Origin of the sequence: Emticicia sp. 17c (assembly GCF_037153985.1) — a bacterium.
Taxonomy (GTDB): domain Bacteria; phylum Bacteroidota; class Bacteroidia; order Cytophagales; family Spirosomataceae; genus Emticicia.
The window spans coordinates 57,672-173,014 of record NZ_JBBAYI010000012.1 but is presented as its reverse complement, the minus strand read 5'-3'; the positions used below and the strand labels follow the sequence as shown (position 1 = coordinate 173,014).

Sequence of the window (115,343 nt, the reverse complement as noted above, 5' to 3'; positions counted from 1 at the left end):
GGTTTTTATATCGATTGGTGGCTGGGGTATTGGTGATGGTGGCGGAGATGATACCCGTTTTCATAAAATGGCCGAACGCCCTGAAGGACGCCATACTTTCGTGAAAAATGTTATGCAATTTGTGAAAACGTATCAGGTAGATGGTGTAGACCTTGATTGGGAATACCCTGACGAAGACAGCCCGTCGGCCGACCATTATGTGAGTCTGGTTTCTGAATTGGCTGATTCGCTGCATAAAAAAGGTAAAAAATTAACAGCCGCTGTTATTTCTTACGGAGTAAAAGGCGGGGGTATCAAGAAAGCTGCATTCGATAAAATGGATTGGCTAAACCTAATGGCTTATGACGCTGACTATGGCCCAAGTTATGTAGTGGCGCATTCGCCCTATTCATTGGCATTAAAAAGTCTCGACTACTGGATAAAAGAGCGTGGCTTGCCTGCACACAAAGCGGTATTAGGATTACCCTTCTATGCTAAAAAAGGGATGGGTAACTATGGCCCCGGATATAGCGATTTAATAAAAGATGGCGCAAGCCCTTATGACGATTACTGGAAGGGTTCGTTTTATAATGGTACTATTACCATTGAAAACAAAACAAAGTTAGCTAAACAACGTGGCTGTGGAGGGGTAATGATTTGGGAGATAGCTCTTGACACAACCGACGATACCTCTCTGCTGAAAGCTATTCAGAGAAGCAAATAAAAATATTCGTTTTTACACCCTCTTCGCTATGATAGAGGGTGTAAAAATTGATATACTATATTTTTAACTTTATTCCGATTTTGCCAAGTAAAGCCGTAATGCCAATAACCAGCAAGCTAAATAATAGAGATTTAAATAACCCTACTATACCGAAAGTTAAACTTACCGGAAGGCTCAGCGGAACAAAATAAATAATATAAGGTATCAGATAACAGGTGAGCGTGCTTGTTCCGGCCGGCTTTATTATATAAAACCAATGTGCTTTATGTTGTAAGTCTACTAACCAATAAATTATGGCATAAGTAATAAAGGCAATGCCGGAGCAAAGAAATACCCATGTTGGAGTTGCATAAATCTTCGAGATAATAAAGAAATTCCTCATGAATAAGCCTAAGCCAAGCATCAGAATACCAATGGCTAGGTAAATGTACACAAGTTTGGTTTTATGGCTAGTAGTATAGAAACGCTCAAGCAGAAGGGTAGCTAATATACCAGCAAAAGTAAAGGAAGAAAAAGCCCCATTTCCCAGAATCCAGTCGTTAGGGCCTGATGGCCAGAGGCGATGTAACCACCCTGCATGACCAGCAATACATATAAATGTAAAAAATACCCAGCAGGCAATTAAAATACTATTGGCTTTATGAAAGAATAGATACAAAATAGCACAAGTGAGATAAGTCCATCCAATAAGTCCCAGAATGCCCCACCAATGGGTTTTCATTACTTCTGCCTTTTCGCCTCCATCTCCGCCCCTGAAACGATACGCAAGAAAAAGCAAAATGCTAACTCCTGCCAATTGTAGTATTAGAGAAATATACTTTTTAGAGCCTTCGCTTTTCGGATAAACATTCCAGATAAGGAAAAAAGCAACCACTGCGCTTATCTGAAAAACGGCTTTATGTATACCTGTGGCAGCCTCGTACATTTCAGGGATATTTACTGTAAAAAGTCCCATTACCAATAAGGCAACAGACCGTAATACAATATGTTTAATTATCTGAAAATTATTTTCTCCTTTGGCTATTCTGGCCTTTATAGCAAACGGAACCGACATACCTACAATAAACAGAAAACACGGAAAAATGGTATCCGAAAAGCCCAGAAAATCGATATGCGCCTCGGAGTGTTGCAACCAGTCGGGTATACCAGTCAGTGTCCAGAAATCATTTACAAAAATCATCAGAAGCATAGTTAATGCCCGAAAGACATCAATAGATGCGATACGTTTCAGCGATATTTCCATAGTTTTCTTATTTACCGTCTTCCATTTTCTTAATTTCATCAAACATTGCTTTAAAACACGCCGACTGCGTATTTTCTCCGGCATCAGGGTTTACTTTTACGCCATAGAATTCATCCAGAAACTGGCCTGCACCAGACCACACGGTCTGCATCATTCCTTGAAAACGCTCTTTCATCACAGGCGTAACCGACTTCCTGAACCTTACCATGTCTTGCGTTTGTAGTACCGCATTTTTAGGGTTACGCCATGGGCAGGTAATTACGTTTAGCCCTTTTGTAGCAAAATATACGGCTGTCTGGTCGGGTCTTTCATAGTGCCAGTCGCAAATCATAACATCTTTCTCAATCAGGTCAATGGCTCTGTGGGTGTTGTTAAAACTTCCTTCCCACATACCAATACCCGTGGTTTTGCCGTCAATGAGGCGGTCACCCCAAATCCATAATTTTCTGTTTTTTAGTGCCAGATGATTTCTGATTTTATTTACCTCTCCGGCAAATAACTCGGCTTTGTCTCTGCCTCCACATCTGGGGCATTTGTCATCGCCTATATAAAACACTTCATCCATTCCGGCATGAAAAGCGTCGGCCTCAAATACATCACATATTTCATCAACCAGTGCAAAAACTATTTTGTGTACATCGGGGTGTAGGGGGCAATAGCTTTTGCAGTAGAGTCCGTCGGCATTAGGCCACACGTATTTTTCAGGCATTTTTATATGCGGTGTTTCATCAAATTCGGGGTATACCCTTAGCAGATTATGGGTAGTTTTAGCCCATGACTGATGCCCTAGCAGGTTAATCTGAGGAATAACACGGATATTGTTTTTCTGGCAGGCCCTTACCAGTTTTTTTACCTCCTGTTTCGACAGCGCAATGCTATCGCGCAGTTCGGGGTGGGTTTCAAAGCGGTAATTCCAGTCTACACGTAGTATGAGAGTATTGACCTTTCTTGGGGCTAGTTCTTCATTAATAAATTTTATAAAAGTATCTAATTGCTTAGGTTGTGGCGCTGCAATACAGAACCCACGTATGGGTAAAAGGCTATCAATCTTCGATTGGGCTATGGCTGCCCTGCCAGACATGAGCAAGATAATAGCTATAAACAAAGAAATTTGCTTAGGCATAAAGTAGTTTGATTGAGGGTTGAAACAGTTTACAAGTTAGGCAATATTTGAATGAAATCAAATCCGGCTGAGATGTGCTTTGTGAGCAATTGAAGAAGCATAACCAAATATTTTCGGTAGTTAGGCATTTTTTTTTGTTTGTCCATACAACTTTTTAGCAGGTTTCTGCATTAAGTCTAAAAGCCCCATTTAAACTTGGTTCTAACCTCTACAATCGAACGTCTGCGACAGAAAGACGCTAGTGCTCAAAAGGAAATTTTTGAGCATTACGGCAGCTTTTTGTATCGGATTGCGTATCGATATGTACGTGAGCGTATGCTGGCCGAAGATTTAATGGTGGAGTCTTTTCTGAAAATATTTGATGGTATTGTCAATTTCAGATTCGACAGCATGAGGTCTTTTGAAGCATGGATGAAGAAAATTGTAGTAAACGAATCTCTGATGTTACTACGAAAACAAACCAGTTTTCATCTGATGCCCGAAAGTGAGGCAATCGAAGTGCCGATTGATGATAATGTGCTGGATACGATTTCGACGGAAGAAATTTATCGGCTCATCGCCGAATTACCCGATGGGTATCGTACAGTATTTAACCTGTATGCCATTGAAGGTTACACGCATAAGGAAATTGCTGAACAACTGCATATCAGCGAAGGAACCTCAAAGTCGCAGTTGAATCATGCCCGTAAACTTTTACAAAAGAAAATATTAATGACCGATAAAAGTCATGCAAACAGAGGAATTTTATAATAAAATCCGAGAAAATCTCGACAACTCTGACTTTACTCCTGAATGGAATAAAAGTGAGGTTTGGCAACGCGTTGAACAGAGAAGGCAAAAGAAAAGCCCATCTATCTGGTGGAAAATGATGGCTGCGAGTATTGTTGTGGTAGGCTTGCTGAATGGATATTTATTATTAAGACAAAAACCTGTTATTGTCAATGCTTCAGTACCTCAACAACCTGTTACTAAATCTACGCAAGTGCCTTCTTCTGAAAAGCCTGTTGCGGCATCGCAACAAGCGCAAACACCTGTTTCTAGAAATACTCCACACAAACGCTTAATGCGGCCTGTAAATGAAGAAACCGATAATAATGCTCTAGTAGAAAGCGAACTACCTAACGAAGAGTTCGATAACATGATAACAACAGAGGGAGGCGAACAGGAATTTAGTTATACCGATATAACAACCCGTAACGAACCCGCTTTTGTGCGTCCGGTTATATTTGAGGCACCTATTATTTTCAGACCTAAGGTTACTGATAAAAATGTTGCACCAGCCCCTGCCAAACGTGAGCGTGTGGCTATTCTGGAAATTCCTGAAGACCAACAAGATTACGTAATAGCTCCGAAAGAAAAAAAGAAAAGCCGTCAGGCACGTTTAGCAAAGCAGGTACAGAAAACGCCTGAGACTTCAGACCCCAAACCAAGTAAAATATGGGCATTTGTGAAGCAAAGTTTTAAAAATGAAACTGCGCCCGCCGATTCTACAATTAAATAAACGCATTTACATGCCATGAGCCTGTGTTTACGATAACTTACAACTGTTGTTTACGTAGGAGTGTTGCCCTCAGGTAACTTTATATGACTGACCTTTAATGGATGTTTCCACGATGAAAAAGATTTTTTTTCTCTTGCTTCTAACCTTAAGTACTGAGGCTTATGCTTTGGCATCAATAGAGATAGATTCAATCATTGTTAATATAGGAAAGAGAAAGAAAATAGTGCTGTGGGGAGCTACCAGAGAAGATTTGAAGGCATTGGAGAAGTACGACCTCAACAGAATTGTGAAGCAGATGAATCAGGATTTAGAAGAAATGCCTTCTAATGTAAGAAGAAGTATCAGGCAGGATTATGAGGGTAATACCTATACCAAAGAAACCACACAACAGAATGAGTTAGAAAACATGACTCCCTGGCAACGCTTAACCCGAAACACTTCGCTTAATTTTGGCTTTGGCTTTACAACTGTCAGATACCTGCAAAGAGGCAGTGCCACTTATAGCCTGTACAAGAATACAGCCGAACTTTTTAAACAGAAAACATGGTCTTCACCAAATTTGAGTATTGGGCTTATCAGACAGGAGAGTTTTATCAGAACCGGTAACAAAGAGTTTTTACTCCGCTATGGATTTGATATAAGCTGGTATTATTTAAATAATATAAGCACAAAAAATACATCATACCTTTTAAGGGGTAATAATAAAAATAATGGTATTGCTTTCGATACGGTTGCTATTTATCGACCTGCCTTTAATGGAAACTATTATACGGTTGAAAATTATCTTAGTTCTGATAACACCAAGCGTAATCCGGTTAGTACCTATAATCAGTCGTTGTTTTATGCCGATTTCAAGATTATCCCTACTGTGAATTTTTATGGGGCCAAAAACCAGAAAACACTTCATGTAGGTTTTGGGGCGTATCTGGGTACTTTGATAGGTGGAAGCCAGATTTTCTCGGAAATTAAAAACATTAATCAACGGGAGGCAAAAATACCTATCAGAAGTAAAGATAACCCTTACCGATACGGCCTGATACTGAACGTGGGGTATAAAGCGTTTACGTTTTTTCTGGAGAGCGACATCAATAATTTCTTTCAGAGCCATACCGCTCAAAGTAATTTCCCTCCCTATGAAATGCAGGATTTGAGATGGTCGCAGAACCTGACAACCTTTGGTATCAGGGTGGGCCGATAACAAAAAATCCCCGAAGGTATCGGGGATTCTCTGGTATATAAAATACGCGCAAATTCTTACTTTTTATACATCACACTTTTTACGGCGTCAATAGTACGTTTTATGTTTGGTAACGTAGCTTCAATTAAGGTTGGCGCATAGTGTAAAGGAATATCCATGTTGTTTACACGAATCACCGGAGCATCCAGATGGTCGAACGCGTAACGTTGTAAATGGTAAGCAATTTCAGAAGAGATGGCAGCTAGTGGCCATGCTTCTTCAACTACAATACAACGGTTTGTTTTCTTCACCGAATTAACCACAGTAGCGTAGTCGATAGGTCTTACGGTACGTAAGTCAATCAGTTCAGCCTTGATACCTTCTTTTTCTAATTCTGCAATAGCTGGTAACACCACGCGCGGAATCATTTTTCCAAACGAAACAATGGTTACGTCAGAGCCTTCGCGAACTACGTTGGCTTTGCCAAGCGGAATGAGGTATTCTTCCTGAGGAACCTCACCTTTATCACCATACATTACCTCTGACTCCATAAAAATAACAGGGTCATTGTCTCTGATTGATGATTTTAACAAACCTTTGGCATCGTAAGGGCTATGAGGCACTACTACTTTAAGGCCGGGTGTATTGGCAAACCAGTTTTCAAAGTTTTGTGAGTGTTGAGCACCAAGCTGGCCGGCGTTACCGGTTGGGCCACGGAATACAATCGGACATGTGTACTGACCAGCCGACATAGCCATCATTTTTGCAGCAGAGTTAATAATCTGGTCAATAGCTACTAACGAAAAGTTAAAGGTCATGAACTCAATTACCGGACGTAAACCATTGGCTGCTGCCCCTACACCAATACCTGCAAAACCTAATTCGGCAATAGGCGTATCAATAACACGTTTCGGACCGAACTCGTCCAGCATTCCTTGGCTTACTTTATATGCACCGTTGTACTCGGCTACTTCTTCCCCCATCAAAAATACATTTTCGTCGCGTCTCATTTCTTCTGAAAGGGCTTCGCGTAGGGCTTCTCTGAATTGTATCTCTCTCATTTTGGCTTAGAATAAAAAAACTTTTTGGTGTAAAACCAGATACCTATGTTTACAAGCCTGATTTTAACCAGTAAATGTTATTTATGGATATACTTTTCGATAAAAAGTTTGTTGATATAACAAATTTGCATTTGTTAAGGTTGAAACATAGTTTCATCTCTTGCAAAATTACCTGTATTTGAAGTTTTTTTATAATTTTAATGGAAAATATTTTTCAGAAAAAGCATTTTCCTTGAAGATTGGGTGTCTGTTACTCGTCTGGCAGCCTATGAAGAGCCACCCAAAAAGGCTCTATCAAAAACTGTTTTTATGCTTGTGGTTATGTTCTATTTTCCAGAAAGTTATGCGTAGATATATATTAAGTAGTTAAAGCACTAGTTAGGCAATAGCAAAGTCTTTTTATAAAATAGCACGAGGTTTTGTTAGGTAATTACACCAGAATTTTCATATTTGCAATAATATGCACCTATGTGTTTCCTGCATTAACTTTAATTGAAGTATAAACTTAATCAGGATTCCCCCAACCCTACACTTCATTAATTTATGACTAAGTTAAAAGCCTACCTAGCCAATAATTCTTTTGCATTTACAATTTTTGCCTCTTTGGCTGCTTTTTTTACCTATTTGTGTTTTTATCCGTTCAGGCGGGCATATACGGCTGCCACCTACGATACCCTGATATTTTTTGGAGTACATTACAAAATCCTGATTATTACAGCGCAGGTATTGGGTTTTGCAGTTTCTAAAGGGTTGGGTATCAAGTATGTATCTGAAATGCAACCATCTAGTCGGGCGCAAAACCTAATCATAATTATTCTGTCTTCGTGGGTGTGTTACCTGTTTTTTGCATGGGTGCCAGCCCCATATAATCTTGTATTTATTTTTCTGGCGAGTTTACCTTTAGGCATGGTGTATGGAATTATGCTAGGTTTTCTGGAAGGCCGCAGGGTAACCGACCTGCTGGTAGCAGTACTGACGGCTTCTTTTATTATGGGGTCGGGCTTTGCCAAAAGTATAGGCAAATGGGTAATGGTAACGCTTAATATAAGTGAGTTCTGGATGCCTTTCGTGGCTTGTGCTATTATGCTGCTTCCGTTTGGTTGTTGTGTTTGGCTAATGAGCCAGATACCACCACCTAACCAGACCGACCAAGAGAGCCGTAGCGAACGCAAACCTATGCAAAAAGCCGACAGGCGCGCCTTTATCGGGCAGTTTACCGTGAGCCTTTCTATTTTTGTAGCTTCTTATATTTTACTCACTACTTTTCGCGAATTTCGGGATAACTTCGCCCCCGAACTCTGGAAAACACTTGGCTATGGTAATAACTCAGCCATTTTTACACAAACCGAAATCCCTATTGCCATAGCCGTATTACTGATTATGGCTGCCATGCGGTGGGTTCAGAATAATTACCGTGCTTTTGTTATCATTGAGGGATTAATGTTATTAGGTGGGGTGCTTATCGGGCTGAGTACTTTTTTATATCAGCAGGGGGTATTGTCGCCTGTTTCATGGCTGACATTGTTAGGTTTAGGTTTGTATATGGCTTATGCCATGTGTAATAGCTTATATTTTGAACGTATGATTGCCGCATTCAGGCAGTCAGGTACAGTAGGGTTTCTGATAACCTTTGCCGATTATTACGCCTATCTGGGTAGTATTCTGGTGTTATTCTACAAGAATTTTTTTCAGAAGGAAATCAACTATCTTGATTTTTTTATTTACCTCTCCTATGCTGTTTCAGTAATTTATGTGGCTTTAATAGGTATATCGGTCTGGAATCTGGACTTATACCATAAAAACCTTAATAATCATAAAAAGGCGTAAACTACATTAATCAGTTAAAGCTGAATTTAACCATTTAGGGCTGGGTATACAAACGAGTTTTCCAGTTCTTTGCGGCGGTCAATAGACTGTTTCAGCATTTTCAGAATATCAAGTCTGGCCTGTGGTCGTCTGTTTGATAGGTTCGTCTCATGTAATCGATGATAAAACATTAAATCATCATGACGAATAATAGGAATATTCTTTTCAAAAGCCTTTAAAAACCAGTCAAAATCCTGACAATACCAGTTATCAGCTTCAAACAGGCCCACTTTGGTAAATACAGCTTTTCTGAAAATACAAGCTCCTAGCAATACCGAAAAATGGCTTTCATGGGCTGGGTCGTTGAGGTCGTCATCCTTAAAATATTTCGATTTCCCCATTACAATATCGACGTCAGGGTTTTGCGCTAAAAAACGTAGCTGAATCTCAAACTTGTTTGCCGCCAGTACATCGTCATGGTCAAGAAAACAAATTAAATCACTCTGGGCTAATTGTAAACCATAGTTTCGGGCCACAGAAGGCCCCTGATTCTGTTGTTGATAGTAACGAATCTGTGGGAAAGACTTTAGAATTGCTGGTGTATTATCTGTTGAGGCATCGTCAATAACAATAATTTCATAAATAGCAGTTTGCTGCACAAAAATGCTTTCGAGCGTAGCGCGAATGTATTTTTCTGAATTATAGCACGGAATAATAACGCTCAGGGCTGGTTTGTTCATGGTAAGGTTAATAGTAGTTGCTGAAGGCTTTCAGAAATAGCTGATAATTTGGTGCCTGTGTTAATCTGATAGGCCGGAAGTTGGCGGCTTACATTACCTAATACCGACAAATAGCTCATAGGTGTTTTTAAAGCAAACATGGTTGAAGGAGCAATGCCAAGCAGAATTTTTCCGGCATCAGCAGGTTGAATCATGGTGTTTGTTTCACCTGTAAAGTTCGGAATAACAATAGCTTTTACCTGAAACGATTTTATGAGAAAATCAGGCAGGTGTTCGGCCATGTATACCTGATATTTTTCGTCTGTATGGCTATTATAAGGAGCAATGCAGTGTTTCAGGCGATTTTCAATAATGGCATGATTGCGTTCAAACTGTGCTACCGAATATAAATTAAAAGCCTCGAAGGTATGGTAGTTAAGCAGAATGAAGTCGTCGCCAATGGTTTTCAGGCCAGAGCCAATACAACTTAGCGTAGTAGTAGTTTTACCTGAGCCACCTTTTGAGGGTAGCAAAATACCTCCGGTCTGGTGGCCTATGCCTGCACTATGTATAAAGACATATTTTTCGCGGCTGAGCCATCGGGAAAAAACATGGATATACGGAATACTAAACAAACCTTTATGAATAGTATTAACATTTTCGACCCAATGTAAGCAAATGTGTTGTTTTTTATCAAAAAAAGTGAAGCGGTTAAAACTCGACTCAAACCATGCACAATAATGTTCATCTTCTTGCCAGAAACTATTCTGTTGCTCAACAAGTGCTTTAAACATTTTTTGTAAAACAGAGCTTGTAATGGTTTTTAAGCCATTTAATTGCAGAATAGTTAAGGCCGGTTTTGGGCAGTAACTTTCTTCAATAAATTGGAGCGACCGACAAAAATTATCAACAGAGCCATCGCCTTTAATGCAAAACGTATTGGTGTCTACACTAAAATAACGGCAATGAGTAATGTTGGCGTAATTTTTTATTTCATCAGTTATGAGGCTAAAGTTTTCAGCCTGAACAACATTCACACACATTAGGTCGGAAAGGCAAAAATTAATACAGTTTCAATAACGACTGTAAATCGTTAAAAATTCTGATAGATGGTTTTTGAAAAGAAGACATCTGCAAAACTGCGGCTTGGGTGTCGGTTGTTTGTGCAGGCGAAACGCTTACCGCTGTAATTACTTCTTCTTCAATGAGTGTATCAAGCAGCTCTTGTACATTGTTATAAACTTCTTCCACTGCTATATTGAATTTTGTTGCAATTACTTCAACAATTTGTAGGTTGCTTAAACCTTTTTGAATAAAGTCGAAGATATAATTAGCAGTTTCACTTAGTTCATAATAGCTACCTTTAGCAGCATTCAGGATAATAGTTTGGTTGTCGAATTGTTCAAAAGCAATTTCACCGGTAGCAACGGTGTAAAACGAAGTTTGCATAAATATTATGTAGTGTTAAAGTTAAGAATAATTCACAAGAAAGTAAAAAAAATAGACCTATTGCACAAACTGTGCCGAAATGATAGATAAAAACTCATTTTATTATTAAACGGATACATTCTCAGAATAATAGTACATGACATGGCAAAGGTTAAAAGACTGTATTTTAAGGAAGTAAGCCATGAACAATAATTATTAAAATATTTTAAAAATGTTCTTATTTTTTCTGTAAAAAATACTACTTTTACCAAATCTCTATTCGATAACCCTAAATGAAAACTTTAACCGTAAAACTCAAGTTTTATGTTATTCTGTGCCTGATTACGGTAGGTATTGCCTCTATTGTATGGAATTGTACGCGTGCTTCGGCCGAAACAACTTCGATGCCCGATGAGGTAGATTACAACTTCCATATCAGACCTATTCTGTCGGACCGTTGTTTTAAATGCCATGGGCCTGATGCCAATAAAAGAGAAGCTAATCTGCGGCTCGATACCCCCGAGGGCGCCTTTGCTGCACTGAAAGACAACCCCAAAGGCCATGCGTTGGTGGCAGGTAACCCCGAACAATCCGAAATGTTTTTAAGAATCATTTCAAAAGATTCTACACTACGTATGCCCCCGCCTTCTTCTAACCTCAAATTAAGTCAGTATGAAATTGATTTAATTGAAAAATGGATTAAGCAAGGGGCAAAATACAAACCTCACTGGGCATTTATTGCCCCCCGAAAAACCCGTGTACCTGATGCTGACGAAGACTGGACGGTTAACGAAATAGATAATTTTGTTTATGACAAAATGCAGCAAAAAGGCCTTGACCCTAATGAGGAAGCGTCTAAAGAGCAATTGTTGAAAAGACTGTCGTTCGACCTGACGGGCCTGCCCCCAACCGTAGAAATGCAAGAGAAATTCCTGAAAGATACTTCGCCTAATACTTATGAAAAAGTGGTAGATGAGCTACTAAAAAACAAACATTATGGTGAAAAAATGGCTACTTACTGGCTTGATGTTGCTCGCTACGCCGATTCGCACGGGTATCAGGATGATGGCCTCCGTACCATGTGGCCGTGGCGAGACTGGGTAATTCATGCCTATAATGCCAATTATCCTTACAGTAAATTTTTAAGCTGGCAGCTAGCCGGCGATTTACTACCTAATCCTGACGGCAGTACGTTGCCATCTAAAGAAATGCTATTAGCTACGGGCTTTAACCGGAACCACAAAATTACGCAAGAAGGTGGCGTAATTGATGAAGAATATAGGGTTGAATATGTAACCGACCGTACAAACACATTCGGTAAAGCATTTCTGGCACTTACTTTTGAATGTGCCAAGTGCCATGACCATAAATATGACCCTATTTCTCAGAAAGACTATTATAGCACCTTCGCGTTCTTTAATCAGGTTCCTGAAAAGGGCTTGTTCGGAACCATAGATGCCTCTTTTGCTGACCCTCCGAATATGGCAATTACAGATGCCGATGTAAAATCATTGCTAAACTTTATTAATAAGCGAGATACCGCCAAAGTTATGGTAATGGTTATGAAAGATACCTCAAAAGTGCGTACTACTTACGTACTAAACCGAGGTAACTACGATGCCCACGGCGATTCGGTTACTTTTGGCTTACCTAAAAGTATTCTGGCTTATGATACCACCAAATACGGTAAAGGGCGTTTAGGATTAGTAAAATGGATGCTTGACGCGAATAATCCGTTAACAGCCCGTGTGTTTGTTAATCGTATATGGGCGCAATTCTTTGGGCGGGGTATTGTAAAAACAGTGGGCGATTTCGGAATGCAGGGAGAACTGCCCTCTCACCCCGAACTGCTCGACTGGCTCGCGGTTGATTTCAGAGAAAACGGCTGGAATGTAAAACGGCTGGTAAAACAGGTGGTTATGTCGGCTACCTATCGGCAGTCGTCGGTCATTACTGAAAAACACCTGAAAACAGACCCTGAAAATATCTTTCTGGCACGAGCATCCCGCATTCGTCTTCCTGCCGAAAACGTAAGAGATTTTGTGCTGGCTAGTAGTGATATTCTGAACAATGAAATAGGAGGCCCAAGTGTGAAGCCTTATCAGCCTAAGGGCCTTTGGGAAGTAGCTACCTCGGGCAGAGGCAGTTTGTCAAGATACGTTCAGGACCATGAGTCAGATTTATATCGTCGGGGAATGTACGTATTTATTAAACGAACGGTTCCGCCACCTACCATGCTCATATTTGATGCCAGCAACCGCGACCAATGCGAAGTGCAACGCAGCCGTACCAATACGCCTTTACAGGCACTGGTTATGATGAACGACCCTCAGATGGTAGAAGGCTCAAGAGTAATGGCCGAAAGCCTGATGATGGAAAAAAGCTCGGTCGATGAAAAACTTGAGAAGGCTTTCCGAAAGGTTCTTTGCCGTAAGCCTAAAGAAAAAGAGATGGCTATTATCAAGCAATATTTCGATTCAGAAACGAGCCTTCTTAAGAAAGATGCTAAAAAAGCAGAGAAAATCTTGAATATAGGCGAGTATAAGCATTTAGGCGTGCCAGACAAAACCACAACGGCAGCTCTTATGCAAACCATTCAGATGTTATATAATATGGAAGAGGCCATTATGAGAGGCTAAGGCAGGCCATAATGGTAGTTGATTCATCTATTTACTTTTTGTTCAAATGGAAAACGAATTTTTTAAAAATAAACTGAATATTACCCGCAGGCATTTCCTGAGTAAATCGGCCGTAGGCTTAGGCAGTATGGCTTTGGGGTCATTGCTTATTCCGGGTTTGTTTACTGGCGAAGAAGAAAATCTGGCACAATTACCGCTAGGTTTGCCTCATTTTGCCCCCAAAGCCAAAAGAGTTATTTATCTGTTTCAGAATGGTGCGCCGTCTCAGCTCGAAACTTTTGACTACAAACCTATGCTGAATAAGATGGCAGGCGAAGACCTCCCCGAATCGATCAGAGGTGGTCAACGCTTAACTGGAATGACTGCCAACCAGACGAAATTTCCGTTAATAGGCTCTTACTTTGGCTTTAAACAGTACGGGCAGTCAGGAGCATGGGTGAGCGATATGTTCCCGAATATGGCTAAAATCGTGGATGATTTATGTATCATTAAAACCATGAATACCGAGGCCATTAACCACGACCCCGCCCTTACTTTTATGCAAACAGGAGCGCAGGTAGGCAACCGCCCAAGTATGGGAGCCTGGATGAGCTACGGGCTAGGGAGTGAAAATAAAAATCTTCCGGCTTTTTGTGTGTTGCTTTCGCGTGGGCGTGGAAACGGGCAGGGCGTTTATTCTAAATTATGGACTAATGGTTTTCTGGATTCAACTCATCAGGGGGTTGTTTTCAGTAGCGGCGAAGACCCTATTCTTTACCTGAAAGATGGCGAAGGCATAGATAAAGATTCCCGTCGCAGAATGCTCGATAAACTGGCCGAACTGAATCATCTGGGCTTTGAAACAAGCGGCGACCCCGAAGTACAAGCCAAAGTGCAACAGTATGAAATGGCCTATCGTATGCAAACGGCTGTACCTGAGTTAACAGACCTCTCGAAAGAGCCTGACCATATCGTAAAAATGTATGGCCCCGAATGCCTTGTGCCGGGCACTTACGCGGCTAATGTGCTTTTAGCCAGAAAATTGTCCGAGTCAGGGGTGCGTTTTGTGCAACTGTATCATCAGGGGTGGGACCAACACGGGAATTTGCCCAACGAAATGCCTTTGCAGGCCGAAGATGTAGATAGGGCCTCTGCTGCATTAATTATGGACCTCAAGCAAAGAGGTCTGCTAGACGAAACACTAGTGATATGGGGAGGCGAATTTGGCAGAACAAATTATTGTCAGGGAGCATTTACGAAAGATAACTATGGCCGTGACCACCACCCAAGAGCTTATAGTATCTGGATGGCAGGCGGCGGTGTAAAACCCGGTATTGTGTATGGCGAAACCGATGAGTTTGGCTATAACATTATAAAAGACCCAGTGCATATTCATGATTTTCATGCAACCGTTATGCACCTGTTAGGCTTGAATCATGAACAACTAACCTATAAGCACTTAGGGAGAAGATACAGACTAACCGACGTAGCAGGTAAACTCGTGCCGGGCATTATTGTCTGAGTAATGCGTCTTACCTTGTATTTCACCTATTTGTACCCTAAACACATCAATGAATCGTTTTTTTAAAGCCTGTTCTTATCTTTTAGTTGTATTTAATGTACTATTAGTTTTCTTACTACTTTTTGAAGAAAAGGTACAGATTCCTGTATGGTTAAGCCCACTTGGCAGAATGCACCCCATGCTTTTGCATCTTCCTATTGGTTTTGTATTTGTACTGATAGTCTTTTCTCTTTTCAAGAAAGAGTTTGAACCTAAAAGCTACGAGTTTTTTATGAAACTTATGCTTTCGCTTACAGCACTTACGGCAGCGGTAGCAGCCGTGATGGGCTTTTTCTTGTCGAGAGAAGGGGGATACGATGAAAAACTTCTGCAATGGCATAAATGGACGGGTATCGGAGTGAGTTTGTTTACCTACGGGCTTTTATGGGTTTATGATAACCTCTCCCAGAAAACCAACCTTGTTCAGATAATGTCGTTTACGTGCCTGATATTAATTATACTGGCTGGGCATTTCGGGGCAGAAATAACGCACGGAGAAGATTATTTTTTTGAAGCATTTCAGAAAAAAAATAACAAAGTAGCTATTGCCGATAATGCGAGTATGTATGAAGCAGCCATCTTCCCGATTCTGGAAGCTAAATGTCTGGCTTGCCATAACGACCAGAAAGTAAAAGGTGAGTTAAATATGAGTAGTATTGAAAAAATACTCAAAGGCGGAAAACACGGCGATTTATGGAAAGCAGGCGATACCCTTAACAGCCTTCTACTCAAAAGAGCTTACCTGCCGCTGGAAGAAAAAGAACACATGCCACCCAAAGGCAAACCGCAATTAACTACCACCGAACTGGCTTTACTAAGTGCATGGATTAACGAAGGGGCCAATACTAAAAAGGCTTTTAAGGATTTTCCGGCAACATCACCTGCCAAAAAACTGGCCTTGCAAACTGTGAGCAATACGCAAGAAAAAACGTATGATTTTTCTGCCGCCTCCGAAAGCACATTAAAAGAAATAAATACTCCTTTTTGCTCGGTGGTTCCTTTAGCTACGGGTTCGCCAGCATTAGAGGCAGAGTTTTTTGTAAGTAAAAAGTTTGATAAAAAAGCATTAGAGAATTTATCGAAAGTAAGCCAACAACTGGTGGTATTAAGTTTAGCTAAAATGCCTGTGAAGGACGAAGATATAGCCCTGATTGCGAAGTTCCCGAATCTTGAAAAACTAAACCTTAATCAAACCGATATTACAGGTAACACCCTCGACCAACTGGCTGCCTGCAAGCATTTGTCATCAATTGCGCTGGCAGGTACTAAAATTACGAAAGAGCAGTTTAAAAAACTGGCAAACTTACCGGCTCTGGCCGAAGTTTTTGTCTGGAATACGGCCTTAGATTCTTTGGCTATCAAAGAACTTGCCACACAATACCCGAAAATAACCATTAACAGGGGCTTTGTTGAAAACCCTGACGAAATTCTTAAACTCAATGCGCCTACTTTAGTAAATGAAGACTTTATTCTTAAAAAGAATGTACCCGTTGAGCTAAAACATACCCTTAAAAATGTACAGATTCATTATACACTAGACGGCACCGACCCTGACTCTACCACGCAGACAATCTATGAAAAGCCATTGTTTATAGATAACTATACTCGCATAAAAGCCATGGCTACCAAAGATGGGTGGCGTGCTAGTGACAGAGTTTCTTATACCTTTTTCAAGTCGGGGGTAAGCGCAGATACGGCTATATTGTTAACACCTCCTAATCCAAAATATACGGGTAAAGGCGGGCAGGTACTGATTGATTTGAAAAAAGGCCCTGTTGATAATTTTCAGGATGCTAGCTGGCTGGGTTATCGAGAAAACGAGTTTGTGGGGCTGATGATGTTCAAAAATCCTGTGATGCTCAGTAGTATCACTATTAGCTACCTGCAAAAGATAGATTCCTTTATTATGCCCCCTGCCGAAATAGAAGTTTGGGGAGGTAGTAGCGAGACCGACCTGAGAAAATTACAAAAAATACTACCTCAACAGCCCGACAAGATGAAGGAACGGGCCAATCTAGGTATTATTGTGCCTATCAAAGCGGGCAATTATAAAGTAATTAAGATAATAGCCCGGCCTGTAAAAAAACTACCTAAGTGGCATCCGAGCAAAGGGCAGCCTGCATGGTTCTTTACCGACGAAATATTGTTTAACTAAAAAGCATTGATATGTTTCTTGGTATGCTGGTGCGGGAGGTCAGTAACCTACTGCACCATCTTTTTTGAATGGTTTGCCGGTCCAAGCCTTTTGCTGCGTCCATTCAGTGTCAGGGTCTGCCCAGAAAGCGTCTGTTGCTGGTAAGCCTAACGGTAAAAAGCCAAGCGTGGTCAGATACATACTGCCTGCATTAGAATAGCCATCGGCAATATTGGGTTGATGCCCCGCAAAGCCTAAAGTTAGCCAGCCATTTCTATCGAAAACGCCTTCTATCGAAAACATTCTTTTCATAACAGCTGTTAACGCACAACGAACTTGTGCAGGGCTTACGCCATCGGGTAATTGATGAATAAGCGCAGCGTGTGCCAGAGCCTGAAAAGCTCCAAGCCTGTATGTAATGCTTCGTCCGAATGGCGGAAAAGTCCCTTCAGGAGAAATGAGCCGTTCCAGAAAATCGGCATGGCGTTGCATTCTTTTAATGGCTTTGGTAGCGCGTTCCTGCAAAGCCTGATTAGGCTTATCGGGCAATTGTTTCTGATTAACCACTACAAGCGTATTCAGTACATCTACATTCATCGAGTGTATAACAAACGAATTATAATAGTCGGTATGAAAAGTTTCTCCATCTTTATACCATCCATCACCCACATACCAGTCATCAATTCTTTTCAGGCCAAACTCAATCCGATAACGGTCGGCCTCTTCACCTATCGACAATAAAAACACCTCTACCATTGCTGCAAACAACACCCAGTTATTGTTAGGCGGCACCACTCTTCTTAAAAGCCTGAACTCCTCAATAATACGATTTTTGGTGATAGTATCCAGCGGTTGCCAAAGGCTATCGGGTGCTTTCAGGAAACTTTGTGCCAGAAAAGCGGCATCAACCAGTGTCTGGCCTTCTTTTCGCCAAAGCATATAATCAGGGCTGGCAGGGTTTACACTATTGGTAATGGCTTTCAGAGCATAGTTTCTTAGCTGCTTGCGTAATTGACCCTCTTCGGTGGTATCATCGGCTAATGCCAGCCACGGCGCAACACCTACCATTGTGCGTGCAAAAGCCTCCAGAAATGCCACTTTTTCGTTCCGTTTATCCCAGATAGGGCTATATTCTACCTGCCAGTTTTTTTGTAAAGTTTCTTCACCAAGATTTTTCAAGACGGGTTCAGCAATTTTATAAAGCAGCTTTGCCCAGTAAAGTCTGGTATTTTCGGCAGAGGCACTTACATAAGCATAGCTTGTTGTATGTGTGGCAAGAACAGAAAGCCCTGCAAGTGTATTGGTCTGAATAAAATTACGTCGGTTCATAGTGGTCTGTAATAGGGGAGGTGGAAATTTGTTTCAGACAAAATTACTGGATTTACGCAAAAGAAGAACCTTTCGGTAAAGAAAACAAGCTACAATCAAGCCTTTTTGCTTTACAACAAAAGACAAGCCAGCCAAAATAGTAAGAGAATAAATTAGCTTATTTCGATTTCATCTCCGTGTCTGTTCAGGAAATGGAATTCGGTAATGCCTATCGAAGAATCTTTGATGAGTTTTACCCACGTATGGTATTTAAAGAACCATTTCATTTGTTTTGAAATGATACCTTCGCGGTAATACGCATATACAAACGGATGAAGAATGATACTGATGCCAGTTTCGTTTTGTTTTGATAAAATATAATCAAGGTTATTTTCTATCAAATCAGTAATCACGATGCTTGCCTGAATAGTACCCGTACCGCCACAAGTAGGGCAGGTCTCACGTGTAACAATATTCATTTCGGGGCGAACACGCTGGCGGGTAATCTGAAGTAGGCCAAATTTAGAAATAGGCAGAATGGTATATTTCGACCTGTCGCCTTTCATTTCTTCCTTCATTGCTTCCTGAATCAAACGACGATTCTCGTTTTTCTTCATATCAATGAAGTCAATGACAATAATGCCGCCCATGTCACGCATACGTAGCTGGCGGGCAATTTCTTTGGCTGCTTCCAGATTAACAGTCAAGGCTGTTGATTCTTGGTCACCTTCTTGGGTCGATTTGTTACCGCTATTTACATCAATCACATGGAGTGCTTCTGTATGTTCGATAATCAGGTAACCACCTCCCGACAAGCTAACCGATCGGCCAAACAAAGATTTTATTTGTTTCTCGATGCCATACTGTTCAAAAAGTTTGTTTTTACCAGTATGGAGTTTAAGAATTTTTTCTTTTTCAGGGGCAATGGTATGAAGGAAACTCTTGATACCATCAAAATTTTCTTTTGAGTCGACGTAGATATTGTCAAAATCATCATTTAACATATCTCTCAGAATCGAAGAGGCTCTGTCCATTTCGCTAATGATGCGGTCACGAGGTTTCGCATCGCGTAGGGTCTTCATGCCTGACTCCCATTTCTCAACACAAAAATCAATATCTCTCTTTAGTTCGTCAAGGTCTTTGCTTTCAGCTACGGTTCTTACAATTACCCCGAAGTTTTCAGGCTTGATTGAAGATACCAGCTTATGTAAACGCTGACGCTCCTGTTTATTAGTGATTTTTTTGGAAATGTTAACTGAGCTACCAAAAGGAACCAATACGATGTTACGGCCAGCAATAGAAATATCGCAGGATAACCTCGGGCCTTTGGTTGAGATAGGCTCTTTTACAACCTGTACCAGAATTGGCGTATTCTTGGTAACAACTTCGTTGATTTTGCCTAACTTATCAATATCTTTTTCTAATTGAAATCCTTTTAAACGAAGATTTACAGGACGTTTAGCAATAACGTCTTTAACAAACTTATTGAGAGAGTTATAAGAAATGATTTCGTTATAATGTAGAAACCCATCTTTATCATAGCCAACATCAACAAAGGCAGCATTATTACCTTGTACGACTTTCTTCACTACACCCAAATAGATGTCTCCGACGGAAAACTGGTGCTCCGTCTCATCAAAGTGATACTCAATAAGCCTTTTGTCTTGTACTAGGGCTATTCTATCACCTTTCTGTGTGGTACTGATATATAATTCGTTGCTCAAAACTGAGGTAGAATCAAAAGGTTAAGATACTGTTTTGGCTAAATTGATGGGAATTGATAGCCATAAGTGCAAAAATAAGAACTTATGGCTATCAAACACTTAATTAAGAAAGATTATTTTTTCTTATGGCGATTTTTTCTAAGACGTTTCTTTCTTTTGTGCGTTGCCATTTTGTGTCTTTTTCTTTTCTTTCCGCAAGGCATAATTTTAAATGTTATAAACCCCTATTCTTCGGAGGGGGTGATTTGAAAAAATTAATACTTATATGTTTCCCCCCTCAGGGGTGGGGGTATTTTTATCGAACCGCAAAGATAATGAATTATTTTATACTCTCCAAAGCCTTATTTATTTCTTCTGTTAAAGTAGGGTCTTTAACTTTTGTTTTAAGGTCTTCAAGGATTTTTTTAGCTTGTGCCTTTTCGCCTGTCTCAATTAAACTGTAACCTAAAGCCAGTTGTGCATTTAAATTAGCCGGATTTATTCTCAGCACTTGACGGAAACGGTCGGCTGCTCTTGCATATTGATTCGACTGCATCGAAAGAACACCCATTTGCATCAATGCCGGCTCAAAGTTTGGTTCTTCTTCCAAAACTTGACGGAGCATCATGATGGCCTGCATCGGAGAATCAGTCTGTACATAAGTCATGGCCAGATTAGTCTTGGCCATTAACTGATGCGGGCTTTTTTCAAGTACTTTCTGATACGCCGAACGGGTTTTTTCTGCCAGATATGTTATGTTTTCTTGTTTTAAGGCTAAATTATAAGCCTGAAAATAGGCATCTCCGGCTTTTAGCCAGTTTTCGGTCGTTGGCTCGGCAATAGCTATTTTTTCTATATAAACAGCCGCACTGTCGAAACGGTTTCCTGTGGCGAAAACTTGGGCTATTTGGGTGTAAAGAGCCTTTTTATCGGTCGATGCTGCCAGTTTTTTCTTTAATTCGGTTACCTGGCTTTCTTGTTCTGCCGATAACTTGGGCGCTTGCGTGGTAATATCGTTCTGCCCTTTGCCTGCGTCGGCGGCTTTGTTGTCAGCTACTTTATCACGGTTGGCTTTGGCTTCGTTTTTGACTACCACTTTGGGCCGATAATAAAGAAAGCCCGTAAGGGCTATCGCTGCTACAATTATGATTAAAAAATGTCGTTTCATAGGAGGTTAATTCATCATGGATAGCTCAACACTATCCATGATTTTTGGTTTTGCTCTCTTTCGAGGAGTCAAATTATTTAACGTTTGCTTTAACCTGTTCGGTAAATTCTTTGGCTGGTTTAAAGCCAGGAACCGAATGAGCAGGAACGGTTACAGTGGTTTTAGCAGAAATGTTACGAGCTTTTTTAGCAGCTCTTCTTTTGTTTACAAAACTTCCGAAACCTCTTACATAGACAGCATCGCCTTGTGCTAATGTGTCTTTTACCGTATTAAAAAATGCCTCAAGTGTTGATGAAACACTTGCCTTGTCCACGCCAGTCTTGTCGGCAATAGCTGAAATTACTTCTGCTTTAGTCACGATCGTAACGTAATTTTAAAGTGTATATTAAGATTTTTTTTTCCCCGAAAAATATTGAATTGAAATGATGCAAAAAACTACTAATGAAGCCCTTATTTTTATTAATTCAACATCTCTAAACTCTTTGGTTTTATTTTGGGTTTGCAAAGATATGGCTTTTAGTACCACTTTGCCAAAAAGATTATAACTTTTTTTTCGTAATTGCTTAATAGTTAGTGAGTTATGTTTTTTCTTATGGCGAATGGCTGATTTTGGAAAAGAAAAAACAAGCGAATGCTAAGAAAACTTCGATAAAAATTGGAAAGACAAACATTTTCCGAAGTACTTCAGAAATGGTACCAGCGGAATAAACGGGATTTACCCTGGCGAAATACCCATGACCCTTACAAAATCTGGCTCTCGGAGGTTATTCTTCAACAAACCCGCGTAGCACAAGGTTTGCCTTATTATCAGAAATTTGTTGAAAAATATCCTACTGTTACTGATTTGGCAAACGCCGACGAAAAAGATGTGCTGCGCCTGTGGCAGGGTTTAGGGTATTATTCAAGGGCAAGAAATATGCACCAGACAGCCAGAATTATAGCTCAGGATTTAAACGGCAGGTTCCCTCAAAACTATGCAGGGCTGGTAAAACTAAAAGGCATAGGCCCTTACACCGCTGCGGCTATTGCTTCTTTTGCCTTTAATGAAAAAGTAGCAGTGGTTGATGGCAATGTGTACAGGGTATTGGCACGCATATTTGGCATAGAAACCGATATTGCAAGCCACGAAGCCAAAAAAGTATTTGGCGAGTTAGCCAATGAGCTAATATCAGACACCGAGCCTGCTACGCATAATCAGGCTATTATGGAATTTGGGGCTACCTACTGCACACCCGCAAGCCCGGGCTGTATGTTTTGTGTATTTCATTACGAATGTGAAGCCAATGCAACAGGCAAGCAGGCCGTGTTGCCTGTCAAATCAAAGAAAATAAAAACAAAAAAACGTTATTTCGATTACTTCGTGATTGAGCGTAAGCAGCAGTTTTTAATGGCCAAACGCGGAGCAAAAGACATCTGGGAAGGGCTTTATGATTTTTATCTGGTTGAAAGCAAAGAAAACTTACTAACTCTTGAAGAAATAACTGACGATTTTCTGCTCGCAATTTTACCAGTCGGGCTTATCAAAAGCGTATCAGAAGTGTATAAACATATACTTACTCACCAGACAATTGAAGTTAAGTTCTGGCATATTGTATTGAACGATGATACGGAACTCCCACTTCCAGCAAACTATGATTTCCATAGCTGGCAGGAAGTAGAAGATTTACCCAAACCTATTCTGATTGAGAAGTATCTCAAAAAACATCTTGGTGAGTTTCGCTGACAGGATATTTCACGGAAAACAGGTAGAGGTTATAATGGCTTCTACCTGTTTTTATTTCACTTACTTCTTATTAAGATGGCTATGGCGCGCACTGTATGTAAAGTAAATAATAATGCCAATAACGCTCCAGACCAATAGCCTTAGCCATGTAGATTTATCAAGGCTGAACATAAGTAGTACATTAAATACAATGCCTAAAGGGGCAATTACTGAAAGATACTTTAATTTGAAAGGTCGGTGCAAGTTGGGTTGTTTTTTTCTGAGTACCAATACTGCTGCGCAAATCATGGCAAAGGCAAATAAAGTACCTATGCTAGTCATTTTAGAAGCCTTCTCGATAGGAGTTATGGCAGCTACAACCGAAGCAACTGCACCTACCAGTATTGTGCTTTTCCACGGAGTTTTATAAACCGGATGAATGGCCGCAAAATATTCAGCAGGCAACAGCCCATCTTTGGCCATATTCAGAAAAATTCTGGTTTGTGAAAGCAACATAACCAGCATAACAGATATTAAGCCTATAACGGCCGCAATAATAATAAGCCCCGATGCCCAGTTAAGCCCCACCGCACTAAAAGCCGAAGCCACGGGCGCACCCAAATCAAGATTTTTGTAATTAACCATCCCTGTCAGGATAAAAGAAACCAGTACGTAGAGTATGGTGCAGCATATCAGCGAGACAATAATGGCAAAAGGAATGTCTTTGGTCGGATTAATGGCTTCTTGCGATTGGGTAGAAACGGCATCGAAACCAATAAAGGCAAAAAATACTATTCCCGCGGCAGTTATTACCCCCGAAATACCATAGTGAGAATCTCCTTTGGCATCAATTATTTTTTCAGGAATGAATGGCTCCCAGTTAGCCCCTTTCACATAAACCGCCCCAACAATGATTACAAATAAAACCGCCAGCACCTTAATAGTCACAATCAGGTTATTTGTTTTAGCCGACTCCTTAATGCCTTTCACCAGAATGTAAGTAACTACCCATACAATAAGCGCGGCAGGGAGATTAATTGAAAATGCCGGAGCTTGAAGCCCATTTAAAATAGCTTCTTCGCGGGCTGTAACAGGGTCGTTTAGCAACCATGTGGGTATAAAATCAAGATTGAACAAATGTAGGAGTTTGACAAGGTATTTCGACCAGCTAACGGCTACGGTTGTAGCCCCCATCAGATACTCAAGAATAAGATTCCAACCTATGAACCAAGCAAAAAATTCTCCTATTGTTCCATACGAATACGCATACGCCGACCCCGATACTGGTAAAATACTGGCAAATTCGGCATAACATAAGGCTGCAAACAGGCAACCTATACCGGCCAGCATAAAAGAAATAGTTAGGGCAGGACCTGCGTAAAGATTAGCCGCAACGCCTGTTAGCACAAAAATGCCACCACCAATCACAGCACCAACGCCAATGGCAGTTAATTCCCATTTACCAAGCACTCTTTTTAATTCGCTGTTGTGCAGGTCGTTATGGTATGCACTCAAAGGCTTTTTTCTGAAGTATTTTTCTGAAAACATAAAATTTAAATATAGTTAGGGTTTTATTTAATATAGCTGGCTAAACCGACTTTTGCCTGCTTAGGTCTGATTTCAGTTTGGTGAGTTCTCCGAGTAGTCTAGTTTCTTTTACCAGTGTTTCTTTGCCAATTGTTTCGGCCATTTGCACAATTGCAAAGTTGAGAGTTTCTATTTCGGTAGTTCGTTTATGTAGAATATCCTGATAGGAGGAGATAAGTTGCCCGTCGGAGAGTTTACTTATCAGTAGCAGGCTTTCAAGTACCTCTTGTGCTGAAAGTATAATTCCATAGGCATTGGCTACCTGTACACATTCGTGTATTATTCTTTGGGCAATGTCAAGTACGTAGGCATTTCTATAAAAAATGCCGTTGTCTGTTTCAATAAGAGGGCAAACTGAATTAAATACGCAATTGATAATTGCTTTTTTCCAGATAACTTTCTGAATATTCACCTCTGACTGAAACGGAAAAGCCAAAGTATTCAAGCTTTCTACAATTGTCTCTAACTCGTCGGGCTTACCCTTGATAATGCCAATCAGAGAAGGCGAAACTGGTTTGAAATTTACTTTGGTGTTATCAATCACTTGGCTTGTAGTAAAAAGTACACATCGGTAAAGCCGTGGAAAACGATTTTCAAGAAAAATGTTTTCTACGCCCAGCCCATTCTGCAGGATTACTACCGGCGAGTTTCCAGTTTTATTGCTTAATAAAGCGCATATTTGTGCATTACCGTATGATTTATTAGTTAATATTATAAGCCCGTCGAGCCTGTCAAAATCATGAATACTGGCTACTGTTATGTTAGCAGAAAGCTCTTGCCCCGTGTTAAGCACTAAACTCAGGTTCTCTTCATAGCTTTGCAGGTCTGTAACTGTTGCTCTCAGCAATGTTACATTCCGGTTTGCAGCTTTTAAGGTAATAGCCAGTGCTTTGCCGATGGCACCTGCACCTATCACATAAATATTGATTTGATTTTCCACTCGTTTACGAGATAATTAATTTTATTGTAATATTGATACCAGTTTGGTTTGCTCATTGGTACGGCAAAATTCTGTAAAAGGATTTTGCCATAACAGATGCAGTTTTGTGATTTTTTACCATAGCAGTTATGAGAGATAAAAAAATCAGTGAAGAGTTTTTATATTATAGAATCGCAGCCGTTATTGAGCAGCAAATTATAAAAGGTATTCTTAAAGTTGGCACTAAAATCCCGTCATTACGTACAATATGCCGTGAGTATGGTGTGAGCCAGAGTACAGCCTTGCAAGCCTATTATCACTTAGAAAGCAAGGCCCTGATTGAAGCAAGACCCAAGTCGGGGTATTTTGTTTGTGGTTCTCCCAGAAAACTGCTTGATGTGCCTGTTGTGAGTAATCCTGCCGAACACCTTTTTGAAGGAACTATCGATACCCTTGTGTCGAAAGTGTACGATAACCTGGGCAGTAATGAAAAATACATTCCGCTTTCGTTGGGTGTTCCTGCCAACGAGCTATTACCCATTGCCAAACTCAACAAAGGCTTTGTACAGGCTATGAGGCAGATGCAAGGTAGCGGCACAGCAATGGCGCATCCGCAGGGAAATGAAAAACTACGAACACAAATAGCCAGATGGGCGTTTGCGATGGAGGCAAACCTTGAGGCCGACAATATCATTACTACAAGTGGTTGCCTGAATGCGATTTCTTATTGCATGATGGCTTTAACACAGCCCGGCGACACCATTGTGCTTGAAAGCCCCGTGTCGTTCGGAATGATTCAAATAGCCCAAAGCCTAAGTCTGAATATTATTGAGCTTCCATGCCATGCTGAAACCGGAATTGACCTTGATATGCTAGAAAAAACGCTTGCAAGTGTACCAGTAAAGCTCATTTTACTGATAAGTAATTTCAGTAATCCGCTGGGGAGTTATATGCCTGACGAAAGCAAAAAACAGCTAGTAGCATTACTTGAAAAATACAATGTACCCCTGATTGAAAACGATATTAATGCCGATGTGTATTTCGGAAACCAAAGACCTAAATCATGCAAAACATTTGATAAAACCGGATTGGTCTTGTGGTGTGGCTCGGTGTCAAAAAGTTTGGCTCCGGGTTATAGAGTAGGGTGGGTTGAAGCAGGCCGTTTTAAAGAGGCTGTATTGAAAAAGAAACTGTATCATGCCATTTCATCAACTGCCATTACGGAAGAAGCCGTTGCTATTTTTCTGGAAAACGGCAGGTATGAAACACATCTCCGCAAACTCCGCAGTACATTATACCTGAATTATCTGCAATATATTAAAACTATCAATGACTTTTTTCCTGAAGGAACCAAAGCCAGCAGACCCAAAGGTGGGTTTGTGCTATGGCTTGAATTGGACAAAAAACTGGATGCCTTAGAAATATACGAACGTGCAATTAATCAGAAAATAAGTATTGCTCCGGGAAAAATGTTTACACTCAGAAACCAGTTTCATAACTGTATAAGGCTCAATTTCGGGCTTAACTGGAACGAACAGACTTATGAGTCTTTAAAAACATTGGGGCAAATAGCAAAAGACCTGCTACACCCGTAACCTGAACAAAAATAATAACCGAAACCATACCGAACAAAAGATTGAAAAGGGTTAAAAACAATATTTATCCTGAGTTATCATGATTATACACAGATTATATCTGTTGGTTGAGTGGTACTACAAAAAATACCTGAAAACCTGAATATTTGATAAAAAATTTATAAAAAATCTAATAATTTCTTTGTAAATTTGTTACTATTCAAAATGACAATATTTCAAACACAATTAGAAAAATGGCTGGTGTAAACAAAGTTATTTTATTAGGAAGGTTAGGGTCAGACCCCGAAGTCCGCACACTTCCAAGCGGTGGTAAAGTGGTTAACTTTAGCATTGCTACTTCAGAAAACTATACCAATAAAAATGGTGAAAAAGTAGAGCAAACAGAATGGCATAGGATTGAACTTTGGGATAACCTTGCAAATATTGCTGAGCAATATCTAAAAAAAGGTGATATGGCTTATGTTGAGGGTAAAATTCGTACAGAAAAATGGACAGACCAGAACGGTCAGGAAAGATACACGCAGAAAATAAGAGGAACAACCATGCAATTGGTTGGCGGCAGAGGAGCTAACTCCGTAGAAGATAACGATTCGGCTCCATCTTATGGCAATACCGGAAACTCTTATGCACCTAAAGCGGCACCTGTGCCTACACCTCCGCCTATTGAAATGGCCGGCAATGGTGGCGACGATTTGCCTTTCTAAATTGAAGTTACAACATAAAAACAGGGGTTCAGCCAATTGAACCCCTGTTTGCGTTTATAATATTTATAATTTCTCAATTTTCTGTTTTAGTTGAAGCATTTCATCTCTGAAACGGGCTGCCTCAAGGAAATCAAGCTCTTTGGCGGCACGTTCCATTTTCCTTTGGGTTTCTTCCAGTAGCTTTTCCAGTTGCCCTTTGTTCATGTAATTAACTACTGGGTCGGCGGCTACATTTATTTCTTCTGGCTCCAGATAATACATTTTAGTAGTTGGCTTGTTATCTGCAATAGAAGTTTGCTCCATAATAGCCTCTTTCGATTTGAACACCGTTTTCGGAATAATTCCGTTTGCTTCATTATAAGCCATCTGAATACCACGCCGACGGTTCGTTTCATCAATGGCTTTAGCCATCGAGCCAGTAATGGTATCTGCATACATTAGCACCTTTCCGTTTTCATTACGGGCTGCGCGGCCAATAGTCTGTATCAAAGAACGTATATCACGCAGAAAGCCCTCCTTATCGGCATCCATAATTGCTACCAGCGAAACCTCCGGTAAATCTAGCCCCTCTCTCAAGAGGTTCACACCTACCAATACATCAAAAACACCTAACCGTAGCTCACGCAGAATCTCGACACGCTCAAAAGTTTTTACCTCTGAGTGAATGTAACGCCCCTTGATACCCACTCGTTCAAGATATTTGCTTAATTCCTCAGCCATTCTTTTGGTAAGTGTGGTTACAAGCACCCGCTCTTTGCGTTCAATACGTATATGAATTTCTTCCAGTAAATCGTCAATCTGATTAATACTTGGTCTTACTTCAATTTCAGGGTCAAGCAAGCCCGTTGGCCTGATAATCTGTTCAACTACTACGCCATCAGTACGTCGTATTTCATAATCGGCGGGAGTTGCACTAACAAAAATGGTCTGACCTATCAGGTCTTCAAATTCCTGAAATTTTAACGGGCGGTTATCCAACGCAGAAGGCAGGCGGAAACCATATTCAACCAACGATTCCTTACGCGAGCGGTCGCCGCCCCACATGGCCCTTATTTGTGGCATTGACACGTGGCTTTCATCTACTACCAGAATAAAATCTTCAGGGAAATAATCAAGCAAACAGAATGGGCGTTGACCGGGTTGGCGGCGGTCAAAAAATCTTGAGTAGTTTTCAATGCCTGAGCAATAGCCTAGCTCACGCATCATTTCCAAGTCAAATTCTGTACGTTCCTGTATACGCTGTGCTTCCAACAGGCGACCGTCCGACTCAAAATATTTTATTTGTTTAACCAACTCATCCTGTATTTCATGAATAGCCGTCTGCATTACATCGCGCCCTGTTACAAACAAATTAGCCGGAAAGATGGCAATTTGTTTTTCAGTAGATAATTTTTTGCCATTATTAGGGTCTATTCGCTGAATTTCCTCTATTTCGTCACCAAAGAAAATAAACCGATAGGCAAAATCTGCATAACTGGGGTATAAATCTACGGTATCGCCCTTTACCCGAAAGTTTCCACGTGCAAACTCGGCTTCTGTACGTGAGTAAAGAATCTCGACTAGCTTGTATAAGAACTGATTCCGGCTAATGGTCTGCCCTGTTCTTATCTGTATAATACTTTGCTTCATTTCATGAGGGTTTCCGGCACCATAAATGCACGAAACCGAAGCAACCACAATAACATCGCGCCGCCCCGACATTAACGAAGAAACTGTCGAAAGACGTAACTTGTCAATCTCTTCATTAATCATAAGGTCTTTTTCAATGTAAGTGTTGGTGGTAGCAATATAAGCCTCTGGCTGGTAATAGTCGTAATAACTAATAAAATACTCCACCGCATTTTCAGGGAAAAACTGCTTAAACTCTCCGTACAACTGGGCTGCCAGTGTTTTATTATGGCTTAAAATCAGCACAGGGCGGTCGAGCTGAGCAATTACGTTGGCAACAGTAAATGTTTTGCCCGAGCCTGTAACGCCCAATAGCACCTGAGTATCTTCTCCGTTTCTGATTCCTTCTACCAGTTTCTGAATGGCCTGTGGCTGGTCGCCGGTAGGTTTGTAATTTGAGGTTAGTTTATACTGCATATTTAAGTGAAGATTATCAAAAGCCTATTCAATTAAAACATAAGTTTTGTGTTTATAGTTTCGTTTTTCAGAATAAAAAAGGAGGTATGCTTTCTTTTATTTTTGCTGGGGTAAATACCCTTTTTCGGGCGTAGTTTTAGTAAATATTTATGGTTGATGTTGCCATAGATAGCCATAGCCTCAACAGTCATTAACGTACACACACAGGCTGGTAGTATTTCAGGAAATTATATGAATTTATTGTAAAATAAAGCCGTAGTTGGTGAAATTGGCTGTTCAGCAAATAGTTTTATTGCATAAGTGTTAACGGAATTGTGTTTATTTGTCAAAAAAATACGTTTTTATGAAACCAGTTTACAAAGCGCATCCCTGGCACGGGATTCCGGTTGGAGAAAAGGCCCCTGAAACAGTGACGGTATTTATTGAGATTGTTCCTTCTGACACCATTAAATACGAGGTAGATAAAGAATCAGGTTATTTAAAAATAGACCGCCCACAAAAATACTCAAATATTATTCCTTCGTTGTATGGCTTTATTCCGCAAACTTATTGTGGAGAAGAAGTAGCCAAACTCGCCCGCGAAAGAGGTTCTGAAAAAGTAATGGAAGGAGACGGCGACCCACTTGACATTTGTGTGTTATCGAGCCACAACATTCCGCACGGAGATATTTTGTTGCAGGCTATTCCGATAGGGGGGCTGTGTTTACTAGATAAAGGCGAAGCCGATGATAAAATTATTGCGGTGCTTGTGGCAGACCCTATTTATCAGAAATTTAAGGATATTACCGAGTTACCAGAAGCTATTCTGGCACGTCTGAAACACTACTTCCTGACTTATAAAAGCCTACCTGACGAGAAAAATGCCATCGAAATTTCAAACGTATATGGCAGAGAAGGCGCACACGAAGTAATCAGAAAATCAATGATGGATTACCGAGATTTGATTTTTAAGCCTATCTAAGCACATAGCATAAAAAATATACAGGAGGTATAAGCTAAATTTGGCTTATACCTCTTTTTGTTTGGTTTAAAATAGTATATTTATCTCGTTAATTCAACCTTCATTCCCTTTCGTTATGCTACATAAAATAATAAAAATTGTTGGCTGGGTTCTACTGGCTATTGTAGTAATTATAAGTGGTTTTTTTGTGTATGGTATGTATATGGTAAAAAAACTGCCTTGGCAACATCCGGTTTTTGATACCGTTCGCCCCGCCGACCCGGGTCAGGTTGGAGACAAAGGTGTACTGGTTTTCTCCAAAACCAATGGTTTCAGGCATTCGTCAATTGAAGCTGGCATTGAGGCCATAAAGAAAGCTGGCGATGCCAGAGGCTGGAAGATTATAACTACCGAAAACGGTGCCTTTTTTAACGACGATTACCTGAATCGGTTTAAAGTGGTGGTATTTCTTTCAACCACAGGCGATGTGCTTACCCCTGAACAGGAAAAATCTTTTGAAAAATTTATTGAAAACGGCGGTGGGTATGTAGGTATTCATGCCGCAGCCGATACCGAATATGACTGGCTGTGGTACGATAAACTTCTAGGAACACACTTCCGTGACCATAGTATTTTTCCGCATACGCCCGAAGCAACCATTACTACCGAAAACAGAACGCACCCAAGTACAAAACACCTGCCGGAGCATTGGAAAAAAGCCGATGAATGGTATAATTATAAAAATTCGGTCAGAGGCAAAGACAGCCTTCAGGTACTGATGTCGTTAGATGAAAAAACTTATGATGTAGGAGAAACCAAAGGAATGGGCGGCGACCACCCCATTGCATGGACAAACGTAATAGGTAAAGGAAGAATGTTTTATACAGGTTTAGGGCATACCGACGAAACCTTTACTGATAGTAATTCATTGCAGCACATTATTGGTGGTATTGAATGGGCAGGGAAATTCTAGGAATATCGGTTTATTGTTGTACCTTTGCGGTTGATAATCAATAAATTACAGCAGTGATGCTGCAAACTCAATGAAAAATACAGAAAGACCTCAGAGACCGAGAAAAGCAGATAAAGGCAATTCTTTCTCTCCTAAAACCGACAAACGTTCGGATAAAAAGAACTTTTCAGACGAAAAACGTTCTTACAGCGACAAAAAATCATCTTCAGGGTTTAAACCTAAAAGCAATTTTCCTAAAAAAGACGGTTACGAAAGAAGTTTTACCGAACCTCGTTTTGGTGAAAAACGCCCATTTGGCGAAAAGAAACCATTTGTAACAGAATCGTCTGACCGCCCATTTGATAAAAAACGTTCTTTTGGCGAGAAAAAAACTTTTTCAGATGCACGTTCTTCGTCAAGAAGAGAAGAAGGAACAGATAAGAAACGTCCTTACGGCGAAAGAAAAACCTTTGGTGACCGTCCGGCGCGTGGAAGTGAAGAGGGTTTCGATAAAAAACGCCCTTACGGCGAAAGAAAAACCTTTGGTGACCGTCCGGCCCGTAGAAGTGAAGAGGGTTTCGACAAGAAACGTCCTTACGGCGAAAGAAAAACCTTTGGTGACCGTCCGGCGCGTGGAAGTGAAGAGGGTTTCGACAAGAAACGTCCTTACGGCGAAAGAAAAACTTTTGGTGACCGTCCGGCTCCTAGAAGTGAAGAGGGTTTCGACAAGAAACGCCCTTATGGTGAAAGAAAAACCTTTGGTGACCGTCCGGCGCGTGGAAGCGAAGAGGGTTTCGACAAGAAACGCCCTTATGGTGAAAGAAAAACCTTTGGTGACCGTCCGGCTCCAAGAGAAGACGAAGGTTTTACAGAAAAACGGACTTTTAGCAGAGATAAAGGTCGCCCTGAAAGAAGAGATAATAACCGTGACAGAGGTTTTGGCCGTGATGCCAGAACCGAACGCAAAGAAAATCAGGCAAGTGCTTCCAAAATAGCTTCTCCAGACTACAATCTGGATAAAATGAAAAACTCATTGCCGCCTAAAGTTCAACGAAAAATCGAGAGCGTAAATAAAGAATCTGACGGATTAATAAGGCTTAATCGCTATATTTCTAATGCAGGTATTGCATCCAGACGAGACGCAGACGAACTTATTGCATCGGGGCAGATTACAGTAAATGGCAAAGAAATAACCGAAATGGGTTATAAAGTAAAGCCCGGCGATGTTGTAAAATATGGCAAAAAGATACTTAATCCTGAGAAACTGGTTTATATTTTACTTAACAAACCGAAGGATTTTATCACGACTACCGAAGACCCGAACGAACGCCGTACCGTAATGGACCTAGTGGCCAATGCTTGTGACGAAAGGGTATACCCAGTAGGACGGCTAGATAGAAATACTACGGGTTTGCTATTATTAACCAACGATGGCGAGCTGGCAGAGAAACTTTCGCATCCATCGAACGAAATCAGAAAAATATATCAGGTTGAATTGGACAAGCCTATCGCAAGTGAACATTTTGAAGCCATCAGAGAAGGCATTGAGTTAGAAGATGGTTTTATTAAGGCTGACGACCTAGCCCTTGTAACTCCTGACGCCGAAGTAGTAGGTATTGAAATTCATAGCGGTAAAAACCGTATTGTACGCCGTATTTTTGAACATTTCGGCTATGAAGTTCTGAAACTTGACCGCACTACTTATGCCGGCTTGAATAAAAAAGACCTCCCGCGCGGAAAGTGGCGTTTCCTGACCGAAAAAGAAGTGATTCGCTTAAAATATATGATTTAGACAAGAGCTTGATAAATGCCATAACTTAGGGTTATGGCATTTTTTATTTCATGCTACTTGAGTATATTAATACTAACGATTACAAAAATTATTACATTTGCAAAAAAGTAATTACACAGAATGAATTATAACCTAAGTCAAGTTCCTAAGCGTACAGGTAAGCCCCGCGAGTCAGGTCTAACGATGGTAATGGATAAAGGATTGAGTATCAGAGAGGTAGAAGATATGCTATCGATTTCTGCTCCTCATATCGACATCGTGAAACTAGGATGGGCAACTTCCTTCGTTACACCTAATCTGAAAGATAAAATAAAAGTTTACAAAGATGCAGGCGTGCCTGTTTATTTTGGTGGAACCCTCTTTGAGGCTTTTGTGGTAAGAGACCAGTTTGAAGATTATCTGAAAGTATTAGACCAATACGGCTTAGAACATTGCGAAGTTTCGGACGGCTCTATTGAAATCCCTCATGATGAAAAATGTGGTTATATTGCCCGCTTGGCAACACGTGCAAAGGTGTTGTCGGAGGTAGGTTCAAAAGATGCTGAAAAGATTTTTGCACCTTATAAATGGATAGAAATGATGCAGGCCGAGCTAAACGCCGGCGCATGGAAAGTAATTGGCGAAGCACGCGAAGGCGGAAATGTGGGGCTGTTTCGTAGTAGTGGAGAGGTGCGTCAGGGGTTGGTTGATGAAATTATTCATGCTATTCCGGCCGAAAAAATTATCTGGGAAGCACCACAAAAATCACAACAAGTATATTTTGTAAAACTGGTAGGCCCTAATGTAAATGTAGGTAATATTGCTCCGAACGAAGTAATACCACTTGAAACAATTCGTTTGGGCTTGAGAGGAGATACCTTCGGGAATTTCCTGACAGAAAAAACCAAAAAACGCTTCAAATTAGGTAAATATAGTAGCGATAGAAGAATCGCACAGGATGAATAACTTTCACTACTAAAAATATTTTAAACCAATGCCTGCCCCTTAACTTTAAGGGGTTTAACTTTTATGGAAATCGTACACTTTCTACTTGATTTACTCAAAGACCCTCTTTTAACTTTACAGGGCTTTCTCGATAAATACGATACACTAACTTACGGTATCTTGTTTCTGATAATTTTTGTCGAAACGGGTTTAATTATTATGCCCCTTTTACCGGGCGACTCGCTGCTTTTTGCGGCAGGTTTGCTGGCCTCATCTACCGGAAAGCTAGACGTAACAATCATGATTCCGTTATTAATTCTGGCCGCTTTGCTGGGCGATAATGTCAATTACTTCGTGGGTAAAAACTTTAGTAATTACATCAAATCCAGAGAAAAAATACTTTTTCTGAAACGTTCTTACATTACTCAAACCGAAGAATTTTACGAAAAACACGGCGGTAGAACGGTAATTCTGGCGCGTTTTATGCCTATTGTACGCACTATTGCGCCATTTGTAGCCGGTGCCGGAAGCATGAAATACCCTAAGTATATTATGTTTTGTATTCTGGGAGCTATTTTGTGGGTAACTAGTATCACACTTCTGGGTTATTTCCTCGGCTCTAATGCTTGGGTAAAAGCTAATTTTGAAAAAGTTGTATTAGGTATCGTTTTCGTTTCGATTGCCCCTATGATTTGGGCAATTATTAAAGCTAAATTCCTGAAAAAATAACCATGAACATTTACGGTCTTATCGGGTATCCGCTTGGGCATTCATTTTCAAAGCAATATTTTACTGAAAAGTTTGATAAAATGGGTATTGCTGAAAACAATGCCTATGAAAAATTTGAATTGGCCGATATTCAGGATTTCCCTGATTTAATCCGAAATCAACCAGATTTAAGAGGGTTGAACGTAACTATCCCGCACAAACAGGCGGTTATGCCTTATCTGGATGGCCTCGATGCTTCGGCCGAAAAAGTAGGTGCCGTTAATGTCATTAAAATAGGAGAAGGGGGGAAACTGATTGGTTATAACTCAGATTACTATGGTTTTAAAACTTCTCTTGAAGCCTTTATACCTGCGGGTGGGGCATTGAAAGCATTGATTTTAGGCAATGGCGGAGCTGCCAAAGCCGTAGCGGCTGCCCTCAAAGATTTAGCTATTCCTTTCAAAGTAGTTTCAAGAACAAAATCGGCCGATACATTGACTTACGACGAACTGGCAGCCGAGCTAACAAATTATCAGCTTATTGTTAACTCTTCACCAGTAGGTACATATCCTAAATCTGATGTATGCCCTGATATTCCGTATGAGTTATTAACGCCTGAACATTATCTGTACGATTTAGTGTATAACCCCGTGCAGACACTCTTCTTAGAGAAGGGGCAGGCAAAAGGGGCAAAAATTCATAATGGGTTAAAGATGTTACATTTACAGGCAGAAAAAGCCTGGGAAATCTGGAATTCATAAGCAACCATATTTAATAAAAAAGCATCTAGTAAGCATTACATAAACCTTGCCTCAATTATGAAAACAAAAATCAGTTTATTGCTCTTGCTATTTTTTGTTACTGTTATTTCCTCATTTGCAGTTACTGCCGAATTGCAATATCAGGCAAAAAAAATTGATAACGAATTTGCTAAAGTAGAAGCATTAGAAAAGTATCTTTCTGAGCATCCAGAAGCTACTTTAGAAAGTGTTAAGCAAACAAACCCTGAATTACTGGAAGGCTTTGAACTAATTGAAACTACTGAAACAAATCTGTCGCCCATGAAAGAAATGCCAATTGTAGGTGGTTTTTGGTGGGGATGTTGTTTGGGTATTGTAGGTTTAGGTTTAGTATATATTATAACAGATAATGACCGCGACCAAGTGAAACAAGCATTATGGGGCTGTATAATAGCAACCCTTATCTGGGGTATTGGCGGTTTCTGGGACCCATTCGGTTGGTTTTGATATTCATAAAAAATACTTTCGACGCCACAAAGTTTTCGTACCTTTGTGGCGTTTTATTTTGCTAATTAACTCTATATGAAATTTAAAAAACACGTATTTGTTTGTACAAACGATAAAGAAGCCCCTAAAAAATCTTGCGGAAGTGTACATGGCATGGCCTTAGTAGAAGCATTTAAGGCATCAATCAAAGATAAAGGTTTAAACCTTGACATAAGAGCGCAAAAAAGCGGTTGTCTGGATGTTTGCGCCTTTGGCCCTTCGGTAGTAGTATACCCTGAAGGTGTCTGGTACGGAAACGTACAGCTGGCAGATATTGAAGAAATTGTGGAAAGCCATTTGGTAAATAACCAGCCTGTTGAAAGACTAATGCTTAAGTTTCCGGCAAGAGCCTAAGGCTGGCAATAAATAAGACACAGCAGCTATGTACAAGCACCTTTTTTTTGACCTTGACCATACTTTATGGGATTTTGAAAAAAACTCAAAAGAATCTCTGGCAGATTTGTATGCAAGTTTCGATTTGCATTCATGGAGTATTACTGACCTGAGTAGGTTTCAGGCTGAATTTTCGGTGGTAAACAAACGCTACTGGTCTTTGTTGGAAAGTAATCAGATTACCCACGAAGAGCTTCGCCGCCGCCGGTTCAGAGATACTCTTCTGAATTTGGGCGTGGAAGCTGACGAAACGCTGGGTTTGAAACTCAACGAGGCTTTTCTGGAGTTACTCCCGCAGAAATCTCATCTGATAGAAGGGGCTATCGAAGTACTTGAATTTCTGGCTCCTCACTACGAGCTACATATTATTAGTAACGGATGGCAAGATGTGCAGTCGAAAAAGATGAAAAGCTCGGCTATTGCACATTATTTTGCTGAGGTGGTAACTAACGAGAGGGCAGAAGCCCGAAAGCCTGACAAAAGAATTTTTGATTATGCGGTAAAAGTGGCTAAAGCCAACTTATCAGAAAGCCTGATGATAGGCGACAACTACGAGGCCGATATATTAGGAGCTATCAATGCCGACATGGATTCTGTGTTTTATAATCCTGATAATTTCTCTATTACGCAAAAGCCTACTTTTGAAATAAAGAAACTCCTTGACCTCAAAAATATTCTCTAGCCAAGCATACTCAAGATTTTACTACCAGCCTACATAAAAAAGCAGAGCTATGTTATGTGCATAGCCCTGCTTTTTAGTATAACCTTGTTTAGTTGCTTAAATATCTTGGGTAACGGGTAAATCGTAGCCCTATGGTAAAATCAACGCGGCTTAGATCCAGCGGTTTAGCTAGTTTTACCGTACCTTTTCCGTCGCTAAAATCCATTGACCGAATCTGTCCGTAATTATAACCTGCTTCTAGGCTTAAAATAATGTCTCGGCCTGTAATATCATTTCCTAACATAAAATCAATGCCTAATGTAGCTGCACCTCCAAAATCCCAACCTTTATAAGGAATTTTAGTGCCGTTATATTCCCCTTTGTCATTATAGAAATAAGCACCCGGAGCCAAACCCAGAATAACCATTGTTTTATAGTCGATATTCTTACGGAAATAAAACACAGGCCCTACAAATTTAGCCGAACGTTTATTGTTTAAACTTCCGGTGGTATCAATTAATTCGCCATTTTTCAGGAAACGATATTTTATGTTCTGGGCACTGTTTTTACTCTGGAAATCATGGAACATAATACCAAAGCCAAAATTATCAGTAGGGAAGTAGGAGAAATCGGCACCCCATGTCCAGCCCCTGAGTAGCTTTTCCTGATAAAGTCCATATTCATCCTTCGCGTCAATTTTAGCCAGCATGTTGCCAAAACCGCCTCTTACACCAACCCTGAATTTGAGATAATTATCAAATTCGTTCTTTTCTTTTTTAGGCGTAAGCGGTGCATTGACTTTATCGTCTTTCACTATGGTTTTTTCTTCCTTTTCAACTGTTTTCTCTGCCTGTTTAGGGGGCGAGGTAGTTGCTTTGGTATCAGCAGGAGTAGTTTGTTTGGTAGTTTTTTCTGGCGTAGCGCCGCTTTTACCTGTCTCTTTCGTATCCGAGCCTGATATAACCTTATTCCCTTTAGTGATAAGGTTTTCTGGGTAATAATTATATTTAAAGTCGCTTACAAGATTCTTGAAAATTTCGTTTCTCAGTATTTTTCCCGTAGGTGACAAATAGACGTAAATAAATTTGGTTGGAGTTTCGTCTACTATCCGGCACCTGATTTTCTCTCCGGCTTGTGTAGTAATCTGGTCTCTTTGCCCGAAAGATTTAGTTACAGAAAACAATAAAACTAGAAAAAATACAATTGTTGTTCTGGTTAAAAAGTTAATTTTATGGAACCCTAAGCCGCGCAATTCGGTTACTACAAAAGCAGGTTTTTGCAGTGTTTTGTTTTCTGTATCTGTTAATTCAGAAAACTTTAGGGAAAAGTTGTTAGTCGGTTGTGACATTTTTAAAACTATATTTTTTGAGACATATTACATGTTTATACAAAAACTATACCGAAAAACGCAATGTAATATCAGGCTCTCATAAGGTATTGATTCTCAATTCTTTATTCGCAGAAAACTGAACAAAATTTTGCTCTGCATTTTTACCTCTTTATTTGGTATATAACGGTAAAGTCAGAATTTCATTTGGTATATTAACAATTTATTAACTAAAATTTTGTGTTAAACACTTGACAGGAATAAGCGGAAATTCATATCTTTGATAAAACAAAAAAAAATCTTCTAAAATTAAAACCAAAATATACAATATGATATAAACCTCTACGTTAACTAAAATGAAATACAGAAATGGGAAAAATCCAAGTTAGCGATAGTGAACTAGTATCATTGTATATCCGCGGTAATGAAAAGGCTTTTGCCACACTTGTACAACGTTATAAGTCTAAAGTCTATACTACCATTTATCTTGTTGTAAAAGACCAGTACGTAGCAGAAGATTTGCTACAAGATACCTTTATCAAGGCTGTAGAAGTTTTACGTGAAGGCAAATACAACGAAGAAGGTAAGTTCCTTCCATGGGTACTCAGAATAGCTCACAATTTGGCAATTGACTATTTCCGTAGAGAGAAACGCTACCCTAGCGTAGTGTTTGAAGACGGAAGCAGTGTTTTTAACACACTTGAGTTTGCTGAAGACTCTATCGAGTCGATGCAGATTAAAAGAGAGTCTCATGAACATCTAAGAGATTTAATCAAACGTCTTCCTGACCAGCAGCGTGAGGTTCTGGTAATGCGTCATTACGATGACATGAGTTTCCAGGAAATAGCCGATGCTACTGGTGTAAGTATCAACACAGCGTTAGGTAGAATGCGTTATGCTCTCATTAACTTAAGAAAAATGATGAGTAAAACAGCATATGCTTATGATACAAACCTTTACCAATACGCAAAATGATGTCATCCGGTATTTGTACAACGAGACATCGAGCCAAGAAAACGCATTCATAGAAGACGCTTTGCTTCAGGATGCAGAAATACTTGACTTCTACCTCGATTGTGCCGATATCAAAACAGGTTTAGACAAAATTCAACTTTCGCCTTCGGATAAAGCGATAGATAACATTTTAAACTATTCAAGAAATTACCAGCCCAAAATTTAATTTTGGGCTTTTTGCTTGGATGCCATCCGGCTATAAACGCTAATGTCATCCTGCCAAAAGTTGGCAATTCTTTAAATCATCATTACCTTTGGTTTTTCATAGAATCAAAAGTAAGATGTCTGTTATTATCTCTCCTGTTACCGAAAGTTTACAGAATTTTCTGGCTCAGAAAGACTATTCAAAAATTATAGTTCTGGCTGATACCAATACGAAAAAATTCTGCTATCCTTTCATCAAAAATTCTTTGCCCAAACATACGCTAATTACTGTTAAAAATGGCGAAGAATACAAAAACCTAATCACTTGTGAGCAAATTTGGTCGGCAATGACCGATGCTGAATTAGACCGACACGCACTGATGATTAATCTGGGTGGTGGTGTAATAGGCGATATGGGTGGTTTCTGTGCAGCAACTTACAAACGAGGCATAGATTTCATTCAGATACCTACAACGCTACTGGCACAGGTCGATGCCAGTGTAGGCGGTAAACTTGGCATTGATTTCCACGGATTCAAGAATCATCTGGGCGTTTTTACGTTGCCTAAAGCAGTATTAATTGACCCCGTGTTTCTGGAAACCCTTTCGGAAAGAGAAAAACGTTCGGGTTTTGCAGAAATAATTAAACATTGCCTGATTCAGGATGGCGAGAAATGGGACGAAATCAGAAGGAAAGATTTAGACCAGCAGAACTTCCCTGATTTAATAGCGCACTCCGTAGCCATTAAGAAAAAAGTGGTTGAGCAAGACCCCACCGAAAAGGGTTTACGCAAGATTCTGAACTTCGGACACACACTTGGCCATGCCGTTGAGACCTATTTTTTGGATAAAGGCAAAAAAAAGTTGCTTCATGGCGAAGCTATTGCAACCGGAATGCTTTCTGAGTCGTATATATCTTTTGAAAGAAATCTGATAACTGAGCAAACATTAGCTCAGATTGAAGAGTTTATATTTTCGGTGTATGGCAAGGTGCCTATGAAAGAACAAGATTTCGAGGCCATTATAAAGCATACACAGCAGGACAAAAAAAATAAAGGAAAAGAAATACGTTTTTCGTTGATTAATAGTGCAGGTAGTTGCTTATATGACATAGCAGTATCGAAAGAGGAAATGAAAAAAGCCTTGGCATATTACGTGAATTGATGGAACAGGTTTTTTGAGAATACTGCATAAACTACCATTCGGATAAGTTAAAACGTATGTTATTTGCTCGGTAAAGTAGTCAAATCAATCAATAAACTTATCTTGACTTTTTGGTAAACACTCGGTAAATTTGAATGGACACGTGCCTTGAAATTTTATGAGTTTGTTTATAAATAAGTAAAGTAGTAAGCTGTATTTAATCAAATAATCTGTATACCTTATGAAAAAATTGTATTTATTTTCTGCTCTTATTGCGCTGGGTGTCGCATTTTCAGGTTGTCATTCCCTCAAATTGATGGTAGACAATGATTATAGTTATGACACCGACTTTACCAAGTATAAAACCTATAATTTTCTTAATTGTGAAATTGACACCTCGTTTGTTTGTACGGAAATTCAGGATGCTATTCGCCGCCAAATGAAAGCCAGAGGTTATAAGGTAACAGACAAAGAACCCGGTTTGCTGGTAAGTTATAGTATTATTCGTGACCGTGTAGATTACAAAGGGTATTTTCAGCCTGCCCTTGACCGTTGGGTAAACCATTTTGATGAAGACGATACCTACAAAACACAGAACTTCCATTTCGGAGGGGGCATGATTCTGGTATCGTTACTTGATGCTGAAAGCAGCCGCCTTATCTGGAGAGGATATGCTTCCGGTGTTTTTAACAAAAATGTAAACAAACCCATTAATTACTATCGGAATGTAGTTCGGAATATCTTTGACCAGTATCCTTTATTTGCCGCCGGAGAAAAACCGCGCAAAATCGAAGATTTTTAAGGCAGTTGCCTCAGCGGTATAGGCTCCCCACAAGGTAAGTATCAGGTGCTACGTTTTAAGCCCTAACAGAGTATTTTTAAGTTAAAACCACTTATTTGCTTCTTTGTAAGCGCACAAACCTTAAACTAAATTAATAAAGATTTTATATTTTAAACACATAAAATGAGGAATGTAAGTGTTCCTCATTTTCTATTCATGACAATGCTAACAGTTTACGGAATACCTAATTGCGACACAGTAAAAAAAACACTCGACTGGCTCAAAACCAACAACATTGCTTATCGGTTTCATAACTATAAGACCGAGGGTATCAATCAGCAAAAACTTGAAGAATGGCTTACACAAGTGCCATTGGAAAAATTGGTTAACAAGGCATCGGCTACTTTCAAAGGATTTTCGGAAGAAGAAAAAAGCCAGATAACAGACCCCGCATCGGCCATGAAATTAATGACCGAACGAAGCTCTGTGATAAAAAGACCAGTGGTTGAGAACGGAAAAATTCTGGCTATTGGTTTCAAACCAGAAGAGTATAAAGCTATATTTAATGTTTAGGTTTATGGAATTTTACTAGCCATAGCCTTTTTCAGAATCCTGACGGCATCTTCAGTTTCTTTGAAATTCATACTGGCAAACCCCATACGACAAGCGTTTAGTGTGGGGTTTTCTTGTGTAAATATTTGTCCGTCTGATAAATACAAGCCTTGTTTGGCTACTTTTTCAGAAAGGGTTTTCAGAGGAAAATCAGGCGTAAAATTTGCCCAGATAGCCATACCACCGTCAGGAATTCTGAAATCTATATTTTCGCCTAACTGTTTTTTTAGTAAATCACAAGTAAAATCCCGCCTTTCGCGGTATACTTTCAATGCTTTGGTGGCATATCGTTTTAAGTCGCCGTTTTCGAGCATATCAGCCAGACAAAATTCTAGTACAGTATCGTTCTGCCTGTCAATCACTCTTCTGAGTCGGGCCATTTCATCAATAATGGTTTCGTTTGCAGCTACATACCCAACCCTGAATGCAGGAGCAATCTGTTTACTGAAAGACCCCAGATAAATAACCCATCCGGTTCTGTCGGCACTTGCTAGCGGCAAAATAGGCGCGTTCGAATAATGATAATCATAATCGTAATCATCTTCAATAATAAAAAACTGGTACTTTTCTGCCAGTGTGAGCAGTTTAAGGCGTCGTTCGGGTTTTAGCGTAACCGTAGTAGGGTGGTAATGATGCGAGGTAACGTAAACCATCTTGACAGGCTTTTGCTGGCATATTGTTTCAATGGCATCTATTTGTAATCCGTCTTCATCAACCGGAATTGTAACCAGTTCAGCCCCTAACTGCCTGAATGTCAGATTCGCCGCCCTATAATTAAGCTCACCCACAATGGCCACATCATTTGGTTGCAGAATAGTGAGCCCTGCCAGATAAATACCCATCTGGCTGCCCCTCGTAGTGATAATATTATCGGCCATAGCTCTTATTCCGCGGGTTTCGCTCAGGTATTTAGCAAACAAGGTTCTGAAACGAATGGCTCCTTTGGGGTCTGTGTACCCAATAAGTGCAGGGTCGGCATAGCGGATATAATGCGCATATAGCCTTGCCCATTCTTCACGAGGAGCCAAACGAACATCGGGTAGCCCGTCGTTAAAAGCCAGTTTGTGCGTAATATTGGGTGGCGGATATATAAAACTATGTTTATTAAGCTTGTTTTGTAGTGTTTGGTTAATGGTATCTCGGTGGGTTTGGGTTGTTAAAGCCAGAGGCTTAACAACGGGTAGCTTTTCTGTGATAAAAGTACCCTTTTGGGGTATAATTTCCAGCCAGTTCTGCGACAACAGTTCATCATAAGCAGCTATAATGGTTTTTCTATGGACGGCAAGCAGCTCGGCCATTTGTCTGGTGCCGGGTAGCTTGACACCCGGTTGCAGTATACCATCCTGAATGCTTTTAATAATAGCACTCGAAATCTGTATATAAACGGGTAAAGCCGAAGACTTATCGAACGGAATAAGAATTTTATAAGGAATTTTCATCTGGACTACCTGATGTTATTAAAATGGACGCACATAGTAATCCAGTAAAAATATAATTTTGCCTCATCATTTACAATATTTATTTAGTCAATTATGTATCCGATTACGCCAAGTACCAAAATGAGCCGAGTGGCTAAACGAGGGCATTATGATGAAGCCACCATTTATCAGATTTTAGACGAGGGGCTTTTTTGCCATATAGCTTATGTGCATGAAAACCAACCCATGATGATACCCACCGGCTATTGCCGTATGGGAAACAAACTTTATATTCATGGGTCTGTCGGGAGTCATTTTATGCGGAATCTGGTCGATGGGCGCAGGGTTTGCCTGACGGTTTCGCTGATTGATGGTCTGGTGCTGGCACGTTCGGCGTTTAGCCATTCGGTTAATTACAGGTCGGTAGTAATGTTTAGTTCGGGTACTTTGGTTACAGACGAAAAAGAACGTTGGGATGCCCTTGAGGCTTTTACTAATCATGTGATTCCGGGGCGTTGGGAGGAGGTCAGAGAACCCAATGCCAAAGAAATGAAAGCTACCATGGTTATTTCGTTCGAGATTGAAGAGGCTTCGGCTAAAGTGCGTTCGGGTGGCCCTAACGATGACGAAGAAGATTATCAGGTGCCTGTATGGGCAGGTGTATTGCCATTGAAATTACAAGCACAGACACCAATTACAGACCCCAAAATGCTATTTGATAAACCCGTACCCGATTACGTAGTAAACTATAAAAAATAAGACTTATAAAGCAAAGAGGGTTGGCTATGAATAAATAATAGCCAACCCTCATGAAGCAAATGATATAGTTTTTGATAATATTTTCAGATACCATATTTTTCTACACGCCTGTACAAGGCTTGTCTGGTGAGGCCCATTTCGCGGGCGGCTTCTGTAATATTTCCATTGAACTTTTTCAGGGTTTTGATAATCAGCATTTTTTCCATTTCTTCTAACTGAAAGGTCTGGTCAAACGAAGGCATAGCTTCTTGCTGCTTTTCTAACGGATGCCCTTCAAAAAAGTCTTCGGGTTGTAGCACATTTCCCTGACACAGAATAACAGCGCGTTCAATGGCGTGTTGTAGCTCACGTACGTTACCAGCCCAGTGGTACCGTTGGAGTTGTTTTACTAATGCCGCACTGATAGAACTTACCGGACGATTATATTTTTTCCGGTACAGTTTAAGGAAATGGTCGGCCAGTGGCAGAATATCCTCAATTCGTTCGCGTAGTGGGGGCAGTTTAATTTCAATTGTATTTATACGATACAACAAATCCTGACGGAAAGTACGCTGCGCTACTCTTGCATGAATAGGCTCGTTGGTGGCGCAAATCAGCCTTACATCAATATTTTTGGCTTTGCTTGAGCCTACTTTTGTTACGCTACGGTTTTGCAGTACTGTTAGTAGCTTAGCTTGTAAAGGCAGGGGGATATTCCCGATTTCATCCAGAAAGATAGTTCCTTCATTCGCTTCCTCAAAACGCCCGATACGGTCTTCGCGGGCATCAGTAAAAGCACCTTTTACATGCCCGAAGAGTTCGCTTTCAAATAATGTTTCAGAAATTGAGCCTAAATCGGCGTGTACAAAAGGTTTATCGGCTCTGTCTGACTTCTCATGTATAGCCCTGGCTATTACATCTTTACCTGTACCGTTTTCGCCCAGTATCAGAATATTTGCATCAGTAGCCGCTACCCTGTCAATGGTCTCAAATATTTTTTGCATGGCAGGGCTTTTGCCTATAATTTCAACTTTACTTTCGGCTTTACGTTTGACGGTCGGTGTTTTGCCTGTGCGTTGTTCTCGTATTTCAAGGGCCGACTGCATCGTGGCCAACAATTTTTCGTTTTCCCAAGGTTTCAGTACAAAATCAGAAGCCCCCACTTTAATGGCCCGCACAGCCATTTCAACATCTCCGTAGGCCGTAAACAACACTACCGATGCCTGAGGGTCAATATCAAGTATGCGGTCGAGCCATTCGAAGCCTTCTTTACCCGTATTAACATCACGTGTGAAATTCATATCGAGCAATATTACATCGTAATTGCCATTTGAAACCAGAAACGGAATTCGCTCAGGATTTTTTTCAATATCGACTTGAGTAAAATGCCTTTTCAAAAATAACTTAGCTGCACTTAATACATCTACATCGTCGTCAACAATTAAAAGTTTTGACATAATTCAGGTTAAGATTAGTAAAAAATCTTGTTAAAAGAGTTTTTTTATGCATTTTACGACAAAAATTATTCCTTTCAAAAATGAAATTTACAAAAGCTCGAATAATTCATTGATAATAAACCGATTAATTTTTTTTGCCAGAAATGGCAGTTAAAGCACATTCGTCCGTGAGCGTACAAGTATTGTCCGATTTCGGACAATTTTAAAATTTATTTTTTTTATAAATAACTGATTATCAGTTGTTTGAAATATTTGGCACACAATATGAATTATAATGTACAGATTTAAATCTTATTCTTAATTAGTAAATTAACAATTAGTCACAGCGCCAATTTGCCTTAACACAAGTTGCCTAGCAATTCTAACAATTACAATGGACAAGCAGATAAAAAAGAAATTCTGGAGTAGACAGCGAATCTTATTAACCATAGGTGGAGTATTATTTGCATCATTTGCAGCGTATAGCCTGCTTTTTGCTGACCGACGCTCTACTTTGAATGCAGAAAAAGATAAAATGACTATTTCGCAGGTAACTAATGGTAATTTTGATGAATTCATAGTAGTTACAGGAGTAGTTTTACCTTTAAGAATTATTCGCTTAGATGCCATCGTAGGAGGCTACGTGAAAGAAAAAGTTGTGGATGGTGGTAATATGGTAAAACAAGGACAAGTAATATTAAGACTAGAGAACCAAAATCTGAAACTAAACTTCTTGCAATCAGAAACGGAAGCAAGCCGACTGGTAAACGATTTACAAAATACACGCCAACGCTTGAAAGTAGAGAAATTCACGATTCGTAAAAATATGTCGGACCTTGACTTTTTAATAGCGCAGTCGAAAGATTTATATGAGCGTAACAAAAAACTTTATACCGATAAGGTAATTCCTGAGGCCGATTACCTGAAAGCAAAACGTGACTATGAAAAACTGGTAAGCCAGAAAGAAATTGACCAAGAGTCACAAAGGTATCAGGAAGAAAACGCAGCCATGCAAATAAAACAATTGGAAGGTACTTTGGAACGTACCCAGAGAAACGTACAATTGTGGCGCGAAACCCTCGAAAACCTTGTAGTAAAGGCTCCGGTTTCAGGTTTGTTGTCTTCGATTGATGTAGAGGTGGGGTCGAATATTAATCAAGGCCAGAATATTGGTCAGATTGATGACCTTAACGGATTTAAAATGCGGGTTGATATTGACGAGCATTATATTTCAAGAATTTTTGCAGGGTTAGGTGGTTCGTTTGAATTTAATGGAAAAGAGTATCCACTCGAAATTACAAAAATATATCCTGAGGTTCGTAACGGTCGTTTTCAGGTAGACATGATTTTTTCAAAAGGTGTTCCTGAAGGCATTAAAAGAGGGCAATCGTCTCCTATCCGTCTGGAGTTAGGCAAAGCTACCAAAGCAACGCTTCTACCGGTAGGTGGTTTCTTCTCTGATACCGGCGGAAACTGGGTGTATGTAGTCGATAAATCGGGTTCTAAGGCTATAAAACGTAAAATTACTTTAGGCCGCAAAAACCCTGAGTACTTTGAAGTATTAGAAGGCTTACAAGTAGGCGACCAAGTAATTACTTCATCTTACGAGAATTTCGGCGATAACGAAGTACTTCAATTAAAATAATAAATAGTTAAACAACCCTTTGATATTCAAGCATATAAAAAACAAAATTATGATAAAAATATCTAATCTTCAGAAAGTATTCACTACCGAAGAGGTAGAAACTACCGCCCTCAATGGCATTGACATAAACATTAAAGATGGCGAGTTCGTCGCTATCATGGGGCCATCAGGTTGCGGAAAATCAACCTTGCTCAATATCATGGGCTTATTAGATAACCCTAGCGAAGGAAGCTATGACTTTTATGGAGTTGAAGTAGCCAAATTAAGTGAAAGAGAACGTGCCTCACACCGTAAAGGCAATATCGGTTTCGTTTTCCAGAGCTTTAACCTTATTGACGAACTAACAGTATATGAGAACGTGGAACTTCCACTTTTATACTTGAAAACACCTGCTACCGAGCGTAAGAAAAAAGTAGAAGATGTGTTGGAACGTATGAATATCATGCATCGCCGTAACCACTTCCCACAACAGTTATCGGGTGGTCAGCAACAACGTGTAGCAATTGCACGTGCCGTAGTTGCCAAACCGAAATTGATCCTTGCCGATGAGCCTACTGGTAACCTTGACTCTACCAACGGAGAAGAAGTAATGAAACTCTTGCTAGAGCTTAACAAAGAAGGTACTACCATTATTATGGTTACGCACTCGCCTCATGACGCAGGATTCTCGCATAGAACTATCAACCTTTTCGATGGAAAAGTTGTAACAGAGAACTTCCATATATAAAAGATATTTTCTGACTGGTTAGCCAGAATAAAGACGAGTTAGTAAAAAATGAAGCAGAATAGGCTTATTATGGTAAAAATCATAGTAAGCTTTATTTGCTATTGTCATACTTCAAGCTCTTTCACTTCCCATTCTAAATTATGAAAAAACTATGCTAAAAAATTATTTCAAAATCGCACTTCGTAATCTCTGGAAAAACAAATCGTATACCTCAATCAATGTAGTTGGGCTTTCGGTGGCTTTTGGTTGTGCCATTTTGTTATTCCTGACAGCTTATTTTGAATTTACCTATGATAACTTTCAGGCAAACAAAGACCATATTTATAAGGCATATTTCAAAATTAATCGCCCTGCTAAGGTCGATTATCAGGCCAATTTGTGCGCACCACTTACACCCGCGTTAAAAACCGATTTCAATGCAGAAATCAAATACGCTACTCGTATTGTTGGTGGGGGCGTGCAGATTATGCAGGGTGAAAAAAACATTGATGAAGGCGTAAACTATGTAGATGCCGATTTCCTGAAAATGTTTTCTTTTAAAATGCTCAAAGGAAACGCCGATGTAGCCCTTAACGACCTGCGAAGTGTAGTTTTGAATGAAGAAGTAGCCGAGAAGATATTTGATAAAGCCGACCCTATCGGTAAAACAATCAATATGAATTTCGGAGGTAAAATTGAGAGTTTTGTCGTGACAGGTGTAATGGAAAAAGCACCCAAAAACTCGTCGATTACTAACGAAATGCTGATGCGTTTTGAAAACAACCCCGAATACCAGAATACAAAAGACAAATGGGACTCAGACTATCATGATGTGTTTATACAACTAGCCGACAAAGTAGACTACCTGAGTTTTGAAAAGCGGTTAAAATCTTTCACCGAAAAATATTACAAAAGCAATATTGAGCAACTGAAAAAAGATGGTGCCAAACCCGACGAACGAGGCGAAGTAAAAAGTCTGCGTTTGTTGCCTTTTCCTGACCTGCACTTCAGCAAATATGCAGGCAGTGGCCGCTCAATTGATGTTTCGTATCCTTTCATATTGCTAATTATCAGTGCTTTAATTTTACTGATAGCCTGCATTAACTTTATTAATCTTTCGATTGCCCGCTCAATGACACGAGCCAAAGAAGTTGGTATGAGAAAAGCACTAGGAGCTTTAAAATCTCAGATTATCGGGCAATTCTGGGGCGAAGCCTTCATTATTTGTATTGTAGCTTTTGGTATAGGGTGTTTGCTGGCAACAGTACTCATGCCTCAGTACAATGCCTTGTTCAGAAGTTCCATTTCTTTTGATAACCTCCTCAATCCAATTGTGGGCGTTTTGTTACTTATCAGCTTTTTGTTAATTACGCTTCTTGCGGGTGGGTATCCTGCCTTTGCTGTGGCAAGGTTCAATACCGTAGAAGTATTAAAAGGAAAAGTAAAAGTGAGTTCACGCTCTGGGGGTATCCGAAGCGCGCTTATTGTAGCACAATTCAGCATTGCTATTCTGTTAATCAGTTGTACGCTTATTATCTGGAAACAGATTGATTATCTGCAAAACAAACCTCTGGGCTTTGACGAAACACAGGTAATTAGTTTTCCGGTAGGCAATGAAGTAGAAGGAGGTAAACTGCTCGAGTTTATGCGTAACAAACTGGCTAATACTTCACAGATTGTAAGTGTTACCGGAGCCGATATTAACGTTGGAAGAGGCAAGGATGGGTCGACTTATAAATCGGTTTATGGTTTTGAGATGGAAGGAAAAAGCTACCGTACCAATGGTCTGAATATAGATTATGATTACGTAAAAACGCTTGGGTTAACGCTTCTTGCCGGAAGAGACTTCTCAAGAGCATTTCCATCAGATAAAGAACGTGCTTGTGTTGTAAACGAAACAATGGTTAAACAATTAGGATTCAAAAATCCTATCGGGCAAAAAATTGCCATTGGAGACAGCATCGGCAAAACAATTGTAGGTGTAGTAAAAGACTATCACTTTGAGTCATTAAGAAACAAAATTGAGCCAATGACCTATTTCCTGCAAGGCGAATTTGGCTTTAGCTACATTTTTGTAAAACTTACCCCTGATACTCCGAAAGAAACCATCGATTTAATCGGCAAAGCCTATAAAGAAATTGCCCCACGCTCTGAATTCCTGCCATCGTTTCTTGATGAAAATACCAATAATCAGTATAAACGCGAAGAAAGAATGTCGCAGATGGTAATGAGCGCGGCAGTACTGGCTATTATGTTGTCGTGTATGGGTTTATTTGCTATTGCCCTCATGATGATGTCGCAGCGTACCAAAGAAATTGGCATCCGCAAGGTGCTAGGTGCAAGTATTCCAAATTTAGTAACGCTGCTTTCAAAAGAGTTTTTGGCTCTGGTAGTTATTGCCATTCTGATAGCCTCACCGATAGCCTACTATTTAATGGATAAATGGATTGAAGATTTTGCCTACAAAACAGAAATCAGCTGGTGGATTTTTGGCTTGGCAGGAGTAGCGGCTTTATTAATAGCCTTGTTTACAGTAAGTTATCAGTCTATAAGGGCTGCATTGATGAATCCGATTAAATCACTGAAAAGTGAATAACCGCCCAGCGGGTGTAAGCAATAGCATTAAAGAGAATTATCTGTATTAAAAAAAGACCCATTTCCAGAAAAAACATGATACGTAATTATTTAAAAATAGCACTCCGTAAGTTGTGGAAAAACAAAATACATACGTCTATTAATATGCTTGGGTTGGCTATTGCTTTTGGCAGTAGCATCTTGCTATACCTTACGGCTTCTTATGAATTTTCTTATGATACGTTTCATAAAGATGCTGACAGGGTATACTACCTTTATTTTAATAGTGCTGATAAAACCGGTAAACCAGAGTATAGTGCGGCAATGGCGTATCCGCTTACGCCTGCATTAAAAGCTGAGTTTCCCGAAATAGAAGCAGCTACCCGTTTAAATTGGGGTGGGGGAGCTATAACGTATCAAGGCAAAAAATTTGAAAGAAATGTCAGAACAGTTGATGCCGATTTCCTGAAAGTATTTTCTTTCCCGCTTCTGAAAGGTAATATAAATACAGCTCTGGCCGACAAAAACGGGGTTGTCATTAGTAAAACCACCGCACAAAATATATTTGGTAAAGAAGAACCCATCGGCAAGCAATTATTAATAGAATTGTCGGGAATAAAAACGCCCTTTATTGTATCTGGTGTAATAGACGATGCTCCCAAAAACTCTACCGTCGAATATGATGCGCTGATACGCACCGAAAATTATAGTGGTTACGAAACCCTGAAAGATAAATGGACTAGCCAGAACCATCAGGTATATATAAAACTGGCAGCTAATACAACACAAGCCTCGACCGAGAAACGTCTGGAATCGTTGGTAAATAAATACATGAAAACCACAGAGGAAGATGCAAAAAAATCGGGTCGAATGAAAAACGTAAGAGGGCAATACCTGAGTTTATTATTAATGCCTCTTAAAGAGGTACATTTCGATACCATAACCGGCTGGGGAAGTGGTGTAAGTAAAAGTTATATCTACACTTTATTAACCATTGCCTTGCTGATTGTCTTGATTGCATCTATCAATTTTATTAACCTTACTATTGCCAAATCGTTTACGCAGGCCAAAGAAGTGGGTGTTCGTAAATCATTAGGAGCTAATAAAGGGCAGCTTTTCTTGCAGGGTTGGGGCGAAGCCTTCCTGGTTTGTATAGTAGCTTTAGTAATAGGCTTGGGCATGGCTTATGCCTTTTTACCACAATTTAATAAGATATTTCAGTCAAACCTTTCTATCCAGAATTTTCTGGTTTCTCAGAATTTGCTCATTACTTTAATGGGCTTCTTCTTAATTACGCTTATAGCCGGAGGGTATCCGGCGTTTGTTTCGTCTCGTTTCAATATTGTGCAAGTATTAAAAGGCAAACTTACCCGTAAAAAACCCGGCGTGTTGCGTAATTCCTTAATTATTGTTCAGTTCTCAATTTCCTGCCTGCTTATCAGTTGCACGCTGGTAATTTTTGAACAACTCAAATTCCTTCGGGACAAACCACTCGGATATAATAAAGAGCAGGTTATCAGTGTGCCTGTTGGTAGTGCATTAAACAGCCAGACAGCCGTACAACAGTTTCGTAATGAGTTATCAAAATATACAAGTATTGCTTCGGTAAGTGGGTCTCAAATAAATTTTGGTAACGGGCTTGACGGCAGCTCTTCCAGAAGTACTTACGGGTTTGATTATTATCCGAACGAAAGTGATACCAAGCATTCAAAAAGTATTGTAACAGACTGGTTACGTGTAGATTATGACTTCTTAAAAACAATGGGAATCAAAACCATTGAGGGCAGAGATTTCAGCCCAACCTTCGGTACAGATTCTACGGCCCTGATTGTAACCGAAAGTCTGGTAAAACAAATGGGCGAAAAACATGCAGTAGATAAATTCCTGATGCCCGACTCGGCTGTGGGCAAGCAAAAAGTTATTGGCGTTATTCCAGATTTCTATTTGTACTCTTTACGCAGAGAAAGCCGTTCTATTACCCTCGAAATGGCACCTAAAGGGCGGGTTAGTTATATCCTGATAAGAACACAATCTCAGAATCTGACGGAAGCAATGGAACTGGTTAAGAATACATGGAAAAAACTAGCTCCTAAGGAAGAATTTAAAGGCTCGTTTATCAACGAAAACGTTGACCGTTGGTATAATAAAGAAGAACGCCTCTCGCAGATTTTCAGCCTTGCGGCGGGCATCGCTATTATACTTTCGTGTATGGGGCTGTTTGCCGTTGCCTTAATGATAATTGAACAACGTACCAAAGAAATAGGTGTGCGTAAGGTCTTGGGCGCGAGCATCGGTAGTATTGTGAATCTTATTTCGGTTGACTTCCTGAAAATGGTCGGCATCGCTTTTGTATTGGCAACACCTGTTGCCTATTATGCCATGTATAAATGGTTACAAGACTTTGCCTACCGTACAAGTCTGGCTTGGTGGATTTTTGCTTTGGCGGGTGTGCTGCTGGTAGTAATTGCCTTGCTCACAATCAGTTATCAGTCTATCAGAGCTGCATTAATGAATCCTGTTAAATCTCTAAAAACAGAATAACTGAACCAAGTGGCTTGCAGCCTGATTCTTTAATCCTACAAAATTATGATTCGTAATTATCTGAAAATTGCCTTTCGTAGCCTGCTTCGTAATAAGAGCTACGCATTTATTAATGCTACTGGTTTGGCAGTAGGTATTGCTGCCTGTCTGCTTCTGTTTCTGATTGTTCAGTTTGAATTGAGTTTTGACAATTTCCATACAAAAAAGGATAGAATTTATCAGGTTGTTTCGGAGTTTAATTACGGCGGTATCAGTTATGGCAGAGGAGCCCCTTTACCTGTTCCGTTGGCCTTGAGAACAGACTACCCACAACTGGAAAAAGTAGCAGGAATAGCCGAAGCAGGAGGGCAAATAAATATTTATGATGCAAAAAAGCAAAACATTGAAAAGAAGTTTAAAGACGAAGGGGGAATGTTTTATGCAGAACCTGAGTTTTTTGAAATTTTCGATTTCCCGTTGCTTTCAGGTAATGCAAAAACGATGCTTTCTGAGCCGAATACGGCCGTTCTGACGCAGGAAATGGCAGAAAAGTTTTTTGGAAACTGGAAAAGTGCTATCGGAAAAACAATAAATATAGATAATGACAAACAAGGATACCGAATTACAGCCATACTTAAGAATATACCAAAAAATACTGATTTTCCGCTAAAAGTAGTATTTTCTTATAAAAACTTCCTGTCATATAATAAAAATAATATAAATGATTGGGAGAGTGTATCAGGTAGTTGGAATTGCTTCCTTTTGCTTCCTCCACAAATATCAGGAGCAAAATTTAATGCCTTCATGCCTGACTTTGACAAGAAGCATAAAACTGCTGAAGAAAGAAGCCGTGTGCGTAACTTCATACGCCCATTGAGTGAGTCTCATTTCGATAGCCGCTTTGGTAATTTTACACACCACACCATAAGCCCCGAAATGATTTGGGTATTAGAGATAATAGGAGCATTTTTATTATTAGTAGCTTGTGTGAACTTTATAAATCTGGCTACTGCACAGGCTGTTAATCGTTCAAAAGAAGTAGGTATCCGAAAAGCATTAGGAAGCAATAAGGCTCAATTGAGAAGCCAGTTTTTAGGCGAAAGTGCCTTAATAACACTTATGTCGATGATTGTGGCTATTTTACTGGCCCAAATAGCATTACCTTTTCTGAACAATCTGCTTGATTACCCCTTGAGTCTTTCGTTTATAAACAACCCCATTTTATTATTGTTTTTAGTTGTAGTGGCTGTGGTGGTTATCTTCCTTTCGGGTTTTTATCCGGCTTTGGTTATCTCAGGGTTTAATCCGATTCTGGCTCTGAAAAGTAAAATCACGGCTAAGTCTGTTGGGGGCATCTCATTGAGGCGTGTACTGGTGGTTTCACAGTTTTCGATTGCTCAGTTTCTGACTGTGGCAACACTGGTAGTAGTTAGCCAGATGAATTATTTCCAGAATGCCTCTCTGGGTTTTGATAAAGAGGCAATTATCAGAATACCACTTCCTAATGATAGCACCGGACAAGCCAAATATGATTTGTTAAAAACACAGTTATTACAGCAAACGGGCGTAAAAAATGTGAGTATTGCGTTCAGGTGTCCGGCGGAAGGAAACGACTGGAACAGCCCTTTCCAATATGACCACCGGCCTAAAGATACTGATTTCTCGGCCTTTCTGAATTGGGCCGATGCCGACTATTTTAAAACCTTTAACCTGAAATTTGTTGCGGGTAAGGGCTATGCGGCAAGTGATACTGTTCAGGGCTATGTAATAAACGAAACAATGGTAAAGAAATTAGGCGCAAAGAATGCCGAAGAGGTTTTGGGCAAAGAAATTAATTTCTGGGGTGGTAAAATGAAAGCCCCCATTGTAGGTGTCATTAAAGATTACCATGCAAGGTCTCTGCACGGAGCCATTCCTCCGCTAGTAATAGCTAGTAGGAAAAACTTCTTTGGAGTAATGGGAGTAAAACTAGAAGCGCAGAATATGCAAAGCGGGCTGGCATCAGTAGAAAAAATCTGGAATAAACTTTTCCCTGATTATCTATATCAATATGAATTTCTTGATAAAAGCATTGCTAATTTTTATCAGCAGGAAAGGAAATTATCTATTCTCTATGAAATTTTTGCTGGCATTGCCATTTTTATCTCTTGTTTGGGCTTATACGGTTTAGTATCCTTCATGGCTGTACAACGTACCAAAGAAGTAGGTATCCGCAAAACATTGGGTGCATCTGTGGCTCATATTGTTTATTTGTTTTCAAAAGAATTTACCCTCTTAATAGGCGTAGCCTTTTTAATTGCTGCTCCGGTTGGGTATTATTTCATGCACAACTGGCTAAAACAATTCGAGTACAGAATTGATATTGGTGTAGGTATTTTCTTACTGGCTATTATGAGTTCAATTGCCATTGCATGGCTTACAGTAAGCTATCAGGCTATTAAAGCCGCATTAGTGAATCCAATTAAATCATTAAAAACAGAATAGCACTAAGCTAAATATACAGGGCTAAAATATTGGGCCACATATACTTGGTTTTTGCCTCAATCATAATAACCATGATATTCAACTATTTAAAAATCGCCTTTAGAAATCTTATTAAAAATAAGGTTTATTCGTTCATCAACATCATGGGGCTTGCCGTGGGCATGGGCGTTGCCATGCTGATAGGGCTTTGGATTAATGATGAATTGAGCTTTAATAAATCGTTCGATAATTATAATAAGCTGGGGCAGGCTTATATGAATCAGACCTTTAACGGACATACAGGCGCACAGATGGCCGTTCCGCATCCGTTAGGGAAAGAGTTGCGTGAAAAGTATCCTGATTTCAAGGATGTTGCAATGACCTCATGGAACAATGACCATATTATAAGTTATAAAGAGTCTAAAATTACCAAAAAAGGCATACACACAGAGCCTGCTTTCACCCGTATGTTTTCGTTGAAAATGGTGAAAGGTCAGCAAGATGGACTACAAGAGACAAATTCAATCATGCTTAATGAGTCTCTGGCAAAATCGCTTTTTGGCAGTGAAGACCCGATTGGAAAAATCATAAAATTCGACGCAAAGGCCAATATGAAGGTAACTGGCGTTTTTCAGGATTTTCCGCATAACTCAGCAATGGCAGAGGTACATACGCTGACCCCGTGGGCTTATTATTTGGCAGATGAACAATGGGTTAAAAGGGCTGCCGATGAGTGGGATAACAACTCTTTTCTGTGTTATGTCCAGCTTAACGACAAAACAAAATTTGAGCCTCTTTCGGCAAAACTAAAAAACCTTGTTTTAAATAAAAGAAATCAGGAAGGAAAAGTATCTAAACCAGAGTTGTTTATACACCCTATGAGCAAATGGCATTTATATGCTGAATTTAAAGAGGGTGTAAATGTTGGTGGCCGTATTCAGTTTGTATGGCTGTTTGGTGCCATAGGCGTTTTTGTATTGTTACTGGCATGTATCAATTTCATGAATCTGAGCACAGCCCGCTCTGAAAAACGAGCTAAAGAAGTAGGGGTGCGCAAAGCAATAGGTTCGGTTCGTACACAACTTGTTAATCAGTTCCTGAGCGAATCAATGTTGGTAGTTTTTATTGCCTTCTTTATTTCGGTTAGTCTGGTATCTATTTCGTTACCGTGGTTCAACGATTTGGCCAGTAAAAAAATGACAATGCTCTGGGCAAACCCTGTATTCTGGATAATAAGCCTAGCGTTTATTCTTATTACTGGTTTGTTATCTGGCAGTTATCCTGCGCTTTATCTGTCTTCTTTTGAACCCGTAAAGGTACTTAAAGGCACTTTCAGGGTAGGGCGTTTTGCATCAGTGCCACGTAAGATTTTAGTAGTTGTTCAGTTTACGGTATCCGTAACACTCATTATCGGAACCATTATTGTGTATCGGCAAATAGAATACGCCAAAGACAGACCCATCGGATATGACCGCAGCGGTTTGATATATGTAAACATGACAACACCTGATTTGTATGGTAAGTATGATGTTATCCGCAACGATTTATTAAATACTGGCATGGTCGAAAACATGGCTGAGTCATCAAGCCCCGTTACGGGTATCTGGTCGAGCAACGTAGGTTTTTCATGGGATGGCATGGAGCCTAACGCACAGCCTCTTTTTGGTACTATTGCCTGTACACATGATTTTGGTAAAACAATAGGTTTCCAATTTAAGGAAGGACGCGATTTTTCAAGAGATTTTAAAACCGATACATCAGCTATTATTCTTAATGAATCGGCGGCAAAAATGGTTGCTTCTAAGGGTGTAGTAGGTAAGTTCATTACTTGGAACAACAGACGGTTTCATGTAGTAGGAATCGTGAAGGATATGGTGATGCAATCGCCGTATGAACCAATGATGCCTACTGTTTTTATTATGGACTATAACTGGGCTAATGTAATTACAGTTAAGTTAAAACCCACTGTTAGTGCAAAAGAGGCATTAAGTAAAGTAGAGAAGATATTTAAAAAGTATAATCCGGGTAGCCCGTTTGATTATCAATTTGTAGACCAAGAGTTCGGGCAGAAATTTGCTGCCGAAGAGCGTATCGGCAAGCTGGCCTCTTTCTTCGCTGTTTTAGCTATCTTTATTTCGTGTCTGGGCTTGTTTGGGTTAGCGTCGTTTGTTGCCGAACAGCGCACAAAAGAAATAGGTGTCCGAAAAGTATTAGGGGCATCGGTGGTGAATCTCTGGACACTATTATCAAAAGATTTTGTAATCTTGGTGATTATCTCCTGCCTGATAGCTATTCCGATTGCTTACTACTTCCTGAACGACTGGTTGCAGAAATATGAGTATCATACAGGTATTGCATGGTGGATATTTGCTGCGTCAGGGGCTGGTGCGTTGGCTATAACTTTACTTACAGTAAGTTTTCAGGCCATTAAAGCGGCGTTGATGAATCCGGTAAAATCGTTAAAATCAGAATAACAAACAGCAAGGGTATATCATGAAATCTAACAAATTTTATTGTATACCCTAAAACTAATATCAACATGATTCGTAGCTATTTAAAAATTGTCCTTCGGAATCTTATCCGCCATAAGATATTCAGTTTTATTAATATTACGGGCCTGGCATTGGGTCTGGCGGTATCAACGCTTATTCTGTTGTTTGTTTCGCATGAGGTGAGCTACGACACATTTCATACAAATTATAAGCGAATTTTTCAGGTAAAGGCTTCCTTAAAAATGGGTGAGCAAGAGTTCGCTTTCTCACACATGTCGCCACGTTTGGGCGATGCCCTCAAAGAAAACTCAGCCTCAGTAAAAGCGGTGGGCCGTATAACTTCTCCATGGGATTTAACCTTAGAAACCAACCCCCGACATCGATTCAAGGAGTCAGGGTTGATTTTTGTTGATGAAGGCTTTTTCAAAGTATTTGATTTTAAGATTCTAGAAGGCAATGTGTCGGCAATTACAAGACCTTATACTATTTTTCTGACGCCCGAAATGGCACTAAAGTATTTCGGTAAAGAAAATCCTATTGGTAAAACGTTGAAATTCAACAAAACAACAGATTTGGAAGTAGTGGGTATTGTAGAAAAAAATCCGTCAAACTCAACTATTGCCTACAACTTTATAGCCTCTATGGCAACACATCTGGCCGAAAACAAAAAGAATTCTCCTCAATTTTATACAGATGAAAAACTAAATAAAATTTCAACCGGCGATTATGAAACATTCGTGTTACTTGATAAAGCCGAGAATCAGGCCAATGTAACCAATGTCTTGAAAAAACTAAGTGCGCAAAATACAGATAATAAAGACATAGTTTTTTCGCTTAATTATTTTGCTAACCATTTAGGTGTCGGAAATAACTATCTGAGCGACAGGCTCATGTATGTTTATATTTCTAGCGCGGTAGCTATTCTGATTCTGTTACTGGCGTTAGTCAACTTCATGAACCTGACCACCGCTAGAGCAACAACCCGAGCCAAAGAAGTAGGTGTCAGAAAATCAATAGGGGCAAATAAACTTGGTCTTACTACACAGTTCTATGTGGAGTCGACCTTGACTATTTTTATAGCCTGTGTTCTGGCTGTAATTCTTTTTAAAGCTCTTCAACCTGTATTATATACATTACTGGAGTTAAAAATTGATACTGGTTTTTTGGTTAATCCGTACTTCCTGACCTCGCTGGGTATGGTGTTGCTCATCAGTATACTACTGGCTGGGAGTTATCCGGCATTTGTGCTAACCAGATTTAACCCTGTTGAAGTACTGAAAGGTAAGTTTCAAGGCAAAGGTAACGCCACAATCAGGCAATCTTTGACTGTTTTTCAATTGGCCGTTTCTTCGGTGCTGATATTCTGCTCAATTATTATTTTCGGGCAAATTAAAAAAATGCGTAACAAAAATCTGGGCCTCAATAAAGACCAGATTGTAACCATTAATATTGACGGACAAGCGCATGGTAAAACCGAAGCTTTAATCAATGAAATTAGTCAGGTTGAAGGAGTCGAGAAAATGTCGGGTTCAAAAAACCGGATTTTCGCAGAAGGCTACAATATAAGCGGAGTGAAGAAAATCGGTGCTAAAGACAATTCAATAGCCTCAATGGTAGGTGTGATTATTTTTGAAGTAGATTCGGCTTATGTTGATTTGTTTGCTATTCAGTGGAAAGCAAAACCTGAACGTTTGCCAAGCGATTTAAGAAAGAAAATTCTGCTGAATGAGTCGGCCGTAAAAACACTGGGCGGGAATATAGCTACTATCAAGAATCTGGAAATGGGAGAAAATGAAGCCGTCGAGGTTGTAGGAGTGCTGAAAGATTTTAACTATTTCAGTACCAAAAACGAGGTAAGACCTTTAATGCTGAAATTTATTACTGATACGCATGACATTGACCACCTGAATATTAAAATCAAGAAAGATGCCGACATGGTAAATACCATCGCGCAAATAGAAAAAGCCTATAACCGCTATAAAGTAGAAGAGCCTTTTACGTATTATTTTGCCGACGACTCGTTCGATAAATTATTCAAATCAGAACAGCGTATTGCAAATATATTCGGTGCATTTACGGGTATTGCTATTTTTATTGCCTGTCTGGGTTTGTTTGGGCTTATTACTTTTATTGCCGAACAAAAAACCAAAGAAATAGGTGTCAGGAAAGTACTAGGGGCTTCTATCTTCAACATTACCTCGCTGCTGTCAAAAGATTTTCTGAAACTGGTATTAATAGCCATAGTTATAGCCACTCCGGTTGCTTATTATGGCATGAATCAATGGTTACAGGATTTTGCCTACCGTATTGAAATATCTTGGTGGATTTTTGCCGCAGGAGGGATGGGAGTAATAGTTTTGGCCCTACTGACGGTAAGTTATCAGGCTATTAAAGCAGCTCTGATGAATCCGGTAAAATCGTTAAAGTCAGAGTAGTTAAAAACAATAGCCTGAAAGAAAAATGATTCTTAATTATTTCAAAATAGCGTTCAGAACTTTGTTCAAGAATAAAGTTTATTCATTTATCAACATGAGTGGGCTGGCTATGGGTACGGGCGTAGCTATGCTAATAGGTTTATGGATATATGATGAACTGAACTTTGATAAATATCATACAAACTATGAACAGATTGCACAGGTAGGTCAAAGAAATACGCTCAATAACGAAACACACGTATGGCCTTATTTGCCAATTCCGTTGGCCAATGAACTACGTAATAACTTTTCCAATGACCTTCGTCGTGTGGTGCTTTCTACTTTTACAGAAAACCATATTTTGGCGTTTGATACCCACAAATTCATGAAAAACGGAAACTATATGGAGCCTGATGCTCCTGAAATGTTTTCATTAAAAATGATTCAGGGGAGTGCCAAAGGCTTGCAAGAGCCTTACTCTATACTTTTGTCTGCCTCAGTAGCAAAAGCCTATTTCGGTAATGCTAGCCCGATAGGTAAAATCATGAAAGTTGATAACCAGCAGGCAGTAAAAGTAACAGGGGTTTATCAGGATTTACCCTATAATTCTTCACTCAACAAAGTGAGCTTTATTTTGCCATGGAGTTTATTGGAAGCCTCTGACGACTGGGTAAAAAAACAAAAAGATGATTGGCGCAGTGTGTCTTATCAGGTGTTTGTGCAGTTGGCTCCTAATACTGACTTTAAAGCCGTAGCTGATAAAATTAGGCCTACGCTACTGAATAAAATTGATAAAGAACAAGCAAAGACAAAACCAGCATTGGTATTACACCCAATGAGCCAATGGCATTTGCATCAGTTTTTTAAAAATGGCGTATTTGCCGGAGGAAGTATCGATAACGTATGGCTATTTGGCTTTATTGGGGTATTTGTGCTTTTACTGGCATGTATCAATTTTATGAATTTGAGTACTGCACGCTCAGAAAAACGAGCCAGAGAGGTAGGAGTCCGCAAGGCAATAGGCTCTTTCCGTAGCCAGTTAATTATTCAGTTTTTTAGCGAATCGCTACTCATGGTAGTTTTATCTTTCGTATTGGGGTTATTGTTGGTTCAGTCAATTCTACCATTTTTTAATCAACTTACTGGTAAAGAAATACATATTCTTTGGAGTAACCCAGCATTTTGGGCCGTGGGTGTTGGTTTTAGCCTGTTTGCCGCATTATTAGCGGGTAGTTATCCGGCTTTTTATCTGTCTTCATTTATGCCTGTTAAAGTTCTGAAAGGCACTTTCAAAACAGGTAAGAAGGCAGCCATTCCACGTCAGCTATTGGTTGTTTTTCAGTTTACGGTTTCAATTACCATGATTGTTGGTACGGTGGTGGTTTTCCGGCAAATTCAGTTTGCCAATAACCGTCCTATTGGTTACAGCCGCGAAGGACTAATAATGGTGAAACCTAATTCTAACGAAATTCATTCACATTTCGAGGCTGTCAAAAATGAATTATTGCAGTCTGGGGCTGTCATTGAAATGGCAGAATCGGTAATGCCTGCAACAAAGGTATTAGGCACTGCCGGAGACTTTGAGTGGAAAGGTAAAGACCCTACTATTTCTGAAAGATTTCCGATTCCGGGGGTTTCTTATAATTATGGCAAAACAGTAGGCTGGCAATTTAGAGAAGGACGCGATTTCTCGAAAGACTACGGTACTGACTCATCGGCATTGATTTTAAACGAATCGGCTATGAAGTTTATGAATCTAGGCCCCACAGCAATAGGCGAGGTAATCAGGTGGAGCGGTAAGCCATACCATGTTATTGGGGTTATTAAAGATATGATTATGGAGTCGCCTTATGCAAAGGCACGGCCCTCAGTGTTTTATTTAGATGCTAACTATGGGGGCATAGTTAACCTCAGAATAAACCCCACGCTTAATGCCAATGAAGCCGTAAGCAAAATAGAATCCGTATTCAGGAAATATAATCCGGCCGTACCATTTGAGTATCAGTTTGTAGCGGAAGAATACACCAAAAAATTTGCAGGCGAGTTACAGATAGGCCAGATAGCCGGCTTTTTTGCCATGCTTGCAATCATTATCAGTTGTCTGGGCTTATTCGGGTTAGCTTCTTTTATAGCCGAACAACGTACCAAAGAACTAGGTATCCGCAAAACGCTTGGCGCAACAGTTTATAATCTGTGGCAATTGTTATCAAAAGATTTTGTGTGGCTGGTTAGTATTGCAATGGTAATAGCAACACCTTTGGCTTATTACCTGATGCAAAGTTGGTTACAAAAATATGATTACCGCACTGGCATATCGTGGTGGGTGTTTGTAGCATCGGGTTTAAGTGTGTTAATAATAGCCCTGTTAACGGTAAGTTATCAGGCACTAAAAGCAGCCTTGATGAATCCGGTGAAAAGTCTGAAAAGTGAATAAGTATTCTTATCACCAAAGGGACCTGAGCGTATAAATAAAATTATTTTACATTGAAAACCACCCCTTAGCGATAGAGATATGCTAAAAAACTATTTCAAAATAGCCCTTCGTAATCTTTGGAAAAACAAGCTCTTTTCCTTTATTAATATTGTTGGTCTGGGTTTGGCTATGACCTTCGGGCTGATAGGGCTTATGCAGATTCAGAATGTTTTTGAGTTTGATAATTTTCATCCGCATCCTGAACAAACTTACCGTATCCTGACAGATTTCAAAGACGAAAAAGGGAAGGCCGCTTCTTATGCGTCGTCTCCGTTTTTATTGGCCGAAAAACTTAAAAACGATTATGGGTTTGTAGAGAAATCGGCAAGGGTGATTCGCTATTTTTCGGGCGAAATGAACAATCGTATCAAGTCTATACGTCTAAACGGCATTTATGTTGACCCTGCTTTTTTTGATATTTTCGGTTTTCCGCTAGAAAAAGGTTCGTATCCCGTAGCTCCTAATACGGTTGTATTAAACCACGAAACAGCCGTAAAGTTTTTTGGTACAACCAACCCTGTTGGTAAAACCATTACTCACCACGACTTCGGCGTGTTTACGGTTACAGGGGTGCTAAAGCCCTATAAATATAGAGGTACACATTTCAGGAGCGACCTGATGGTATCAATGGCTACTTTTACCTCATTTAATAAAGATAAACAGGACCTCAAAAACTGGACTAACTACGATACTTACACTTATGTATTGCTGAATAGAAATACGAAGCCTGCCAGTCTGGACAAAGCCCTCAATGCTATTGCCTTACAAAACAGAAAGGACACCGATTTCGGAAAAACCAGCCATCAATACCGCCGACAATTATTAAAGGATATTTCGCCTGACTTTGAAAGACTCGAAAGAAACGCTTATGTAGATGATGTATTTAGTTTGTCTGTCAATTTTTTAATGGCTTTGGTTATTATTATTCTGGCAGGATTCAATTATATCAACCTTACTCTGGCCCGTTCTTTAAGCAGGGCAAGAGAAGTAGGTGTCAGAAAAGTATCAGGGGCTGTGCGTAGCCAGTTGGTAGCACAATTTCTGATAGAAGCCATTGTGCTGGCATTTTTTGCGTTATTGATAGCCTACATGAGTTTCATGACTATTAAACAGTATATCCATTTGTCATGGATTGTATGGGAAGTCGATAATACACGCTTGATGTGGGGTGTTTTTGCAGGTTTTACACTACTGACAGGCATTATGGCAGGGGTGTTTCCTGCACGTATTCTGTCGGCCTTTCAACCAGCCAAAGTATTAAAAGGCGAGTTGGGGCCAAGTTCTTTTGGTAGGCTGAGCTTACGCAAAAGCCTGATAGTGATTCAGTTTGTGGTAACACTCATTTATATGGCATTAAATGTGACTATGTACAGCCAGTTTGAGTACATGGCTACTGAGAACGAAAACTTTAACCGTAAAAATATCCTGAATATTACGCTGGCAGGTAACGACTACAAGCTCCTGAAAAACGAGCTTTCTCAACTGTCGGGGGTCGAAAACATTGGTTTAACCTCCGATGCTTTCGGCGGTAGTGCAAGCCAGTATGCTATCAAAGCCAAACGAACCGATGAAAATACGGCTGCTTTTCATTTTTCGGTAGATAAACAATTTGTCGATAACATGAAACTTACGTTGGTAGCAGGCCATAATCTTCCTGATGCCGCAGCAGACTCGAGCGGGAACTTTGTGTTGCTCAACGAGAAAGCCGTTAAAATACTGCATTTGGGTACTCCACAAGAAGCTGTCGGAAAAATGGTTTTTCTGAACAATCAAACCGAAGTACTGGTGGCAGGGGTCATAAAAGATTTTTGTTTTTCAAGTTACGAGTTTGCCGTCAGTCCTGTGGTGTTTCAGTACAATCCGGCGCAGTTTCATATACTTTCTGTAAAAACAACCAGTACGGCAGAAGAAGCTACGTTGCTGGCTTCTGTCGAACAAATCTGGAAACGTTATCATCCTTATGATGCCATGGTGTATTCGTGGTATGAAAAAGAATTATATGACCGTTACTTTCCTGGCGAAGACATGAAGTTTTCGGGGCTTACCACACTGGTAGGGTTTGTAATTGCCATTATGGGCTTGCTAGGAATGGTTACTTATAGCACCCAGAAAAGAATCAAGGAAATAGGTATTCGTAAAGTATTAGGTGCCAGTGCCGCTGAGGTGGTTCGTTTGCTTTCATGGAGTTTTTTAAAACTCCTCCTTATTGCTGCGCTCATTGCGTTTCCGGTCAGTTATTTATGTAGTGTTATCGTGCTTAATATTTTTACGTTCAACCCCGGTGTAAATGCCGGCTTGTTGATTGGTAGTTTCGGAGTAATTTTTCTGATAGCTTTATTCACCATCGGTATAAAAACCTATCAGGCATCTATCAGCAACCCTGTTGATAGTTTAAAGGCAGAATAAGAGAATGTTAAAATAACTTAAATGAAATGAGAATGATTAACCGAGGGTGTAAATTCAGGTTTTAATCATTAAAATTTCAAAATTATGTTAAAAAACTATCTGAAAATTTCTTGGCGTAACCTCATGAAGCGTAAGTTTTACACGTTGGTTACTGTTTTCGGCTTATCGGTCGGAATCACCTTTGCTTTGTTGATTGGTAGCTATATATGGGGCGAAATGAATGTGAATAGTGAGTTACGGAATCTGGATAACCAATACATGATTAAAAGTAAATGGGATAAAGAAAACATGGGTGGCGAAATTACCTCTCTAGGGCCATTGGCAAAAGCCTTAAAAGAAAATTATCCGGCTTTAGTAGAAAATTATTATCGCTTCGATGGTGTAACAACAATTATTTCAAGAGGCGAAAAGGTTTTCAGAGAAGATGTGCAACTGGCCGACTCCACCATACTAACTATGTATGGCTTTCCGCTCATAGAGGGTAATCCGAAAACTGCTTTAAACCAGCCTAATACAATGGTTATTTCGTCAGACCAAGCCATCAAGTATTTTGGTAGAACCAATGTGGTAGGGCAAAGCCTCAGAATTGAGTCGTTTTCTGGAGAAAAAAGAGATTTTATGATAACAGGCGTGTTAGACAACGTTCCTTACAACTCTGTTACAAACCTTGTTACGCCCAACCATAAACTCCCGATTCTGATGTCTTTCATCAATGCTGGTTTTCTGGGGCGTAATGGGTACGATGTCTGGAATAACGCCTATATTGTTAATTATATTGAATTAAAAAAAGGTGTCAGAAAAGAAGACCTTGAGAAACCAATGGCGCAATTAATTGCAACCAATGCCTCGAAGGAAATCAGCGAAAATCTACATCCTTACCTCACACCTTTGAAAGAAGTATACCTCGGTACTAACAACGGGGTAGTAAAAAAGACCATACTTACACTTGGTATTGTGGCCTTTTTTATACTGTTGATGGCAGTCGTAAATTTTGTTAATATCTCTATTGGCAACTCGTCTTCGCGCTTAAAAGAAATAGGTGTAAGAAAAGTATTAGGTAGCATGAAAGGGCAGGTATTGGGCCAGTTCTTAACCGAATCAGTTATTATCAGTTTGTTTAGTTTACTGGTTTCTTTGGTATTATATCAGCTTTTCAGACCCTATTTTTCACAGATACTACAAAAAGATATTATTTCATTGCTAAATGCGCCAGTTTATTTTTATCTGGCAGCTATTGCTTTAAGCCTGTTTATTGGTGTCCTGAGTGGGCTTTACCCTTCGTTGGTATTGGCAAATTTACCGTCTGTCGATTCTATGAAAGGTAAGTTAAAAACAGTCAAAGAAAATATCTTTTTCAGACGCGTACTGTTAGCTTCTCAGTTTACAGTAGCCCTGTTTGTTTTCGGAGGAGCAACAGTTATTTCGCAGCAGGTAGGTTATTTCTTTAATAAAGACTTGGGCTATAACAAAGAGTCGGTCTTTTCAGTAAAAGTTCCGCGTGACTGGTCGCTAAAAGGGGTCGAGAAAATGGAAACTATACGAAAAGAGATGTTGCAATTGAAAGAAATAAAAGAAGCAAGCCTCTCATGGGAAATGCCCGACGGTGCAACGGGTTTTAGTAGTGCCATTTACAGGGCAGGGCAAGACTCAACCAGAGCATTTTATGCCCCAACCTTAATGACTGATGAAAAATACGCGCAGACCTACGAAATTCCTATGGCGGCAGGGCAGTATTTTCATGCCACTCAGGGAAGCTATCAGGCTGACAGAATGGTACTTAACGAAGCTGCTGTTAAGGCTTTAGGCTTTAAAAATGTGCAAGATGCCATAGGCCAACAAGTAAGGCTACATTATTTTCCGAGACCTTTTACCATTGTTGGTGCAACTAAAGATTTCCATTTTGAATCTATGCATAAAGCTATTGGCCCTATTGCTTTTATGCAGGTTAGAGACAACCCTTTTTATCGTTACTTATCATTCAGGCTGAACCCGTCGAATCTGGGCGAAGCCATGAAAAATATTGAAAAAAAATGGAGGTCTCTCTTACCAGATGCCCCCTTTGAATACACTTTCATGAACGATTCGTTACAGAAACTTTATCAGTCAGAAGTGCAATTGCAAAAAGCCGCTGAAGTAGCCACCACACTAGCCATTATTATTGTGTTGCTGGGTATTCTGGGTATGGTCTCATTAAATATTGTCAGACGAACCAAAGAAGTAGGCATTCGTAAAGTATTGGGGGCTTCGGGTATCAGTATTGTTTTTTTATTTCTGAAAGAATTTCTCATAGTGGTTGGGTTGGCAATACTTATTGCTTTTCCGCTAGCAATTATGAGTATGAATAACTGGTTGCAAAACTATGCTTACCGTATACAATTAAGCTGGTTAACTTTTGCCTGTGTTGGGCTGGTTTTTCTGGCAATGGTTGCCTTGCTGGTAGGCTTTCAGACCTTGAAAGCCGCAAGGCTGAATCCGGTAAAGAGTTTAAAAATAGAATAACCGGAGAAGAAAATTATGTTTAAAGGAGAAAAGCTGGCTTTTCTCCTGACACGTTCTTTCTCCTTTAAACATACCTCAATTATGATACGCAATTACTTAAAAATCGCTTTTAGAAATCTTACCAAACAAAAGGGCTTTACCTTTATTAACATTGCTGGCCTAGCAATTGGCATTACCTGTTTTTTGTTAATAGGTTTATATGTGAAAGATGAATTGAGTTACGACCGATTCAATAAAAATGCCGACCGTATTTATCGGGTTACACGTATTTTCAAATCGAACGATGGCACTGTGAGCCTGCACTTAGGCCACGTAGCACCTGCCTTTATGCAGTACTTTCAGAGCGATTTCTCAGAAGCCGAACAAATTACACAATTGTTTGGCGCAGATGCAGTACTGAACCGACCAGAAAATCCAGAAAAAAAATATCATGAGCAAAGTATGTATTTTGCTAGCGAAAACCTTTTTAAGGTTTTTTCAATAAACCTGCTTTCAGGCAATGCAGAAAAAGTGTTGGCGAGTCCGTTTACGATTGCAATTTCCAAGCCAATGGCCGAAAAATACTTTGACAAAGAAGACCCCATCGGTAAGCTGATTAAGATAGATAATAAATACGAAATGACGGTGTCTGGTGTATTCGAGCCATTGCCAACGCAATCGCATTTTCATGCCGATTTCCTGATGTCGATGAGTACCCTTAACGATGACCGGATTTACGGAAAAGAAAGCCTGAAAAATGATTGGGGCGGCAATAACTTTGCCACTTATTTTCTGATGCCTAAGGGCTACGATATTTCAAGAATCGAAAGCCGAATAAAGCCCTTTCTTGACCAGCATTTGCCTGTGTATGAAGGTAGAAAGGGGGCTCAATACTCAGACCTTACCTTTCAGAAGTTAACCGACATCCACCTGTATTCACACCTTGACTCGGAGCATGAAGCCAACGGAAATATTAAATATATTTATACTTTCTCGGCCATAGCCTTTTTTATTCTACTAATTGCGTGTATCAACTACATGAATTTAGCTACGGCCCGTTCGGCAGGCCGAGCCAAAGAAGTAGGGCTTCGGAAAGTAGTGGGAGCTATACGTTCACAGTTGATAGGCCAGTTCCTGAGCGAGTCATTATTGCTTACGATTTTTGCTTTAATTATTGCACTTATAGCTACTGTTTTATTGATTCCGGCCTTGAACGATTTTACAGATAAGACATTGACTTTTAGTAACTTATTCGATTATAAGTTTATTTTGTTAATTCTGGGAGTAATTTTCTTTACCGGTGTTCTGGCCGGAAGCTATCCTGCTTTTTTCCTGACTGCCTTCCAGCCGGTAGAAGTTTTAAAAGGCAAAATAAAAAATGCCATGAAAAACGGCCGCTTACGGCAGGTATTAGTAGTAATGCAGTTTTCAATTGCTTGTGTTCTGATTATCAGTACGGCTGTTATTTACAAGCAATTGAGTTTTATGTTGAATCAGGATGCAGGTTTCAAAAAAGACCAAGTGGTTGTGATGAGGGTAGGAAATGATAGTGCTGTTGATTTTGAAAGTTTCAAGCAAGAACTGAAACGTCAGGCAGGCGTTAAAAATGTAACGCATTCTTCCAGAACACCAACGGGGCGTTTGCTCGACTCGCAAGGAGCAAAAGTAGCGAAGGGGGATTCCTTAGCACCTACAAGTACCGAAATAAAAGCCTTATCGGTCGACCATGATTTTCTGCCTACCTATGAAATTCCTCTGGTAGCTGGTAGAAACTTTTCAAGACATTTTAAATCTGATGATTCTGCAGCTTATATTCTGAACGAAGCCGCTGTAAAATCGATTGGTTGGAAAAACAACGCTGATGCCATTAATGAATTGTTTGAGTATGGTGGTAGAAAAGGCAAAGTAATTGGTGTAGTAAAAGATTTTCATTTTGAGTCGTTGCACCAGAAAATAGTTCCTATGGTGATGCTCATTAATAAATACTGGCGTAGCTGGCTTTCGATTAACATTGCTGCCGGAGATTTCCAGAAAACCATTGCCAGTATTGAAAAAACATCGAAAACCTATATGCCTACTACGCCATTCAGCTATCAGTTTCTGGATGAACGTTTCAATAAACAGTATCAGGCCGAACAGAAACAAAGAACATTGTTCATGATTTTTGCCGGTATTTCGATATTTATTTCATGTTTGGGCTTGTTTGCACTGGCAGCATTTATGGCCGAGCAACGCCGCAAGGAAATAGGTGTACGCAAAGTACTGGGTGCATCGGTAGGTAGTATTACTACACTACTTTCAAAAGATTTTATCAAACTGGTGGTAATTTCAATTCTGATTGCATCGCCTATTGCATGGTATGCCATGAGTAGCTGGCTCACAGATTTTGCATACCGGATTGACATCGAATGGTGGATTTTCCCTTTGTCGGGTTTATTAGCCATCCTCATTGCCGTAGCTACGGTAAGCTATCAGGCTATTTCGGCCGCTTTGGTAAATCCGGTTAAAAGTTTAAAATCAGAATAAATCAACAAATAAAACAAGGAAAACGACTAGGCTCTTTTCCTTGTTCCATTTACTTGTAACATATAAATTTATGATAAAGAATTATTTAAAAATCGCTTGGAGAAGTTTACTTAAAAGCAAACTTTTTACTGCTCTTAATCTGTTAGGGTTGGCTTTGGGTCTTACGGTATCTCTCTTACTAATGCTTTATGTAAAAGATGAAGTATCTTTTGATAAATACCATTCAAAAGCAAAAGATATTTATCGGGTTGGAGTAACGGCTACTTTTGGCGGTAAAAGCCAGAAATGGGCCAATGCACCGAACGTAGTTGGTCCAGCCATGAAAAACGAGGTGTCAGAAGTTGTTCAGCAAACTCGGTTACTGTTGAATGATTACGGTCAGACAGCCTTTGTAAACGCAGGTGAAAAAAAATTTGCAGAGAAAAAACTGTATTGGGTGGATGGGACTATTTTTGAAATTTTTGATATAAAACTTGTTCAGGGAAACCCTAAAGTAGCCCTACAAGACCCTAATAAGGTGGTGCTGAGCCAGACAACCGCCCGCAAGTATTTCGGAACCGAAAACCCCATAGGAAAAGTACTGAAAGTAGGAAGCAAGTATTCGTTAGAAGTAACAGGTGTGTATGAAGACCTGCCACATAATTTTACGCTTGATGCCGATTTAATGGGTTCTTTCAATAGTGTAGACTGGGCCTCTAAAAATCTGGTCTGGAGTAATTCAAGTTTTGAAACCTATTTGTTATTAACACCAAACGCCAATCAGCAAAAGGTAGAAAAGCAAATGGCGGGTATTCTTGAAAAAAATGTGCCTAATAAAGAAGACCGCTGGTTTTCGTTGTGGCTTCAGCCATTGGCAGATGTACATTTGAATTCAGGCGACATCTCAAATGCAAATACAACGCGTGTAGGCGATGCCAAGCAGGTAAAAATATTATTAATTCTTGCCCTTGTTGTGTTAGTCATAGCCTGTATCAACTACATGAATCTGGCAACGGCGCGGTCGCAGAAACGTTTCAAGGAGGTAGGTATCAATAAAACAATCGGAGCTACAAACCGCCAGCTTATTGGGCGTTTTTATACCGAAACAACACTTACGGTTTTTCTGGCTTTATTGTTAGGCTTGAGTTTTCTGATACTGGCTTTGCCTGTGTTTAACCAACTGGCCGACAAAAACTTGTCTGTTACTGATATTTTTACCCCAGAAGTAGGGCTAAGCCTATTGGCAGTTTTTGCTTTTGTTACTTTTGTTTCGGGGTCATATCCGGCATTTTACCTGTCTTCTTTTGCGCCTAAAAACCTTTTACTGACTTCAATCAACAAAAAAACAGGCGCAGGGTTTTTCAGGCAATCGCTGGTAGTTGTCCAGTTTTCGGCGTCTATCATTCTAATTATTTGTACTTTAATCTTTTTTCAGCAACTTAAATTTATTCAGAACAAAAAACTAGGCTATAACCCTGAACAGGTGCTGGCTGTGATGACCTCCGGTGCCGAAAATAAAGAACAAATTGATGCCCTGATTAACAATTACAAGAGCCTAAGCAATGTGATAGAAACCAGCCGTGTACAGGCGTATCTGGGTTCAGGCGGGAGCGGTCGTTCAATGAGTAAGGCCGACAACCCCAAGGAGTCTTTCTTCGTAAAAACAAATCGTGTTACAGGTGATTTCGCCAAAGTATTAGACCTTAAATTCTTAGCCGGAAAAACCCTGCCCCTTATAAAAGCCGAAAAAGATACCACCGTGCAAATGGTAGTAAATGAAACTACCGTAAAACTACTAGGCTATAAAACACCACAGGAGGCTATCGGTAAGGTTTCAAATGATTTGTTCTGGAATCGTAAGGCCGAGATAGTAGGCGTAGTAAAAGACTTTCATTATGAATCGTTTCATCAGCCTATTGCATCGTACGTATTTCATAATAATGATACCGAATCAAGGCCATATCTGCTCGTAAAAATAAATACCAGTAATCTGGAGCAAACCATGAAGCAACTGGAAGCCACTTTCAAGAAAAGCGTTCCATCGTCGGCTTTTGAATACGTTTTTCTCGACCAGTTTCTGGCTACACTTTACCGTGCTGAAACCCAAACGGCTAATGTTGTAATGTTATTTTCGGTGCTGGCTATCCTGATTGCCTGTTTAGGTTTACTGGGCTTAGCTGCTTACACAGCCGAGCAACGTACCAAAGAAATTGGTATACGTAAAGTATTAGGGGCATCGGTGGCAGGTATTACGGCCTTAATCACTAAAGACTTTTTAAAACTAATTCTTATCGCAATAGTTGTTGCCAGTCCCATAGCCTACTATTTTATGGAACAATGGTTAAAAGATTTTGCTTATCAGGTTCCAATTCAATGGTGGGTATTTGTTATAACAGGCTTTGTTGCTGTGTTTATTGCCTTGCTGACAGTAAGCTCGCAGGCTATTAAAGCCGCATTGACGAATCCGGTAAAATCTTTAAAAACCGACTAATACACACGTAGCTAAGGGCATAAAACTTATGTTATGTCCTTAGCCTTTGGCCTTAAAAAAATGAAACTGAAATTTACATTAAGAATTTTAAGCAGAAATAAACTCTTTACTTTTCTGAATATTGCCGGGCTTGCGCTAGGCATGGCAGGTGGTATATTGGTTTTTCAGATAGTAAAGCATCACCTGAGTGTGGATGCTTATCATACAAATGCCGACAGAATATATCGGGCAGTTGTTGATTTACATCTGGAAGACGGTACCATAGAACGGGAAAAAGGAAGTTCTTATCTTTCGCACAGTACCTTCAAAAAAGAATTTTCGGCCGTTGAATTCAGTACATATCTGGCACATAAGCCTTTAACGCTTGCCATAACCGAAAAGAATGTTGTTCATAAATATCTGGAGAAAGAATCGGCTGCTTTTACTAATTCCGACTTTTTCAGGATTTTTGACTATGAGTGGAAAGCCGGAACGCCAGCCTTATTAGATGAACCGAACAAAGCCGTACTAACCGAACGCTATGCGCAGAAACTTTTCGGAACACAGAACCCCATTGGCAAAAGTATAAAATTAGAAAACCAGCAAGAAGTAATAGTGGCGGGTATCTTGAAAGATTATCCTGCAAATACTGATTTTAAAACAGATATATTTGTTTCATTGCCCACACTTAAAACGCTAATGCCAGCTTATGGCTACGACGATTGGGGATGGATTGATAGTAGTAGAGAAACGTTTGTGATGTTGCGTTCAGCAGATTTAAAGGAGAGTTTTGAAAAACAGATGCCTGCTTTCTCGAAAAAATATTATGGTGCAGATAGCGAAATATTCAAATATCATTTGCAGGCATTGCCAGATATTCATTTTAATATTGATTATGGTGGAAAAATCAAGAAATCAACCATCAATCTGTTATTAGTGGTAGGTATGTTAATGGTGCTTATTGCTTGTATCAATTTCATAAACCTATCAACGGCATTGTCATTTAAGCGTTATAAAGAAGTAGGGGTCAGAAAAACCCTGGGAAGCACACAAGGGCAGATTTTCTGGCAGTTTATCAGCGAAACGGCTGTTGTAGCTACTTTGTCGGCAGGGATGGCTGTCTTTACGGCCCATTTAACTGCGCCTTTGTTGAGTAACTGGTTAAAAACACCCATAGATATCAGTCTTTTCTCCGATTTTAAGCTGGCAGGCTTTATTATGCTTTTACTGGTTCTGATTGTTTTCATTGCAGGATTCTATCCGGCAATGGTTATTGCTAATTTTAACCCGTTAAAAGCCCTGAAAAACATTACAGAATTACCTAAAAAATTTACTTTGCGTAAGGGGCTGGTGGTCACACAATTCAGTATTGCCTGTATGCTTATAGCGGTTTCAATACTAGTAGTGATGCAGTTAAATTACCTTCAGAATAAAGATTTAGGTTTAAGAAAAGACCTTATTCTACACGTAAACATACCAAACCCTGAAGGTTCAAAACTAGCTGCCTTTAAAAACCAGTTACGGCAGTTAGCCAATATCGAAAACGTCACTTTTTTTCGTACGCCTCCTACTTCACAACTGGGTAGTGCAGGAAGCATTAAATATGAAAACAGAGACTGGGAAAAATTTGTGGGAAGGTCTAAAATGGCCGACGAAGCCTATATCGATACCTACGGCATTAAGCTCGTAGCTGGCCGTAAACCTGTTGCATCTGATACCCTGCGAGAGCTACTGGTAAACGAAAAAATGGTAAAAGACTTAGGCGTAAAATCACCCGACGAAGTGCTTAATAAAAAATTATTGGTCGGAGATTTAGATAAAACAGGTGTTATTGTAGGCGTTGTGGCTGACTTCAACAATACCGACCTCTACACGGGCATTGAGCCAACAGTTATCATGTCGTCACGGGTGCATTACCGAAATGCAGGTATACAGCTTAAAGCCTATAATACCAATACAATTCAGGACATTGCTAAAATATGGGAGCGGCTATACCCCGACAATGTTTTTGAGTACTCGTTTTTTAAAGAGGATATTGCCCATTTTTACGAACGAGAAGAACTCATCAGTAATCTTACTAAAACCTTTGCGGCTTTAGCTGTTTTTATTTCGTGTTTAGGTTTGTTTGGTCTGGCTACTTTTTCTATTAAACAACGCACCAAAGAAATAGGTATTCGTAAAGTATTGGGGGCTTCAGTAGTGAGCATTACAACGTTATTATCGCTTGATTTCCTGAAACTTGTTTTACTAGCAATTGTTGTGGCTGTTCCGGTGGCTTATTATTTCATGGCAGCATGGCTTAAAGACTTTGCCTATCGGGTGGCTATTGAGTGGTGGATATTTGCCGCCACAGGTGTAGTGGCTGTTGTTATTGCTTTATTAACCATCAGTTATCAGGCTATTAAAGCGGCTTTGGCCAATCCGGTAAAATCATTGAAAACCGAATAATGGCGTTCAGGTACCCGTTTTAAATAGCAGAAGTAATAAAGTATTTATCTGTTAAACAACTAAAAAGTTAAAGTTATGATAAAGAATTACTTGAAAATTGCACTACGAAACCTTTTCAGAAATAAGGTTTATAGTTCTATTAATATTGCTGGCCTGAGTATAGGGCTGGCGGCGGCTATGCTTATTATGCTTTATACCAAAGATGAAGTAAGTTACGACCGCTTTCATGCCAATAACCCGAATATCTATCGGATTACTACCGAGTGGCTTAATCCTGATGGCAGCGTAAAGCAGGCCGACGGAACCACAGGGTATTTTCAAGGACCAAAATTTAAAGAAGGAGTACCAGAAATTAAATCTTTCGTACGCCTCAGAAGCGATTTCAGGAATATTCGTCAGGGTATAGAAATTAAAGGTTATGAAGTGCTTGAAACAGACCCGAATTTCTTTTCGGTCTTTACGTTCCCATTAGCGAGTGGTAATCCTGCTACGGCACTCGACAAACCAAAGTCAATCGTTATCTCAGACGAAATGGCCGAAAAACTTTTCAAAAATACCAACGTATTAGGTAAAACAATTGATTTTGTTGAAGAAGATAAACTAGTGCCTTACCTGATTACGGGTGTTGCTAAAAAAGCACCTCAGAACTCTTCTGTGAAATTCGATTTTCTGTTGCCAATAGTGGTCAATAATGAAGAGTACCAGAACAATGAAAACTGGTTCAGTTTCTTTCTGAATACCTTTGTGGTGTTGCAGCCTAATGCGAATACAACTGCTGCTGAAGCCAAAATGAAAAGAATATATGAGGCCGATGCAAAGGAAACCATCCAGAAGATGAAAAAAGATTATGACATAAAAGAAAATGCCCGCTATGCCTTACAACCATTAACAGACCTGCACCTGAGTACAACTTTTGCTGCGCAAAATGGGTTGTCAGATGCCAGTAATCCGACTTTTTCTTATATCCTGACAGGTATTGCCCTCTTTATTCTGCTAATTGCCTGTATCAACTTTATTAATCTTACTGTGGCGCGTTCGTTGAAACGGGCAAAAGAAATAGGTGTAAGGAAAGTAGTAGGTGGAGACAGAAAGCAATTAATTATGCAGTTTCTGGGCGAATCTTTCGTGTTGTGTTTAATAGCTTTTGTGTTGGCGGTGTTAATTGTACAGGCAGTTTTGCCTACGTTTAATCAACTGGCTAACAAAGCACTGGCTTTTTCTTATTTGTTCGATTTCAAACTGGTAGGTGGCTACGTAGGTCTTTTCTTTATTACTAGTTTGTTGGCTGGTTTTTACCCTGCTTTGGTGTTGTCAGGCTATGACCCCGTAAAAACTTTATATAGCCGCTTTAACCTTACAGGTAAAAATTACCTGCAAAAAAGCCTCGTAGTTGTTCAGTTTGGGCTGGCTTCTTTTCTGATTATTGCTACACTTACTATTTACTCCCAATTTAATTACCTGACAACCAAAGAATTAGGTTATGATGATAAAAACCTGATTATAGTTGATAAGTGGAATATGACACACAGTCAGGCGCATTTATTTGTTGATGAATTAAAGAAAGAACCAAGTATTATTGAAGTAGCTCCTAAAAATGGGGGTTCGTGGGGGACCATAGCTAAAGTAAATGGCGAAACACAAATTGATTTCGCCTACGAAACAGTTAATCCGGTGTTTTTACCACTTTTAAAAATTCCGGTATTACAGGGGCGTAATTTTTCGCCTGATTTTCCGTCAGACTCAACACAGTCAGTCATAGTAAACGAGGCTTTTGTGAAAAAAGCAGGCTGGAAAAACCCAATTGGACAGGAAGTGACTTTCTATAATAACACCAAATATAAAGTAATAGGAGTAGTCAGAAACCACCATTTCAATGCCTTAAATCAGGAAATTGGCGCACAGTTGTTTACAATGAAACCAAGCAATACTTATGGCAGGGTATACATTAAAATAAAGCCAAATTCAGAAACAGCAAGTTTAAAACATATTGAAAAAACTTTCAAAAAACTCTTCCCAATCAATTCGTATGATTATAAGTTTATGGAAGCCATAAACCTGAAAAAATATGAATCAGAAGCTAAGTGGAAGCAAATCATGATGTTTGGAGCAGTATTAACTATTTTCATTTCCTGTATTGGCTTGTTTGGTCTGGCTACTTTATCAGCCGAAAAACGTACCAAAGAAATAGGTATACGCAAGGTGCTGGGGGCATCGGTGGGTAGTATTATTCAGCTACTTTCTACCGACTTTCTGAAACTGGTAGGGCTGTCGTTTGTTTTTGCATTTCCGCTGGCATTCTATGCTGCGCAGGAGTGGCTCAAAAATTACCCTTACCACATATCAGTTGGCGCATCTATTTTTATTATTACTGCTGTTGTAACTATTGTTATTGCCCTGCTAACGGTAGGGGGGCAGGCCATAAGAGCCGCCCTGATGAATCCGGTTAAATCATTAAAAACAGAATAATAGGTAGGTTAGGACAATCAAAAATGGCAGAAGAAAAAAACTTTTGCCATTTTTTATTACTCAGTTTTAAACCTCATCTTTTCTTGAAAATCATTACTTCTTTTGCCGGATTTTCCACCAGAAGTTTTACCTGATTGGCTTCAAAAACCACTTTTGATGCCTTTGCCAGATTATTGTATAATTCATCTTCAGCTTTCATGGCTTCAGTAGGGCCAGCCATTTCGGTAGTAATTAATTCCTTAACTTTAATAGCACCGTCGGCTTTGTTGTAGGTATAAGTAGCACCAAACATATTTACATAGCTGTTACCGCTTATACTAAGGTAGGTAGTATTGTCAGGGGCTTGGGTTATATTTATGCCTAATTTTTCTGACCCCTTTGTTTGGCTAACCTCATACCCTGCAAAATAATATTCAGTGGGTTTTGAGGGTGCGTTAGGGTCTTTACTTGAGATAGGTGCATTGGGGTTATCGCCAGCTTTTGTGTTTGCATTGGCGGGCAGGTCATCTGCTTTGGCTGACATATCTTCTGCCGCATTTTCGCATGACATTAGCACTGCCATAAAGCTCAATAATAGCATTAATTTTTTCATAAAAACAGAATTAAAGTAATGCTAATAAGATACTATTCTAGTAAAAAAGGTTGGAAAACTACTAGAAATTTTAATTCAGATATGAAATAACTTTATAAAATTATCAACGTATTTTCGGCCTGTTTCAATTTTTGACCTTTTGGTATCTTTCAGAAAAATCACATAATTACCCGTAAAAAAACGTTGAGCTTCCAGAATATGTTTGGAATTAATAATTGTAGAACGGCTAATCCTGATAAACTCTTTAGGTAGTATTTCTTCTAGATTATGTATGGTATAGTTAGTAATATATTTTTTACCATCTAATGTGTTCAGAAAAACATAACGCTCTTCGGCAATAAAATAAGCAATTTCAGAGATAGAAATAAACAAAAATTTATCTGCTGATTTTACTGTGAGTGAATGAATACCCTGCTTTGCGCTTAATGTATGAAATAATGCAGAAAATTGCTGGATATCAAACTCGGCAGACTTCTCTGTATTTCTTTGTTTTAAACGTTCTACGGTTAGGTCAAATCGTTGTTTCTCAATAGGTTTTAGTAGATAATCGACCGAGTTTTCTTCAAAGGCTTTTACTGCAAAGGCATCGTAAGCAGTTGTGAAAATAATCAGAGGCATATTTTTTAGTTTTTTCAGTACCTCAAAACCGTTAAAAACAGGCATTTCTATATCCAGAAAAATCACGTCGGGTTTGTGATACTCTACTATTTCTACGGCTTCTTGACCGTTACGTGCAATAGCCATTACTTCAAAAAAATGATTATAGTCATTAAGCAGTTTGAGTAATCCCTTAATGGCTAATTCTTCATCTTCAATAATAACTGTTTTCATAACTTAATTTTTTGAGGCAGGCGAATCAGAATATACTTGCCAGAGGGGGTATGATAATTTTCAGAACTCACCATTGGCTCATTAAATAACTCAAAAGAGGCATTTTTGCCTCCTAAAAGTTTTATTTTTTCATTGACACTCCTTAAACCATATCCTTGCTGAAAACCCGCGCTGAAAGGCACACCATTATCATAGATTTTTAATTCTATAAAACCACCGTCAAACTTAATCTGTATATCTATAATGCCTTTGCCAGCTATTTTTGAAATGCTATGCTTAATGGCATTTTCGGCTAGTGGCTGAATTAAAAACCGAGGGATAAGACAACTCATCAGACTGGTATCGGCTTCTGGAATATAAAAGTCTAGTTTGTCGCCAAATCTTATTTTTTCAATAGATAAATAGGTTTTTACCAAGTCAAGCTCTTCGTGTAATGTCCAGTAGTATTGGCTTTGAGCATTGGTACTAAACCTGAAAAACCTGCTTAATAATAAAGTCATCTGTTTAGCTTTCTGAGGTTCGTCGTCAATGGCATTAGCAATCGAATTTAAAGAGTTATACAAGAAATGAGGGTTGATTTTTGCTTGTAGGGCTTCAAGGTCAGCTTTGGTTTTTAATTCTTTAACCTGAGCCAGTTCAAGCTCTTTCAATAAAAAACGTTGTTCTTTAGTTTGCTCGTTTTCGACCCAGTAGTAAGCAAATAAACCTGCCCAAATCAGATTCAGTCTGAAAATGATAGCTCCGTTAAATCTAAAAAATAAGTCATTTAGTGAATAATTAAAAGGCACATTATTAATGCTTAGCAATACTAATAAACCTTTGCCTAAGTACAAACATATAGCCAGTACTACATAATTATAAAATGTATACTGTTTGTTGATGAAAGTAAATTTACGATACAAATAAATAATAACAACTGCCAGAAATGACTCTAGCAGGTTGTCATAAAAAATAAAATTATTGGTAGCTCCTAGCGGAGACTCGGCAGGAGGCATGTAACCTACCAAAGTTGCTACCAGAAACAAGCCTCCTCCTAAACCAAAATTGGCGAGCGTAATGATAATAAATTGAAAAAAGAAATTACTGAAAAAGTTGTTTGTTCTCATTGTTCAGTATCGTTCCAGAATTGATAAGCAATAATACATAAAGGTATGAACATAATGATGTCATTCAAATGTGCCAGCCATTCGTTACGTAAAATGCGGCTTATAGGAAAAGTAACACCTCCTACTGATAGTAACGCACCTACCCACCATTTTACAACCTTGGCGCGTATATATCCGATGCCCAGAAATAAAAACGTAAGCGGAAACGCAGGACCACTCCAATAGAGAACGAGGTTCATTTGTGTAGGGAAAAGTTGATAAGCCTCTATACCGATTTTTTGTGAAACACTAAAAACATTCGAATATAACCCTTCGTAGGCAAAACCCACACCTCCAAAAATGCCATACATGGCATAAAAAAAGCCTAATCTTGAATAAACAGGCATAATAGCCTTGAGCTTATCAAACAGCCCTACCATACCAACAGCCAGAAAGAGCATTGAGAAAAATACCATAACAGAACCATTAATTGTATGGCGGCCGTTGTTATTCCAGAAAAAAGAACTAATGATGACAATACTTTGCCCTGTAATGAGACAGATAGCCCAGAATTTTTTGTCGAAAACCGATAATTTTGATTGCATGTTTCTAATTAAGTTTTAGCTATTAAATAATCAGCTACAAACCAATAAGTAAAAAATATTACTATGAACCTATTTCGGTTATAGTGCTGAATTCCGTGAATAGATAACCTGAATTGATGTATAGAAATTCAGGAAGATGAATAGGGGAGAGCTGAAAAAATACTTGTCCGTCAACGTACGAAAGTCGTCCGAAATCGGACAGTTTTTTTTCTTGCTATATATCTTAAAGTGTTTATTATAAGTGCTTTGTGTTTTTGGCATGGCTTTGGCGTATTGTAATATTATATATGAAATTATGAAAAAGCTATGCTGAAGAATTATTTGAAAATAGCAATAAGGAATCTGCAACGAAACAAGGTTTATGCCCTGATTAATATAATGGGCCTTGCTTTGAGCATGAGTTGCGGAATCCTTATTTTCGCTTTGGTAAAATACCACTTGAGTTTTGATAACTTCCACCAGAATGCTGACCGTATCTACCGAATCGTTACAGAACAACACCGCGACAACATCAATTATACTTACAGCGTGCCTAATCCTTTAGGAAAGGCATTCAGAAACGATTATACTTTCGGCGAAAAAGTTGCCAGAATCTGTACTTTTGATGACCAGCTTATTTCGGTGAAACAAGGTGCCGAAGTAAAGAAATTTAAAGAAGAAGAAGGAATTGCTTTTACAGAAACCGAGTTTTTCGATATATTTAATTATCCGCTTCTAACAGGTGATAAAAAAACTGCGCTGACAGAACCCAACACTGCTATTTTGACTGAACATGCAGCAAAAAAACTTTTTGGTGACACAAACCCTGTTAATCAAACCTTTAAACTTGATAACCGGATTGAGCTAAAAGTAACGGGTGTTCTGAAAGACCTGCCTGCTAATACCGACCGAAAAACCGAAATTTATGTGTCGTATCCTACTTTAAAGGCTTACAACGAATGGTTTGCCAGCGATGACTCTTGGGGTGGGATTTCCAGTTCAATGCAATGTTTTACTTTGCTACGACCAGAAATTACCGTAGCACAGGTAGAGAAAGTAATGCCAGACTACGTAAAAAAATATCGTCCTAATGCTAAAAATGTGCATCATTACAAATTACAGCCACTGGCCGAAATGCACTTCGATGCCCGTTTTGATGGCCCGATGGACAAAAAAAATCTCTGGATATTATCGTTTATAGGTTTCTTCCTGATTATTACTGCTTGTGTTAATTTCATTAATCTGGCTACTGCACAGGCTTTGAAACGCTCTAAAGAAGTAGGTATCAGAAAAGTATTAGGTAGTGTAAGATTACAGCTTTTCTGGCAGTTTCTGGCCGAAACAGGCTTAATTACAGTACTTGGTGCATTAATAGCCCTTGTATTGGCATTCATAGCTTTGCCGTACCTTAATACATGGTTCAACACACAAGTAACTATTAATCTATTACAAGACTGGCAGCTATCGGCTTTTCTGGCGGTGTTGGTCAGTATTGTTACTTTTTTCTCTGGTTCTTATCCGGGTTTAATTCTGGCCGGATTCCAGCCTGTTCTCGCTCTTAAAGGTAAACTATCTCAACAAAATATAGGTGGTTTCAACACACGACGTACACTTATCATTACACAATTTGCTATTTCACAGGTGCTGATTATCGGCATGGTAGTTATTGCTAATCAGATAAAATATGCACAGCACTCAGACTTGGGTTTTCAGAAAGATGCCATTTTATTAATTCCGATGGCCTCTGACACCGACTTAAGTACACAGAAAACCCTCAAAAATCAGTTTGCAGCCATTAGCGGTGTAGAGAAAGTCTCAACTTTTTTTACCGCTCCGGCTTCGGGTTCTAGCTGGAACACCTCTATCAAATTTGATAACCGTTCAGAAGAAGAGCTTTTCAGAGTAAGCATAAAAGCCGGCGACGACCAGTATTTGTCTACATTTGGTTTGGAACTGGTAGCGGGGCGTAATTTTTTTCCTGCCGACAGCATGCGCGAATGTTTGGTAAACGAGGCATTTGTTCGTAAACTTAACTTTAAATCGCCACAGGATGTGATAGGCAAAAAACTGGCTCTGGATGGCGGGCGGCAAAGTGGCCCCATTGTAGGTGTTGTAAAAGATTTCCATGACCAGTCGTTCCATCAGGATATTAACCCTATTTGTATTACAACCATAAGCGGAAACTATGATACTTATGGTGTTAAAATCAACATGAATAATGCAAAGAGTATAATGGCGACTTTAGAAAAAAACTGGACACAACAGCACCCCGACCAGATTTATGAATACAAGTTTCTGGATGCAAGCATAGCCGAGTTTTATGAAACTGAAGATATTATGCTTAAACTGATTCAGACTTTTTCGGGTATAGCTATTTTTATCGGATGCCTTGGGTTATACGGACTGGTTTCGTTTATGGTAAGCCAGAAAACCAAAGAAATAGGTATCAGAAAAGTACTTGGTGGAAGCATGGGGCATATATTATGGATTTTCGGAAAAGAATTTTCGCGTCTGATTCTGATAGCTTTTGCGTTAGCTGCTCCACTTGCATGGTGGCTGATGCATAACTGGCTGCAACAATTTAAGTACCATATAAATATCGGGCTGGAGGTTTTCATGCTGGCTGTTGCTTCTACTTTTATTGTAGCTTTACTAACAGTAGGGTACCAGTCTATAAAAGCCGCCCTGATGAATCCGGTTAAGTCTTTAAAGTCAGAGTAAATATTAAGTGTAGTTATTTTATCGAGGTGTTTGGTTTGAGAGAAAAAGTGTAATAGTTAAATTCATTACTAAAATCCTCCATGAAGGAGGCGACCCGACGTTTCGGTAAAACCATGCTCAGTAACTATCTAAAAATCGCTTTTCGGAATCTTATCAGAAATAAGATATACAGCTTCATCAACATTGTTGGTCTGGCTATGGGAATAACCGCCTTTTTATTCATTCTGGAGTATATCAGTCTGGAAAAAAGCGTAAATAATTTTCATGTTAATTTAAAAGATACTTACAGACTTCTAAACGAAGATATTCATGGAGCAACATGGGCCGAAATAGAGCCTGGCTGGGCTTTGAAAGCAAAAGAGATTTTTCCTGAAATTAAAGATTTCTGCCGCTTAGAACAAGGCGTTACAAAAGGTGTTGTGAAACGTGCAAAAGCAGGTAGCGAACCTTTCCGCGAAACAGGTATAGGCTTTGCAGAGGCTAATTTCTTCGAGTTCTTTACGTTTCCTCTGGTATCGGGCAATGCCAAAGCCTTGTATAAACCCAATACTGTTTTTATTTCGGAAACAACGGCTAAAAAATACTTTGGTAGTGAAAATCCGGTTGGGCAACTTCTGACACTCGACAACCAGTTTGGCACTACAACTCATACCATTGAGGGAGTATTTGCCGACATGAAAGATAATTCGGATATCAGATACGATATGGTTTTCTCGCTAGAAACCATGAAGAATCCGGCTAATCTGAAAGGAAACAGCTGGGCTATTCTGACAAATCTTGATTCGCAGTACATTAATACGTTCTTTTTACTCAATAAAGGCGTTGACCCAAAAGCATTTGAGAAAAAGCTGACGGATATGCGTAACAAACTAGGTAAAGAAAATGACGGTGTGCATTTTCGTTTGCAGCCTTTTGCAAACGTTCATCTGGCTGCCTCATTGAACGATACCTACCAGACAACCGGAAATCTCAAATATATTTATATGCTTGGAGGTATTGCTTTTCTGATACTGCTTATAGCATGGTTTAATTACATCAATCTTTCAACAGCCAATTCGCTGAAACGCGCCAACGAAGTAGGCGTCAGAAAAGTAATTGGAGCTACCCAAACAAATCTTATTTTACAGTTTCTGGGCGAGTCGGTATTGGTAAATGTGCTTGCGCTGGGCTTATCGTTGTTCCTTGTATATTCTTTTCAAGGTGTTTTCAACAATTTAATCGGCAAAGAACTGTCAGTCAGTACCATTAATTTTTCGGCGGTTTCATTGATTGGCTTAGGCTTACTATTGGCCGGTTCTATCTTTTCGGGTGGGTTAACGGCTTACATATTGTCAAACTTTAGCCCTATTCAGACCCTGAAAGGTAAAATCAGCAAGCAGTCGAAAGGTATATTCTTACGGAAAGCCCTGGTGGTTTCTCAGTTTAGTATTTCTATCATACTTATTTTAGGAACTGTACTGATTTACAACCAACTGCATTTTATGCAAAACAAAGACATGGGGCTTAATACGCACCAGTTATTAGTAATGAGAGGCCCCGAAGTGGGGAAAGACAGCACCATAAAAGCCCGTAAAACAGCTTTTGTTAACGAATTGGCGCAACAAAGTTTTGTTAAAGATTACTGCGCTTCGGGTACTATACCAAGCGGTTGGTATAACTTCATGACCTCAGGTTTTACACAGGCAAAATCGAAACCCGGCGATGAACTCAAAACATATTCGTTTGCTATTATAGGCGAACGCTTCCTGAAAACTTATGAAATTGGCTTAAAAGCTGGTAGAAACTTTACTGCGGCTGAATGTAATGTTGACTGGGACGAAAACAGCAAAGTTTTATTGAACGAAAAAGCAGTTGAAGCCCTAGGTTTTACTTCTGCCGAAGAGGCTGTACATAGCCGTATGCAGTGGGATGAAAGGTCGTTGGAAATCATAGGAGTAGTGAAGAATTATCATCATACAGGTGTACAGCGTGACATCGACCCGATAATATTTTATCCTCAAAACTCCTCGGCATATTATACAGTAAGGCTTACGCCCGATAAAATGAAAGAAAAAGTAGCAAGCCTCGAAAAACTCTATAAATCTAGTTTTCCGGGTAACCCTTACGAGTATTTTTTCATTGATGATAATTTCAATAAGCAATATTTTAATGAGCAGCAATACAGTAAAATATTCACAACGGCATCTGTATGGGCTATTTTTATTGCTTGTCTGGGTTTATTTGGCTTAGCCACTTTTACGACCGAAAGCCGCACAAAAGAAGTTGGTATCAGAAAAGTTCTTGGAGCCGGTGTAGTAGGTATTACAACATTATTGAGCAAAGATTTTATTAAACTAGTAATTATTTCGATTCTGATTGCCAGCCCGATAGCCTATTATCTGATGAATAAATGGCTCGAAAACTTTGCTTACAAAGTAGAAATAAGCTGGTGGATTTTTGTAGCCTCAGGTGCTGGAGCTATACTGGTTGCCTTATTAACAGTTGGCTATCAGGCTGTAAGAGCCGCTCTGGTGAATCCGGTTAAATCGCTAAAAACAGACTAACAACTGTTTGTCAAGCATAGATTACCTTTGTAACAATATTTATCTATTATGAAAAACAAACACCTCTGATGAGGTATTTATGAGCTATTATGATACTTAATTATTTCAAAATCGCATTCAGGAATCTGAGCAACAACAAGGTTTATTCGTTCATCAATATAGGTGGCTTAGCAGTTGGTATGTCGGTAGCTATGCTAATTGGCCTTTGGGTATACGATGAGTTGTCGTACAATACTTATCATAAAAATTATGACAGTATTGCACAGGTAAAAAATAAAAGTACCGACCCTAACACCGGTATTACTCGCAGCGGAGATGCCCTGCAATTTCCGTTAGGAACGGCTCTTAAAAATAACTACAAACATTACTTTAAACACGTTTTGCGTGCCTTTTGGTTTGGTAATTATACGCTTACGTCAGATAACGACAAGTTTCCTAAAACCGGAGAATTTATTGAGGGCGACGTAATTGAGATGCTTTCATTGAAAATGCTGAAAGGCTCATCGGCATCTTTGCAAGACCCTCACTCAATTATTCTATCGAAGTCTACGGCTGATGCTATTTTCGGAGACCAGGACCCTCTGAATAAGAACCTGAAAATAGATAACCGAATGGATGTGGTGGTAAGAGGTGTTTATGAAGACCTCCCACGGAATAACCGTTTTAGCGAAATACAGTTTTTTTCGCCGTGGTCTTTGTGGGTGTCGTCGAACGAGTGGGTAAAGCAATGTGAAAATGAGTGGAATAACAGTTCTTTCAATGTATATGTACAGTTACAACCCAATGTATCGTTTGAAGAAGCCAATGCTGGCCTAAAAGACTTTTATGAGAAAAACCCACCCAAAGAAATTGTAAAGGAATGGAGCAAATACAAACCAGCCATTATTTTACACCCTATGAAAAAATGGCACCTTTACTCTGAGTTCAAGAATGGCGAAATAGTAGGAGGGCTTATTACTTTTGTTTGGTTATTTGGTATTGTAGGCGTATTTGTATTATTGTTGGCGTGTATCAACTTCATGAATTTAAGCACGGCTCGTTCCGAAAAAAGAGCCAAAGAGGTAGGTGTACGTAAAGCAATTGGGTCGGTCAGAGGGCAACTGGTACAACAATTTCTGAGCGAGTCGTTCCTTGTTGTGGTGTTTGCTTTTATTATTGCCTTAGGGTTAGTTACAGTGGCATTGCCATGGTTTAATAATCTGGGTAACAAAGATATGTCGATGCCTTTCGGCAATCCTGTTTTCTGGGCAATCAGTATCGTTTTTATTGTGTTTACATCTTGTCTGGCAGGTTTATATCCGGCGTTTTATTTATCATCTTTTCAACCTGTAAAAGTCCTGAAAGGTACTTTCAAACTGGGTCGGTTTGCCTCTTTGCCGCGTAAGGTGCTAGTAGTGGTACAATTTACGGTTTCAGTAGTGCTTATAGTAGGCACCATTGTAGTATACCAGCAAATTAACCACGCCCGCAACAGACCAGTAGGGTATAACAGAGAAGGGCTCATTAAGGTATCTTTAAACGACCCTAACTATCAGGGTAAGCAAGATGTTATTAAAACGATGTTGCTTAATACAGGTATGGTAGAAAACATGGCGCTTGCTTCAAGCCCACTAACTGAAATATGGAGTAATTCGGGCGGATACAACTGGAAAGGTAAAGACCCTGAACTAGCTTCTGATTTTGCAGTGGTGAACGTAACGCATGATTTCGGTAAGTTGATTGATTGGAAAATAAAAGAAGGGCGTGATTTCTCGAGAAATTATGCAACCGATTCGAGCGCAATTATTATTAATGAAACAGCCGCTAAATATTTAGGTCTTAAAAACCCAGTAGGCGAATTTATTACTAATACCGACGAGGGTGTGAGCAAAAGCTGGCAGATTATCGGTGTAGTAAAAGATTTGGTGATGCAGTCGCCGTATGAGCCTGTAAAACGTTCTTTTTATTTTCTGGACCCCAAGTACGTAGATGTAAGCCAGATGATTATTAAAATCAAACCAAATGCAAGTGCAAATGAAGCATTGCCCAAAATAGAAGCGGTTTTCAAGCAAATAGTACCTTCGGCGTTGTTCGACTACAAGTTTGTTAACGAAGAATATGGTAAGAAGTTCAGTCAGGAAGAACGTATTGGTAAATTAGCCACGTTCTTTACTTTGCTTGCTATCTTTATTTCGTGTCTGGGCTTGTTTGGGTTAGCCTCATTCGTTGCCGAGCAGCGTACCAAAGAAATAGGTATCCGTAAAGTATTGGGTGCGAGCATAGCCAACTTGTGGCAGATGCTCTCAAAGGATTTTGTTGTACTGGTAATTATTTCTTGTGTGGTAGCGGCTCCGATAGCGTATTATTTCATGAGCCAGTGGTTAGAGAAGTATACTTATCATACAGAAATTTCGTGGTGGATTTTTGCCCTAACAGGTGCCGGAGCTTTACTGATAACATTATTAACGGTGAGTTATCAGGCTATTAAAGCTGCCCTCATGAACCCCATAAAGAGTCTGAAAACAGAATAACAGAGAATATTTATTACCGCCGGAAAAAGTAAGAGGAAGGTTGTTCTTCGTTTTTCTTTTCCTTGCTTATTACCCTTATAAAATTATGATACGCAATTATTTTAAAATCGCCTTTCGGAATATAACCAAGAGCAAGGTTTATTCTTTTATTAATGTGTTTGGCCTTGCCGTGGGTATGGCTGTGGCAATGCTCATTGGGCTTTGGATAAACGACGAAATGTCGGCCAATAAGCACCATGCCAACTATACTACACTCTATCAGGTAAAGATGCATCAGACTTTTGATGGCCGCCGTGGTACACAAGATGCTATACCGTTTCCGATGGGAGAGGAGTTAAAAACAAAGTATCCTGATTTTGAGGGCGTAGCCATGTGCGACTGGGGGAGTACCCGCTCGTTAGTGGTAGGTAACCAGAAGTTTCTGAAATTCGGTCATTTTTTTGGAGAAGAGGGGATTAATATGTTTTCGCTCAAAGTGCTGAACGGAGATAAAGACCCCCTGAAAGAGCCTTATTCGATTGCATTAACAGAAGAAACGGCTAAGTCGCTCTTTGGTGAGAAAGACCCTATCGGTAAGATAGTGCGAGTAGATAATACCATAGATTTGAAAGTGACCGCAGTTATAGCAAAGCAACCTAAAAACGCCAGCTTGCAATATGATTACCTGTTGCCGTGGAAATTACAGGAGAAAATCTACGACTGGATTCCTAAATTTCATAAAACCAATTGGGGTAACAATTCATGGCAAGCCTTTGTACAATTGAAAAAAGGTGTAGACCCTGAACAAACCAATGCCAGAATCAGAAATGTGGTATTAGACCACTTTAAAGATAATGTGCTGATGCAGAAAAGCATCAAGCCAGAGGTATTTATTCACCCAATGGAAAAATGGCGTTTATACTCCGATTTTACAGAAGGCAAAAATACAGGAGGCTTTATTAGATACGTAAGGCTGTTTGGTATTTTTGGTATTTTTGTTCTGGTTATTGCCTGTATCAACTTTATGAACTTGAGCACTGCCCGTTCTGAAAAACGTGCGAAAGAAGTGGGTGTTCGTAAGGCGGTTGGTTCAGCACGCAGGCAACTCATAAGCCAGTTTCTGAGCGAGTCTGTCCTGATTGCATTCATGTCATTAGTGCTGGCGTTTTTGTTGGTAGCCATCTCATTGCCATACTTTAATCAGCTAACCGAAAAGCAGATGAGCCTGCAATTAGATAATCCGGTTTTCTGGATAATTATTTTAGGCTTTACACTCTTTACAGGCTTGCTGGCAGGTAGTTATCCGGCACTTTATTTATCTTCATTCAATCCGGTTAAGATACTCAAGGGAACCTTTCGGGTAGGTAAAAATGCAGCTTTACCCCGCAAGATTCTGGTGGTAGTACAATTTACTTTCTCTATTGTGTTAATGATAGGAACCATCATTATTTATCAGCAAATTCAACACGCCAAAAACCGTCCGATAGGTTTTGCAAGTAAAGGACTGGTTTCGGTTGAAAGCTCAAGCGACCTCATCCGAAACTTTGATGCGTTACAGAATGAGTTGGTTTCATCAGGAATGGTGTCATCGGTATGTAAATCTAATTCACCACCAACACAAATCTGGAGTAATAACAACGGTTGGGAATGGAAAGGCTCAACACCAGAAGACAAATCGGCTATTTTTAATACCATAGCTACCAACTACGACTACGTTAAAACCATAGGGGTTAAACTGAAAGAAGGGCGTGATTTTTCAAGAGAATTTGCTACCGATTCGGTCGGGGTTCTTTTAAACGAAGCCGCTGTTAAACGTATGGGGCTGAAACATCCGGTAGGTGAAATAGTAAAATGGAATGGCCGTGACCGCCGTGTTGTAGGAGTTGTGTCGAATGTCATGATGGAGTCTCCGTACAGAAATATTTCGCCTTTGACTATTGTTTTTGAAAAAGACTGGGTGAGCTTTATCTGTGTAAGAATAAACCCTAGTGTATCGTCTACGGAAGCTATTAACCGTATTAAACCTATTTTTGAAAAATATAATCCGGGTTTCCCGTTCGATTATAAATTTGCTGATGTTGAATATGCAGCCAAGTTTAATTATGAAGAACTCATCGGTAATCTGGCCGCTATTATTTCTATACTAGCTATCTTTATTTCATGTCTGGGCTTGTTTGGTTTGGCTTCATTTATGGCCGAACAACGTAAAAAAGAAATTGGTGTCCGAAAAGTACTAGGAGCAAGTATAACTAACTTGTGGGGGCTTTTATCGAAAGATTTCATAAAACTCATTGTTATTTCATGTGTTATTGCTTCACCTATTGCGTGGTATGCCATGTCTGAATGGCTAAAAGATTATACCTATAAAATAGATATTGGTGTAGGGGTATTTATACTGGTGCTTATTATAGCCATGATTATTACCCTCATGACAGTAAGTTATCAGGCCATTAAAGCAGCATTGGCGAATCCGGTGAAATCGTTAAAAACCGAATAAAGCTTAAATTAATCTGGAATCAGGAAATTACAGTCGTAGGGGAATTGTCTTTATATGAGAGCAATTCCCCTTCTTATCTCATAACACCAAACAGCTATGCTTAAAAATTATCTGAAAATCGCTTGGCGGAATTTGCTGAAAAACAAAACTTTTTCTCTTATTAATATCTTTGGTCTGGCCATAGGTTTTACCAGCTTTATTCTGATAGGGCTTTATGTGATGGACGAACTCAGCTACGATAGGTTTCATGAAAAAGCTGACAGAATTTATCGCCTGGATGTAGATATTCGGTTTGGAGGAACAGACTTAAAGTTGGCTTCAAGTGCTGACCCCGCCGGAGCAGTCATGAAAAAAGATTATCCTGAAGTAGAGCAATATGTAAGATTTTATGCCAACGAGGGACCAAAATTTGTAAAAAAAGGCACCGAATACATCAGAGAAAACGATGTAGCGTATGCCGATTCTACTTTGTTCGATGTATTTACGCTACCTGTAATTGCGGGCAATCCGAAAACCGCGCTAGACCAGCCCAATACAATGGTTATCAGCGAAACGGCTGCGAAAAAATACTTTGGCACAACCGATGTGCTGGGTAAAAGGCTGGAAATTGGTACTGATGAAAAAACACAGTATAGTATTACGGCTGTGATAAAAGATATTCCGAAAAATTCACACTTCTATTTCGATATGTTGTTTTCGATGGATAACGTCGAGTATGATTTCGGAAACTTCCTGAGTAATAATTTTCATACTTATGTTTTATTAAAAGAAGGTACCGATTATAAGGCTTTTGAAAAGAAACTCGAACAAATGCTGGTCAAATATGTACTGCCACAAGCCAAGCAGTCGATGAACATCAACAGTATTGAGGAGTTCAGAAAAGCAGGCAACAAAATAGAATATCAGTTAATGCCCTTGACAGATATTCATCTCAAATCAGATAGGGCTCCCGAGTTAGGTGTTAACGGAAACATTCAGTATATATACATATTTTCAGCAGTGGCATTGTTTGTGCTTTTACTGGCTTGTATCAACTTCATGAATCTTTCAACGGCGCGGTCGGCTAACCGTGCCAAAGAAGTAGGCATCCGTAAGGTGTTAGGCACAGGCAAAGGAGTTCTAATGAGCCAGTTTATGGCCGAGTCGGTGTTTATCAGTTATCTGGCTTTTGGTGGGGCTTTATTAATTACTTGGGCAGTGCTACCGTATTTTAATGATATTGCCGCCAAAACATTTTCACTTCAGGATTTACTGGCTATCAGAACATTGCCGTTTTTGCTGGTATTACCTATTCTCATTGGCTTCATAGCAGGGTATTATCCGGCGTTTTTCTTGTCATCTTTTAAGCCAATAGTGGTACTAAAAGGTAAAATTAACACAGGTGTAGAACGTAGTAATTTCCGCAATGTGCTGGTTACATTTCAGTTTTTTACTTCTATTGCGTTGGTTATCAGCACCATAGTGGTGTACAGACAGCTTAATTACATCCAGACAAAAAATATAGGTTTCCAGAAAAATCAGGTGTTGGTTATTAATGGAACAGGGGCTTTAGGTAATAATAAAGAAGCCTTCAAGAACGAAATCCTGAAACTATCGGGTGTGCAGAGCGGTGCAGGTGCTGGCTTTTTGCCCGTTTCTAACTCGTCACGTACCGACCACTCTTTCTCTAAAGAGGCCACCATGAGTAGCAAGTCAGGGTTCAATATGCAAATGTGGAATGTAGACTACGACTACGTGCCTACGCTTGGAATGCAAATTACCAAAGGCCGTAATTTCTCGAAAGCCTTTGGTTCAGATTCTACGGGCCTTATTATTAATGAAACAGCCGCTAAATTATTAGGCTACGATGACCCCATCGGTAAAAGAATCTATTCGTCGGACGACGAAAGAAGTTCTTATCAGATTATCGGTGTGGTTAAAAACTTTCATTATGAATCATTACGCCAAAATGTGGCCCCTTTGTGTATGCGTCTGGGATATAGCAAATGGGCAATGGTTTTTAAAGTCAGTAGCAACGATATGCGCGGCCTTGTGAAACAAATCAAACAAAAATGGATGAGCATTGCCCCCGAAATGCCATTTAACTACAATTTTCTGGATGAACGATTCGACGAAATGTATAGAGCAGAACAACGCGTAGGTAAAATTGCAGTCACATTTGCAGCACTTACCATCCTGATTGCCTGCTTGGGCTTGTTTGGCTTGGTAACATATATGGCCGAGCAACGCACCAAAGAAGTAGGTATCAGAAAAGTATTGGGGGCATCGGTGTTCAGTATTGTTACATTACTGACTAAAGATTTTATCAGACTCATCATTCTGGCCCTTATCATAGCCAGCCCTATTGCTTATCTGTTAATGGATAACTGGTTGAAAGATTTTAGTTACAGAGTAAATATTGAATGGTGGGTATTTGCAGTGGCGGGTCTTGTAACAATTACTGTTGCCTTATTAACGGTAGGGTATCAGGCAGTTAAATCGGCACTGATGAATCCGGTTAAATCATTAAAAACTGAATAATTGTAAAAACTACGCCAATATTAAAGATAAAAGTATTCGAGGAAATTAAAATTACATAGCTATTATGATACGCAATTACTTTAAAATCGCCTGGCGAAACCTGATGAGGAGTAAAACTTTCTCGTTTATTAATATATTTGGTTTAATGGTAGGGCTAACGAGCTTTTTGCTTATTTCGTTATACATTTTCGATGAACTTACCTTTGATGGTTTCCATACAAACGCCAATCATATTTATCGGGTAATCAATAAAAAAGTATCGGCCGAAGGAAAACAAACCAAAGTGTCGGGGGTAGCCTATCAGATTTCAGAAACCGGAAAAACCACACTACCTGAAATAAAAAAAGTTGCCAGATATACCCAGCTAGGACGAACCAATGTAGGAACCAGTGAAAACACCAATGTTTTTTATGAAGATTTTAATATTGCAAGTCCTGACTTTTTGCAGGTACTGGATTTTGACTTAATAGCAGGCGATAGAAAAACTGCACTGACAGCCCCGTTTTCGGTGGTGCTAACAGAAGAATCGGCTAAAAAATACTTTAATACTACAAATGTAATTGGCAAGTTTATCAAGACCGATACCGACTCCATTCCTTATATGGTTACAGCTATCTTGAAAAGTATTCCGGTTAATTCGCATATATCGTTTAACCTGATTTTTTCAGAGTCGAGCATAACTAACCCGCGTTTTAAAGAATTTGCCAATACAGACTGGAGTTCTGATAGTTTTACTACTTATTTATTGCTAGACAACAAAGCCTCACATAAAAACATCGAAGCCAAGCTCAATCAGTTAGTAAGTTCCAGACGTTCTAAGACTGAGCAAGGTACCTATGCGTATTCTTTGCAAGCCTTAAAAGACATTCATTTTCATTCGGGCGATATTCAGGGCAATAGCGGTGGCAACCTTACTTATATTTATGTTTTTGCTATACTTGCTGCTTTTGTTTTAATAATAGCGTGCATTAATTACATGAACCTTACTACGGCTCGTTTTGCCAACAGAGCCCGTGAAGTAGGCGTACGTAAAACGGCTGGAGCCACCCGCGAAAACCTCATTAAGCAGTTTATCACAGAAGCCTTTCTGGTAACCTGTATCGCTCTCGTATTGGCGTTGCTTGCCGTTCAGCTACTGCTGCCTTATTTCAACGGTTTTACACATAAAAACCTGAGCCTTGATTTTAATACCGACTACCGTATCTGGTCAGGCGTTGGCGGAATTGTAATCATAGCGAGCCTTATGTCGGGGGTATATCCTGCGTTATTTCAGTCTAATATCAAGCCTATTTTGTTGTTAAAAAATAAAATTAATGTAGGTAAAGGAAACCTGTCTATCCGCCGTTTTTTAGTCGTGTTCCAGTTCTCTCTGTCAATTATCATGATAGTAGCCACCGTTGTGGTTTATTTACAGATGAAATTTGTAGATACCAAAGACATGGGTTTCAATAAAGAGCAACTGCTGATAGTAGATATTAATAGCGGAAAAGTAAGAAAAGGAGCAGAGACCATTAAAAGAGAGTTTGCGAAATTATCACAAGTAAAAGATGTTTCTGTTACTTCGCGGGTGCCGGGCGAGTGGAAAAACATGGTAAAAGTACAGGTCAAAAATGAAAATATTGCTTCGTTAAATGGCAAAGCAATGTATTTTTTAGGAGTTGACGACCAGTTTCTGAAAACCTACGAAATTGACCTGTTAAAAGGCCGGAACTTTAGCAACCTAGGCAATGCCGACTCTACCGCTGTGATTCTTAACGAAAGTGCCGCCAAACAGTTAGGCATCAGGCAGGCTTCGGGTCAATTCATCGAGATTCCGAGTATAGACTTTGGTGGGAGTATACAAAATCTTTCGTCATCGTTCAAGGTAAGAGTAGTAGGCATAGTAAAAGATTTCAATTTCCAGTCATTGCATCAGGCAGTTGAGCCTATGGTGCTGGGTTTTTATAAAAATCCTATTCAGAATATCGATTATTTCAGTAGCAGAGTAACGGCCAGTAACGTGGAAGAAACATTAAAACAAATGGATAACATTTTACATACTATTGATAAAGACCATTTGTTTGAGTACCATTTTCTGGATAAACAATGGGAACTGTTCTATCAGCAAGACAAGATACAGCAGGCTATTTTCCTGATAGTAGCTGTTTTAACAATTCTTATTGCTTGTTTGGGGCTGTTTGGGCTGGCTACTTATGCAGCTGAACAACGTATTAAGGAAATTGGTGTAAGAAAAGTACTCGGAGCAAGTATAGGTAGTATCATTGTGATTCTTACCAAAGACTTCGTAAAACTTATTCTGATAGCGGCACTAATTGCTTTCCCTGTGGCGTGGTGGGCTATGCACAACTGGTTAGAAAACTTCGCCTATCATATAGAAATCAGATGGTGGGTGCTGGCACTGGCAGGTTTACTGGCATTGATAATTGCCCTATTTACTGTAAGCTACCAAACTATTAGAGCCGCATTAATGAATCCGGTTAAATCATTAAAATCAGAGTAACTGAAAAAGTTAAACCCATGTACTTTTAAAATTACTCATACCTTCTCTCACAAACCATGTGCCGCTAGGGCTTTGGCAATAGCGGCACATGGTTGGTTTCATAGAACAAGCTGCAAGATAAACCCCTCGTCTACCATATTTTATAGAATTTTTTAGCGGTTTCATCTCATAATTATTCTGAGTTATCCCAATATCTGACAATTTTGTTAGGAAATAATTATATTTGATTTCTATCTTTTCAACCTTATAACTATGAAACTACCAGCTAAAAGATTTTCTTTCAGCTTAGGGTTTATTATTACCTTTTGCGTATCTGTTATCTCTTATAATGCTCTGGGGCAAGAAAAACGCGTGTTGGTTTTCTCAAAAACAAAAGGATGGCGGCATTCAAGTATCCCTTTTGGCAAGGAAGCAATCAAAAAACTAGGGCAGGAAAATAACTTCGGGGTCGACATCTCGGAAAATTCAGACGACTTTACCGACCAGAATCTCAAAAAATATAGTGCCGTAATTTTTAATTCTACTACGGGCAACATACTTAATAATGAACAGCAAGCAGCATTTGAAAGATATATTCAGGCAGGAGGCGGCTTTGTCGGTATCCACTCGGCAGCCGATACCGAGTATGAATGGCCGTGGTATGGGCAATTGGTAGGTGCTTACTTTGAAAGCCATCCGAATAATTCTAATGTAAGAAAAGCCACCGTACTCGTTACTGATAAAAACCATATTTCGACAGCGCATTTGCCTGATTTATGGGAACGCACCGACGAATGGTATAATTATAAATCGATTTACAGAGGCATTAAACCATTGGCTTACCTTGACGAGAATACCTATGATGGTGGCACTAATGGCGGAAACCACCCCATTGCGTGGTATCATGAATTTGATGGAGGACGCTCGTTTTTTACAGGCGGCGGCCATAACGACGACAGTTTCTCAGAGCCTTTGTTTCAGAAACACCTGTTGGGCGGAATAAAATATGCTATGGGTGACGGAAAACCCCTCGATTACTCAAAGGCGTACTCGGTAACTATGCCAGAAGAAAACCGCTTTGAAAAAACAGTATTGGTAAACGATTTGAATAACCCAATGGAACTGGCCGTTTCAAACGACGGAAAAGTGTATTTTACCGAACTGGCAGGTAATTTGTCGGTTTTTAATACAAAAAATAATCAGTTTAAGCTCATTCATCGCTTTCCGGTAGTGATGAAAGGAGGAACGGGCGTAATAGGTATTACGCTTGACCCTGATTTTGATACCAATCGTTGGCTGTACTTATACTATTCGCCCCCAATTGAGGGCGAACCTATCTATTTTAATTTATCGAGATTTACGCTATCGGCAAAGGATGAAATTGACCTTGCCTCTGAAAAAATACTTCTGAAAGTTCCTGTCCAGATTAATAGTGGGTCACATCATGGCGGCTCGCTGGCTTTCGATAAAGACCGTAACCTGATACTTTCAACCGGCGATGGTACTACGCCTTTTCCTTCTAATGGTTATGCCCCTATTGATGAGCGAAGCGCCCCTCAGTATTATCCGATGGATGCACAACGTTCGGCCGCAAATACCAACGATTTCAAGGGGAAAATCCTGCGTATTCATCCACAACCAGACGGCACTTATACCATTCCAAAAGGAAATCTGTTTGAAGTAGGGCAGCCCAATACCAAACCCGAAATATATGCCATGGGATGCCGCAACCCTTACCGGATTGCTATTAACCCATTAACCGGAACCATTTATTGGGGAGAAATAGGGCCAGATGCTGGCGAAGACAGCCCAAGAGGCCCCCGCGGATACGATGAATTTAATCAGGCTAAAAAGGCAGGCAATTTCGGGTGGCCATATTTTGTCGGAAATAATTATGCCTATTCGGAGTGGGACTTTGAAACCGGAAAACCCGGCCCTAATTATGACCCCGCTAAGCCCATTAATAATTCGCCTAACAACACAGGTTTAAAGGAATTACCCCCTGCTACGCCACCAATGATATGGTATCCGTATGCCTTATCTCCAGAATTCCCTGAATTAGGTACAGGCGGCAGAAGTGCCATGGCGGGTGAGTTTTATACTTTTAACCCGAATTCTACGGCTAAAACCAAAATTCCTAAATATTATGACGGTGCCTTGTTTATTTTTGACTGGATGAGAAACTGGATGTTAGCAACAAGATTCGATAAAAATGAAAATTACATAAAAACAGAAGCCTTTATGCCAACCAAGGGCGATTTCAGACGACCTATTGATTTGGCATTCAGTAAAGACGGAATTATGTATGTATTGGAATATGGTTCGGTTTATGGGGCTGATAATACCGATGCCCGTCTGGTAAAAATCGAATATAATTATGATAACAGAGCCCCACAGGCAATGGCTAACATTGTTGATACGCTAATGATGGCAAAAAAACAACGGGAATCGTTTATTACGTCTGAAATCAGAGAAATGCCACAATATAAGGAATGGGCAGGCAAAGCACCTTTAAAATTACGTTTTTCGGGTAGGGGAACAGATTTGGATTTTGATGATAAACTCGGCTACGAATGGTACATAAACGGTGCCAAGCAAGAATCCGATAAGCCAATGCTTATTTATACTTTTACCAAAAACGGAAATTATAAAGTAGTATTTATGGTAAAAGACGGCGCAGGTAAAACCGGAACCGATACCTTATTGGTAAGAGTAGGGAATGCTGTGCCTGTGGTAAAAATCAATGCCAAAAAGAACCGAACATTCTATTGGGACAATGAACCATTTGCGTATGGGGTATTAATTACCGACGCAGAAGATAAAATCATTAACCCCAGAAAACGCAAAATAGAATATAATTACTACCCTAACCCGTATCAACCCCTTGACAACGCCAAGTCTGATTCAAAGGTAGAAGTAGGGTCGTTGGGTAAAACACTCATTGATGGCAGCGATTGCAAGGCTTGCCATACGGTCGATAAGGTTTCGGTAGGCCCATCATTTCTGGCTGTTGCAAAAAAATATGGCGGGCAAGATGCTAAAATCATTAAGGTGCTTTCAAAAAAGATTATTGATGGCGGTGGTGGTAACTGGGGAAACACCCATGTGATGAGTGCGCATCCACAACTTTCGCCACAAGATGCCGACGAAATGGTTAAATATATTCTGGCACTTAACGACCCTAACAAAAACTTTAAGCCCATAGGTGCAAACGGTATATTGCCCTTAAAAGAGCATCTTGATAACAAAACTACCGGATACTATACCGTTAAAGCTAGCTATACCGACAACGGAGTAACAGGGCTTAAACCCGAAAAAGCTGAAGATATAGTTCGTTTGCGGTATCATGAGCTAAGAGCGATGGACGCAGATAAACATCCGGGTTTTGTGTTTGATTGGGGCGAACTGCGCCAAGGTGCTTCAAAAGCGTATCTGGTGTTTAAAAACATCGACCTGACCAATATCAAAACTATTGCTTTTGAATATGCGTCGATGGATAAATCAGGTGAAATAGAGGTTAGAGAAAACTCAGTAGCTGGCCCGATTCTGGCAAAGACTACTTTTACACCGACAGAAGGTTGGGGAAAAATGAAATGGGTTGAAAGTAAACTGGAAAAACAAGTAGATGGTGTGCGTGACTTATATATTGTAGCAGTAAAACGAGATAAACCAACCGATAACCTGATAAAGTTCAAAACACTTAGGTTCGACTAGGCTGTTTTATCTCCAGTTTTTATAAAGTATTATATGTACCTGAATATTATGATAAGACATTCAGTTGTTTTTAAGTTGAAATGTGCCGCAGGGTCAGTTGAAGAAGAAAAATTCTTTGATGCTGTTAACCATCTGGCAACTATTAAAGGGGTCGAAAACTTTACTCTTTATAAACAAACAAGTCCTAAAAGCTCATTTGATTATGGGTTATTTATGGATTTTTCTGACCGAACCGCCTACGATAACTATAATAGTAACCCACTGCATGTTGCCTTTGTTGAAAAATACTGGGTAGACAATGTAGAGCGTTTTATTGAACTGGACTATGAGCCTGTGGCATAAAGCAGGGTCATAAAAAAAGCCCAGACAGCAATGTCTGGGCTTTTAAGTTCTTGTTTAATTACAACACAACAACACAGTTTTGTGAAGTAAATTCATTAGCCACATATTTGTCGGCAGCTTCATCATTTATCCAGTTTGTTCCATCAAGTAAATAACGGAATTGGAATTCTGAACCTACTGGAAGTTCCAGAGAAGCCTTATATTGACCATCTTTTTGTTTCTTTAATAAAGTAGCTGTCGAATCCCAGTTATTGAATTCACCTACTACTGCTACTTTCTTCGCATTGTTTACTACTTCTGAAGGTAGCGTGAACGTAACTTTACAAACTGATTTGGTTTTAGAAAATTGTTTTGCAAGTGCCATTTTGTGCATTAGTTTGATTTTCGTAGCAAAATTATATTATAAAAATTATAAATACATGATTATCAATTGTTTATAATGTAAAATTCTTTAAAAAATCATATATTATTCTTGAATGACAATATTTTGTAATAAACCTGTCTGCTATTTATTCATAATTGCGCCTTTCTTCGTTTAAACCTTCAGGTCAGGAAAATAGCTCGCTGTTAATTTCGTTTTGTTATTAAATGGCTACGTTTTTTTTAGAATGTGCCTGATTTTGGGCATAGTTTTTGTAAAAGTTCATAAGAGTTACGATTGTATCCCAAACTTTAACGATAATTACCATCTATACAAAGATTTTATGGATATTCTAGCACTTATAAAGGAAAAGTTGACTGATTCTGTGATTGAGAAAGTTAGTAATTTTCTGGGCGAACACCCTCAGAATATTAGTCTGGCTTTGAATAATGCTGTTCCAACAGTGCTAGGTGGAATTATTCACAACACAACCACTGAAGATAGTGCAGCCAAATTAATGGATGTACTGAAAGACGGAGGGCATACTGGCGAAATTCTCGAGGATTTGCCTAGTTTATTAGGCAATTTCGATAAAACACAGTTGTTGATTACCATTGGTACCAATATATTTACGCACTTTCTGGCCAACAAAAGTAACGGTATTATTGAAACGGTTTCGGCTTTATCTAATATCAGAAAAACCTCGGCTTCATCGTTGGTGGGGTTGTCAACACCGTTGGTTTTAGGAGCATTAGGAAAAGTAATAGGCAAAGAAGGAATGGGCGTTTCGGGTTTGATGAGGTTATTAAACGAGCAAAGAGAAGCTGTTTTATTGGCTTTACCTCCGGCTTTGGTTAATAAAATTACAACAAAAGAAGGAGAAGTAAATAAAAAAATAACGAAAGACGATACCAAAGACAAGAAAAAGACGAAGGAAACCAATACGAGACCCGGCCCATCGGGTGGGGGAGCTTCCATCTGGATTCCGTGGATATTACTGGCATTAGTACTAATTGCTATTTTGTTATACTTGTTTAAATACAAACAGCAGCAAGATACACAGGTGGCTACTACACAGGCAATTCCGCAGGCAGACTCTACGCAGGCTCCTAAAGATACCTCTAATTCGTTCTCATCGGTAAGCTCAACTCCTGCCGATTCGCTTGGGTTAGCTGCTCCTAGTGAAACAGTTACAAGCCCACCTGTTACACCGGATGCAAAAAGCAAGGAACCTGAAAAAAAAGAGCCTGAGCCTATTAAAGTACCAGAAAAACCTGTAAACACAGCACCTGTTACTAATACACAGCCAGAAACAAAAACTTCGGTTGAGGAAGAATTAAAAAATAGTACCTCATGGGTTGCTTTGCCCAATCTTAATTTTAAGAAAGGAAGTGCCGAAATCAGTAGTAAAGGTGATATTGATGCTCTAGTGAAATTTTTGAAGAAAAACTCAAAAGCAAGCATCATTGTTGCCGGAGGGGCTGAAAGTAATGGCGGTACCTTAGGCGAAGACCGTGCCTATGCCTTGCGTGACGCGCTTTTTGAGAAAGGCATAGACCAAAGCCGCATACAGATACAAAGTTCAATAGTAAAAGATGTGAATTCAAAAATAACCGTAAAAGTAAAAAAGTAAAGGTATCAGTATAAGTCATACTGTTGCTGACGATTGCTATTTATGTTACGCCCACGAGTAAAATCGTGGGCTTTTTTTATGCAGCTAATTCTTTCAGGGCTTTTACAAAAGCATCAAGCTCGGCGGTTGTTGTATAAATATTAGGGGTAATTCTGCATCCTTTTACTGCCGGAGAATCAATGGCTACCGTCCAGATTTTATATTTCTCAAGTAGTGTTCTGGCCATGTCGGCAGGTTTCATGGTCTTAATTCCTACGTTAGCAATACCACACGCCCGATGGCTCTCGGCAGGTGTGTTTACCATAATATTGGGAATATCCCTTACCTGTTTGGTCCAGTATTCCTGCAAATATCTTAGGCGGGCTTCTTTTCTGTCTCTGCCAATTTTTTCGTAGAAATCAATAGCATTAGCAATAGTTAAATCGGTATGTACTGGCGTAGTACCCGTATGGTTCAGCTTGCGGATGTCGTCATCCTGATACCCCATATCACCAAACATTTGCCACAATTTGGCAATTTTGTCTTTTTTGACATAAAGCAAGCCTGCGCCAAGCGGCACGCTCAGCCATTTATGTAAACTGCTGCCGTAATAATCGCAGCCTAAATCACTTATTTTATAAGTAAAATGAGCAAAAGCATGGGCGCCATCAACCATTACCTCTACGCCTTTGCTGTGTGCCATGTCACAGATTTTCCTGATTGGTAAAATCTGCCCCGTAATATTAATCATGTGGCAAACCATTAGCAGGCGGGTTTTAGGAGTAATGGCTTTTTCGTATAGTGAAACTATTTCTTCATCAGAAGCCGGATGGTTAGGAACCGAAATTACTTTATTTACTATACCATACCTACGGGCTTGTAATTTAAACATATCAAGCATGGCGCCGTAATCCTGTTCGGCCATTACAGCTTCGTCGCCTGTTTTCCAGTCAATACCAGCAATGACAGTATCGAGCGATTCGGTCGTATTACGGGTTATCACCAGTTCTTCATGCGAGCAACCAGCCAGCGCAGCTAATTTTTTTCTAAGAACCAGTTTGTCATCAAATTGCCTTGTACGCATATAATAAGACCCTTGCAGGTTAATATCCTGTACGTGTCCAATAAAGTTCTGGAGGGTTTCCTGCGGCACAAAACAATAATAGCCATTTTCAAGATTAATGTAATCGGGTTTGATTTTATAGCCACGACGCACCTCTGCCCAGAACTCCTCGTTGGTAGCAGCCTCTTGTGGTGTTTGTAACTGAATATCCGATAAGACTTTATGAAAACGTTTTCCGAAAGCTGGTGCAGTTATACCGGCAGCAGCAAAGGTTTTAATAAACTGACGCTTGTTCATGAGTAATGTTTGGTTAGAAGTGCTTTATTTTAAATTCATAAAATATTTTCTTCGTTCTTCGGGCATTTTTTCAATGCTATACCGAAGGGCGGTTCGTGGCATTAATTTAATATTTTTTTCCAGAAAACCCTCCACCTGCGTTGCATTGCCAGTGTCTTTGGTTTCCTGTTTCCATATTTCACGGAGCATCCAGCCAATGGCTTTATGAATTAAGTCGTGTTTGTGCCGAAGCAGTAGTGTGGCAATAGCGAAGGTATCTTGGTATTGTTTTTTATTGATAAAATACCAACTGGCAATAATGGCGATACGTTGTGTCCAGAGGTGGTCGGTCGTGGCCATCTGCGTCAGTATTGAGCGGTCTTTGTCATACAGATACGCACCTACAATATCACGGGCCGAGGTGTCTACTAAATCCCAGTTATTGATTTGCTGGGTATTAGCCAGATAAAATTCGTAAATGTGCCGGCGGGCTTCGCCCTTTGCTTTTTTCATTTGGTTAACCAGAATAATTAAAGCAGCCAGCCGATACTCATGAATGGGGTCACTGAGCAAAATCTGTAATTCTTGTAAAGATAAATGAGTATATTTCTTGCAAATAGTGCGTAGGTCAGGGTTTGAAATACCAATAAAAATATCTCCTTCGCCGTATTGCCCTGCCCCTGTTTTAAAAAACCAAGCCGACGTTTTGGCACGTTCGGGAGTTGCAGCAGCCTGTAATTCTGAAATGAGTTCGTGCATTGAAACGATTTAAGGTTTTTTTTGTTAAAGATAATAAAATAAGCTATGATGTAAGTCAGATAAAACAGATAGAATAATTGCTATTGTTGTGTTGCTGGCTTCTTTTAATATTTGCTCTAAAATGATAGGAATAATCATTGGTACTAATCGTAAAAACTCAATTTCCCGAAAAGTAGGTGTCTGTTATCAGAAACTGCTGGAATCGCTAGGAGCTGAAAGTCAGCTAATAGATTTGGCCGAATTGCCTGAAGATTTTGCTTTTTCAGCTTTATATCATAATTCTGGTAAGAACGATGCCTTTAACCAGTTTCAAACCATTATTGATACTACCCAGAAATTTGTTTTTGTTGTGCCTGAATACAATGGGTCGTTTCCGGGAGTTTTAAAAACTTTTCTGGATGGCTTACGGTATCCTGATAGCTTTAACCACAAGAAGGCAGCCTTAGTGGGTATTTCGTCGGGTGTGCAGGGAAACGCCGTCGGATTGGGGCATCTGAATGATATTCTGAGTTACATGGGGACCGACGTACTGGGCCTACGGATGAAACTTGGAAGCATCAGAAGTCATTTCGATGGTGAAAACTTTACATTTGAGGTATACCGAAGTTTTCTGGAGAGGCAAGCCAAACAATTGATTAATTTTTAATGATGCCGCAAACACCCACACAAATAGCTCCGCCACCGTGGGATTTACAAGGAAACGGATATGTTTTTCTGTATTATTTCCCGAAGAATTTTGTGCAGGAACAGGGTTTTCTGGCAGGTTACCAGCAATGCCGTTACAAAGGGGGCTGGTTTGGTACAGTAATGTTGGTTAACTACGAAACATCAGGCGTAGGGCCTTATCAGGAGTTGCTTTTTGTGCCGGGCAGAATCAGGTTTGCTCAGGCTCCTGCTGGTACATGGAGTATTTCAAAAATATATGTTTCTTCGCCAGATAGTGTCTGGAATGGCATAGAGAATTGGGGAATACCGAAAGAATTAGCCAGCTTTTCAGTAACTAAACCTCATACCGACGAAGAAATAATTGAAGTAAGTATAGGAGAAAATAAGTTTTTCAGGGTACATCTCAGCCAGAAAAAATTTATATTTCCTGTTACGACAAAGATTCTTCCGCCGTTGAAACTGGCACAAAAACGCCGTCATGATTTAGCAATTACACAGATTTCGGCACATGGTAAAGCTGCCTTTACCCGTGTAGTAGACTTAAAAGTCGATAGCCAGTATTTTCCCGATGTATCAAAGGCAAAATTACTGGCTACGCTGGCAATAAAAGATTTTAAAATGATTTTTCCTGTACCGGAGGTGCTGAAAAATTATTTTAAATAAACTTTACGGGCTTACTTGAATCTCTTCATCATTTGCCACTCCCGACCAGCATAATTTGTACGGAAAGTTTCAATACACTTACGGTCTTGCAAGGTAACATAGCAGGTTTTTCCATCTTTACCTCCGAAACAAATATTTGAAGTTTGTTTGCCTTTCATTAGTACCGACCTAAGCACTTTCCCCTCCGGCGATACGATGTCTATTTGCCCCATGCCCCAACGTGCTATATATAAATTCCCTTTTGCATCGCAACGCATACCATCCATGCCTCCGTCTGAAAACTGTATTAACAGGCGTTTGTTGGTTAATTTGCCTTCGGATGTAATATCATAAGCCCAGACGTTTCTCTGAACCGACTCGTTTACGTATAATGTTTTTTCGTCGGGGCTTACTTCAATACCATTAGTAGTACCCATATTGGTTTCCAGTAATTCGGCTTTACCATCGGGGGTTACTTTCCAGATTTGCCCTTTGCTTTCTTTCCAGTTAGGGTCACTACAAAAAATGATTCCGTTGCGCATAATTGCCAAGTCGTTGGGTTGATTCATGGCTGGTACGTGCGCTAAAACACTTACTTCTCTGGTTTTGAGGTTTACTTTCAGTACATTGTGCTGCATGAAATCGGCTACAAAAAAAGTATGTTGAGCCCCAAAACGAATGCCATTCCCGACGCTCCCGTCAGGCAATGTCAGAAAAACAGATGTTTTGCCGTCAGGCGTAATTCTGGCAATAGTGCCATCTTTCTGAATATTTACGGCGTAGATATTTCCGGCTTTATCGACCGACGGCCCTTCACAATTATTGGTAAACTCACCTTCTTTCGTAAGGTCAGAGGCCATAAACAGGTTTTGTTGAGCAAAAACAAAGGTGGTATTTAAAACCACCCCAATGAATAATAAGGTTTTTTTCATTCGATACAGATAATTTATACAAAAGCAACAGGCTATTGTTTGCAGTTTTCTTTCCGGCGGGTATCAACTATGCCTATAATTTGCCAGCCTTTTTCGGTTTTCATTAACGTGAAAAGGTCTACACCACAATGAATAAACTTGTCGCTTACATACAATTCATACGGAGTCCAAGCCATTGCCATGGCACCGTCTACTTTTATATCATACGAGGTTAGTCTTTCATCGAGAATTACGCCTTCGCGTTTGGTACCGACCGACTTCAACCAGCCAATAATTGCATCGTCCTGTAATTTTACTTCGCCGGTTTTAGTTTTAAGCACCGATTTAAGAAAACAAGATGGGTGTAATACCTGACGAATAAGCGTGGTATCGTTTTTACGCATACCATCAAAAACCTGATTGATACTTGCTTTAATCTGTTCTTCGTCGGTTTGGGCAAAAGCTGTTGCTGAAAACGCAATAAACAAAATTGTAAATAGTTTTTTCATTGGTTTTTTAGTTTTAGAATGATTAAAAAGATGATATTAAGTATTTTTACGCTAGTAATCACGACTTTTTACGCTAAAATCTGCAAAATATCCTGTTTACCTTTGAGCTGTAAATTTTTACAAAACTTTATAGCCATGCCATCTACAAAATTCAATGTTGTACTCGAAAACATCGAGTTATCAAAAGAACAGCAGCAAGCCCTGCAAAAAGACCTCAATGCAGTAGTTGCCAAGCATATTGCAGGAATTGACCACACGGCAGTTCTTGGTAAAAAAGATATGCTGAGGATTAATCCTGAATGGTTGGGAATCTGGTTACGCCGTTTTAAAGATACCCGCGCCATGAAACTTGCCAATACCTTTGAAGCACTTAACTGAAACCTTCAATGAAATTGCTCAACAAAGCCTGCCCCAGTAGCACTTGTGAAACTGGGGCATCTGTTATCGGTATTGTTAATCATGAGGGGGTGGTTGCAATACTGCCTCAGACAATAGAGGTAACCGATGAGTTTATTGCTATTGCCAGTCGGGGCAATGCTCCCGAAAAGCGTTTTAGGTTTACTAATAAGTGCGTCGAAAACGGTTGCCGGCAATGGAATGGCTCCCGATGTACTGTAATTGACAAAGTACTGCAAATGAACGAGTCTTTTGTAAGTAGCCTGAATTTACCTGCCTGCGATATCCGTAACAACTGCCGATGGTATCATCAGGCAGCGCACAAAGCCTGTGCTGTTTGTCCTTTTATTATAACCGATAGCCTAATGGCTGACGAACAGGAAGAAATGGTCAGAGTAACCGAAACACAAGTGCTTATGCTCTGAAAAATTAATCCTGTTTATCAAATTTTGGCACTTTACTATCAAATTTCAGGTAGTTGCCTGCCACAGTTGCCGCGTTGCCAAATCCACACTCAAATGCTTCATCCATATATACAATAGTGGCTCCGCCTTCAAAAAAGATAATTTTCAGTTTGCATTTGCCAAATTCGGAGTTCTCATAAATGGCCTGATTCCCGTTAAGTTTGAGGGTAGTTTTCTCAATAATTGCCTGATTATAACTAGGTGCACCTCTGATGGCCTGCATCTCTACAACAATTTTGTCTTTCCCTATCTGGTTTACATAAATATTGCCTGTGCCTCCTTCTTTGCCGAAATTATAAGCGTAAGTACCTGTTACATTCGGATAACTGCTTTCAATCTTTATTTCAGAGGTTTTCTTTAGCACAAAGTTCATTTCTTTCTCGCTGTTAGGCTTTGTCCAGAACCCTGTAATGTCATCACCTTTTTTAGTGCCATAAAATATTCCTGTAATATCGGTTTTCGAGTCGAACTCATGTAACAGAACGTTGCCGTTTTCGAGTGAGCCTACTACTTTAATGGCCTGCCCAACTTTTTTATATACCAACGTACCGTAGATAAGGTTATCGTCGAAAGTGAGGGTCATTAAAATAGGAATTTTATTGTTAATTAAGCCGTCGAAAGTCTCTTTATACAGTGAAGGTTGCGCAAAAGAAAACGAACTAAAAAGCGAAAATGACAAAAGAAAAATACGGAATATTTGCTTTATCATAGAAATAGTTTTTGGTTGGTGATGCAAGATAAGAAATTTATCTTTTCTTTGTAACAGTAAATAAATTCTATTCAAAATGAAAACAAAACTTCAAATCCTAACTATTACTCTTTTATTAATTTCGTCTTTGGGTTTTGCCCAGAAAAGCAAAGGTAAAAAACTATTTAACGGCAAAGACCTTACCGGATGGGTGGTGTATGGTACTGAAAAATGGTATGTTGAAGATGGTCTTCTGGTATGTGAAAGCGGGCCAGATAAAAAATATGGCTATTTAGGCACAGAAAAGAAATATAAAAATTTTGAATTAACACTTCAATTTAAACAAGAAGCTGACGGCAATAGTGGTGTGTTTTTTCATTCATCTATTGATGGCACAACCATTACTGGCTGGCAGGCAGAAGTAGCCCCTCCGGGCCACTCAACAGGTGGAATTTATGAGTCACACGGGCGCGGTTGGTTAATAAAACCAAGTGAAGAAAAAGATAAAGCCCTGAAAATGGGTGAGTGGAATACCATGACTGTAAAAGTAGTAGACAACGTAGTTACTACTTACCTTAACGGCACAGAAATGATTAAGCTGGATGATGCAAAAATCGGCGAAAGAGATGGTTGCATTGCCTTGCAGATTCATAGTGGTGGTGGTATTAAAGTAAAATGGAAAAACATTGTTGTGAGAGAACTTTAAGCTAAGATCTCAGAGTATGAGTTCGTCACGAAAAAAAAATAAATATCAATTATCGGGTGTGTATTAGCCCACACCATTAACCCCTCTGTTAGCATTATTAACAGAGGGGCTTTTCGTTTTTAGCTTTCAGAAAAACTTTTCAATAAACTTACCAACCTGAACATCAGAAATTATTAAAACCTAAACCGCAATGAAGCAAGAAAAATCTACTTTGCAGTACCTTTTTAGCTTACCAGTAATTGTTGCCGCGCTTGGATATTTTGTTGATATCTATGACCTCCAGCTATTTGGTATTGTACGCGTACAAAGTCTTGAAAGCCTCGGCCTTACTACTAAAGAATCCATCTCGTCCGTCGGGACAACCATTATCAACTATCAGATGATTGGCTTGTTAATAGGGGGGATTCTCTGGGGAGTACTCGGCGATAAAAAAGGCAGACTTTCGGTACTTTTTGGCTCAATTATTACTTATTCGTTGGCTAATATTGCCTGTGGGTTTATTCCGCATATTACTTTCATAGACAAAATCGAAGCCTATAAGTGGCTACGTTTTATTGCAGGAGTTGGGCTGGCCGGAGAATTAGGCGCGGGTATCACACTTGTATCAGAGGTACTTCCCAAACATTTACGCGCCATTGGTACTTCGCTAGTTGCAGGCATAGGGCTATGCGGAGCCGTAGTGGCTACTTTTACTGTAAAACTTTCAGGCGACTGGACGGTTGCGTATCTCATAGGTGGTGGCTTGGGTGTTGCGCTTTTATTGTTGCGTGTTGGGGTTATTGAATCAGGTATTTATAAAGATATTGTTAACAAAAAGCATGTCGAGAAAGGCAATTTCTTTGCTTTCTTTAGCAACTGGGACCGCTTCGTTAAATACATGAAATGTATCGGTATCGGGCTGCCTACTTGGTTCTGTATCGGTATTCTGACCTATTTTAGCAATGAGTTTGGCGAAGCCATGGGAATAACTGAAAAAGTTGACCCGGGTCTGGCAATTATGTGGGCTTATGTAGGTATTTCGGTAGGCGACTTCCTGAGTGGTTTTATTAGTCATTTGTTCCATTCACGCAAGAGAGCTATTGCTGCCATGATGGCCTTTGCACTGGTAGGAGTTGTGTTTTTCTTGTTTTCAGGAGGTATCAAAAGCCCTGATATGTTATATGGTGTTTGTTGCTGGCTAGGTTTGGGCACAGGCTACTGGGCTATGTTTGTAACCGTAGGAGCCGAGCAATTTGGTACAAACCTCCGAGCTACCGCTGCTACTACTGTACCAAATATGGTTCGTGGTACAGTAGTATTGATGACCATGCTGTATAAATTCTTTAAACCTGACCAGGGAGTCATTATTGCAGGTGCCATAGTAGGGGTTATCTGTTTTGCTTTAGGTTTTTACTCAACGCTTACCATTCCTGAAACGCACGGGAAAGACCTTGATTTTCTGGAAGAATAAAGCTGATTTTCGTATATATATACATAAAAAGAGTCCTGATATGGCAACTTATACCGTATCAGGACTCTTTTTATGTTAGCAAATTATACAGATATTATGCAAGGTAGCTGGGAAAACAATACGTAAAAACCCCTAATGAATTGCGTATTTTTACGCTATGTCAGTAGGGGTTTTTACGATATATTTGCGATACAATTACGTTGAAACAGGATAAAAGAAAAGCCGACCCTAGTAAATAAGGTCAGCTTTACCTGTTGAATCCAAAACAATAATAATTATAGCTTTGTGGCTCTAAAACTCTCCTTGTAAGTACCTTCTTTGTATTGATCAAAGGTTTCTTTTTTAAAGTTATCTCCACCAAAGAAGGTAATTACCTGATGGAACGTCTTCGCATCGAGATACCCCGGTAGTGGCTGAATCATATTATATTGTGCATCCAGAAAAACAGTAGTGGGGTAGCTCATTTTACCTTGCAGCAACAGTACTGCCGCCTGATTTGCATTATGCTGTGCATCAAAGGTGTATTTTTGCCCGCCTACGCTTATTTCTTCATGTGTTTCGGCATCCAGCTTCACCATGTAGAAGTTTTTGTTCAGATACTCAATTACTTCGGGGTTTGTATAGGTTTGCCTGTCCATTACTTTGCACCATCCGCACCATTGAGTGTAGACATCAACAATGGTTTTACGAGGTTCTTTCTGTGTACGATTATAAGCCTCCTGCAAACTAATCCATTGTATTCCGTCGGTGTGTTTGGCAGTATTTGCATTTTGAGCAAAGGTAGTATAGGTGCTAGCTATAAGTGCTACTAATAAGATAATCTTGTTCATGGGTTATATTTTTATTCTGAAAATAGCAATTTGTGTACCAATGTACTAATATAACGGATATTTGACAGAAAAAAATACACCTGTTGTTGCCAAACGCACTTTACCGTAGCCTACTTTGCCAAGTGGCTGTTTATAGAAAGGCTCTATCTGGAAACTTAACCGACGAAAAAGCTGATGTTCATAGCCTACCGAGAAGTTTAAAACACTAAACGGATATGTACCTGTTTTACCTTCCCAGCCTGTACGTTTAATGTTGGGGTCGTTAGGATTCGTATAATTATAACGATATGTTTCTTTCAGCATCACATAGCTGGTAAAACCGCTACTAACAAACCAACGGCTATTGGCTTTTTGTGAAATATCGTATCGGATATTGACCGGAATATCAAGCATTTTACAAGTAGCATCAATGTCTTTTACAGCCGGAGGGGTAGTCCAGTAGCTACTCCATTCGTATTGGTCAGGCATGGCATTATAAAGCTTCAGAGACCTGATAACCCCCGCTTGCAAGCTCAACCTGTTGTTGAATCGATACTCGATAAGAGCCGCCCAGTTATGGCCAACCTTTACAAAACTATTTGAAGGAATAAAACTGAAATCAGGCGAAAGAGCCAAACGAATGCCTAGTCCTCGTTTAAATGCAGTATTCTGGGGTGCAATAAAATCTGTAATGGAATTTTGTTCTGGGCTTGTAAAAGTTATCTGTGGAAGTTTAAGCAGATAGCCAGCAGAAGCATATCTCGGTGATAGTGCCGACACCCGCCCCCATTGAATTTTCTCTATGGTTTGGCTACTTGAATCAGCAATCATAGTTGAGGTCTGGGCCTCAGTTTCAAGGCTTTTATTGTTTAAGCCAGCCTTATCTTTTAGTGCTGCTGGTACAATATTGGAGTTTTGTTTTGCTAACGACCTGCCTCGTTTTTGTACACGAGTTATTTCATTAATAGCCATTACTGGCTTATTCTCAGCTAAACCATTAGCTAAACGCTTACTGCTCGCCTCGTTTCTGGCAGAAATGCCCGTATTTGTTGGGTGAGTGTCCAGCCTGTTTTTTTCTTTAACTACCGCGTTGCTCTTAAATGATTTTTGTTTGGCTTTAGTACTAAAGTCAGAATCTGTATTGGTTTTTAGTTTGTTGCCAGTTTTTTTCTCAGCTATTATTTTATTATCTGTTTCGGAGCTAAGACTACCCCCTTCGGTTGTTTTTTTATTGTTTGTTGTATTCAGTAATTTTTCAGTGTTAGCTGGTTTTGGAAGATTAGCTGTATTTGTTGCTTCTTTTTCCTGGTTTTTATGAGTTGTTAAATCTTCTGTATCGACTTTATCTGTTGTTACATATTTTTTATCAATGTTAGCCTCTTTGTTTACTGCGTTTTCTTTGTGTTTGTCTTTTAGGGTTCCAATTGTTGTGGTAGTTGGCTTTTTTAAAACAAAATAACTACCAATAATCAACAATAGTAATATAATAGCTGTGGGTAAAATCCATTTGCCAAACGGAGACCCCTTTGTTCCTGAGCCTGATGCAGGATTATCTGCTGCATCAAGTTTTTGTGTCATTTTTTTCCATGCTTCAGGGTCAAAGTCGACCTCGCTCTTTTCAGCCGATTCTCTGAAAAGGTCGTCAAACTCTTCATCTGATAAATCATGTATGTTTTTATTCATTTTATTTAAAAGGCCGTCCTTTAAGAAGCCCCTTGTTTTGCTTTATTGGTTGTTGGTTAAGGCACTATCGATTTTTATAATCATTTTGCGGAGTATCTCCCGCGCGCGTGATAAATTTGATTTGGATGTGCCTACGGATATTTGTAGTTTCTGGGCTATTTCTTCGTGTGAGAACCCATCAATTACAAATAAATTAAATACCATCTTGTATCCAGACGGCAAACGCTGAACAAGTTCCAGGAGTTCATCATGATTCAATTGGCTCAAAGCATTGCTATCAGTTGAAGAAACCTCGTAGGCTTCTTCGAGATTTTCGTGGAAATAGTGCTTTTGTTGACTCCGGTAGTAATCTAGTGCTGTATTGACAATAATTCTTCTGAACCATGCTTTGAAAGGGTAGGCCGATTGCCTGCCTGCGGCATCGTATTGCTCTCCTTTTGTAAAAACCTTCAGAAAACTATCGTTAACTATTTCTAATGCTTCTTCTCGATTCTGGTTATAGCGTAAGCAAACACTCATAGCAAATCCATAGTACTTCCTGTAAAGCCTTTCTTGGCTTTGCCGGTCACCTTTTAAACTTGCAACAAGTAATTCTTCTGGACTATCAGGCAAATGATTTACCATATATTTCGATTACGCAAGAAAAAACGCCAGGGTTGCGTCTGGCTATAATTTATACCCAACATTAAGAAAAAAAGCGACAAAAAACAACAAATGAGCGACAACTCTGCCACTTTATGCAATGCAGAAGATTTTTTTACTAACCCGAAAGTTTCATTAAATTTGAGGGTAGTTAAATGCGCTACCCTATAAGATTAATCAAGACCTATGACAACCTACGCAGAGATAGTGCTTCGGGCAATATCGGTATATTTATTTATGATTATTGCCATCAGGCTCTTCGGGAAAAAAGAGCTGGCGCAACTTTCGGTGATTGATTTGGTTTTTATTTTGCTCATTAGTAATGCTGTGCAAAATGCTATGGTTGGCCCCGACAATTCGTTGCAAGGGGGCTTAATTGCTGCCGGGGCATTGTTTATAACCAATTTTATTCTGAAAAAAATAATCGGGCGTTATGATTCCGTCGGGAAGCTTATTCAGGGAGAACCCGTTATGTTGATATATAAAGGCAAAGTTCAGGAAAGAAACCTGAAAATAACAGGTTTTACTCATGCTGAACTAGAAGCAGCTATACGCGAACATGGCGTTGAAAAAATTGAAAATATTGACCTTGCTATGTTAGAGGTAGACGGCAACATTAGTGTCTTGACGGATGATTTCAGGACACGCACCCATAAAAAACGTATTCATAAAACACTCAATAACCCCAACGCTACTACATAAACAGCGTTTGGATTTCTTCTTTTAAAAAACGAAGTGCTTCGGTAGTAGGTTGTTTACCCTCAGTAATAACTTTCTCGAATATTCGTTTTGATAAATCAAGGGCGGGGGCATCGGTAGGTAGTTCGGCGGCTGAAGTGTTTATCAGTGTAACTACCTCGTTCATGGCATGGCGGATTTTCTCCCATGCTTCGTGCGATAAATATACCTGTTGGGCAAGGTTATGGTTAAATTCTTCTCTGATTTCCCGAAGCAGTAATTGCTGAAAATCAAGTACATGAATGCTATTGCTACCAAGCCTTACCAGTAAGTTATTAGGGGTAATACGTTCCAGAAAAAGAGTCATCCGTTCGAAAGCCTGTAAACGTAGAGGAGTAATAAGCTCGGTGTTTTTTTGTTTTAGCTCCAGTTGCTTTTGTTCAAACTGCTTTTGCAGA

Annotated in this window: 86 protein-coding genes (2 of these 86 cut by a window edge); 56 read left to right on the top strand and 30 right to left on the bottom strand. The window is 39.6% G+C overall.

What is annotated here, in order from left to right:
• Positions 1-703, top strand: partial view of a glycosyl hydrolase family 18 protein gene (locus WAA15_RS20665; protein WP_337044740.1) — the 3' portion only. It extends 257 nt beyond the left edge of the window; 703 of the gene's 960 nt are visible here — the last part of the coding sequence; its start codon lies off the left edge, out of view; its stop codon occupies positions 701-703.
• A 55-nt stretch (positions 704-758) separates the two neighbouring features.
• Here WAA15_RS20665 and WAA15_RS20660 read toward each other — a convergent pair whose 3' ends face one another.
• Together WAA15_RS20660 and WAA15_RS20655 are read right to left on the bottom strand one after the other, a co-directional pair.
• Positions 759-1,946, bottom strand: a complete 1,188-nt coding sequence (locus WAA15_RS20660) for a DUF5009 domain-containing protein (RefSeq protein ID WP_337044739.1) — start codon at positions 1,944-1,946, stop codon at positions 759-761.
• Between the two features lie 7 nt (positions 1,947-1,953).
• Positions 1,954-3,069, bottom strand: coding sequence for a family 20 glycosylhydrolase (locus WAA15_RS20655; RefSeq protein ID WP_337044738.1), 1,116 nt, complete (start codon positions 3,067-3,069; stop codon positions 1,954-1,956).
• A gap of 195 nt (positions 3,070-3,264) precedes the next feature.
• On the opposite strand from WAA15_RS20655, the gene WAA15_RS20650 reads away from it, so the two are divergent.
• From WAA15_RS20650 to WAA15_RS20640, 3 genes are all read left to right on the top strand, one after another.
• The gene (locus WAA15_RS20650; protein ID WP_337044737.1) at positions 3,265-3,819 is read left to right on the top strand and encodes an RNA polymerase sigma factor; all 555 of its coding nucleotides are present in this window, start codon (positions 3,265-3,267) and stop codon (positions 3,817-3,819) included.
• A complete protein-coding gene (locus WAA15_RS20645; RefSeq protein ID WP_337044736.1) occupies positions 3,797-4,570 on the top strand; it encodes a hypothetical protein in 774 nt (257 codons plus the stop codon). The genes WAA15_RS20650 and WAA15_RS20645 overlap by 23 nt, the downstream gene beginning before the upstream one ends.
• A 112-nt stretch (positions 4,571-4,682) precedes the next feature.
• Positions 4,683-5,768, top strand: coding sequence for a hypothetical protein (locus tag WAA15_RS20640; RefSeq protein WP_337044735.1), 1,086 nt, complete (start codon positions 4,683-4,685; stop codon positions 5,766-5,768).
• A 56-nt stretch (positions 5,769-5,824) separates the two neighbouring features.
• On the opposite strand, the gene WAA15_RS20635 is transcribed toward WAA15_RS20640, so the two are convergent.
• Complete coding sequence (locus WAA15_RS20635) at positions 5,825-6,808, bottom strand: pyruvate dehydrogenase complex E1 component subunit beta (protein ID WP_337044734.1); 984 nt, start codon at positions 6,806-6,808, stop codon at positions 5,825-5,827.
• 543 nt (positions 6,809-7,351) lie between these two features.
• On the opposite strand from WAA15_RS20635, the gene WAA15_RS20630 reads away from it, so the two are divergent.
• Entirely contained in the window at positions 7,352-8,635 is a 1,284-nt protein-coding gene (locus WAA15_RS20630) for a DUF5690 family protein (RefSeq protein ID WP_337044733.1), read from the top strand.
• A gap of 26 nt (positions 8,636-8,661) precedes the next feature.
• Here WAA15_RS20630 and WAA15_RS20625 read toward each other — a convergent pair whose 3' ends face one another.
• From WAA15_RS20625 to WAA15_RS20615, 3 genes are read right to left on the bottom strand one after another with little or no spacing between them, the layout of a single operon-like run.
• Positions 8,662-9,354, bottom strand: coding sequence for a glycosyltransferase family 2 protein (locus WAA15_RS20625; protein ID WP_337044732.1), 693 nt, complete (start codon positions 9,352-9,354; stop codon positions 8,662-8,664).
• Entirely contained in the window at positions 9,351-10,370 is a 1,020-nt protein-coding gene (locus WAA15_RS20620) for a hypothetical protein (RefSeq protein ID WP_337044731.1), read from the bottom strand. The genes WAA15_RS20625 and WAA15_RS20620 overlap by 4 nt, the downstream gene beginning before the upstream one ends.
• Positions 10,371-10,395: 25 nt before the next feature.
• Positions 10,396-10,782, bottom strand: coding sequence for a PqqD family protein (locus WAA15_RS20615; protein ID WP_337044730.1), 387 nt, complete (start codon positions 10,780-10,782; stop codon positions 10,396-10,398).
• A 272-nt stretch (positions 10,783-11,054) separates the two neighbouring features.
• Here WAA15_RS20615 and WAA15_RS20610 point away from each other — a divergent pair, with 272 nt between their 5' ends.
• The 3 genes from WAA15_RS20610 to WAA15_RS20600 are packed head-to-tail and all read left to right on the top strand — an operon-like array spanning position 11,055 to position 17,095.
• Positions 11,055-13,400: a PSD1 and planctomycete cytochrome C domain-containing protein gene (locus WAA15_RS20610; protein ID WP_337044729.1), complete on the top strand. Its 2,346-nt coding sequence runs from the start codon at positions 11,055-11,057 to the stop codon at positions 13,398-13,400.
• 46 nt (positions 13,401-13,446) lie between these two features.
• Positions 13,447-14,901, top strand: a complete 1,455-nt coding sequence (locus tag WAA15_RS20605) for a DUF1501 domain-containing protein (RefSeq protein WP_337044728.1) — start codon at positions 13,447-13,449, stop codon at positions 14,899-14,901.
• A gap of 49 nt (positions 14,902-14,950) precedes the next feature.
• The gene (locus tag WAA15_RS20600; RefSeq protein WP_337044727.1) at positions 14,951-17,095 is read left to right on the top strand and encodes an FN3 associated domain-containing protein; all 2,145 of its coding nucleotides are present in this window, start codon (positions 14,951-14,953) and stop codon (positions 17,093-17,095) included.
• Positions 17,096-17,134: 39 nt separating this feature from the next.
• Here WAA15_RS20600 and WAA15_RS20595 read toward each other — a convergent pair whose 3' ends face one another.
• The 4 genes from WAA15_RS20595 to WAA15_RS20580 all read right to left on the bottom strand — a co-directional run bounded on the left by WAA15_RS20595 (position 17,135) and on the right by WAA15_RS20580 (position 21,611).
• The gene (locus WAA15_RS20595; protein WP_337044726.1) at positions 17,135-18,403 is read right to left on the bottom strand and encodes a DUF2264 domain-containing protein; all 1,269 of its coding nucleotides are present in this window, start codon (positions 18,401-18,403) and stop codon (positions 17,135-17,137) included.
• A gap of 152 nt (positions 18,404-18,555) precedes the next feature.
• The gene (locus WAA15_RS20590; RefSeq protein WP_337044725.1) at positions 18,556-20,106 is read right to left on the bottom strand and encodes an Rne/Rng family ribonuclease; all 1,551 of its coding nucleotides are present in this window, start codon (positions 20,104-20,106) and stop codon (positions 18,556-18,558) included.
• Positions 20,107-20,425: 319 nt separating this feature from the next.
• Complete coding sequence (locus WAA15_RS20585) at positions 20,426-21,253, bottom strand: tetratricopeptide repeat protein (RefSeq protein WP_337044724.1); 828 nt, start codon at positions 21,251-21,253, stop codon at positions 20,426-20,428.
• A 73-nt stretch (positions 21,254-21,326) separates the two neighbouring features.
• Complete coding sequence (locus WAA15_RS20580) at positions 21,327-21,611, bottom strand: HU family DNA-binding protein (RefSeq protein WP_101728035.1); 285 nt, start codon at positions 21,609-21,611, stop codon at positions 21,327-21,329.
• A 297-nt stretch (positions 21,612-21,908) separates the two neighbouring features.
• Here WAA15_RS20580 and mutY point away from each other — a divergent pair, with 297 nt between their 5' ends.
• The gene (gene mutY, locus WAA15_RS20575) at positions 21,909-22,976 is read left to right on the top strand and encodes an A/G-specific adenine glycosylase (RefSeq protein ID WP_337044723.1); all 1,068 of its coding nucleotides are present in this window, start codon (positions 21,909-21,911) and stop codon (positions 22,974-22,976) included.
• Positions 22,977-23,036: 60 nt separating this feature from the next.
• Here mutY and WAA15_RS20570 read toward each other — a convergent pair whose 3' ends face one another.
• Together WAA15_RS20570 and WAA15_RS20565 are read right to left on the bottom strand one after the other, a co-directional pair.
• Positions 23,037-24,503: an APC family permease gene (locus WAA15_RS20570; protein ID WP_337044722.1), complete on the bottom strand. Its 1,467-nt coding sequence runs from the start codon at positions 24,501-24,503 to the stop codon at positions 23,037-23,039.
• Between the two features lie 40 nt (positions 24,504-24,543).
• Entirely contained in the window at positions 24,544-25,482 is a 939-nt protein-coding gene (locus WAA15_RS20565; protein WP_337044721.1) for a ketopantoate reductase family protein, read from the bottom strand.
• A gap of 128 nt (positions 25,483-25,610) precedes the next feature.
• On the opposite strand from WAA15_RS20565, the gene WAA15_RS20560 reads away from it, so the two are divergent.
• Both WAA15_RS20560 and ssb read left to right on the top strand, forming a co-directional pair.
• On the top strand, positions 25,611-27,056 hold the full coding sequence (locus WAA15_RS20560) for an aminotransferase-like domain-containing protein (protein WP_337044720.1): 1,446 nt from the start codon (positions 25,611-25,613) through the stop codon (positions 27,054-27,056).
• 233 nt (positions 27,057-27,289) lie between these two features.
• The gene (ssb, locus tag WAA15_RS20555) at positions 27,290-27,760 is read left to right on the top strand and encodes a single-stranded DNA-binding protein (RefSeq protein ID WP_337044719.1); all 471 of its coding nucleotides are present in this window, start codon (positions 27,290-27,292) and stop codon (positions 27,758-27,760) included.
• A 63-nt stretch (positions 27,761-27,823) separates the two neighbouring features.
• Here ssb and uvrB read toward each other — a convergent pair whose 3' ends face one another.
• Complete coding sequence (uvrB, locus tag WAA15_RS20550; protein WP_337044718.1) at positions 27,824-29,845, bottom strand: excinuclease ABC subunit UvrB; 2,022 nt, start codon at positions 29,843-29,845, stop codon at positions 27,824-27,826.
• A 343-nt stretch (positions 29,846-30,188) separates the two neighbouring features.
• On the opposite strand from uvrB, the gene WAA15_RS20545 reads away from it, so the two are divergent.
• The 9 genes from WAA15_RS20545 to WAA15_RS20505 all read left to right on the top strand — a co-directional run bounded on the left by WAA15_RS20545 (position 30,189) and on the right by WAA15_RS20505 (position 37,522).
• On the top strand, positions 30,189-30,806 hold the full coding sequence (locus WAA15_RS20545; protein ID WP_337044717.1) for an inorganic pyrophosphatase: 618 nt from the start codon (positions 30,189-30,191) through the stop codon (positions 30,804-30,806).
• 115 nt (positions 30,807-30,921) lie between these two features.
• Complete coding sequence (locus WAA15_RS20540; RefSeq protein ID WP_337044716.1) at positions 30,922-31,758, top strand: ThuA domain-containing protein; 837 nt, start codon at positions 30,922-30,924, stop codon at positions 31,756-31,758.
• Positions 31,759-31,828: 70 nt separating this feature from the next.
• Positions 31,829-33,529 carry a pseudouridine synthase gene (locus tag WAA15_RS20535; RefSeq protein WP_337044715.1) on the top strand — a complete coding sequence of 567 codons (1,701 nt, stop codon included), beginning with the start codon at positions 31,829-31,831 and terminating at the stop codon, positions 33,527-33,529.
• Positions 33,530-33,649: 120 nt separating this feature from the next.
• On the top strand, positions 33,650-34,474 hold the full coding sequence (locus WAA15_RS20530; RefSeq protein ID WP_337044714.1) for a phosphosulfolactate synthase: 825 nt from the start codon (positions 33,650-33,652) through the stop codon (positions 34,472-34,474).
• Positions 34,475-34,537: 63 nt separating this feature from the next.
• Entirely contained in the window at positions 34,538-35,182 is a 645-nt protein-coding gene (locus tag WAA15_RS20525; RefSeq protein ID WP_337044713.1) for a VTT domain-containing protein, read from the top strand.
• A gap of 2 nt (positions 35,183-35,184) precedes the next feature.
• Complete coding sequence (locus WAA15_RS20520; RefSeq protein ID WP_337044712.1) at positions 35,185-35,922, top strand: shikimate dehydrogenase family protein; 738 nt, start codon at positions 35,185-35,187, stop codon at positions 35,920-35,922.
• Positions 35,923-35,979: 57 nt separating this feature from the next.
• A complete protein-coding gene (locus tag WAA15_RS20515; protein WP_337044711.1) occupies positions 35,980-36,408 on the top strand; it encodes a hypothetical protein in 429 nt (142 codons plus the stop codon).
• 75 nt (positions 36,409-36,483) lie between these two features.
• Positions 36,484-36,801 (top strand): (2Fe-2S) ferredoxin domain-containing protein, encoded by a 318-nt coding sequence (locus WAA15_RS20510; protein WP_337044710.1) that lies wholly within the window; start codon positions 36,484-36,486, stop codon positions 36,799-36,801.
• A 28-nt stretch (positions 36,802-36,829) separates the two neighbouring features.
• The gene (locus tag WAA15_RS20505; protein ID WP_337044709.1) at positions 36,830-37,522 is read left to right on the top strand and encodes a YjjG family noncanonical pyrimidine nucleotidase; all 693 of its coding nucleotides are present in this window, start codon (positions 36,830-36,832) and stop codon (positions 37,520-37,522) included.
• Positions 37,523-37,610: 88 nt separating this feature from the next.
• On the opposite strand, the gene WAA15_RS20500 is transcribed toward WAA15_RS20505, so the two are convergent.
• Positions 37,611-38,849: a hypothetical protein gene (locus WAA15_RS20500; protein ID WP_337044708.1), complete on the bottom strand. Its 1,239-nt coding sequence runs from the start codon at positions 38,847-38,849 to the stop codon at positions 37,611-37,613.
• Between the two features lie 348 nt (positions 38,850-39,197).
• Between WAA15_RS20500 and WAA15_RS20495 the strand changes: the two genes are divergently transcribed.
• The 5 genes from WAA15_RS20495 (at position 39,198) to WAA15_RS20475 (ending at position 42,482) form a co-directional block, all read left to right on the top strand.
• Positions 39,198-39,803, top strand: a complete 606-nt coding sequence (locus WAA15_RS20495) for an RNA polymerase sigma factor (RefSeq protein WP_337044707.1) — start codon at positions 39,198-39,200, stop codon at positions 39,801-39,803.
• The gene (locus WAA15_RS20490) at positions 39,772-40,008 is read left to right on the top strand and encodes a hypothetical protein (protein WP_337044706.1); all 237 of its coding nucleotides are present in this window, start codon (positions 39,772-39,774) and stop codon (positions 40,006-40,008) included. Before WAA15_RS20495 ends, WAA15_RS20490 begins: the two co-directional genes overlap by 32 nt.
• Positions 40,009-40,123: 115 nt before the next feature.
• The gene (gene aroB, locus WAA15_RS20485; protein WP_337044705.1) at positions 40,124-41,149 is read left to right on the top strand and encodes a 3-dehydroquinate synthase; all 1,026 of its coding nucleotides are present in this window, start codon (positions 40,124-40,126) and stop codon (positions 41,147-41,149) included.
• Between the two features lie 220 nt (positions 41,150-41,369).
• Entirely contained in the window at positions 41,370-41,930 is a 561-nt protein-coding gene (locus tag WAA15_RS20480; protein WP_337044704.1) for a DUF4136 domain-containing protein, read from the top strand.
• A gap of 201 nt (positions 41,931-42,131) precedes the next feature.
• The gene (locus tag WAA15_RS20475; RefSeq protein ID WP_337044703.1) at positions 42,132-42,482 is read left to right on the top strand and encodes a Spx/MgsR family RNA polymerase-binding regulatory protein; all 351 of its coding nucleotides are present in this window, start codon (positions 42,132-42,134) and stop codon (positions 42,480-42,482) included.
• 2 nt (positions 42,483-42,484) lie between these two features.
• Here WAA15_RS20475 and WAA15_RS20470 read toward each other — a convergent pair whose 3' ends face one another.
• On the bottom strand, positions 42,485-43,960 hold the full coding sequence (locus WAA15_RS20470) for an aminotransferase-like domain-containing protein (protein WP_337044702.1): 1,476 nt from the start codon (positions 43,958-43,960) through the stop codon (positions 42,485-42,487).
• Between the two features lie 93 nt (positions 43,961-44,053).
• On the opposite strand from WAA15_RS20470, the gene WAA15_RS20465 reads away from it, so the two are divergent.
• Positions 44,054-44,698: a pyridoxamine 5'-phosphate oxidase family protein gene (locus WAA15_RS20465; protein ID WP_337044701.1), complete on the top strand. Its 645-nt coding sequence runs from the start codon at positions 44,054-44,056 to the stop codon at positions 44,696-44,698.
• An 83-nt stretch (positions 44,699-44,781) separates the two neighbouring features.
• Here the strand turns inward: WAA15_RS20465 and WAA15_RS20460 are convergent, their stop codons facing one another.
• Complete coding sequence (locus tag WAA15_RS20460; protein WP_337044700.1) at positions 44,782-46,134, bottom strand: sigma-54-dependent transcriptional regulator; 1,353 nt, start codon at positions 46,132-46,134, stop codon at positions 44,782-44,784.
• Between the two features lie 373 nt (positions 46,135-46,507).
• Here WAA15_RS20460 and WAA15_RS20455 point away from each other — a divergent pair, with 373 nt between their 5' ends.
• The 14 genes from WAA15_RS20455 (at position 46,508) to WAA15_RS20390 (ending at position 78,173) form a co-directional block, all read left to right on the top strand.
• Positions 46,508-47,758: an efflux RND transporter periplasmic adaptor subunit gene (locus WAA15_RS20455; RefSeq protein ID WP_337044699.1), complete on the top strand. Its 1,251-nt coding sequence runs from the start codon at positions 46,508-46,510 to the stop codon at positions 47,756-47,758.
• Between the two features lie 49 nt (positions 47,759-47,807).
• Complete coding sequence (locus WAA15_RS20450; protein WP_337044698.1) at positions 47,808-48,485, top strand: ABC transporter ATP-binding protein; 678 nt, start codon at positions 47,808-47,810, stop codon at positions 48,483-48,485.
• Positions 48,486-48,636: 151 nt separating this feature from the next.
• Positions 48,637-51,060: an ABC transporter permease gene (locus WAA15_RS20445; RefSeq protein WP_337044697.1), complete on the top strand. Its 2,424-nt coding sequence runs from the start codon at positions 48,637-48,639 to the stop codon at positions 51,058-51,060.
• 74 nt (positions 51,061-51,134) lie between these two features.
• Positions 51,135-53,579 carry an ABC transporter permease gene (locus WAA15_RS20440; protein ID WP_337044696.1) on the top strand — a complete coding sequence of 815 codons (2,445 nt, stop codon included), beginning with the start codon at positions 51,135-51,137 and terminating at the stop codon, positions 53,577-53,579.
• Between the two features lie 45 nt (positions 53,580-53,624).
• Entirely contained in the window at positions 53,625-56,042 is a 2,418-nt protein-coding gene (locus WAA15_RS20435) for an ABC transporter permease (protein ID WP_337044695.1), read from the top strand.
• 71 nt (positions 56,043-56,113) lie between these two features.
• Positions 56,114-58,495 (top strand): ABC transporter permease, encoded by a 2,382-nt coding sequence (locus tag WAA15_RS20430; RefSeq protein ID WP_337044694.1) that lies wholly within the window; start codon positions 56,114-56,116, stop codon positions 58,493-58,495.
• Positions 58,496-58,560: 65 nt separating this feature from the next.
• Positions 58,561-60,948, top strand: a complete 2,388-nt coding sequence (locus WAA15_RS20425) for an ABC transporter permease (RefSeq protein ID WP_337044693.1) — start codon at positions 58,561-58,563, stop codon at positions 60,946-60,948.
• 25 nt (positions 60,949-60,973) lie between these two features.
• Complete coding sequence (locus WAA15_RS20420; protein ID WP_337044692.1) at positions 60,974-63,361, top strand: ABC transporter permease; 2,388 nt, start codon at positions 60,974-60,976, stop codon at positions 63,359-63,361.
• 78 nt (positions 63,362-63,439) lie between these two features.
• Positions 63,440-65,806, top strand: a complete 2,367-nt coding sequence (locus WAA15_RS20415; RefSeq protein WP_337044691.1) for an ABC transporter permease — start codon at positions 63,440-63,442, stop codon at positions 65,804-65,806.
• Between the two features lie 84 nt (positions 65,807-65,890).
• Positions 65,891-68,305 carry an ABC transporter permease gene (locus tag WAA15_RS20410; protein WP_337044690.1) on the top strand — a complete coding sequence of 805 codons (2,415 nt, stop codon included), beginning with the start codon at positions 65,891-65,893 and terminating at the stop codon, positions 68,303-68,305.
• A gap of 81 nt (positions 68,306-68,386) precedes the next feature.
• A complete protein-coding gene (locus WAA15_RS20405; RefSeq protein ID WP_337044689.1) occupies positions 68,387-70,810 on the top strand; it encodes an ABC transporter permease in 2,424 nt (807 codons plus the stop codon).
• A gap of 70 nt (positions 70,811-70,880) precedes the next feature.
• A complete protein-coding gene (locus WAA15_RS20400) occupies positions 70,881-73,280 on the top strand; it encodes an ABC transporter permease (RefSeq protein WP_337044688.1) in 2,400 nt (799 codons plus the stop codon).
• A gap of 60 nt (positions 73,281-73,340) precedes the next feature.
• Positions 73,341-75,707: an FtsX-like permease family protein gene (locus tag WAA15_RS20395; RefSeq protein ID WP_337044686.1), complete on the top strand. Its 2,367-nt coding sequence runs from the start codon at positions 73,341-73,343 to the stop codon at positions 75,705-75,707.
• A gap of 75 nt (positions 75,708-75,782) precedes the next feature.
• The gene (locus WAA15_RS20390) at positions 75,783-78,173 is read left to right on the top strand and encodes an ABC transporter permease (RefSeq protein WP_337044685.1); all 2,391 of its coding nucleotides are present in this window, start codon (positions 75,783-75,785) and stop codon (positions 78,171-78,173) included.
• 73 nt (positions 78,174-78,246) lie between these two features.
• Here WAA15_RS20390 and WAA15_RS20385 read toward each other — a convergent pair whose 3' ends face one another.
• The 4 genes from WAA15_RS20385 to WAA15_RS20370 form a co-directional block, all read right to left on the bottom strand.
• Entirely contained in the window at positions 78,247-78,765 is a 519-nt protein-coding gene (locus WAA15_RS20385; RefSeq protein ID WP_337044684.1) for an META domain-containing protein, read from the bottom strand.
• A gap of 75 nt (positions 78,766-78,840) precedes the next feature.
• Positions 78,841-79,596, bottom strand: coding sequence for a LytR/AlgR family response regulator transcription factor (locus WAA15_RS20380; protein ID WP_337044683.1), 756 nt, complete (start codon positions 79,594-79,596; stop codon positions 78,841-78,843).
• Positions 79,593-80,702 (bottom strand): sensor histidine kinase, encoded by a 1,110-nt coding sequence (locus WAA15_RS20375; RefSeq protein WP_337044682.1) that lies wholly within the window; start codon positions 80,700-80,702, stop codon positions 79,593-79,595. Before WAA15_RS20375 ends, WAA15_RS20380 begins: the two co-directional genes overlap by 4 nt.
• Positions 80,699-81,286: a hypothetical protein gene (locus WAA15_RS20370; RefSeq protein ID WP_337044681.1), complete on the bottom strand. Its 588-nt coding sequence runs from the start codon at positions 81,284-81,286 to the stop codon at positions 80,699-80,701. The genes WAA15_RS20375 and WAA15_RS20370 overlap by 4 nt, the downstream gene beginning before the upstream one ends.
• Positions 81,287-81,592: 306 nt before the next feature.
• On the opposite strand from WAA15_RS20370, the gene WAA15_RS20365 reads away from it, so the two are divergent.
• The 8 genes from WAA15_RS20365 to WAA15_RS20330 all read left to right on the top strand — a co-directional run bounded on the left by WAA15_RS20365 (position 81,593) and on the right by WAA15_RS20330 (position 100,570).
• Positions 81,593-83,986, top strand: coding sequence for an ABC transporter permease (locus WAA15_RS20365; RefSeq protein ID WP_337044680.1), 2,394 nt, complete (start codon positions 81,593-81,595; stop codon positions 83,984-83,986).
• A gap of 80 nt (positions 83,987-84,066) precedes the next feature.
• Entirely contained in the window at positions 84,067-86,529 is a 2,463-nt protein-coding gene (locus tag WAA15_RS20360) for an ABC transporter permease (RefSeq protein WP_337044679.1), read from the top strand.
• An 89-nt stretch (positions 86,530-86,618) separates the two neighbouring features.
• Positions 86,619-89,039, top strand: coding sequence for an FtsX-like permease family protein (locus tag WAA15_RS20355; protein ID WP_337044678.1), 2,421 nt, complete (start codon positions 86,619-86,621; stop codon positions 89,037-89,039).
• A gap of 85 nt (positions 89,040-89,124) precedes the next feature.
• On the top strand, positions 89,125-91,515 hold the full coding sequence (locus WAA15_RS20350; RefSeq protein ID WP_337044677.1) for an ABC transporter permease: 2,391 nt from the start codon (positions 89,125-89,127) through the stop codon (positions 91,513-91,515).
• Positions 91,516-91,611: 96 nt separating this feature from the next.
• The gene (locus tag WAA15_RS20345; protein ID WP_337044676.1) at positions 91,612-94,035 is read left to right on the top strand and encodes an ABC transporter permease; all 2,424 of its coding nucleotides are present in this window, start codon (positions 91,612-91,614) and stop codon (positions 94,033-94,035) included.
• Between the two features lie 64 nt (positions 94,036-94,099).
• Complete coding sequence (locus tag WAA15_RS20340; RefSeq protein ID WP_337044675.1) at positions 94,100-96,535, top strand: ABC transporter permease; 2,436 nt, start codon at positions 94,100-94,102, stop codon at positions 96,533-96,535.
• Positions 96,536-96,787: 252 nt separating this feature from the next.
• Positions 96,788-100,228 (top strand): ThuA domain-containing protein, encoded by a 3,441-nt coding sequence (locus WAA15_RS20335; RefSeq protein ID WP_337044674.1) that lies wholly within the window; start codon positions 96,788-96,790, stop codon positions 100,226-100,228.
• Between the two features lie 48 nt (positions 100,229-100,276).
• Complete coding sequence (locus tag WAA15_RS20330) at positions 100,277-100,570, top strand: Dabb family protein (RefSeq protein WP_337044673.1); 294 nt, start codon at positions 100,277-100,279, stop codon at positions 100,568-100,570.
• 58 nt (positions 100,571-100,628) lie between these two features.
• On the opposite strand, the gene WAA15_RS20325 is transcribed toward WAA15_RS20330, so the two are convergent.
• Entirely contained in the window at positions 100,629-100,934 is a 306-nt protein-coding gene (locus tag WAA15_RS20325; protein ID WP_337044672.1) for an isoamylase early set domain-containing protein, read from the bottom strand.
• 340 nt (positions 100,935-101,274) lie between these two features.
• Between WAA15_RS20325 and WAA15_RS20320 the strand changes: the two genes are divergently transcribed.
• Positions 101,275-102,564, top strand: a complete 1,290-nt coding sequence (locus tag WAA15_RS20320) for a DUF937 domain-containing protein (RefSeq protein ID WP_337044671.1) — start codon at positions 101,275-101,277, stop codon at positions 102,562-102,564.
• 76 nt (positions 102,565-102,640) lie between these two features.
• Here the strand turns inward: WAA15_RS20320 and WAA15_RS20315 are convergent, their stop codons facing one another.
• Positions 102,641-103,903 carry an aminotransferase class V-fold PLP-dependent enzyme gene (locus WAA15_RS20315; protein WP_337044670.1) on the bottom strand — a complete coding sequence of 421 codons (1,263 nt, stop codon included), beginning with the start codon at positions 103,901-103,903 and terminating at the stop codon, positions 102,641-102,643.
• A gap of 24 nt (positions 103,904-103,927) precedes the next feature.
• The gene (locus WAA15_RS20310; RefSeq protein WP_337044669.1) at positions 103,928-104,641 is read right to left on the bottom strand and encodes a DNA alkylation repair protein; all 714 of its coding nucleotides are present in this window, start codon (positions 104,639-104,641) and stop codon (positions 103,928-103,930) included.
• Positions 104,642-104,762: 121 nt separating this feature from the next.
• Between WAA15_RS20310 and WAA15_RS20305 the strand changes: the two genes are divergently transcribed.
• Together WAA15_RS20305 and WAA15_RS20300 are read left to right on the top strand one after the other, a co-directional pair.
• Positions 104,763-105,287 carry an NADPH-dependent FMN reductase gene (locus WAA15_RS20305; RefSeq protein WP_337044668.1) on the top strand — a complete coding sequence of 175 codons (525 nt, stop codon included), beginning with the start codon at positions 104,763-104,765 and terminating at the stop codon, positions 105,285-105,287.
• Positions 105,287-105,970, top strand: a complete 684-nt coding sequence (locus WAA15_RS20300) for an acetoacetate decarboxylase family protein (RefSeq protein ID WP_337044667.1) — start codon at positions 105,287-105,289, stop codon at positions 105,968-105,970. The genes WAA15_RS20305 and WAA15_RS20300 overlap by 1 nt, the downstream gene beginning before the upstream one ends.
• 11 nt (positions 105,971-105,981) lie before the next feature.
• Here WAA15_RS20300 and WAA15_RS20295 read toward each other — a convergent pair whose 3' ends face one another.
• Positions 105,982-106,881: an SMP-30/gluconolactonase/LRE family protein gene (locus tag WAA15_RS20295; RefSeq protein ID WP_337044666.1), complete on the bottom strand. Its 900-nt coding sequence runs from the start codon at positions 106,879-106,881 to the stop codon at positions 105,982-105,984.
• A 32-nt stretch (positions 106,882-106,913) separates the two neighbouring features.
• Complete coding sequence (locus WAA15_RS20290; protein WP_337044665.1) at positions 106,914-107,369, bottom strand: nuclear transport factor 2 family protein; 456 nt, start codon at positions 107,367-107,369, stop codon at positions 106,914-106,916.
• 135 nt (positions 107,370-107,504) lie between these two features.
• On the opposite strand from WAA15_RS20290, the gene WAA15_RS20285 reads away from it, so the two are divergent.
• Positions 107,505-107,747 (top strand): hypothetical protein, encoded by a 243-nt coding sequence (locus WAA15_RS20285; RefSeq protein ID WP_337044664.1) that lies wholly within the window; start codon positions 107,505-107,507, stop codon positions 107,745-107,747.
• 8 nt (positions 107,748-107,755) lie between these two features.
• Positions 107,756-108,190 (top strand): hypothetical protein, encoded by a 435-nt coding sequence (locus WAA15_RS20280; protein WP_337044663.1) that lies wholly within the window; start codon positions 107,756-107,758, stop codon positions 108,188-108,190.
• 4 nt (positions 108,191-108,194) lie between these two features.
• On the opposite strand, the gene WAA15_RS20275 is transcribed toward WAA15_RS20280, so the two are convergent.
• Positions 108,195-108,938: a hypothetical protein gene (locus WAA15_RS20275; RefSeq protein ID WP_337044662.1), complete on the bottom strand. Its 744-nt coding sequence runs from the start codon at positions 108,936-108,938 to the stop codon at positions 108,195-108,197.
• A 76-nt stretch (positions 108,939-109,014) separates the two neighbouring features.
• Between WAA15_RS20275 and WAA15_RS20270 the strand changes: the two genes are divergently transcribed.
• A complete protein-coding gene (locus WAA15_RS20270; protein ID WP_337044661.1) occupies positions 109,015-109,623 on the top strand; it encodes a 3-keto-disaccharide hydrolase in 609 nt (202 codons plus the stop codon).
• A 190-nt stretch (positions 109,624-109,813) separates the two neighbouring features.
• The gene (locus WAA15_RS20265; protein ID WP_337044660.1) at positions 109,814-111,073 is read left to right on the top strand and encodes an MFS transporter; all 1,260 of its coding nucleotides are present in this window, start codon (positions 109,814-109,816) and stop codon (positions 111,071-111,073) included.
• Positions 111,074-111,348: 275 nt separating this feature from the next.
• Here WAA15_RS20265 and WAA15_RS20260 read toward each other — a convergent pair whose 3' ends face one another.
• The 3 genes from WAA15_RS20260 to WAA15_RS20250 are packed head-to-tail and all read right to left on the bottom strand — an operon-like array spanning position 111,349 to position 114,189.
• The gene (locus tag WAA15_RS20260) at positions 111,349-111,903 is read right to left on the bottom strand and encodes a thioredoxin family protein (protein WP_337044659.1); all 555 of its coding nucleotides are present in this window, start codon (positions 111,901-111,903) and stop codon (positions 111,349-111,351) included.
• A 45-nt stretch (positions 111,904-111,948) separates the two neighbouring features.
• Positions 111,949-113,565 carry a hypothetical protein gene (locus tag WAA15_RS20255; RefSeq protein ID WP_337044658.1) on the bottom strand — a complete coding sequence of 539 codons (1,617 nt, stop codon included), beginning with the start codon at positions 113,563-113,565 and terminating at the stop codon, positions 111,949-111,951.
• 42 nt (positions 113,566-113,607) lie between these two features.
• Positions 113,608-114,189 carry an RNA polymerase sigma factor gene (locus tag WAA15_RS20250; RefSeq protein ID WP_337044657.1) on the bottom strand — a complete coding sequence of 194 codons (582 nt, stop codon included), beginning with the start codon at positions 114,187-114,189 and terminating at the stop codon, positions 113,608-113,610.
• Positions 114,190-114,393: 204 nt separating this feature from the next.
• Here WAA15_RS20250 and WAA15_RS20245 point away from each other — a divergent pair, with 204 nt between their 5' ends.
• A complete protein-coding gene (locus tag WAA15_RS20245) occupies positions 114,394-114,909 on the top strand; it encodes a DUF421 domain-containing protein (RefSeq protein ID WP_337044656.1) in 516 nt (171 codons plus the stop codon).
• Here WAA15_RS20245 and WAA15_RS20240 read toward each other — a convergent pair.
• On the bottom strand, positions 114,902-115,343 hold the 3' portion of the coding sequence (locus WAA15_RS20240; protein ID WP_337044655.1) for a DUF7935 family protein. 83 nt of this gene lie beyond the right edge of the window; the window shows 442 of its 525 coding nt (coding positions 84-525); its start codon lies beyond the right edge, outside the window; its stop codon occupies positions 114,902-114,904. The genes WAA15_RS20245 and WAA15_RS20240 overlap by 8 nt on opposite strands.

What these genes read in the sequence shown, in the direction of transcription:
- WAA15_RS20660 (WP_337044739.1), bottom strand. Translation starts at nt 1,946, where the DNA reads ATGGAAATATCGCTGAAACGTATCGCATCTATTGATGTCTTTCGGGCA.
- WAA15_RS20655 (WP_337044738.1), bottom strand. Translation starts at nt 3,069, where the DNA reads ATGCCTAAGCAAATTTCTTTGTTTATAGCTATTATCTTGCTCATGTCT.
- WAA15_RS20645 (WP_337044736.1), top strand. Translation starts at nt 3,797, where the DNA reads ATGCAAACAGAGGAATTTTATAATAAAATCCGAGAAAATCTCGACAAC.
- WAA15_RS20640 (WP_337044735.1), top strand. Translation starts at nt 4,683, where the DNA reads ATGAAAAAGATTTTTTTTCTCTTGCTTCTAACCTTAAGTACTGAGGCT.
- WAA15_RS20635 (WP_337044734.1), bottom strand. Translation starts at nt 6,808, where the DNA reads ATGAGAGAGATACAATTCAGAGAAGCCCTACGCGAAGCCCTTTCAGAA.
- WAA15_RS20630 (WP_337044733.1), top strand. Translation starts at nt 7,352, where the DNA reads ATGACTAAGTTAAAAGCCTACCTAGCCAATAATTCTTTTGCATTTACA.
- WAA15_RS20625 (WP_337044732.1), bottom strand. Translation starts at nt 9,354, where the DNA reads ATGAACAAACCAGCCCTGAGCGTTATTATTCCGTGCTATAATTCAGAA.
- WAA15_RS20615 (WP_337044730.1), bottom strand. Translation starts at nt 10,782, where the DNA reads ATGCAAACTTCGTTTTACACCGTTGCTACCGGTGAAATTGCTTTTGAA.
- WAA15_RS20610 (WP_337044729.1), top strand. Translation starts at nt 11,055, where the DNA reads ATGAAAACTTTAACCGTAAAACTCAAGTTTTATGTTATTCTGTGCCTG.
- WAA15_RS20605 (WP_337044728.1), top strand. Translation starts at nt 13,447, where the DNA reads ATGGAAAACGAATTTTTTAAAAATAAACTGAATATTACCCGCAGGCAT.
- WAA15_RS20600 (WP_337044727.1), top strand. Translation starts at nt 14,951, where the DNA reads ATGAATCGTTTTTTTAAAGCCTGTTCTTATCTTTTAGTTGTATTTAAT.
- WAA15_RS20595 (WP_337044726.1), bottom strand. Translation starts at nt 18,403, where the DNA reads ATGAACCGACGTAATTTTATTCAGACCAATACACTTGCAGGGCTTTCT.
- WAA15_RS20585 (WP_337044724.1), bottom strand. Translation starts at nt 21,253, where the DNA reads ATGAAACGACATTTTTTAATCATAATTGTAGCAGCGATAGCCCTTACG.
- WAA15_RS20570 (WP_337044722.1), bottom strand. Translation starts at nt 24,503, where the DNA reads ATGTTTTCAGAAAAATACTTCAGAAAAAAGCCTTTGAGTGCATACCAT.
- WAA15_RS20560 (WP_337044720.1), top strand. Translation starts at nt 25,611, where the DNA reads ATGAGAGATAAAAAAATCAGTGAAGAGTTTTTATATTATAGAATCGCA.
- ssb (WP_337044719.1), top strand. Translation starts at nt 27,290, where the DNA reads ATGGCTGGTGTAAACAAAGTTATTTTATTAGGAAGGTTAGGGTCAGAC.
- uvrB (WP_337044718.1), bottom strand. Translation starts at nt 29,845, where the DNA reads ATGCAGTATAAACTAACCTCAAATTACAAACCTACCGGCGACCAGCCA.
- WAA15_RS20545 (WP_337044717.1), top strand. Translation starts at nt 30,189, where the DNA reads ATGAAACCAGTTTACAAAGCGCATCCCTGGCACGGGATTCCGGTTGGA.
- WAA15_RS20540 (WP_337044716.1), top strand. Translation starts at nt 30,922, where the DNA reads ATGCTACATAAAATAATAAAAATTGTTGGCTGGGTTCTACTGGCTATT.
- WAA15_RS20535 (WP_337044715.1), top strand. Translation starts at nt 31,829, where the DNA reads ATGAAAAATACAGAAAGACCTCAGAGACCGAGAAAAGCAGATAAAGGC.
- WAA15_RS20530 (WP_337044714.1), top strand. Translation starts at nt 33,650, where the DNA reads ATGAATTATAACCTAAGTCAAGTTCCTAAGCGTACAGGTAAGCCCCGC.
- WAA15_RS20525 (WP_337044713.1), top strand. Translation starts at nt 34,538, where the DNA reads ATGGAAATCGTACACTTTCTACTTGATTTACTCAAAGACCCTCTTTTA.
- WAA15_RS20520 (WP_337044712.1), top strand. Translation starts at nt 35,185, where the DNA reads ATGAACATTTACGGTCTTATCGGGTATCCGCTTGGGCATTCATTTTCA.
- WAA15_RS20515 (WP_337044711.1), top strand. Translation starts at nt 35,980, where the DNA reads ATGAAAACAAAAATCAGTTTATTGCTCTTGCTATTTTTTGTTACTGTT.
- WAA15_RS20510 (WP_337044710.1), top strand. Translation starts at nt 36,484, where the DNA reads ATGAAATTTAAAAAACACGTATTTGTTTGTACAAACGATAAAGAAGCC.
- WAA15_RS20505 (WP_337044709.1), top strand. Translation starts at nt 36,830, where the DNA reads ATGTACAAGCACCTTTTTTTTGACCTTGACCATACTTTATGGGATTTT.
- WAA15_RS20500 (WP_337044708.1), bottom strand. Translation starts at nt 38,849, where the DNA reads ATGTCACAACCGACTAACAACTTTTCCCTAAAGTTTTCTGAATTAACA.
- WAA15_RS20495 (WP_337044707.1), top strand. Translation starts at nt 39,198, where the DNA reads ATGGGAAAAATCCAAGTTAGCGATAGTGAACTAGTATCATTGTATATC.
- WAA15_RS20490 (WP_337044706.1), top strand. Translation starts at nt 39,772, where the DNA reads ATGATACAAACCTTTACCAATACGCAAAATGATGTCATCCGGTATTTG.
- aroB (WP_337044705.1), top strand. Translation starts at nt 40,124, where the DNA reads ATGTCTGTTATTATCTCTCCTGTTACCGAAAGTTTACAGAATTTTCTG.
- WAA15_RS20480 (WP_337044704.1), top strand. Translation starts at nt 41,370, where the DNA reads ATGAAAAAATTGTATTTATTTTCTGCTCTTATTGCGCTGGGTGTCGCA.
- WAA15_RS20475 (WP_337044703.1), top strand. Translation starts at nt 42,132, where the DNA reads ATGCTAACAGTTTACGGAATACCTAATTGCGACACAGTAAAAAAAACA.
- WAA15_RS20470 (WP_337044702.1), bottom strand. Translation starts at nt 43,960, where the DNA reads ATGAAAATTCCTTATAAAATTCTTATTCCGTTCGATAAGTCTTCGGCT.
- WAA15_RS20465 (WP_337044701.1), top strand. Translation starts at nt 44,054, where the DNA reads ATGTATCCGATTACGCCAAGTACCAAAATGAGCCGAGTGGCTAAACGA.
- WAA15_RS20460 (WP_337044700.1), bottom strand. Translation starts at nt 46,134, where the DNA reads ATGTCAAAACTTTTAATTGTTGACGACGATGTAGATGTATTAAGTGCA.
- WAA15_RS20455 (WP_337044699.1), top strand. Translation starts at nt 46,508, where the DNA reads ATGGACAAGCAGATAAAAAAGAAATTCTGGAGTAGACAGCGAATCTTA.
- WAA15_RS20450 (WP_337044698.1), top strand. Translation starts at nt 47,808, where the DNA reads ATGATAAAAATATCTAATCTTCAGAAAGTATTCACTACCGAAGAGGTA.
- WAA15_RS20445 (WP_337044697.1), top strand. Translation starts at nt 48,637, where the DNA reads ATGCTAAAAAATTATTTCAAAATCGCACTTCGTAATCTCTGGAAAAAC.
- WAA15_RS20440 (WP_337044696.1), top strand. Translation starts at nt 51,135, where the DNA reads ATGATACGTAATTATTTAAAAATAGCACTCCGTAAGTTGTGGAAAAAC.
- WAA15_RS20435 (WP_337044695.1), top strand. Translation starts at nt 53,625, where the DNA reads ATGATTCGTAATTATCTGAAAATTGCCTTTCGTAGCCTGCTTCGTAAT.
- WAA15_RS20430 (WP_337044694.1), top strand. Translation starts at nt 56,114, where the DNA reads ATGATATTCAACTATTTAAAAATCGCCTTTAGAAATCTTATTAAAAAT.
- WAA15_RS20425 (WP_337044693.1), top strand. Translation starts at nt 58,561, where the DNA reads ATGATTCGTAGCTATTTAAAAATTGTCCTTCGGAATCTTATCCGCCAT.
- WAA15_RS20420 (WP_337044692.1), top strand. Translation starts at nt 60,974, where the DNA reads ATGATTCTTAATTATTTCAAAATAGCGTTCAGAACTTTGTTCAAGAAT.
- WAA15_RS20415 (WP_337044691.1), top strand. Translation starts at nt 63,440, where the DNA reads ATGCTAAAAAACTATTTCAAAATAGCCCTTCGTAATCTTTGGAAAAAC.
- WAA15_RS20410 (WP_337044690.1), top strand. Translation starts at nt 65,891, where the DNA reads ATGTTAAAAAACTATCTGAAAATTTCTTGGCGTAACCTCATGAAGCGT.
- WAA15_RS20405 (WP_337044689.1), top strand. Translation starts at nt 68,387, where the DNA reads ATGATACGCAATTACTTAAAAATCGCTTTTAGAAATCTTACCAAACAA.
- WAA15_RS20400 (WP_337044688.1), top strand. Translation starts at nt 70,881, where the DNA reads ATGATAAAGAATTATTTAAAAATCGCTTGGAGAAGTTTACTTAAAAGC.
- WAA15_RS20395 (WP_337044686.1), top strand. Translation starts at nt 73,341, where the DNA reads ATGAAACTGAAATTTACATTAAGAATTTTAAGCAGAAATAAACTCTTT.
- WAA15_RS20390 (WP_337044685.1), top strand. Translation starts at nt 75,783, where the DNA reads ATGATAAAGAATTACTTGAAAATTGCACTACGAAACCTTTTCAGAAAT.
- WAA15_RS20385 (WP_337044684.1), bottom strand. Translation starts at nt 78,765, where the DNA reads ATGAAAAAATTAATGCTATTATTGAGCTTTATGGCAGTGCTAATGTCA.
- WAA15_RS20380 (WP_337044683.1), bottom strand. Translation starts at nt 79,596, where the DNA reads ATGAAAACAGTTATTATTGAAGATGAAGAATTAGCCATTAAGGGATTA.
- WAA15_RS20375 (WP_337044682.1), bottom strand. Translation starts at nt 80,702, where the DNA reads ATGAGAACAAACAACTTTTTCAGTAATTTCTTTTTTCAATTTATTATC.
- WAA15_RS20370 (WP_337044681.1), bottom strand. Translation starts at nt 81,286, where the DNA reads ATGCAATCAAAATTATCGGTTTTCGACAAAAAATTCTGGGCTATCTGT.
- WAA15_RS20365 (WP_337044680.1), top strand. Translation starts at nt 81,593, where the DNA reads ATGCTGAAGAATTATTTGAAAATAGCAATAAGGAATCTGCAACGAAAC.
- WAA15_RS20360 (WP_337044679.1), top strand. Translation starts at nt 84,067, where the DNA reads ATGAAGGAGGCGACCCGACGTTTCGGTAAAACCATGCTCAGTAACTAT.
- WAA15_RS20355 (WP_337044678.1), top strand. Translation starts at nt 86,619, where the DNA reads ATGATACTTAATTATTTCAAAATCGCATTCAGGAATCTGAGCAACAAC.
- WAA15_RS20350 (WP_337044677.1), top strand. Translation starts at nt 89,125, where the DNA reads ATGATACGCAATTATTTTAAAATCGCCTTTCGGAATATAACCAAGAGC.
- WAA15_RS20345 (WP_337044676.1), top strand. Translation starts at nt 91,612, where the DNA reads ATGCTTAAAAATTATCTGAAAATCGCTTGGCGGAATTTGCTGAAAAAC.
- WAA15_RS20340 (WP_337044675.1), top strand. Translation starts at nt 94,100, where the DNA reads ATGATACGCAATTACTTTAAAATCGCCTGGCGAAACCTGATGAGGAGT.
- WAA15_RS20335 (WP_337044674.1), top strand. Translation starts at nt 96,788, where the DNA reads ATGAAACTACCAGCTAAAAGATTTTCTTTCAGCTTAGGGTTTATTATT.
- WAA15_RS20330 (WP_337044673.1), top strand. Translation starts at nt 100,277, where the DNA reads ATGATAAGACATTCAGTTGTTTTTAAGTTGAAATGTGCCGCAGGGTCA.
- WAA15_RS20325 (WP_337044672.1), bottom strand. Translation starts at nt 100,934, where the DNA reads ATGGCACTTGCAAAACAATTTTCTAAAACCAAATCAGTTTGTAAAGTT.
- WAA15_RS20320 (WP_337044671.1), top strand. Translation starts at nt 101,275, where the DNA reads ATGGATATTCTAGCACTTATAAAGGAAAAGTTGACTGATTCTGTGATT.
- WAA15_RS20315 (WP_337044670.1), bottom strand. Translation starts at nt 103,903, where the DNA reads ATGAACAAGCGTCAGTTTATTAAAACCTTTGCTGCTGCCGGTATAACT.
- WAA15_RS20310 (WP_337044669.1), bottom strand. Translation starts at nt 104,641, where the DNA reads ATGCACGAACTCATTTCAGAATTACAGGCTGCTGCAACTCCCGAACGT.
- WAA15_RS20305 (WP_337044668.1), top strand. Translation starts at nt 104,763, where the DNA reads ATGATAGGAATAATCATTGGTACTAATCGTAAAAACTCAATTTCCCGA.
- WAA15_RS20300 (WP_337044667.1), top strand. Translation starts at nt 105,287, where the DNA reads ATGATGCCGCAAACACCCACACAAATAGCTCCGCCACCGTGGGATTTA.
- WAA15_RS20295 (WP_337044666.1), bottom strand. Translation starts at nt 106,881, where the DNA reads ATGAAAAAAACCTTATTATTCATTGGGGTGGTTTTAAATACCACCTTT.
- WAA15_RS20290 (WP_337044665.1), bottom strand. Translation starts at nt 107,369, where the DNA reads ATGAAAAAACTATTTACAATTTTGTTTATTGCGTTTTCAGCAACAGCT.
- WAA15_RS20285 (WP_337044664.1), top strand. Translation starts at nt 107,505, where the DNA reads ATGCCATCTACAAAATTCAATGTTGTACTCGAAAACATCGAGTTATCA.
- WAA15_RS20280 (WP_337044663.1), top strand. Translation starts at nt 107,756, where the DNA reads ATGAAATTGCTCAACAAAGCCTGCCCCAGTAGCACTTGTGAAACTGGG.
- WAA15_RS20275 (WP_337044662.1), bottom strand. Translation starts at nt 108,938, where the DNA reads ATGATAAAGCAAATATTCCGTATTTTTCTTTTGTCATTTTCGCTTTTT.
- WAA15_RS20270 (WP_337044661.1), top strand. Translation starts at nt 109,015, where the DNA reads ATGAAAACAAAACTTCAAATCCTAACTATTACTCTTTTATTAATTTCG.
- WAA15_RS20265 (WP_337044660.1), top strand. Translation starts at nt 109,814, where the DNA reads ATGAAGCAAGAAAAATCTACTTTGCAGTACCTTTTTAGCTTACCAGTA.
- WAA15_RS20260 (WP_337044659.1), bottom strand. Translation starts at nt 111,903, where the DNA reads ATGAACAAGATTATCTTATTAGTAGCACTTATAGCTAGCACCTATACT.
- WAA15_RS20255 (WP_337044658.1), bottom strand. Translation starts at nt 113,565, where the DNA reads ATGAATAAAAACATACATGATTTATCAGATGAAGAGTTTGACGACCTT.
- WAA15_RS20250 (WP_337044657.1), bottom strand. Translation starts at nt 114,189, where the DNA reads ATGGTAAATCATTTGCCTGATAGTCCAGAAGAATTACTTGTTGCAAGT.
- WAA15_RS20245 (WP_337044656.1), top strand. Translation starts at nt 114,394, where the DNA reads ATGACAACCTACGCAGAGATAGTGCTTCGGGCAATATCGGTATATTTA.